We start from the raw sequence: 115343 nt of genomic DNA, 5'->3' as shown, positions 1-115343 counted from the left end.
TCTCGGGATCAACGTGACCGCGCTGCGAACGGCGCTGTTCGTGACCCTGTCCGTGGTCGTCGGTGTGCTGGTGGCGGTCAGCGGAGGAGTGGGATTCGTCGGACTCCTCGTTCCGCACGCGGCGCGGCTGGTCGTGGGCGCCCGGCACCGGGTCGTCCTGCCGGTCGCGGCGGTGGCGGGTGCGGTGTTCCTCGTCTGGGTCGACGTGCTGGCCCGGGTGGCGGTGCGACCGCAGGAAATACCCCTGGGCGTGGTGACCGGCGTACTCGGGGCGCCCCTGTTCCTGCTGCTCATGGGCCGAGGCGCGTACCGGTTCGGTGGTGACCGATGACCCCCGCCCTGCGCCTGCACGACGTCTCCGCCCGGCTGGGCGGCCGCACCGTGCTGCGTGGCGTCGACCTCGACGTCGCCGACGGCGCACGGCTCGGCATCGTCGGGGTGAACGGCGCTGGGAAGACGACGCTGCTGCGGGTGCTGGCCGGAGTGCTGCACCCCAGCGCCGGAACCGCGCTGATCGCCGACGGCGGAGGCGGGCTGGTCGATCTGCGGCGGCTCCCGAACCGGGAGCGCGCCCGGCGGCTTGCCTATGTACCCCAGGAAGACGTGACGACGTCCGAGCTACGGGTCGGCGAGATGGTCGCCCTCGGCCGGGTGCCGCAGACCCGTCCCTGGGCCCGCGGTGGCAGCGCCGAGCACGATCTCGTGCGCGGCGCCCTCGACGCCGTCGGACTGGCCGACCGGATCGACACCATCGCCGACCAACTGTCCGGCGGCGAGCGGCGCCGGGCCACCCTGGCCCGCGGCCTGGCCCAGCAGTGCCCGGTGATGCTGCTCGACGAGCCGACCAACCACCTCGACGTCGCCTGGCAGCTCGACCTCCTGGAGGTCTTCGCCACACGCGCCCGGACCCTGGTGGCCACCGTGCACGACCTCGATCTCGCCTTGCGCTTCTTCGACCGACTCGCCCTCGTCGGCTGGCGCGAGGGCAGCGACCGGACGTCAGAGCCGGCGGGCATCGTCGCCGTCGGCCCGCCCGCCGAGGTGCTCGGCGCCCACCACGTCGAGACGCACTTCGGCGTCGGCTCCGTTCAGGTGCCCCACCCCAGCCTCCCGCAGCACCACCTGCTCATCCACCCCCGAGAGGACCCCTCACCGGCATGACCGTCTTTCCGCCCGGCCGTACCCGTCTCACCGCTCTTGTGCTCGGCCTGTCCACCCTCACCGCGTGCGCCTCCGGCGATGCCGGATCGAGCGCGACCAGCGGCGCCATCACCGTCCAGAACTGCGGGCAGGACGTGAGTGTCGACAAGCCCGTCACCCGGCTGTACGCGTACGACGGCGGCATCATCTCGATCGTGCTGTCCGTCGGCGCACGCGACCAACTGACCGCCGTCACCGGCATCGACCAGGACCGGGACGTACTAGAGCTCGCCTATCCCGAGGCCCGGATCGATCAGCTGAAGGAGGTCGGGGAGGAGTACCCCACCTTGGAGAACGTCCTGGCGGTCAAGCCGGAGATGATGTTCGCCGGTTACGGGTACGGGTTCAGCGAGTCCCGCAACCTGATGCCCGAAGACCTGACGACCCACGGCATCAAGACCTACCTGCTCAGCGAGACATGCAAGCAGGACAACGGCGCCCGCGGCACGATGGACGCGTGGACGGCCCTCACCACCGACCTGCACAACGTCGGTACGCTGACCGGCCACCGCGAGACCGCGGACGCCGTCGTCGCCGACATCGAAAAGCGGCGGGCAACACTGGCGGCGGCCCCCACGAGTGGCGAGAAGCCGACGGCGTTCCTCTTCGACTCCGGGACCGACGCCGTCTTCACCTCCGGATCGTACGGCGGCCCGCAGGCCATCTTCGACGCCGCGGGGGTCACCAACGCCACCGCCGACGTGAAGGACACCTGGACCGAGGTGGGCTGGGAACGGCTCGCCGCCTCGAACCCGGACGTCATCTTCTTCGTCGACTACCCGGGACAGTCGTACCAACAGAAGATCGACACCCTGAAGGCCAACCCGGCATCCCGCAACCTCAAGGCGGTCAAGGATGGACGGTTCGTCAACCTGCCGTACGCCATGTGGGTCTCCGGCCCTCTCAACATCGACGCGGCCGAGTGGGTACGCAAAGCGGTGGAGCATTTTGGCGTGGCCCCGAAGTCATCGGTCTCGCCGACGCTCGACATCCGACAGCTCAGCAAGCTGCCCGGCAACGACTGGCTCAAGTGACCGCCCGCAGCTTGATCGCGGCGCGGAGAATGCGCGAATCCGCACCGGCTACCGTGGTGGTCCATTTTGAGCGTTGACGTGGGCTGCACCGTGACCGTGTGCCGGGACTGCTGCTGCGGCAGCCGGACCAAACATCCGCAGCTCGACCATGATGCCCAGCTCGACCGGGTCCGTGCGGCCCTGGGTCGGGAGCATCAGATACGCACCAGCGACTGCCTGGACGTCTGCACTCAGTCCAACGTCTTCGTGGTCAACCCGACCCCGGCCGCCCGGCGGGCCGGCGCCCGCCCGGTGTGGTTCGGCCTGGTCCTCGACGACGCCGTGCTCACCGACCTGATCGAGTGGATCCAGGCCGGTGGGCCCGGAAAAGCCGACCTGCCGGCTGTTCTCGAGTTGTCGGTCATCGCCGCTCCGGGTGCGCCAGCTCCCTCGTCCGCAGCTAAACCGCCGTGATCGGCGGCGACGCCGCCAATCCCTGCCGGACTCTCGCCGGCGCCGCCGCTGCGGTCACCCGGTACAGCGGACATCGGCCGTTTCGCCATCGACATGCACAGCGACGATCCTTCAGCGAAGGCTCTGGTGTCCATGTGACCGCGAGACCGGTACCTGCGATCAAGGATCGGTCGCCACCGTACATTCCCGGGTTCGATGACGTGCCGCCGATTGGCCGGCGGTACTGGCGCGGGTTTCATCCCAAGCCTCAACAACGGTCGCCGCAGTGCGGTCTGAGGCGCTGCGTGACCGATGTCACTTCCCGATCGGGCCGGGCGGGTTTCTCCGGAGAGAGCCCACCCGGCGCGGCGATGTCAGTTACCGCGGACTTCGGCGGCGGCCGTGACCAGGTGGCGTAGCGACGCCTCGACCTCGGGGTAGCCGCGGGTCTTCAGGCCGCAGTCCGGGTTGGCCCACAGCCGCTGGGCCGGCACGGCGGCGACCGCCCGCCGCAGGGCCTCGACCACCTCGTCACGCGACGGGACCCGGGGCGAGTGGATGTCCCACACCCCGGGGCCGACGCCCCGGCGGTAGCCGATCGCGGCAAGGTCGTCGAGGACCTCCATCTTCGAGCGGGACGCCTCGATGCTGGTCACGTCGGCGTCCAGGGCGTCGATCGCACCGATGACCTCGCCGAATTCGGAGTAGCACAGGTGGGTGTGGATCTGCGTGTCGTCGGCGACGCCGCTGGTGGCCAGCCGGAAGGCACCCACCGCCCAGTCCAGGTACGCCTTCTGGTCGGCCTTGCGCAGTGGCAGGGTTTCGCGCAGGGCCGGCTCGTCGACCTGGATGACCCGGATCCCGGCGGTCTCTAGGTCGTGGCACTCGTCGCGCAGGGCGAGCGCGACCTGGTCGGCGGTTTCCGCGAGGGGTTGGTCTGTACGGACGAACGACCAGGCCAGGATGGTGACCGGGCCGGTGAGCATCCCCTTGACCGGCCGATCGGTGAGGGACTGGGCGTAGGTGGACCACTCGACCGTCATCGGCGCCCGGCGGGCGACGTCGGCGTAGATGATCGGCGGGCGCACGCAGCGGGAGCCGTACGACTGCACCCAGCCGTGCGCGGTAGCGGCGAACCCGTCGAGTTGCTCGCCAAAGTACTGGACCATGTCGTTGCGTTCCGGCTCACCGTGCACGAGCACGTCCAGCCCAAGCTGCTCCTGGAGCCGGATGACGTGTTCGACCTCGGCGCGCATCCGCTGGACGTAGCCGGCGTCGTCGAGCCGGCCGGCCCGGTACTCGGCGCGGGCCTTGCGCAGCTCGGCTGTCTGCGGAAAGGAGCCGATCGTGGTGGTGGGCAGCTCCGGCAGCCCCAGCCGCTGCTGCTGGGCGGCGGCCCGGCCCGCGTAGTCGCCGCGCTGCCGGTCCACCGGGCTGAGCGCGGCGAACCGGGCCCGGACGTCGTCACGCCGCCAGGCCGCTGGAACGGGCGGCAGCGGCTCGGGCAGGTGGGCGGTGCCGTCGCGCAGCGCGCGGCCGAGCAGGACGACCTCGTCGACCTTCTGCCGGGCGAAAGCGAGCCGGGCGTACAAGTCGGGGTCGAGACGGGTCTCGACGGAGAGGTCGACCGGGACGTGCAGCAGCGAGCAGGAGGTGGAGACGGCGACGTGATCGGCCAGCGCGGTGACGGTCGCTCCGGTGGCGATGGCGGCGCGCAGGTCTGTACGCCAGATGTTGTGGCCGTCCACCAGGCCGGCCACGATCGTCTTGCCGCGCAGCGGGCCGGCGGCGGCGAGTCGGTCGAGGTTGCCCGGCCCGGCGACCAGGTCCAGGCCGACCGCCTCGACCGGGGTGTCCAGCAGGGCCGGCAGGGCGTCGCCGAGTTCACCGAAGTACGTGGCGACGAAGATCTGCGGCCGGTGTGTGAGTTCGCCGAGCCGGGTGTAGGCGCGGCGTAGGGCGTTGATCTCCTCGGGGTCGCGGTCAGCGACGTAGGCGGGCTCATCGAGCTGCACCCAGGCCACGCCCGCCTCCGCAAGGGCGGTGAGGATCCCGGCGTACGCCTCGACCAGGTCGTCGAGCCGGGCGAACGGGCCGACACCCTTGGCCAGCAGCAGGAACGTGGCCGGACCGACAAGCACCGGCCGGGTGGAAACACCCAGGTCACGGGCCTCGGTGTACTCGCGCAGCGCCTTGGCCGGGTTCGCCGTGAAGACGGTGTCCGGGTCGATCTCCGGCACCAGGTAGTGATAGTTGGTGGCGAACCACTTCGTCAGCTCCAGCGCCGGCTCGGCATCGACGCCGCGCGCCATCGCGAAGTAGGTGTCCAGCGCGGAGAGCCCGAGCCGGGCGAACCGGGCCGGGATCGCGCCGACCGCCACCGCGGTGTCCAGCATGTGGTCGTAGAAGGAGAACGTGTTCGACGGGATCGCGTCGACGCGGGCGTTGGCCAGCGTCCGCCACACCTCGGCCCGTAGCCCGGCGGCGATCTCCTCCAGGGCCTCGGCGTCGATGCCGCCGGCCCAGTATGCCTCGACGGCCTTCTTCAGCTCCCGGTTGGCGCCGATACGCGGGTAGCCGAGCACGGTGCTCTGCCCGAATGCGGTATTCATCACAGGGGTCCTTCCCTCGAAGTGCCCGACGGACACGGGAGGGGGAAGGGAGGGTACGCGTGAGGTACCGGCTTCCGCCCTGGCCCTCCCGAGAGGCCGCCGGCGGCGCACACCGGGCGGTGTGCGCAGCGCTGGCAGGTCTTCGGACTCGTGGGCATGACACAAGGTCGCCTACTGGCCGTCGCTTCCCAGACCTTCCGGTCCAGTGCTTCGTTGACGGCGGTCGTTCCCACTCACCGCTGCGGGGCAGTCCCGGTCTTCCACCGGGTTCCCTCTTGCGACGTCCCATCCTGGCGGGGTGGGACGAACCAGCACCGCCCGCCATCGTACGGGCCTGATGGTCGAATCGGCGCCAGGCTGTCCGACGTACGGGACCGGTGTCCGGGCGTTGCGTGGTTGACTTGTCGTCCGATATTCGTCCGCACGGGAAGGTGCCGCATGGGCCGAAAGATCGACAAGCGCGCCGTGATTGTCGATGGCCGGGAGATGATCGCAGTCTCGCCCGCGGACTTCGAACGCCTCGACGCGTCCCGCCGACAGGTGGGTGCCCGGGCCGCCCGGGCCATGCGGCTGCACCAGCAGTTGCGGGACGCCGAGGACCGTCTCGCGCATATCCGCGCCATCGTCACCGCAACCCGGCCCGCGGACTGTGTCTGTGACCGGGTCGCCGCTGTCCTGGGCGGCGACAGCACCGCCCAGGGCAGCGACCCGGCTCAGCCGGCCGAAATTCGTCGCCGGCTCAGAAGTCGTCGTCGAAGCTGACCGAGCCGGTCACCCCGACCTGGTAGGCCGACACCCGCCGCTCGAAGAAGTTCGACAGCTCCTGCACGTCCTGCAACTCCATGAAAGCGAACGGATTGCGGCTGCCGTACATCGGTTCGATGCCGAGCATGGCCAGGCGCCGGTCGGCGACGTGCTGGAGGTATTCGCGCATGTCGGCCAGCGACATACCGGAGACGCCCTGTTCGAGCAGGTCGGCGGCGAACTGGACCTCGCATTCCACGGCCTCGGCCAGCATGTCCTTGACCTGCTGTTCCATGTCGGCGTCGAACAGGTCCGGCTCTTCCGCGCGTACGGTGTCGACGACGTCGAAGGCGAAGGCCATGTGCATGGACTCGTCGCGGAACACCCAGTTGGTGCCGGAGGCGAGCCCGTGCAGCACTCCCCGGGAGCGCAGGAAGTAGACGTACGCGAACGCGCCGTAGAAGAAGAGTCCCTCGATGCAGGCGGCGAAGCAGATCAGGTTGAGCAGGAACGCCCGCCGGTCGTCGCGGGTCTTCAGCTCCCGCAGTTCGAAGATCGAGTCGATCCACTTGAAGCAGAATTCGGCCTTGCGGGCGATCGAGGGGATGTTCTCCACCGCCGCGAACGCCTCGAACCGTTCCTTCTCGTCCGGGACGTAGGTGTCGAGCAGGTTCAGGTAGAACTGAACGTGCACCGCCTCCTCGAACAGTTGCCGGGAGAGATAGAGGCGGCCTTCCGGGGAGTTGACGTGCTGGTAGAGGTTGAGCACGAGATTGTTGGCGACGATGGTGTCGCCGGTGGCGAAGAACGCAACCAGCCGGGAGACCAGGTGCTGCTCCGCCGGGGAGAGTCTGGCCAGGTCGGCGAGGTCGGAGTGCAGGTCGACCTCCTCCACGGTCCAGGTGTTCTTGATCGCGTCCTTGAACCGGTCGAAGAACTGCGGATAGCGCATCGGGCGGAGGGTCAGGTCCATGCCCGGGTCGAGCAGCAGGTGCCGCTCACCAGAGCTGGTGCCGGTGCTGGCGGTGGTGCGGGTTTCGGACGTGGTGGTCACTGGCAGGCCTCGCAGCTCTCGGGGTTTTCCAGGGAACAGGCCAACGCCTCGTCGTCGCTCATTGCGACGATCGGCTTGACCACCGGGGCGACGGCGACGGTGGCCTGCTGGATCCGGGTCGCGGGACGCGACCGCAGGTAGTAGGTGGTCTTCAGCCCGGACTTCCAGGCGTACAGGTACATCGAGGAGAGCTTGCCGATGGTCGGCGCGCTCATGAACAGGTTCAGCGACTGCGACTGGTCGATGTACGGGGCACGGGCGGCGGCCAGGTCGACCAGGGCCCGCTGCGGCAGCTCCCACGCCGTGCGGAACAGCTCCCGTACGTCGCCGGGAAGGTCGGCGATGCCCTGTACGGAGCCCTCCGCGCGCTTGATCTGCTCGCGGATCGCGGCGGTCCACAGCCCTCGTGACTTCAGCTCCCGCACGAGGTAGGTGTTGATCTGGAGGAACTCCCCGGACATCGTCTCGCGCTTGAACAGGTTGGAGACCTGCGGCTCGATGCACTCGTAGCAGCCGGCGATCGACGCGATCGTCGCCGTCGGCGCGATCGCCACCAACAGCGAGTTGCGCAGGCCGTGCGCGGCGATCGCGGACCGCAGCGCGGCCCACCGCTCCACCTGGGTGGGTTCGGCACCCCACAGGTCCGGGTGCAACTCGCCCCGCGCCGCGCGGGTCTCGGCGTACGCCGGATGCGGGCCGAACCGCTCGGCCAGCTGGGCCGAGGTCTCCAGCGCGGTCAGGAAGATCTCTTCCTGTACCCGGGTCGACAGCTCTCGCGCCTGCGGTGAGTCGAACGGCAGACGCAGCGTGAAGAACGCGTCCTGCAACCCCATCAGCCCGAGCCCGACCGGCCGCCACCGGGGGTTCGACGCCGCCGCCTGCTCCGCCGGGTAGTAGTTGATGTCGATCACCCGGTCGAGGAACACCACCGCCGTGCGGACCGTCGCCCGCAGCCTCTCCCAGTCCACGCCGTCTGCGGTGACGTGCGCGCCCAGGTTGATCGATCCCAGGTTGCACACGGCGGTCTCGGCGTCGCTGTTCACCTCCAGGATCTCCGTGCACAGGTTGGACAGGTGGATCGTGTTGCCTGGGGAGCCGGTCTGGTTGGAGAGCCGGTTCGAGGCGTCCTTGAACGTCATCCACCCGTTGCCGGTCTGGGCCAGGGTGCGCATCATCCGCCCGTACAGGTCCCGGGCCTTCACCGTCCGGACGGCCTTCTTCTCCGCCGCCCGGTACGCCTCGTCGAACGCCTCCCCGAACAGGTCGGGCAACTCGGGCGCGTCGGACGGGTCGATCAACGACCAGTCGCCGTCCGCCTCCACTCGGCGCATGAACTCGTCCGGGATCCAGTTCGCCAGGTTCAGGTTGTGGGTGCGCCGGGCGTCCTCGCCGGTGTTGTCCCGCAGTTCCAGGAACTCCTCGATGTCCGGGTGCCACGGCTCCAGGTAGACGCAGGCCGCGCCCTTGCGCCGGCCACCCTGGTTGACCGCGGCCACCCCGGCGTCGAGCGTCTTGAGGAACGGGACGATGCCGTTCGACCGCCCGTTGGTGCCCCGGATCAACGCGCCGCGACCACGGACCCGGGACCAGGAGATGCCGATCCCGCCGGAGAACTTCGACAGCTTCGCCACCTGGTGGTACCGCTCGTAGATCGAGTCGAGCTCGTCGCGCGGCGAGTCGACCAGGAAACACGACGACATCTGGGTGTGCCGGGTGCCCGAGTTGAACAGCGTCGGCGAACTCGGCAGGTACGCCAGCGACGACATCAGTCGATAGAAGCCGATCGCCTCACCGGGTGTCTGTGACAGTCCACAGGCGACCCGCAGCAGCCAGTACTGCGGCGTCTCCACCACCAGCCGCGTATCCGGATGCCGCAGCAGATACCTGTCCGCGACCGTACGCAGCCCGAAGTACTCGAACCGCCGATCGCCGTCCGGGTCGACGGCGTCGTCGAGCTTGCGGGCGTTGCGGGCCACGAACGCGGCCGTCTCGTCCCCGATCAACCCCAGACCGTGCGCGTACCGGATGGACTGGCTGAAGCTGGCCACCCCCTGACCGCGAACCTCCTTGTCCACGTACGCGGCCAGCAGCCGCGCGGCCAGCTTCGAGTACTGGGGCTCCTCGCCGATCAGCTCGGCCGCCGTCTGGATCGACAACTTGTCCAACTCGGCCGTGGTCGCCCCGTCGTACAACCCGCTGATCGTCTTGGTCGCCACCCGCAGCGGATCCACCTCGTCCAGGTCGGCGACCCAGCGTTCCACCGCCCTGACGATCTTGTTGACGTCCACCGGCTCGGTGTCGCCGTTACGCTTGCGGACCCGCATCACGTGCCGGCGCTGCTCCGGCACCGCCTGATCCGGCACAACCTGCTCCTGCGTCGCGGCCATGTCCCCCTCCTCACACCTGTCCGGAAGGTCGACGGACGCGCGGAGGGACGCCACCGGGCATCGGCATACCTGCCGACGGTCCGGCTGATGGCGTCGGCCGTCCCGCGCGGCCTTCGACCGCCGCACGCGACGCGTGCGGCGCGCTGGCAGGTCTTCGGACTCGCGGGCGTCGCACTCATCCCTACTGGCCGTCGCTTCCCAGACCCGAGGGTCCAGTGCTTCGTTGACGGCGGTCGTTCCCACTCACCGCTGCGGGGCAGTCCCGGATTCCCACCGGGTTCCCTCTTGCCTCGACCACCATGGATTGACGGTCGAACCAGCTACGGACAACACCATATATGGGCACGACGAAAGGAGGAAACACCAGATGCTGTGTCGGGCGTGTCACGGTGCAGGATTTGCGCCCGACTTCCCCAGCGCGGTGGGAGTCGGGCGCGCGCCATCGGCGACGCGGACGGGTCGGCGGCGGGCCGGTGACCGGTCAGAAGCGGAACCCGACGTGGCCCGGTCGTCCCCTGGCCCTTGACCCGCCGTAGTGGCAGGAACCCCTCGACGATGACCGTCCGCCGACCGAGCGTCGTGCCGGATTCCCACCCCGTCCTGGTCCGAGGCATCGGATGGTGGTGACATGCCTGGCCGGCCACCGGTACGGCGGTCGGCCAGGCGAGCCGGGTCACGGCGGGGAAATCGAGGGTGCCTGGCCGGACCCGAATCGCCAGCCTTCGACGGTGCCCTGGGCGGGGTTGTAGCTGGTGGCGCCGAGGGTGCTGTAGGACCAGGTGCCGCCGGGCGGGGCGTGCCAGTAGGACCAGTAGGCGCTGGCCGGGGGCGTGTTGACGCACGGTTCGGCCGCCGGTAGCGGTCGTCCGTCGATGCGGCAGACGAACGCGAGACCCCAGCGTTGGGTGCCGGTGACGGTGTAGCCGGCGCCTTGCAGGGCAGCCAGGCCGGTGGGCGGGTCGCCGAGGTAGCACGCGGTCTGCACGCCGAGGCCGAAGGCGGTGAAGTCGACGACGACGGTGACCCCGGTGCCGGGGCTGCACGCAGCGGCGTGCGCCGGGCGGGGCGTCGGGTCGGCGGCGACCAGCCCGGCCGCGACGACGATGATGGCGATCAGCGCGGCGAGGTGGCGGCGGATCCGGATGGGCATTGGTGAACCTCCCGTGGTGGTCATCGGTGCGGACACGCCAGGGTCGGGGCGGCCGGACGGGAGCCGGCGGCGGACAGGGTGGCGAAGCCCACCCCCGCCAGTCCGGAGACGGCTTGGGCGGTGGCGCGGGTCGCGGTGCTGGGGTCGTACCCGCCGTCGGTGTAGGCGATCGCGCCCCGGTCCACGGCGGGTGCGGTGCAGGTCTGTTGGAGGCTGGTCAGGTACTGACGGGCGTGCAGCCACGGCACGGCCCGACCGGCAGCGGCGAGCGCCTGCGCGGCCAGTCCGGTGCTGTTGGCGTTGGCCACCCCGTTCGCGGTGAACGACCCGTCGTCGGCCTGTACGGAGACCAGCCATCGAGCCGCCGCCTGGGCGACGAGGGGACGGTCGGCGGCGAGGAGTGCCTGGATCGCCAGTGCGGTGGCGTCCACGTCGCTGACGCAGGTGGCCTGGGCGAATAGCAGGGGGAAGCCGCCGTCGGGGCAGCGGGCGCCGGCCAGGAAGGCCACCGCCGCCGGGGGTGCTTCGCCCGCCCGGTCGAATGCCAGCACCGCGAAGGACTGGCTGAACATGTTGCTGAAGTCGCCGAAGGCGGACCGGTCGGTGAACCTACCGGTTGGTGCCATCAGGGTGTGGAGGCGGGCGATCAGGTCGACACCGCCGAACGCTGCCGGATTCAGGCCGCGGACCTGTACGCCGAGGGCGAGTTTGGCGGTCGCTCCGGCGTACGCCTCGGTGCCGTCGCCGATGTAGCCGGTGGTGACCGCCGGTTGCGCCAACCAGGCGGTGGCGCTGGCGGCGTTCGTGTCGGCGACCTTCGCGGCGGCGAAGGCGAAGATCGCGTCGAGGGTGAGTCCCTGATCGGGGTAGGCGACGCCGTCGAAGACGACCTCGAACCGTTCGCCGTCGACCATCTGGCGGGCGAGCCATCCGGCGGCGGCGTCGACACGGTTGAGGGTGGATTGCGCGGCGGCCGGTGGGGCGACAGCTATGCACAGGGTGAGAGTGGCGAGTACGCCGGTGAGGAGAGTGCGGGTGCGGTGCCGGAGGAGGGCGGCCATCAATCGGTGCCTTTCCGGCCCGACGGTCGACGCGACCCGGGACCGCTCCCGGGCGGCTCCGACCCGTGGGCCACGACGGGTGGGGGAACCTTGCGGTACGTCGATGGGTACTCGGGCTCGCGGCGTATGTTCGCCGCCTACCGTTGCGGGCCAGCGCCGGCTTGTACCGGACTTCCCCCATCAACGCACAGGTATCATGATGTTGCAGTCAGTGTGCCCATCCCGGCTCGTGTCGTCAAGGTGATCATGGCCAGGTAGCCGACGAGGGTTCCGGCCGGCACGTACCCGAACTCGCTCACGCCAGGCCGGCCTGGCTGGCGAGGGCGCGGCGCAGCGTCAGGCGGTGCTCGCGGCGGATCTGCGCCTCCTGGTAGCGGCGGCGGTCGTCGTCAGTTTCCGGCAGTAGTGCGGGGACCGGTCGGGGTTGTCCGTTGTCGTCGACGGCGACCATCACCAGGTGGGCGGTGGCGACGAGGGTGGGTGGAACGGCGCGGTCCCACCGGTCGGCGGTGACGGTGACGGCGATCTCCATCGACGACCGGCCGGCCCAGGTGATCCGGGCCTCGACGTGGACGACGTCGCCGACGCGTACCGCCTGAAGGAAGGCGGTTTCGTCGATGGCGGCGGTGACGGCCGGGCCTTCGGAGTGGCGGGCGGCGACCACGCCGGCGACGGCGTCGATCAGGTTCAGGATCCGGCCGCCGTGCACGGTGCCCATCAGGTTGGTGTGGTGCTGGTCCATGATCTGCGACAGGGTCAGCTGCGATGCGGACGGTGGGCGGCTGGGCAGAATCGTGTCGCGCACGGGTTGTCCCCCGAAGGTGGTCGTGACCTGCGGCAGGAAGGACAAACCACACCGACCGTCGGGCGCCGTGGTAGGCGGTACCGGACGGGTACGCGGTCCGCCCGGCCCACCCGCGAGGCCGGCGGCAGCACACACCCGGTCGGTGTGTGCGGCGCGGGCAGGTCTTCGGACTCGCGGGCACGTCCGGACCAGGGTCCGGTCTCCTACTGGCCGTCGCTTCCCAGGCGCGGGTGCGCCCAGTGCCGTTGACGGCGGTCGTTCCTGCTCACCGCTGCGGGGCAGTCCCGGATTCACACCGGGTTCCCTCTTACGACGCCCCGCCTGCACGGGCGGGGCGAACCAGCGCTGACGCCGATGATAGCCGCCGCCGTCCCACGTTGTGGACTTCGCAAGGGGCCTCCAGCCCGGAGTGTGCGGATCGTCTCACCGACGCGGCGCCGACAGCTGCGAGTACGCCGTCATCCCCTGCGGGTCGCAACGGCCGGGCCGCCTGACCGGCGGCTCGGGCGAGACAGTCACTGCGCTCACCGGTCGGCGCCCTGCCGGGTGTGTTCGAAGGTCGGTGTGGTGTGGAAGTTCGCCCGCCGTGCGGCGCGGCGGAAGGCACCGAGGACCGCTGGGCCGGTGAGGGTGACGAGGATCGCGGTGGTGACGGCGCGGCCGGTGTCCCAGCCGAGTGAGGTGACGGTGAAGAAGGCGAAGTATCGCTGGAACTGTTCGAGCAGGGGCAGGCCGGGTTGGTAGGCGATGGAGCTGTCGGGGTCGAGGGAGAACGGCCAGAAGGACAGGTTGAGCATGAACCCGAACAGGTAGCCGCTGACCGCCGAGTAGCCGGCCAGCAGCGCGATCTCCGCCTTGCCGCTTGCTTTGGGTAGTAGGCCGGCGAGCATGCCGACCCAGGCGCAGCCGAACATCTGGTATGGCATCCACGGTCCGACGCCGCCGGTGAGGAGGGCGGAGGCGAACAGGGAGGTGCAGCCGAGTGCGAACCCGAATCCGGGGCCGAAGACCCGTCCGGCGAGGACGAGGATGAAGAACACTGTTTCGATTCCGGCGGTGCCGGCGCCGAGGGGCCGTAGGGCGGCGTTGATGGCGGAGAGGACGCCGAGCATGGCGAGGGCTTTGGCGTCGATGCGTCGGTCGGCGATCTCGGCGAAGACGACGGCGAGGACGAGGACGAGGAGGGCGCCGAACATCAGTGGTGGGGTTTCGGCGGCGCCGAACGTGCCGGGGGCGACGACGAACGGCCAGAGGAAGGCGACGAGGCCGACGAACGACGCCATCACGATCGTGGCGGTCGCCCGGGCCGGGACCTGTACGGCGGTCACGGCTGTGCCTGGGGTGTGTCGAGGGCGGCGGCGACCTGGCCGACGGTGAGGTACGGCAGCGGGGCGAGGATCTTCGCGATCTGTGGGGCGAAGGTCGGTGACGCGGTCAGGACCGTCGGGGCGGGGCCGTCGGTGACGACGTCGCCGTCAGCCATCACCACGACCCGGTCGGCGGCGGCGGTGGCGAACTCGACGTCGTGGGTGGCCACGACGATGGCGTGTCGTTGCCCAGCGAGTTGGTTCAGGGTGCGGACCAGGGCGGCTTTCGCGGTGTAGTCGAGTCCTCGGGTCGGTTCGTCGAGCAGCACCACCCGGGGTGTGACGGCCAGTTGGATGGCCAGGACCAACGCCAACTGCTGTCCGGCGGAGAGGTCGCGCGGGTGTGCGGTGTCGGCGATGCCGGGAGCGAGGTCGTCGAGTAGCCGCCGGGCGGTTCCGGGGGTGGCGCCGTCGCGGTCGGCCTGGTCGAGTTCGGCGCCGACGGTGTCGAGGTAGAGCAGGTCGGTGGCGGTCTGTGGCACCAGCCCGACCAGGCGTCGCGCTTCGACGGGCGACAGCTTGGCCGGGTCGCTGCCGCCGGTGCGGACGGTGCCGCCGGCGCGGCGGCCGGCGCCCTGCAACGCCCACAGCAGGGACGACTTGCCCGATCCGTTACGGCCCATCAACGCCACCACCTCGCCGGCGTGCAGATCGAGGGTGGCGCCGCGAACGGCGACGACCGGGCCGTGCCGGACCACCACTCCCCTGGCGGTCAGCGTCACCTCGCCGTCGGCGCATGCGGGACGGTGTGGGACCGGTGGTGTGGCGGGTAGCCGCTGCCGCAGGGTGGGAGTGTGTCGGCGGGCGTCGCGGACGGACAGCGGTGGCGGTGCCCACCCGGCGAGGCGGCCGAGGTGCACGATCGGTGGGGCGACGGTGCTTTCAGCAAGGAGGGTGGCCGGGTCGCCGTAACGGGCGGTGCCGTCGCCGTCGAGGCGGATGAGGCGGTCGGCGTACGGGATGACGCGTTCGAGGCGGTGTTCGGCGAGGACGACGGTGATGCCGAGGTCGTGCACGAGGCGGGTGATGGTGGCGAGGACGTCCTCGGCGCTGGTCGGATCCAGGGCGGAGGTGGGTTCGTCGAGGACGAGTACCCGGGGGTGGGCGGTGAGGGCGGCGCCGATCGCCACCCGCTGCTGCTGGCCGCCGGAGAGTTCGTGCAGGCCCCGGTGGCGCAGGTCGGCGAGGCCGAGCAGGTCGAGGGTCTCCTCGACCCGGGTCCGCATCACCGTCGGGGTGAGGGCGAGTTGTTCCATGCCGTAGGCGAGTTCCTCCTCGACGGTGTCGGTGACGAACCCGGCGACCGGATCCTGTCCGACGACGCCGACGAGTTCGGCGAACTCGCGCGGCGGGTGCTCGGCGGTCGACCGGTCGGCGACGGTGACCCGGCCGGTGAGGGTGCCGCCGGTGAAGTGCGGGACGAGGCCGTTGATCGCGCCGAGGAGGGTCGACTTGCCGGAGCCGGTGTGCCCGACGACCAGGCACAGTTCGCCCTCGTCGATCATGAGGGTGACGTCGCGCAGCGCCGGTCGGGGGCTGTCGGCGTAGGTGATGCTGACGTGGTCGAAGCGGATCACGGGTGGGCTCCGGCGGCGGGAACGGCGATCGGTCTGGGCCGTGGTGGTGGGGGTGCGGCGAACGCGGCGAGCGCCGCGAGGAGGATCGCGGCGGTGGGTAGCAGGGGCAGGGTCGGCCACGTCAGCGGGTACAGGCCGGGGTTCAGCTCGGCGGGGTCGTAACCGGTCCCGGCGGTGAGGACGACGGCGGTGACAATGCCGCAGCCAGCGACGACCCATTCCGGCCACTGCCACGGGTCGGGACGGTAGCGGCTGCGGGAGACCCGCCGCCCACCGACGGCCAGGCCGATGACGCTCAGAACGATGCCGGTGGCCAGGGCGCCGAGGCTGACGGGCCGGGGCACGCTCGGATCGAGCAGGCCGTAGACGCCGACGCAGAGGCCGGCCATGCCGGTGAGCATCAGGGCGCCGGTGAGGCGCCGGGAGGTGCGGGTGGCGGTGCCGGTCCGGCCGTAGCCTCGGGAGTCCATCGCGGCGGCCAGCCGCAGGGACCGGTCCAGCGCGTCGTGCAGCACCGGCAGCGCGATCGCGCGTACCGCCCGCAGCCCCCGCGAGCGGCCGGCGCGCAGCCGGCGGGCCCGGGCGACCCGCTGCACGCTCTCCACCAATTGCGGTGCGACGCTGAGTGCGACGGTGACGGCCACGCCGAGTTCGTAGAGAGCGCCGGGCAGCACCTTCAGCGCCCGTTTCGGGTTGGCGAGGCTGTTCGCCGCGCCGATGCAGCACAGCAGGCAGGCCAACCGGAGCCCGTCCAGCGCGGCAGACAGCGTCGCCTCCAGCGACACCGGGCCGCCGATCTGGATTCCGGCATACCAGTCGGGGGTCGGCACATGCGGCAGCCGGAACAGGATGTGGTCCTCGGGGGAGATGCCGGTGGCGAAGACGATCCGGAACGCGACCCGGATGACGATGACCGACAGCGCGAGGATCAGGTAGTAGTGGAACGCCCTGGCCCAGGGCGCGTCGGTGCGGCGGACGGTGACGACGAAGCCGAGTACGGCGAAAATGAGGGCCAGCAGCAGCGGGTTGCTGGTGCGGCTGGCCGCCGTGGCCAGGGCGAGTGCCCACAGCCACCAGGCGACCGGATGCAGCCCTCGGGGCAGCCGCGCGGCGCGAAGACTCGCCGTGTTCACGCCGGATCGGGCGCCACGCGCGGCCGCGTGCTGAACCGAGCGCGGGTCACGGTGCCGGTTCCACCGGTGGCGCGGCGTCCGAGCCGGTACGGCGGCGACGCCAGCCGAGTACCGCGCCGCCGCTCCCGAGCAGCGCGAGTACGCCGAGGGTGATCAGCAGCGGGCCGGCCGAGCCACGGTCGGCGGGTGCGGCCCGGGTGGGGACGGCGTCGACCACCGTCGGGCCGCCGCTGCCCTCGGTGTCGGTCGGCCCGGCGCCGCTGTTCGAGGCCGTCGGGCTCGGTGCGCCGGACGGCCACACCGTGGCGGGCGGGGTCCCGCCGAGGGTGCCGGTCGGACCGGTCGGCACCGGCACCGTGGTGGCGTCGTCGGCTGTCGCGGGTGGTGCGGGCGCCTGCGCCGGAGGTGGGTTGCCGCCGGGGGCGGGCCGGTTGGTGGTCGGAGCCGGGGCCGGCGGTGGATTCGGGACCGGGGCGGTGTTGTGGGCCCGGACGCTGTCCGGGCTGAACGTCGGCCGGCCCTTCGTACCGCCGATGTCGGTTCCCCCGAAGATCCACAGATCGACACTGCCCGGCTTCGGTTTGTAGCTCATCGCCCCGAGCTGGCTGTACTCCCACGTGTTCGTGCCAGGGTCGGCATGCCAGTACGACCAGTACGCCGACGCCGGCGGAGTCAGCACACACCGCTCCTCGCTCGGCGGCGGGTACTGGGTGCCGTTGCGGAAGCCGGAGTACCCGATCCGGCAGATGAACGCCGGCCCGTCGTGTCCGGTGCCGGCGGTCTTCCAACCACCCTGGTTGAGCAGCTGGTAGCCGGTCGTCGGGGTGGTGCCGCAGGAGCGCAGCAGCGGACCGCCCCACCGGCTGAAGTCGACGGCGAGGATCACCCCGGAGCGGGTGGTGCACTGGCCCAACGGCATCGGCGCCGCGTACGCGGACGCCGGGGCGATGACCGCCGCCGCCTGCACCACGGCCAACGCGGCGACGGCGACGCCGATACGGCGGATCATGACCGGCCTGCCGTGTCGATGGTGGTCCGGCGGCGGCGGGCGAGGACGAGCAGGACCACACCGGCGATGATCAGGAAGAGCGCGCCGAGGGTCAGCGAGACGATCGAAGCGCCCGTCACCGGCATCGCGTCCGGCGGCGGCGTCGCGCTCGATTCGCTGGATACCGACGGTGACGGGGTTGGTGAGGTCGACGGGGACGGGGTGTGCGACGGGGACGGCGTCGGGGAAGGGTCGAGGTCGTGTACGTCCCGTAGCAGCGTGCCGAACGAGATCCCGGTCGCGCCGCCGACGACCTGGGTCGAGGCGCGTACGTCGGAGCCTGCCTGCCCGTCGGCGGCGACATTGAACCCGCCGTCAAGGTTCTGCTGCCCGGCCAGGAACGCCAGCGCCTTACCGATCTGGTTGCTGTAGGTCCCGCGCCGCAGCGTCATCCCCTGGACCGCCAACGCGGTGGAGTTGGTGGAGATGCCGGCCGCGCCCGGGAACCCGCCGTCGGCCTGTTGCTGGCTGGCGATCCAGCCGAGGGCCCTGTCGACGGCGGTAACGGCATCCGGGTCGTCGGGGAGCATCGCCAGGGCCATCGCGGCCATCGCCGTACTGTCGACCTCGTCACCGCTGCCCTCGGCCGGGATCAGGCTCGGGAACGCGCCGTTTGCCCGCTGGAGACTCTTGAGGAACTCGATCGGGGCGGCGGCGTCCTGCGTCCGCCCGGCCCGCAGTTGCGCGATGATGCCCAGGACCTGCGCGAACACCGACGGCGCGTTGCGGTAGTTCCCGGCGGCGGCGCAGCCGGTCGCCGGGTCGGCCGTGGTGCAGGTGATGTCGTGCAGGGCGGTGATCAGGTCGTGGCCGCCGAAGGTGCCCGGGTCGTAGCCGGTGACCTGGGCGAGGAGCGCGACCTTGCCGATCGCGCCGCCGGACGGAAACTCGGTGCCGATCCCCAGCCAACTGTCGACGGTGAACTCACTGTCGCCGACCTTGCCGCCGCTGCGGATGAAATCGGTGATCGCCCGCAGCTTGGCGTCGTCGAGACCGGCGGCGGCCAGCGCGAACGCGCCGTCGATCGTCAGCCCGAACTCGGGGAAGCCGGGGAACGATTCGTAGTAGCGGCCGTCGACGAGCTGCGTCGGGGCGACGAGCCACGCCACACCCTTGGCCAGATCCGGTGTCGGACCCTGCGGCGGCTCCCCACCCGGCGGATGCGTCAGCGTGGCGAGATTCTGCCCGGCCAGGGTCGGCAGCGCGCCCGAGGTCGCGACCAGGTCCGACTCGGTCACCGTCGCATCCGGGCTCAGGCCGCCGTCGGCGGCCGTCCGGGCGGCGAGGAAACCGCGCGCCGCGGCGACCGGCTCCGCCGCCCCGACCGCGAGTAGCCCCTGCGCCGCCATCGCGGTGGTGTAGCTGTCCGACGCCCCGGCACCGGCATAGGGCAGGTAGCCGCCGTCGGCCTGCTGCGCCCCCGTCAGGTACGCCTTCGCGGCCGTGACCTCGCTATCGTGCCCGCCGAGTACGGACAGGGCAAGCAGTGCCGCACCGGTGTTCGCCGGATCCGGTGTGCACGGGTCACCGGGCGCGATCAGCGAGTCGGCGAACCCACCCCCGGCGCACTGCCACTGCAACAGCCGCTCGAAGGCGGCCGCCGGTGGAGTCACCCCGGCGCGGCGCAGGGCGAGCAGCGCGAACGCGTGCGTCACCGGGGCGTACGAGCCGGCGAAGTCCCCGGCCGCGGTGCAGCCCGCGCCCGCGTCGGCCGCCGTACACACCCGATCGGTGAGCACCGCCAACAGGTCTCGACCGCCGACGTCATGCGGGTCGCCGCCGGTGATGGTGACCAGGAGCGCGAGGTTGGCCGCGTTGAACTGGTTGGGCAGCCCGTCGGCACCGTCGGGGAGGACCGCCGCCTCCACATGCGCGGCAAGGTAGTCGCGCATCTTCGTCAGGGTCGGGTCCTGCCCGCCCGAGGCGGCGAGCGCCGTCGCGACCACGATGCTGCGGGTGTGGTCGACGAACTGCCCATCCGGGTTGTAGACATGGTCACCGTCGGTCAGCTTCCCCACCAGGTAGGACGAGGCGGCGGCGATCTGCGCCTCGGTCGGCGGGGCGCCCGGCCCGCCGGGACCGGCAGTCGGGGAGACGGTGGGAGACGGCGTGGGGCCGGCGGCTCGGACCTCGTCCGGGGTGAACGTCGGCCTCCCTGTCGTACCACCGATGTCGGTGCCGCCGTAGACCCACGCCTGCACCTCCCCCGGCCCCGGCACCTTCGCCATCGCACCGAGCGGACTGTACGTCCACCCGTCCTGCCCCGGCGGGGCGTACCAGTACGACCAGTACGCGGTCGCGGGCGGGGTGAGCTGGCACGCCTCCCGCTCCGGCGTCGGGTACTGGGTGCCGCCGTCGAAAGCCGCGTTACCGATCCGGCAGATGAAGCCCGGCCCGTCGTGTGCCGTGCCTGCCGTGGTGAACCCGGCCTCGTGCAACAGGTCGAAGCCGGTCGTCGGGGTCGCGTCGCAGCCCCGCAGCACCTGACCGTCCCACGGACGGAAGTCGACGGCGACGACCGCGCCGCTGGTCGGCGTGCACGCCTCGATCGGATCGGCGGCGGCCACGGTCGCCACCGCCACCCCGGTCACGCCGAGGGTGAGCAGTGCGGTGACGGCGGCCCAGAGGCGGGACCATCGGCGGGTGAGGGACGGCATGGGCGGCTCTTCCAGGGGTGTGAGCGGCGTAGACGCGGCCGCCGCCCGGTGCCTTTCCCGGTGCGGTACCCGCATCGTGACCTCGACGACGCTGACGCATCTCCAGCCAGGTAATCCGACTCGTCCCGACGGTGCGGAACCTACGGCTGCGGGCCAGTGCCGGGATTTGACCGGCTTCCCCTGGGTGCTGGAGCACTTCATCGCAACACAATGGTCTTGCCAGCGTCAATCGCCCGCCGATGTCGGCTGGATAACAGCGCGACGTCGATCGTTGTCGTAGCGTCACCGCCGTCGACGTGTGGGGGAACCCGGTCAAAGTCCGGGGCTGACGCGCAACGGTAGGGGTGGGTGACCATCCGAGCCCGAACACCCACGCGGCGATGTACCAGCTGCGGTATCCGTCCCACGCGCCCATGGGTCCGGCCCCGCCTCGCAGTCCGCCGCCCGTCACCGTCCGGTCCGGGTGCGGTTCGGGGCCGAGTCGCGCCCCGACCTGGAGGAACCCGATGCGCCGCAAGCGCCCTGCTCTCACCCTGGCCGCACTGGCCGCCACCGCGCTGGCCGCCACCGCACTGGTCGTGGCAGTGGCCACGCCGGCCGCCGCGACGTCCACACCGGCCCAGATCACCACGGCCAAGAACAACGGCGTCGCGTACCTGAAAACCCTGCAAGCCGCCGACGGCAGCTACGCCGGCGCCGGCCTGTCCCTGGAATGGGCGTTCAGCGCCTTCGCCGCCGCCGGCACCCACCCGGTCGACGTGTACCCGGGCGGCGACCCCAGCAAGAACGCCCGCACCGCGTACCAGACCCACCTGTCCGCCGTCTCCTGGCCCGGCGGCTCACCCGTCGTCACCGACTACGAACGCGGCATCCTCAACGCCTACGCCGCCGGCATCGACCCCGCCCGCGTCTCCGCCTCCCGCAACCTCATCGCCGACGTCGTCGGCTACTGGCAGACCGGCACCACCGGCTACTACGGCCCACCGGCGAACTTCAACGGCACCGTCTTCGCGGTCCTCGCCCTCGCCGGGGCCAAGACCCAGGCCGGTAGCGCCCGGATCCCGCAACGGCTGCTCGACCTGTCCGTCACCCGGATCCGCAACAACCAGCACAACGACGGCGGCTGGAACTACAGCCAGGCCGAGGGCAACCCGTCTCAGCTCGCCGCGCCCAGTGACATCGACATGACCGGCGCCGCCATGGCCGCCCTCTGCGCGGCCGGAGTCCCGAACACCGACGCCGACGTGGTCCAGGCGAAGACATTCCTCAAGGGCAAACTGGTCAACACCACCGGCGCGTTCAACTCCATGTTCGGGGCGAACACCGACTCCAACGGCTGGGCCGTCTCCGGCCTCAACGCCTGCGGCATCCCGAGCCAGGGCGCCGACTTCACCACCCCCGCCGGGCGCACCCCGATCGACTTCCTCCGCGCCCAGCAACTGTCCAGCGGCGGCTTCAAGTACCTGCCGTCGGACACCAGCCCTTCCGGGTACGCCTCCGTCGACGCCGTCCGCGCCCTCGGCGGCGGCGGCTTCACCGCCGCACCGCCCACCCCGGTCACGGCCGGCGCCCCGAGATGGGTCGCGGCGAGCGGATTCACCGCCGGCACCCCGGCGAAGATCACCCTCGTCGTCGACAACGGCACCACCGTCCTGCCCTGCGCGGTCACCCTCACCCCGACCGCCGCCACTACGACGCTCGGCACCGTCCTGACCGCCGCCGCGACCAGCGCCGCGCCAGCCGGCTGCGTCACCAGCGTCACCCCCAGCTCGGGCACCGGCACGATCACCGCGATCAACGGACTCGCCAACACCGGCACCACCACCTGGAAGATGTCCCGCGACGGCGGCAGCCCGACGAGCGCCACCCGCGGCGGAACCATCACCGTCGGCGACGTCGTCCACCTGCGTTACGGTTCGTGACCTGACCCCTCACCGCCGCCCGCTCCTGCGGTAGCTCCTTGCACGCCCGCTACTGCTGGTGCCGCGAGCCCCGCTCCGGGCGTGGGCTCGCGGCACCGGCCAGAATAGGCCGGCACCAGCGCGGACAGGAGGAACAGCGATGCGAGTGGTGTCCCTGGTCCCGTCGCTGACCGAAGCCGTCGCGGCCACCCTGCCCGGGCTCCTCGTCGGCGCCACCGACTACTGCACCCACCCCGCCGGACTGGACGTGCCCCGCGTCGGCGGCAGCAAGTACCCGGATCTCGACCGCATTTTCGCCCTGCACCCCGACGTCGTACTCATGAACGTCGAGGAGAACCAGCGCTCCGACGCCGAGGCGATCGAGGCGGCCGGGGTACGTGTCCGGCTCACCTACCCCCGCACCGTCGACCAGGCGCTCGACGAACTCGCCGACCTGCTGCGAGACCTCGGCACCAGTCAGGAGCCCGAGTGGCTGGCACAGGCCCGCGCCGCCTGGGCCGCCGTCACCCCGGCCATCCCGCCACGCACCGTCATCGTTCCAGTCTGGCGGCGCCCCTGGATCGTTGCCGGCGGCGACACCTTCACCTCCGACGTGCTACTCCGGCTCGGCCTACGCAACCTCTACGACGACACCTCCGACCGGTACCCTCGGCCGACCCTCGACGACCTGCGCGCCGCAGCACCCGACCTGGTCGTACTGCCCGACGAGCCCTACCCGTTCTCTCCCACTGACGGCCCCGAGGCATTCCCCGACACCCCCTGCGCCCTGGTCTCCGGACGACACCTCACCTGGTACGGCCCCTCACTCGCCGAAGCACCCCGACTGCTGACCGCCCAGCTCACCCGGCCGGCCCGCAAAGCCCCGCACTGACAGCTTCGCGGCGGTCCGGTCACGGCTCGGCATTCGTCACGGTCCAGCCACCCGCGTGACCGACCCTGGTGCTGGCCGATCGGCTCGCGTGCACGGCCCCGGCCGTGACCAGAGCGTTCAGGGTGCGGTGCACCGTGGACAGGTCGACACAGACGCCGAGGGTGGCGATCCGGTCGCGTACCTGCGCGGCGCTGAGGTGGGTGGCGTTCGCGAGCGCTTGCAGGACCGCCTGCCGCCCCGCGGTCCGACGCCCGCCGCTGTCTCGCAACGCGGCAAGGGCTGTTGCCACGCGTTCGTGTGCGTCTTCCGTCACGCCGGCCAAGTCGCCCTCCGATCACCATTCTTGCCATAGTGTGGCAGAAGCAACCCTTTGGCAGAACCGGGAAGGAATTCACGGATGGCCGTCTACACGCTCCCCGACATGCCCTACGACTACGGCGCACTCGAACCTGCCATGTCCGGCGAGATCCTGGAGCTGCACCACAGCAAGCACCACGCCGCGTACGTCAAGGGCAGCAACGACGCCCTCGACCGACTCGCCGAGGCCCGGGACAAGGGCGACTACGAGACCCTGGTCGGGCTGGAGAAAAGCTTCGCGTTCAACCTTTCCGGCCACGTACTCCACTCGATCTTCTGGAACAACCTCTCCCCCGACGGCGGCGACCGCCCCGACGGCGACCTCGCCGCCGCCATCGACGAACACTTCGGCTCCTTCGACGCGTTCGGCAAGCAGCTCTCCGCCGCCACGAAGAGCGTCCAAGGCTCCGGCTGGGGTGTCCTCGCCTGGGAACCGCTGAGCCGCCGACTGATCGTCGAGCAGGTCTACGACCACCACGGCAACGTCGGCCAGGGCTCCACCCCGATCCTCGTCTTCGACGCCTGGGAGCACGCCTACTACCTGCAATACCGCAACGTCCGCCCCGACTACGTCGACCGACTCTGGAATCTGGTCAACTGGACCGACGTCACCGCCCGGTTCGACGCCGCCCGAGCCAGCCAGCCGAAGATCTGACCCCGGTGGGCCACCCCGACCCGGTCCACACCGCCGAGACGGTGCAACGCGCCGCCGGAGTCATCGCCGCACGCCGACGCGGCGATCTCGACGGCGCCGAAGCCCTCCTCTCCACCTTCCCCACCGAACAGGCGAAAACGCTGGGCTTCTATCTCCTCGCCGACCTCGCCCTCGGCCTGCTACAGGCGCAGTCTGGGCAGTCGATGGACGACCTTGTCCGGGAGCTGTCCTTGCACCTCGCCACGGCCGCGGACCAGCCACCGTCGGGAGGCCGGTAGCGGCGGTCGAGCGCGGCCCACCGTCGCACGGGCCGGAAGGGGTTCCCTTCCGGCCCGTCGGCCAGGATCCGGATGCCCCGGGGGTAGCGGTTAGGAGCGCCGCCGCCGTGACGTGGCCGCGTACGGCGGGCTACGGTTGCAGCGCGTCGAGGTGTCGTTCGGGCCCCAGCCGGGAGGTGGCCTATGCGGTCCGGGGCATCTGGTGTCGTCGCGATCATGGGATCCGGTGAGACCAGCCCGACGATGGTCAGCGTCCATCGTCGACTCGTCGATTTGATCAACCGGTCTGATCCCCGGGCTGTGCTGCTGGACACACCGTACGGCTTCCAGCAGAACGCGGCCGAGATATCCGCCAAGGCCCGGTCGTACTTCCTCACCAGTGTCGGCCTGCGGGTCACCGTTCCCGCCGGTCTGCACGGTGGCGGTGACGACGACACCGACCGGGCGCTGGCGGCGTTGACCCGCGCCGACTGGATCTTTTCCGGTCCGGGCAGCCCGACGTACGCACTGGCGTGCTGGCGCGCTAACCGGACCGCACACGTCCTGCACGATCGGTTCGCCCGGCCACACGGTGTGGTCGTGTTCGCCTCCGCCGCCGCGGCCACAATGGGCCGGTTCACGGTGCCGGTGTACGAGATCTACAAGGTCGGCGCGGCGCCCCACTGGCTCGACGGGCTCGACCTGTTCGGCCACCTCGGCCTACCGGTGGCGGTCGTCCCGCACTACGACAACACCGAGGGCGGCACCCACGACACCCGGTACGCCTACCTTGGCGAACCGCGCATGCGTGTCCTCGAACAGCAGCTACCCGCCGACGCCGCCGTCCTCGGTGTCGACGAGCACACCGCCGTGCTGCTCGACCTCGGCACCGCTGACCTGGAGGTGGTCGGCCGCGGTGGGATGACCGTACGCCGCGACGGGCGCAGCCAGGTCTTCCCGGCCGGCGCGACCTTGACCCTGACCGACCTGCGCGACCTGGTCCACGGCCGATCCCGGATTCCCCAGCCCCGCACGGCGGGCCAGAGGCCGCGGGCACCGGTCCAGCCGGCGCCGGCCACGCTGACCGAGACGGCCACACGTTGCACGGCGAGGTTCGACGACGGCCTGCGGCGCGGCGACGCCGAGGCGATGGTCGGCGCCGTCCTCGACCTGGAGACGGCGGTACACACCTGGGCGGCCGACACCGAGGAGGACGACGGCACCACGCAGGCCCGTACCGTGCTGCGTACCCTCGTCGTCCGGCTCGGCCAGGCGGCCACGATCGGGCTACAGGATCCCGACGAGCGGCTCCGCCCGCTGGTGGAGCCACTCGTCGCGCTACGCGAGCGTTTACGGCAGCGCAACGACTACGGCGCCGCGGACGGCATCCGGGAATCGCTCGCCGTCGGGGGCGTCCAGCTCAGCGACACGCCCGACGGTCCGCGCTGGGCCCTGCGTGTCGTTCCGACCGAGTGACCGTCACCGGACACCCGCGAACGTTACTGCCGCCTTTTCGCAGTTGCATATGCTGCGCATCGTGGCATACCGAACGACGGCGCGTCCCGACCTGACCGACCCTCCGGCTGCACCGGCGGTGCCGGTCGAGGTAGAGACCATCCTGCTCAGTGCCGTCCGGGACGGACTGCGGTTCCGGGTACGCAGCGGCCCGCTGGTCGAGGGCGAGCACCCGGACGCCCTGGCCCGGAACCTCGCCGGTCTGTCTCGCCGACACCCGCACGCCCTGCTCCACTCGACGTCGTGGCGCTTCCAGGGCACCGGAATCGTCCTCACCTACGTGGCGTTGCCCGACCCGGACCTGGAGACCGGGCAGTGGACCCCCGTCCACTCCGGTGCGATCGCCGGCCAGGACGACCCGCTCACGCCTGCGTCGGTCACGGTCCGGCCGGTCGATGTCGCGGTGCACGCCTGCCGGCACCTGGCCTTCCTGCGCCACACCGACCCGCTGGTGGCCGGCTTGGCGGCCGACCTGCCGGATCTGTGGCGGCACATCGAGCGGTTCAGCCCCACCGTCGCCGGACTGCTGACCCCGCCGACGTCACGACAACATCCATAAGCCACTCGCTGAACCCAGGCCCGGATAGGACCACCACCGGCAGGCGGCCGGGCCGGCACGAGCACCTACACAAACCCTGCCCACATCCGATGTCGGGTGAGCAGCTTCCGGTACGAAGCTGGGTCGCAGCCCTACCGTTGGCCGGTGATGAGGAACTGCATCTGATGCTCGTGGTTCGGGGCCACCCCGAAGCGCCGGTCCAGTTCGTAGATCGACGTCAGGGGCGTGACGGTGACGTCCCGCAGACCCGCCTCCTCCATGACCGCGACGGTCTGGTCGATGGACTTGGCGGTGGCCAGGGGCAGCACGGCTTGGACCTGTGCGTCGTAGTGGCCGGCGAAGTCCTCCGAGGCGTTGTCGAGGCCGTTGGGGAACCAGGTGCTGTCGACCACCGCGACCGTGCCGCCCGGGCGCAGCAGGCGGACCCAGTTCGCCACGGCGACCTGCGGTTCTCGTAGGGTCCACATCAGGTACCGGCTGGTCACCGCGTCGAAGCTGGCGGCCGGGAAGTCCGGGTGGACGGCGTCGCCGTGCCGGATGACCGGCCCGTTCGCGATGGCGGCGGCGTGTTGGCGGGCCCGCTCCAGCATGCCGTCCGCGAGGTCGATTCCGGTGACCCGGTGACCGAGGCCGGCTAGGACGATGGCGGCCTGCCCGGTGCCGGTGCCGACGTCGAGCACGTCGAGGGGGGCCGGTGGCAGGGCCCGCTCCCAGATCGCCGACCAGACCTGCTGGTCGTCGGCGAAACGGTCGGGGCGCTGCTGGTACTCGTCGTAGCTCGGCGCACGGCCGGTCCAGTAGGCGTTGATGCGGTCCTGCGCACTCATGCCGCAGCGCTCCTTTCCTCGGCGGCCCGCTCGACGGGCTGGAACAGCAGGTGGATGGCACCCTCCAGGTCCAGGCGCCGGATCCCGATGCCGTAGACGGGTTCGAGGAGCGCAGGGTCCAGCACCTCGTCGGTGGTGCCGGCGGCGACGACCCCACCGTTGCCGAGCAGCACCAGGTCGTCGCAGTACCGGGCGGCGAGGTTGAGGTCGTGCAGCACGACGACGCAGCAGGTGTCCAGGGTGCGGATCAGGTGCAGGATCTCGTGCTGGTAACGGATGTCGAGGTGGTTGGTCGGCTCGTCGAGCAGTAGGTGGGTGGCCTGCTGGGCAAGGGCGCGGGCGATCAGCACCCGCTGACGCTCGCCGCCGGAGAGGTGGCCGAACGCCCGGGGCCCGAGGTGGGCGGCAGCGACCCGGCCCAGGCAGCGGGCCGCGATCTCGCGGTCGGCCGTACCCGTGCGCTGGAAGGTCGACAGGTGCGGGCCCCGGCCCAGCAGCACCAGCTCCGCCACGGTCAACGCTGTTTCGCCGCCGCTCTCCTGGACGACGACGGCGAGCCGGCGTGCGGCTTCCCGCGACGGCAGAGTGCGCAGGTCGTCGCCGTCGACGACGACCTGTCCGGTGCTGCTGCGCAGGGCGCCGTAGAGCAGCCGCAGCAGGGTCGTCTTGCCGCTGCCGTTCGGGCCGATCAGCCCGAGGACACGGCCCGGATTCGCGGTCACGCTGACCCCGTCGATGACCGGGTTGGCTCCGTAGTGCCAGGTGACCCCGGTCGCCTCGATCACGGCTTCGCCTTGAAACGCTGCGCGATCCGCTCCAGACCGTCGATCGACAGCGGGGTCGGCGGTTCGGTGAAGTTGAACAGCTGCGTCATGACGTTGCCGTTGCGGACGGCGTTGAGGTTCTGCGCGCCGGGAAGGCCGGTCAGGCCCTGCTCGACGGCCTTGGGGTCACCGTCGCCGTACAGCAGGATCAGCACGTCGGGGTTGCGGCCGAGCAGCTCCTCGATGGTGACCTCGAAGACCCGTTCCTTGACGTCGCCGAAGACGTTACGCAGGCCCGCCGCCTCCAACTGGGGGTGCGCCATGCTGGCCGTGCCATAGGCGTACGTGACACCGCCACCGACCGTCGGATACAGCACCGCCGCGGTCCGCCCGGACGCCGTACCCGCCTCTGCCTGGACTTTGGCCATCCGCTCCTTCAGAGCGGTCACCGCGGCGGTGGCTTCCGCTTCGCGGTCGAACACCTTGCCGTAGCTCTGCATCTGGGCGTAGATGTCGTCGAAGGTCGGCACCGCCTTACTGTCAGGACACATCGCGGGCTCCTCCAACAGGGGGATGTTCACCGCGGAGAGGGTGTCGCGGGACAGGTTGTCGACCTCACCGAGCACCAGGTCCGGCTGTTGGCTGATCACCACCTCCTTGGAGATTTGCAGGTGGCCGCTGGTGTCGGTCTTGTCGGTCAGCAGTGGAATCCGGTCCAGCTCGGCGATGGTCGCGGCGTCGTAGTACTCCTTCGGGTACTGACCGGCCCGCGCGGTGACCCGGTCCATGACGCCGAGCGAGTGCAGGTACGGCACGGCCGCGCTCTTGAGCAGGACCACCCGCTGCGGCGCGGCGTCGAAGGTGACCTGCGCACCGCAGTTGGTGACGGTGAGCGGGTACCCGCCGCCCGCCGCCGTCGGTCCGTCACCACCACCGCACCCGGCGACGAGCATCAGGGTGGCGGACGCGGCGACGGCGACAGCCAGACGGATCGTCTTCATCATTCTCCTCGACGGATCGGGGGCTCAGGCGCCGGTGGCGTGCAGACGACGAATCAGGATGACCAGGAACGGCGCACCGAGCAGGGAGGTGATGATCCCGATCGGGATCTCCTGCGGGGCCAGTAGGACCCGGGCAAGCACATCGGCCCAGACCAGCAGGATGGCTCCGAGCAGCGCGGCGACAGGTACCACCCGCACGTGCGGGGCGCCGACGAGGCGTCGGGCCAGGTGCGGGACGACGAGCCCGATGAATCCGATACTGCCGGCGGCGGAGACCAGCACGCCGACGCTGAGCGAGACCGCCACGAGCAACCGCATCCGGAACCTGTCCGGCGAGACACCCAGAGTCTGCGCGGTCTCGTCACCGATGGCCAGTACGTCGAGCCGCCGTCCGGCGACGGTCAGGTAGAGGATCGTGCCACCCAGCACGACCGCGGCCACCAGAAGCAGGGCGTCCCACCGCGCCAGCCCGAGCGACCCGAGAAGCCAGAACATCACCGACCGGGCGCCCTCGGCCGACCCGGACGCGAAGATCAGGAAGCTGGTGGTGGCGTACAGGGCGTAGCCGACCGCGACCCCGGAGAGCAGCAGCCGAATCGAGGTAACCCGACCACCGCTGCGGGCGATCAGGAAGACCAGCAACGACGCCGCCAGCGCGCCGACGAAGGCGCTCGATGGCAACGCGTACTCCCCGAAGCCGGCACCGGCCCCGAACAGGATCGCGGCAGCGGCACCGCTGGACGCCCCGGAATTGATACCCAACAGGTACGGGTCGGCCAGCACATTGCGCACCATGGCCTGCAACGCCACACCGCACACCGCCAGCCCGGCACCGACGAGCATGCCGAGCAGCACCCTCGGCAGGCGAACCTGCCACACGATCGCCTCCTGCGGCAGGGTCCAGGTCACCTCGCCGGGCACGCCCACGAGCTGATGGCCGATGATCCGGGCCACGGTCACCGGGGCGATGCCGATCGCGCCGGACCCCACCGCGACCACCCCGGTCAGGACCAGCCCGACCACCAGCGCGATCAGCCAGAGCCCGGTCCGGCGTCGCTGAGCCCCGACCCCGAGCAGGTCCTGCTGGCCCTTCTCCAGGGCGGTGGCCATCGCGACTCCCAGATGCACTCTCGTGGTTCTTGCCAGAATATGGCAAAAACTAGCAGCAAGATCAAAGGAGGTGGAAGGCATCCGAGTCGGTGTTCATTCACACCATGCCCGGACGACTACCTACGGTAGGGAGCGCTACATACTTCCTGCTCTTCGACGAGGTGTGCGTAACTGTTAGGGCGGTCGCACGACGCCGTGGCGGCGTTCAGTACCCGACCAGGATCAGTTCCGGCGTCACGACCTCAGCAGTCCGGTCCGCAACGGCGTTGGCGTCCGACCTCTGCCCTGTGACGTTGTCCTGGCGCAACGTGACAACCTGCGCGAACATCGGGCACCACAGCGCACCGACCGCGAACTCCAAGCCGTGACGGCTATCGGCGGCGGACGCGTCGTCTCGACGAACGCGGCGCGCCGACGAGGTCTGGACGCCAACCGGCCAGGTAACTACCGTTACGGATATGGATCCTTACGTGGTCACCGCGCCGTCAGCCTGGCAGGAGAGCTGGGACCGTCAACAAGAGGCGTACCTTCCGGACCGGGAACAGCGCATCGCCGCGATGCTCGACGCCGTGGCCGCTGACACCGATCGGCGCCCGCCACGGCTCCTCGACCTCGCTGGCGGCACCGGCACCATCACCCTGCGTGCCCTGGCCCGGTTCCCCGACGCCGAGGTCACCCTCGTCGACCAGGATCCCGTCCTGCTCGCCATCGCCGCTGCGTCACTGGTTGACCGCGCGGCCATCGTCACCGCCGACCTCAACGAACCCGAGTGGGCTGCCACGCTGCCGCGCGAGCACTTCGACGCCGTGCTCACCGCCACCGCCCTGCACTGGCTACCCCCGAACCGGCTCACCCTGCTGTATGCCGAGGTCCGCGAGTTGTTGCGCCCGGGCGGGGTGTTCGTCAACGCAGACCACATGCCTGACGACGGGCTGCCGACGCTGACGAAACGGCTGTCCGCCGACGCCGAGGCCCGTCGCCAGGCCCGGTACACCGCCGGCGCGGTGCTGTCCTGGCGAGCGTGGTGGGACCACGTCGCCGCCGATCCCACCCTGGCGCCGCTGGTCGAACGCCGTGAGCGGATCTACCCCGACGGGCACGCCGCCGAGTGGACCCCTCCGGCCTCCTGGCACCTGCGTGCCCTGCGTGACGCCGGCTACACCGAAGCCGGACTCATCTGGCGAGGTGGCGCCGACGCCGCCGTGGCCGGCGTCCGCTGAGGTCAGCGACCGCCCGGGTCGACACCTAACGCGTGACGACCAGTCCCGACAGTCATCCGGCAGCCGCGAAAGCCTGCCCGTGCGTCAGCTTCGCGCTAGGAAGCGGACGCAGGGCCACCAGGCCACGATGTCCGGTAGTGGAACCAAGGGCACCATGCGCTGCGGTACGAGTCGGAGCCGTCACAGGAGTCGCTCGCGGCGTTCTCCACGGCTTGCCACGAGACCTGGGCGCCATTGGACCTACTCGCCAGCTATCCAACCGACCGGGTGCGTTCTCGTCTCGACGGCGGTGGGAAGCTACCGTGGCACGGTGACCCGGAACCGCCTGCTCGCCACCGCCGCCGCCCTCCTCGTCGGGGCGCTCCTCGCCGTCTCGCCGGCCGGTCCGGCACACGCGCACACCGAGCTGAGCCGAAGCTCACCCGCGGCCAAGAGCACCGTCAGCAAGGCGGTGACGGCCGTGACGCTCACCTTCAGCGGGCTGATCAAGAAGCCCGGCACCAGCGTGGCGGTAACCGGCCCGGACAAGGTCTCCTACAGCGACGCCGACGCGCAGGTCCTGGACAAGACCATCACGCAGAAGGTGAAGGCACTGCCCGTCGGCACCATCACGGTCACCTGGCGCACCGTGTCCGCCGACGGTCACACCATCAAGGGCACCTTCACCTTCACCAACAGGTTCGCGGCCCCCACCCCCACCGCCGAACCGACGCCGACGACCGACCCGACCCCAACGGCGGCTGCTACGACGCCGTCGGCCCAGTCGCCCGCACCGGCTGCCGCCAGCAGCGACAGCGGAACGCCCTCGACCCTTTGGTGGCTGGTGGGCGTGGTCGGGCTGCTCGTACTCGCCCTGCTCGGAGGTCTGCTCCTGCGCCGCCGCAGGTCGTCGCCCACTACCTGACGTCAGGACCGCCCGGGACGGACGGGCGATTCGACAACGCGCGGGCCGGCCGTCGCGAACCACCGCTCAGGTCAGGTGCGCCGGCTCGGCGAGGTCAGGACGGGAGCACCGCGTCCCCCGGCCGATCACCGGACGACCAGCTGGCAGATCACCACACCTGACCTGTGAGTTTCGACCTCGAACAGCCCGGCCTGGTCGGCCACGAACTCAAGGGTCGCCGCACCGCGTGCCGGCAGTTCCTTGCGCACGTCGTAGCCGTGCACATGGACCTCGTCGGCGATGTCTGTCGCGACGGTGATCCGGACCGTGCTGCCCCTGGCGACGTCGACCCGCTCGGTCGCGGGGGTGACCCGGCCCCCGTTGACGATGACGGCGATCTCGACCGGCGCCCCGGCGACGGCCGGCGCCGGCCGGGCGGCGTCTGACCGGGTACCGCCGCCACAGGCGGCGAGGGATACGACCAGCGTTGCGGCGGCGATCGCCAGCGTGCCGGTGATGAGGTGGCGGCGGCGGCTTGCGTGGCAGACGTCCATACGGTCTTCCTTCCCCGAAGGCGGCACGGTGATCGTGTCTCTCGGAGTAGTCGATCATCGATGGTCGCGAGTTCCGGACCTTCTCCGGCGGTGCCGCCGGGTGGTGCTCGCCGAAGCCGTGTTCGAGTTGGCTATCCGGTCCTGCTGGGGGTGCCGGGGCGCAGGATGAGGTGGGGTGCGCCGGTGTCTGGTGTGGTGGTCACGTGGGCGTGCACACCGAAGACGTCGCTGATCAGTTGTGGGGTGAGGATCGTGTGCGGGTGGCCCTGCGCCACGAGATGGCCGGCGGCGAGGACGTAGACGTGGTCGCAGTAGGTGGTGGCGAGGTTGAGGTCGTGCAGGGCGGCCAGGACGGTGGTGTCGGTGGCGGCGACCAGGTCGAGCAGTTCGAACTGGTGGCGTACGTCGAGGTGGTTGGTGGGTTCGTCGAGGACCAGGACGGGTGCCTGTTGGCTGAGGGCGCGGGCGAGCAGTACCCGTTGTTTCTCTCCGCCGGAGAGGGTGGCGAAGCGGCGGTCGGCCAGATGCAGGACCCCGGTGTGGGTGAGGGCGTCGGTGACGATGCCGATGTCCCCGGCGGTGTCCGGCGCGAACGGGCGCTTGTGCGGAGTGCGTCCCATCGCCGCCATCTCGTAGACGGTGACGTCGAAGTCGGAGTGAGTTTCCTGCGGTAGCGCGGCGACGAGTTGGGCGGCGCGGCGTGGCGGAAGCCGCGACAAATCTTCGCCGTCGACCAGGATGCTCCCCTGCCGCAGCGGCAGGTGCCCGTAGATGGCGCGCAGCAGGGTGGACTTGCCACTGCCGTTCGGGCCGATGATTCCGACCCGCTGTCCGGTTCGAGCGGTGAGGTCGACACCGCTGACGATCGGGATGCCGGTGAGGGCGATGTGGACGTCGCGCAGGGTCAGGGTCGCCATTTACAGTCCGGTGGTGTCGCGGGCGCGGGTGTGTACGAGCCAGAGGAACAGTGGGGCACCGATGATGCTGGTGACCACACCGACCGGTAGTTCCTGAGGGTGCAGGGCGGTGCGGGCGGCGATGTCGACCGCGACGAGGAACGCGGCGCCGGCGAGCGCGGCCAGGGGTAGGAGTCGGCGGTGGTCGCTGCCGACGAGGAGTCGGGTGGCGTGCGGGATGATCAGGCCGATGAAGCCGATGCCGCCGGCGAGGGCGACCATGACGCCGGTGAGCAGAGCGATGATCAGGAACAGGTGCCGGCGGATCCGGGCGGCGGGGATGCCGAGGCTGGCGGCGGTCTCGTCGCCGAGGAGCAGGGCGTTGAGTGGTCTGGCCTGGGCGAGCAGGGCGATCACGGCCACGGTGAGGACGGCGGCGGGTAGGCCGAGGGCGGCCCAGTTGGCTTCGGCGAGGCTGCCGAAGAGCCAGAAGAGCACGGAGTGGGTGGTGCCGGGGTCGTCGGCCTGCAGCACGAGGAAGCTGGTGACCCCGGACAGGGCGTAGGTGACCGCCATGCCGGCGAGCACGAGCCGCAGCGGGGCGAGGGTGCCGCCGGCACGGGCCATGGTGTAGACGACGGCGAACGCGCCGAGCGCGCCGACGAAGGCGGCCAGGCCGGGCGTGGCTGCGCCGAGTGGGGTGACGCCGGTGACGATGACCGCGACGGCGCCGACCGCGCCGCCGTAGGTCAGTCCCAGGACGTACGGGTCGGCGAGGGGGTTGCGGACGAGGGCCTGGGTGGCGGCGCCGGAGACGGCGAGACCGGCGCCGACCAGTGCCGCGAGCAATGCCCGGGGCAGCCGCAGGTTCCAGACCACGGTGTCCTGGCTGGCGCTCCACGCGGTCGGGTCGCCGTGGCCGGTCAGGTGCCAGACGATGATCCGGGCTATCGTGTCGGCCGGGATGTCGACCGTACCGAGCAGCACCGAGCCGGCCAGTCCGGCGACGAGCAGCCCGGTCAGGGCGGCGTAGATGAGCCAGGTGCTGCGGCGGCGCCGGCCCGGGCGGGTCGGCACCGAGACGTCCGGGTGTCGGGTGGCTGTCACCTGGCGGGGTGCAGTTGTCCGGTGAGGTCGACGACCGCGTCGGCGTTGCGGACCCCGCCGACGGATGCCTGCTCGTAGACGAGTCGGGCGAACCGTTGCTGGGTCACGGCCGCGACGCCGCGCAGTGCCGCGCTGGTACGCACGAACTTCTCGGCCTCGGCGAACCGGGACGCGTTCGCGGCAGGGTCGCCCTGGTCGTAGATGACGATCAGGATGACCTGTGGGTTACGGGCGACGACCTCTTCCCAGCCGACCTTGGTGTAGGCCTCGTTACGGTCGCTGAAGACGTTACGGCCGCCGGCGGTTTCGATGACCGCGTTGACCGCCTGCCGGTTTCCCGGGGCGTACGGGGTGGCGGTGCCCTCGTCGTACTCGAATGGGAAGACGGTGGGGCGGTCGCCGTCGCCGAGCTTCCCGACCTTCTCGGTCACCGTGGTGATCTTCTGCCGCATCTCGGTCGCGACCCGGGCGGCCCGGTCCGGTACGCCGAACATCCGGCCGAGGTTGTCCAGGTCCCGCCATACCAGGTCGAATCCGGTCTGCGGGCTGGTGACGGCCGACTTGCACGCCGTCGACAGCGCCAGGTAGGACGGGATCCCGTCGCCGGCCAGCTCCTGCTGCGACATGGCACCGGCGGCCTCGAAGTTGCTGCTGAACCCGCCCAGGACGAGGTCGGGTTCGGCGGCCAGGAGTTCCTCGCGGGGAACTGGCTTGTAGCCGCTGCCGGCGGTGTACTTACCGGACAGTGACGGGAGTTTCGCGACCTGGGCGGCGAATCGGGTCGGCAGGCTGCCGGGGCGGGGCGCCTGCCCGAGCGCCGCGACGCGGTCACCGAGATCGAGCCAGAGCAGCAGTTCGAGGACGCTCGGGGTGAGCACCACTGCCCGGCGAGGCGGTGCCTTGATGGCCACCTCGACTCCGTTGCAGTCGGTGACGGTGACCGGGGTGAAGCCTGCCGGCGCCTCGGCCTGCCCCGCGCGCTCCGGCCGGTCCGCACAGCCTGCGGTCAGCAGCAGGGCAGCCGTCGCGGCGACGACGGCGCGAGCAGCTGTGGCGAGGTCACGCGAATGGTTGACGGTTTCGCGTGCGGAGCGACGGCGGGTGGGTGACGCGGGGGGAAATTTCATCGGGCACCTTTCTCGGTGGTGGGGGTGGGTGGCGCCAGCGGTGGTCGCGCTGTCGGCGTGGCCTCGACGCTCTTCTCCGCTCGGCCTCTGCCGAGCGCGCGTGTACCGGCGCTGGCGACAGCGGCGGCAAGGGCGGCGAATCCGGCGGCGACGGCGAACACCACCGACGCTGGCACGTCGGCGTCGGAGAGCAGACCGGCGACGAGGTTGCCGAGCGCTGAGCCGGTGAAGGTGGCGGTGATCCCCCACGCGAACGCCTCGGTCAGGGTCCCCTGCGGTGCGCAGCGGCCGACGAGTTCGAAGTTGCAGATCACCAGCGGGGCCAGGAAGAGCCCGGCCGACACCGACAACACCACCAGCGCGGGCACGCTCGGCGCCAGCGCCAGTAGCGCGACCCCGCCGGCGTACCCGGCGAGGATCAGCCGGATTCGCACGGCCGCGTCCGCCCGCCACGCCCGAGCGCCGTAGAGCAGTCCGCCGAGCAGGCTCCCCGCGCCGAAGGCGGCCAGCGCCAGGCCACCCGCGGCCGGGGTGGATTCCCGATCGGCGAACTCCACGAAGCCGAGCCGCAGCATTCCCAGCAGCGCCCCGGCCAGGACGCCGATGGCCAGCAGCACGCCGATGCCCGGGGAACGCAGCGGACCGGCCAGGCTGCCCCGGCGGCGGGTCGGGATCCAGGACCGCGACGGCGGCAGGGTACTGAACCACAGTGTGCCGCCGAGCAGCACGACCGCGCAGCCGGCCAGCGCCCAGCCCGGCCCGGCCAATATGCTGACGGCGCTGACCAGCAGTGGACCGGCCACGAGGGCGACGTCGAGGACCATGGCGTCCACCGCCAGCGCGGTGCGGCGGATGTCGTCGTCGGTGATCACCTGCGACCACAGCGCCCGGGCCGCGGCGGCCACCGGGGGCAGCGACAGGCCCACCGCCGCCGACCAGACCGTCAGGGCGACGGTCGTCGGCCGCAGCTGGGCGGTCACGAGCAGGCCGGTGAACGCGACGGCGTTGGCCCCGGCGGCGAGCAGAAGCGGCCAGGTCTGGCCGTACCGGTCGACGAGCCGGCCGTGCACCGGCACCCCGACGCCGTAACCGACTCCGGTCGCGGCGGTCACCACCCCCGCCGCCGGGTAGGAGCCCGTCCGGTCCACCGCCAGCAGCAGCACCGCGAAGACGTACGCCTGCAGCGGCACCCGGGCACAGACACCGACAAGCAGCAGTGACGGCACCCACCGGTGCCGCCACAACCGCCGATACGCCGACAACGAGCCGCTCACCCGCCGGCGCGCTCGTCCGCCGGATGTGGTGCGACGAGGCGAGCCGGATCGGTCAGCCGGGCTCGGGTGATCCCCGCCGGCATACCGGTCTCCGCCAGCACCGGGTCGCCGGCACCGAACATGTAGAGGGATCCCTCGGCGAAGCCGTCGACGCCGAGGGCGCTGTCGAGTTCCTCGTCGCGGAACGCCGCGCTCTGCCAGGCGCCCAGCCCGACCGCAGTCGAGGTGAGCACGAACGTCTGCCCCAGGTGCCCGGCCGACAGTAGGGTCACCCGCAGCGCCCGGGAGTGCCGGTACTTGTACATGGTCCGTTCGAAGACGACGGTGACGAAGCAGACGAACGCCGACGGCGTGCACATCTCCGACTCGTAGGTCAGCCGGTGCAGCCGGTCCCGGTCGAAGGCGGCGTCGACCAACTCCAGCGCGTGTGCCTCGGCGTTGTAGTGGTAGAGCCCTGGCGGGACGTCCTGCACGTCGAGGACGGCGACGTAGCCCTCCAGTTCGTGCCGGGCACCGCCGCACGGGCTGGTCCGCAACATCAACGTGCCCAGGTCACCGGCGTCGTAGAGCTGCATCGGCGCGAAGGTGTAGAACAGCACCGTCGACAACTGCGCCAGACTTGTCGCCGCACCGGTGAACACCCGGTGCGTCCGACGACGGGTCAGCACGTCGCCGAACGGGTCGGCCAGCGGCAGGAACGCCCTCGGCAGGTACACCCGCGGCGCGTCGGGATACGACTTGAAGATCGCTGGAGGGGTTCCGCCGGTCTCCCGTACCCATCGGGCGTCGGAGCGGCGCTGTTCGAGGCTGTCGCCGGTGTAGATGGTGTTGCGGGTGCCGAAGTGGAAGAAGCGGGCCTCCTCCCCCCAGTCGCGCCACGCCCGCAGGAACCGCTCCTCGCGTTCGGCGGCGGTCCGGTCGAGCAGCAGGCCGGCGTCGACCAACGCCCCGACCGCGTCGTGGACCGAACCGGCGTCGAACTCCCCGAGGCCGGCCGCCACCTTGTCCACCGTCGACCAGTCGGTGAAATACTCGAGCAGTTCCACCGCTTGCCCGTCGACGGCCACCGCATTGTCGGCCTCGGAATCTGTCGAACGGCTCTCCAGGTAGTTCTCGGCCGTCAACTCCCCGTCGTGCCAATAGATCATAAGGGTCTGGGCACGCCGGAACTCCGCTTGCGTCATGCCATTCTCCCTGCTGCAGGAGCCACGTTCCGAACTCGAAGGGTCGCCGCCGGAGGAGCAACTCCGGCGGCGACCTTCTTACCTGCTGGCGACCTGTCAGCCGTGGTTGTTCAACAGCCAGCTACGGGTCTTCTTCCGACGCACCACGATCTTGATTCGCTTCTTGACCATCGTCGGTCCTCCTCCCCCGGAAGCACCTCGGCTCCCGGATCTGGACAGCAGTTAATCCAGTAGTCGCCCCGGGACAGGCGGTAGTTCCGGGTGATTTTGGAACATCAATGCCACCTGTCGCAAGCAAGCACGATTGATCAAGGAAAAGAGATCGCGAGGGGTTCAGTAAGTCAGGAGCCGGGCCGACTCCGCCGCCGAGCCACCGCCAGCACGAGCGGCGGGAGCAGGATGCACTGGGCGGCGACGGCCAGCCAGAACCCTGGCAGCTGACCGGCCTGCTCGAACGATCCGTACACGGTGCCGCCGACGACGCCGCTGAGGAAGGAACCGACCCCGACCGCGAAACGCTGCTGTCCGAAGACGACGGTCGCGGACCGTTTCGAGCCGGCCAGCGCCATCAGGTCGTTCTTGAGGAGCAGTACCGCGTTGCCGACGCTGATCGCGGCGACCCCGGCTCCGATGGTGAACATGTCTCCGCCTGCGAACGCGACCATCCCCGTCGCCAGGCAGCCAAAGCCGAGCATCATCGCCGCTGGATAACTCATTCGCTCGACCCGCTGCGCCACGAGAGGTTGCACGAGGACCAGACCGAGCGAGTACCCCATCATCGCCGCACCGTAGAACAGCGCGGGCACCCGTCCCTCCGCGTAGCTGGAGAGGTACTGGTAGAACTGCATGTAGAGGTAGATCGACAGGGCCGTGACGACGAATGGCAGCACCGCGATGCCGTGCAACATCCGGTAGTACGGCTCGACCGGCGGGACGTTCTCCACCACCCGCTCCCTGGGCAGCAGGAAGTGCCAGACGCCGAGAATGACGTAGACCACGGTGACGACGGTGAACAGGCTGCCCGGATGCCGAATGAGCAGAGCACCCAGCACCGGCCCGAGAGCAACGCCGAGGTTGCTTGCGGCATTGCCGGCCGAGACCAGCCGGGGACGCTGCTCGGGGTCGGCTCCGTATATGAGGTAGCTGCGGTACGCCGGTGAATACAGCGACCCGCCGCTGGAGATGAGGAACAGGCCCGCGATGGTGAACATCGGGTTGCCCGCCCCGAGAAGGAACGCACTGCCGCCGAGGCTGTAGAGGACCATGGCGCCACGCAGTGCGCGCTGCAACCCGATCCGTTCGGCCAGCACCGCGCTGAGCGGTGCGCTGGCGAACTGCACCAGGGTGGCGACGCCGAGCACGACGCCGACCTGGGCCATCCCGACGCCCATCCGGTCTCGTAGCAGAACGGCGAGGTACGGGTAGACGGAGAAGGAGCTGACGTTGAGCAGCAGACCGCCCGCCAGCAACGCGAACTGGGCGCCCGTGAAGGGGTGGCGCCGCAACGGGCCCGGCCAACGGCGCGAGGCTGGCCCCGTCCGGGGAGAGGCCGGAGCCGCCATCAGCCGACCCGTACGCGCGCCGCGCCCGAGGCCGCCTCGCCGGGGCCGGAGTGCCGCTCGTCGCACCAGCTCACCAGCTACCTCCCGGCCCCAGCCCACGGGCGGCACGACTCGGCTGCGTGCTCGTGGTGACGGCTATCAGGCGGACACTACCCGCTTGCCGGGACGGAGCCCGAGCCACGAGTCCTGACGTTGCGGGCATGCCCACCAGTCTCCAGAGCCGGCCGGTCCTACCAGCGACTGAACGACGCCGTGTTCGCATATCTCATCAGCTGGTCGGCTATTGACTTGTTTCGATTTGATGAAGTCTTCTTAACCCTGGCCTTGGACGGCGAGGGTGAGGAACGAGGACGATGGTGGTCCATCGGCTGTCCCGGCGCCCTTGAGCATGCGTGGATTGAGGAATCGTGGCGCGATGACCGGCATCAGCAGCAACGCGACCGTCACCGAGTTGGCGCTGGCAGCGGGCCGGGGCGACCGGAAGGCGGCCGCGGCGTTCGTGGCCGCGACCCAGCGAGACGTATGGCGGTTCCTAGCCCATCTGTCCGGCGCCGCCGAGGCGGACGACCTGACCCAGGAGACGTACCTGCGGGCACTACGCAGCCTGCCCACGTTCGCCGGCCGCTCCTCGGCCGCCACCTGGCTGTTCACCATCGCCCGCCGGGTCGCGGCCGACCAGGTCCGCGCCGCCGCGAGCCGCTCCAGGCTGGTCGGGGCCAGCGACTGGAGCAAGGCCGCCGATACCGGCCGGACCGACGAAGCTGCCCGGTTCGAGGAAAGCGTGGTGCTACGCCACCTACTCGACGGCCTGTCCACGGACCGACGGGAGGCGTTCGTGGCCACCCAGGTGCTCGGACTCTCGTACGAGGAGGCGGCACGGGTGTGTGACTGCCCGGTAGGCACGATCCGGTCCCGGGTCGCCCGTGCCCGGGAGGACCTGCTCACCGCGATGGCCGAACCGCCGCGCAGGCTCCGAGCCATCTGACGTCAGGCGGCCCGGCGTTCGCCGGCACAGGCGTGTGCGGTTCCGGACGGTCGGCTCTGCCCCGAGATCAGCCGCAGGTCTGGCACCGGTGGCGGCTCTGGGTCGAAGGTGGCCCGCCACCGCCGCCGGGAGTCCTGCCGATCGGCGGGCGGCGTCTCGGAGCCGCCGCCGAGCCGTGACATGACCAGGATGACCACGTAGCCGGCGGCGACGATGCCGTGGCTGAGAACCCGGGCGAGGTCGACCCGACCGGCTATCAGATCGTTGGTGGTGAGCAGGCTCAGCACGCCGACGAAGACGGTGAGCATGGGCACGATGCCGGCCGGGCGGGTGCGACGCAGGGCGATCCAGGCGAAGCCGGCGCCGATCGCGACATTCCACGCGGCGGACTCGTGCCACAGATGGCCGCCGGCATCGGCGCTGGCGGAATGCAGACGGTGGGCGACGGTGGAGCCCCCGATCTGGGCAGCGCCGAGGAGGAACTGGGCGATACCGAGGGTGCCGAGCAGGAGCCGGAGCACGGTCACCAGACGGGCTCCGGCCGGACCGGGTGCCGCGTCGAGGACCATGTCGTCGACCCGGACGTTCGTCCGTGCCGGGCCGGTGCGGGCCAGGCGGGTGATCCTGGCGGCGGCCTCGTACCAGCGGCGGCAGGCAGAGCATTCGGCCAGGTGAATGTCGGTGGCGGCGCGCTCGGCCAGGCTGTCCTCGCCGTCGAGGCACGCCGAAAGAAGCTCTCGGAACTGCTCACACCCCATGCACCGGTAGTCGGCCGCGAACGCCGCCCGGTTCCCGGCAATCCCCTTCCGGTCCGGGCGGCCGTCCCGGTACGCGGCAGGCTTGACCAACCGCAGCGGCGACCAGCCCGCGACAGTCGGTGGCCTCCCGAGCAGCGCCTTGGGCCGCAGCGGGTGCCGCCGACACCACCGCGCCGATCAGCCCGGCCGACGCCGCCCCGCACCACGCCGCATCGTTCCTCGATCCTTCCGCACACTTCCGCCGATCGTGTCAACATGTCCTGTCATCGCGCCCGCGAAGCCCGTGTGCCAGGCGCCGGCACCGCCCGTGCCGCCGACCGACCTGCTCCCGATCGGGCCTCTTCCCCTCACCAGAGCGTGCGCCAATAGTCCCAGAACCGCTGTCCGATCAGGCCCGCCAGCAGGAAGAACCAGAGCATGACCGCCACCGTGTGGTAATCGACCACCGCCGAAACCGGCCTGCGTAACCAGGACGGCACCGGCAGGTGTGCGTCGTGCAGGTTGTGGAGCGTGACGTACCAGAACAGCACGATCATGACCACCCAGACGACCATGCAGTACGGACACAGCGCACCGATCCGGTAGAGGCTCTGGAAGAACAGCCAGTGCACGAAGACCACGCCGAAGACCGTCCCCGCCTGGAGCCCCAGCCAGCACCACCGGGGCAGCACCGCACCCGCGAGCACGACCACCCCGAGCGTGGCGACCACGGCGAACCCGGCCACGCCGATCAGCGGATTCGGGAACCCGAACACCTCGGCCTGTGGCGTGGACATAACCGAGCCGCAGGAGAGCACCGGGTTGATGCTGCAACTCGGCCGGTAGGTCGGGTCGGCCAGGACGTGGAACTTCTCCACTGCGAGGGTGAACGCGGCGACGCCGCCGAGCACGCCGCAGACGGCGAGTACCCACCCGATGATCCGTACGGCGAACGGCACCGCTTCGGTCGCCTCGCCAGGTGGCCCGGCGTCCACCGGGACCGCCGTCGGAACGCTCACTTGGCCAGGGCCGCGTCAACGGCCGCCTTCAGTCCGGCGTACGTCGGCTGCCCCTCGAAGCGCTCACCGTTGACGAAGAACGTCGGCGTGCCCTGTACGCCGACCGCGATGCCGTCCTCACGATCGACCCGAATCCGTTCGGCGATCGCGGGATCGGTCAGATCGGCCTGGTACCGGGCCAGGTCCAGCCCGATGGCGCGGGCGTGCTCCTCGAAAACCGGCTGCAGACTCTCCTGCTTCCCGCCCCAGGACTGCTGAGTCTCGAACAGCCTGCGGTACATCTCCTCGAACTTGTCCTGCCGGGCGGCGGCTTCGGCGGCCCGGGCCGCGTTCTCGGCGTTGGCGTGCGAGTCGAGCGGGAAGTTGCGGATCACGTAGGTGATCCGGTCCGCGTACTCGGCCCGGAGCTGCTCGACCCCGGGATAGGCGGCACCGCAGGAGGGGCATTCGTAGTCGAGGAACTCCACCACGGTGACCCGATCGTCCGGGGCCGAGGTGAGCCGGTGGCTGTCGGCACGCACCAGCCGTTCGGCAGCGGCCTGGCCCGCGCCGTCCTCGGTGTTGCGGACCACCACGAGGAGCACGGTCAGGCCGACGAGGATGACCGCGAGAAAACCCAAAGTGATCTTCGTGTTACCGCTCATCCCCCGCCGGCTCATCGCCCTGGCCGCCTTCGCACCGCTCTTGTTCCGGCTGCCGCCCTTTCCCCCATTCGGGCGACCTGGGCCAGGGGCCCGGACCGCGGATCGCCCGCCGGTGTTCTTGGGCACTCCAAATCTCCTCTCAGAGGGATCCCGGTACCGGCAGGTCACGCCGTACCGGTGTCGCGGGCAGCCGACGTCGGTGCGTCCGGTGCCGGACGGACGCCCCAGGTGGGCGTCCCGTGTTTAGTCGTCCCGGACCGTCACCGGGTTCCCGAACCGCCAGAAGCCGGTGGCCGTCCCCTCGCGGGGACCGCCCCGCCGTCAGGTCCACAAGCCGGTGGACATCACCGAGTGCCGGCCGTTCGGTGCCGTCAGGCGGAACGTCAGGAGCCAGGACCTGCCCGGCGCGAGGCTGCCGGTACCGATCGCCGTGTCGTCACCCAGCGGAAGAATGGCGAGCGCCAACCGGGTCCGCGAGTCTCCGCCACTTTCCGCGGTAGCCGACCAACCCCGGACCGGACCGGCCGATCCGGGGCCGGCGATGACGCAGAGTCGCACGACCAGCGCTCCAGGGCCGGTCTCCGGCCGGATCCGCAGGGTGTAGTCGGAATCGCTGACCGTCATCGAGCGACGGGGCGGGCAGGGTGAACGGTCCGCAGCCGGTGATCGGCTGTGCAGGAGAAGGCCGGTCCCGACCGAGACGAGCAGGATCGGCAGGAGGACCAGGAGTGCGGCCCGGAGCATCGTGGGTGAGCGCCGCCGGTGCGGCTCTGCGGCCTCCCGGCAGCCGCCGGTACACCCGGCCAGGGCCAGCAGGTGCCGATCCGGACCGCCAGAGGTGCCCGGCAGGACATCTGGCGCGGCGGCCACCGCGACCACCTGGTGGCGCAGCACCGGCCCCCGGTTCCGTCCGCACCCCCGGCGGTGGGCCCGCACGGGCGGCAGCGGCAGCGGGATCCGCCGGGCGGACCGGAGACGTAGCCGCTGGTGGGTCCTTGCCCGGTGTCCGATCGCCGCGCCGCCGGCGGGCGGATTCCCGCGCGACGACTCGACAGGATCAACCAGCGGCGTACGTCCACGCCGACCCGGCACGATCGAAACGGCCACCGCGAGAAGAGCCAGAAGTACCAGCCCTGCCGCGCCGTCCAGCGCCATCACCCGGTCCATCCCATCCCATCAGCCGCACCGTCCCATCGACCGCTCCGCACCGTCATCCGGCGACGGCTCCCGTTCGTCCGCCACTGCGTAGTCGGATCGCCCCGGGCATCGGTTTCCGGCGAGGTTGGGCGCGGACAACCTGACCACTCGGCCCAGCCGGCAAATCCACCGAACGGGCGGGAACCAACCACCGATCCACGACGACCAGTAGTAGAACTCGGACCGAGAACCGGAGGAATACAGATGCGCAGGTCGGTAACACCCGGCGTACGAGGCTGGGCGACCACGTTCGCCGTCACCGTGGCGGCGGTACTCGCCGTGGCTGGCTGCGGCGGGAACGGCGACACATCGGGGGCCGCGCCCAGCCCTGCCCCGTCGGCGAGCACCGACAGCGCCAGGTTCATGGTGCGGGACCCGTGGATCAAGGCGGCCGACAAGGGGATGACGGCCGCCTTCGGCACCCTGGTCAACAACACCACCAGCGATGTCACCATCACCAGCGTGAGCACGACCGTCTCGCCGATGGAACTGCACGAGATGGCCATGAAAGACGGCAAGATGGTGATGCAGCCGAAGACCGGCGGCATCACGATCGAGGCCGGCGGCAGCCACGAGTTGGCGCCCGGCGGCGACCACCTGATGTTGATGGAGCTGACCAAGCCGGTCCGGGCCGGTGACGAACTCACCTTCACGCTCACCTTCGCCGACGGGAAGACCACCGACTTCACGGCGGTCGCCAAGCCGTTCACCGGCGCCGAGGAGAGCTACGACCCGAGTTCCGGCATGCCGATGACCCCCGGCCAGGGCATGACGATGAGCCCGGCACCGTGACCGACCGTTCCGAGACCGCTGGGGACGGGGTCTCCGGCCGGTCGGCGGACACTCGCTCGGTGAGCAGGCGGCGGCTGCTCACCGGCGGTGCCCTGGGTATCGGCGGCGCCGTCGCCGGAGCGGCGGCGGGGGTCGCCGCGACCGCCGCCGGCCGGCAGCCGCCGGCACCGGCCCCGGTCGATCCGGCCGCCGCCACCGCCGTCGGTACGGACACCGTGCCGTTCCACGGCCGACGGCAGGCCGGCATCGCCACCGACCCGCAGGCGCACGCGGCGTTCGTCGCCTTCACCCTGCACCGGGGCGTCGACCGGGCCGCACTGGGCCGGCTGATGCGGCTGCTCACCGACGACGCCGCCCGACTCACCCAGGGCCGGCCGCCGCTCGCCGACACCGAACCGGAACTCGCCGTCCTACCGGCCCGGCTCACCATCACCTTCGGCTTCGGCCCCGCCCTCTACACGGCGGCCGGGCGGGACGACCGCCGCCCGCCGTCCGTCGCCGCACTGCCGGTCTTCGGCATCGACCGGCTGCAACCGGCCTGGTCCGGCGGTGACCTGCTGCTCCAGATCTGCGCCGACGACCCGCTCACCGTCACGCACGCCCAGCGGATGCTGGTCAAGGACGCCCGACCGTTCGCCACCGTCCGCTGGGTGCAGCGGGGCTTCCGACGCAGCCGAGGCGCGCAGACCGACGGGCACACCCAACGCAACGTGATGGGACAACTCGACGGCACCGCCAACCCCCGCCCCGGCACCGCCGCCTTCGAACAGTCCGTCTGGATCGGTGACGGCCCGGACTGGCTGCGCGACGGCAGCACCCTGGTGCTGCGGCGGATCCGCGCCGAGTTGGAGACCTGGGACAAGCTCGGCCGGGCCGACAAGGAACTCGCGGTCGGCCGTCGGCTGGACACCGGAGCACCGCTGAGCGGCCGGCACGAGCAGGACGAGCCCGACTTCTCCGCCCTGAACGAGGCCGGACTGCCGGTCATGCCGGACTTCGCCCACGTGACCCGGGCCAGGGTGATGGACGACCGGCTCAAGATCTTGCGCCGGCCGTACAACTACGACGGCGTGCCGGACGCCGACGGGCGGGCCGACAGCGGCCTCATCTTTGCCGCCTACCAGGCCGACATCACCCGCCAATACCTACCGATCCAGCGCCGGCTCGCCGAACGGGACCTGCTCAACGACTGGATCACCCCGATCGGCTCCGCCGTCTTCGCCATCCCACCCGGCTGCGAACCCGACGGCTGGATCGGCCAACAGATACTCGGATGAACGACACGATGACAAGCAACCACCAGGACGGACGACCGATGCGCCGCGTCCGACAAAGGACGGCGACGCTGGCCGTACTCACCCTCGCCGCCGCCATGGCGGGCGGGCTGTTCGGTGCCCGCCCGGCGGCGGCGCACGCCCAGCTACTGGGCAGCGATCCCCGGGCGGACTCGACCGTCACCACTCAGCTCGACGAGATCACCCTCACCTTCAACGAACTGGTTCGGGCCAATTTCAGCACCGTCGTCGTCACCGCACCGGACGGGGTCCGGCACGGCGCCGGCCAGCCCCGCGTGGTCGACAAGCAGGTACACCTGCCCGTCGAGCCGATGCGGTCTGGAAGCTACCGGGTCGCGTACCGCGTCGTCTCCGCCGACGGGCATCCGATCCAGGGACAGTTCCGGTTCACCGTCACGCTGCCGCCCGGGCAGGAGCCGGCTCCCGCCCCCGCAGGCAGCGGCTCGGCGACCGGCGCCGCCGACGCCACGCCGGTCGCGGCAGCCCCCGAGGAGACCGGCTCCGGCACCGGCTGGTGGTGGGCCGGTGCCGCCGCGCTCGTCGCCGCCGGGTATCTCCTGGTACGCCGCCAGCGCCGGACTTCCGGCCGGTGAGCACGCAACAACGACGACAGGACATCGCACAGCGGCGCCGGTGGCTACCCGCCGGTGTGGCGCTCGCCGGCCTCGGCGTGCTGCTGCTCGGGCTCGCCGTCGGCGACGGCCTGAACGCCACCACGGTCTCCGGCCTGCCCGACCCGGGACCGGTCACCAGCTACGGCCTGCCGCTGGTCCGGCTGCTGCTCGACGTGCTGGCCACCCTCACCGTCGGCTTGGCGGTGACCGCCGCGTTCCTGCTGCCCGGCGACGGCCCCAGCGTCTCCGCGCCCGGCTACCTGCTGCTGCGCCGGGTCGCCGTGCTGGCCGCCGGCTGGACGGCCACCGCCCTGGTCCTGATCGTGCTGACCGTCTCGGACCTGCTCGGCGCCCCGCCGTCGCAGCTCGGCATCGCCACCGTGGTCAGTTTCGCCACCTCGATCTCCCAGGGACAGGCCCTGCTGCTCCAGGCCGGCCTCGCCGGGCTGGTGGCAGCGCTGTCCTGGGTCGGGGTGTCCCGGACAACCGCAGCCACCACCGCCGCACTGGCCCTCGTCGGAGTGCTGCCGCCCGCGTTCACCGGGCACGCCGCCGGGGCCGGCAACCACCAGATCGCGGTCACCAGCCTCGCCCTGCACATCCTCGCCGCCACCGTCTGGGTCGGCGGGCTCGCCGCACTACTGATGATCCGCCGGCACCGGCTGCTCGCCGACGCGGCCGCCCGGTACAGCCGGCTCGCCCTGGCCTGCTGCGTCGCCGTCGCGGTCAGCGGCCTGACCAACGCCTGGGTACGCCTCGGCGCCTTCGATCAGCTCTGGCAGTCCCGCTACGGCTGGCTCATCCTCGGCAAACTCGCCGCCCTACTGCTGCTCGGCGCGCTCGGCGCCGCACACCGCCGCCGTACCCTTCCCGCGCTGCACGCCGGACGACGCGGAGCGTTCATCCGGCTCGCCGCTGGGGAACTGCTGCTCTTCGCCGCCACCTTCGGCCTGGCGGTGGCGCTGTCGCGCACCCCCACCCCGATCCCGACCGACCCGGTCGGGGCGGACCCGCTGGTCGAACTGCTCGGCTTCACCCCACCCGCCCCACCCAGCCCGGCCCGGCTGCTCGGCGACCCGCTGCCCGACCTGTTCTTCCTCACCGGCTGCACCCTCGCCATCGCCGGCTATCTGGCCGGCGTGTGGCGGCTGCACCGCGCCGGACACCGCTGGCCGCCGTCGCGCACCGCGAGCTGGCTGGCCGGAATACTGCTGCTCGCCGCCGTCACCAACCTCGGCCTCGCCCGCTACGCCTACGTACTGTTCAGCGCGCACATGGTTCAGCACATGGTGCTGTCGATGGCGGTACCGATCCTCCTCGTCTGCGGCGCCCCGATCACCCTCGCGCTACGGGCCCTGCGCCGGCCCGCCGACCGGCAGCTGCGCGGCGCCCGGGAATGGCTGCTGCTGCTCATCCACAGCCGACCGCTCCGCCTGCTCACCCACCCACTGGTCGCCCTCGGCATCTACACGGCCAGCCTCTTCGGCCTGTACTTCAGCGACCTGCTCGGCACCCTGATGCGCTACCACCTCGGCCACCTGGCCATGCTCACCCACATCGTCGTCGCCGGATACCTGCTCTTCTGGGTACTCATCGGCGTCGACCCCGGACGGCCACGACTCCCCCCGCCCCTGCTGGTGATCATCCACTTCGCGGCCATGATGGCGCACGGCTTCTTCGGCCTGGTCCTGATGCAGTCGACCACCGTCCTCGCCCCGGACTGGTACACCGCCGTGCATCCCGACTGGGCATCCTCGCTGCTGGCCGATCAGCGCCTCGGCGCGGGCATCGCCTGGGCGTTCGGCGAACTCCCCGCCGCCATCGTCATGATCATCCTGCTCCGTCAGTGGATCCGCGCCGACCAGCGGGAACAGGCCCGGCTCGATCGCGCCGCCGACCGCGCCGACGCCACCGGCGAGGAGGACGACCTCGCCCGCTACAACGCCTTCCTGCACGCCGCCGCCCACGTCGACGGCGGCGGTGCTCCCGGCCGGAACGGAGGCACCGGCCGGGAGCCGCATTAGGGGCGGTTCGCCGCGTGATCGGGCTGCTGCCTGGCTCGCTGACGCGCTACCGTGCCGCGTCGGCGAGCAGTTTCAACGCCAACTGTTGAAGTTCGGGTCCGGCCTTCTCCGGCCTGCCGGTGTCGTAGGGCGGCTGCGGGTCGTATTCGACGGCGAGTTGCAGCGCCTGGGCGACCTGCTCGTCGGCCAGCCGGGCGGCGAGGCGCAGGGCCATGTCGATCCCGGCGGACACCCCGGCGGCCGTAATGATCTTACCGGCCTCGACCACCCGCTCCGGTACGACGACCGCTCCGAACTGCGACGCCAGATAACTCCGCGACGCCCAGTACGTGGTGGCGCGTACGCCCCGCAGCAGGCCCGCCGCGGCGAGCAGCAGCGAGCCCGTGCACACCGAGGTCGTCCAGGTCGAGCCCCGGTGGATCCGGCGAATCCACTCCAGCGTTTCGGCGTCGTCCATCGCGCCGAGCACGCCACGGTCGCCGGCCCCGGGCACCACCAGCACGTCCGCCGTCGGCACCTGCCGCAGCGACCGGTCGGCGGTCAACGCCAACACGTTCGTGTCGGTACGCACCGGACCGGGCCCGCAGTACCGTCCGTCGCCCCTCGTCCCACCGCGTCATCGAAGACCCCTCCTCTGGTCGCCCCGCTGGGCTCGGTCCTGCTGCCGGTCGGCCAGTGTCATCGGCGCCGCCAGACGGTGCCGCGCCGCTCGTACTCCAGGACCTGCTCGACCTGGACGGCGAGGTCGGCGCCGAGGAACCGCTCGACGATCCAGAGCGCCAGGTCGAGGCCGGAGGTGATCCCACCGGCGGTGACCAGATCACCGTCGTCGACGACCCGCGCCTCGGTGACGACACCGCCCTGGGCGCGCAGGTCCTCGACCGCCCGGTGATGGGTGATGCACGGCCGGCCAGCGGTCAGACCGGCCGCCGAGAGCAGCATCGTGCCGGTACAGACCCCCGCGATCGTCAGCCCACGCCGTCGGGCGGCGGCGATCGCGGCCGGGACCACACCCCGCTGGATCTCGTACAACACCCCCGGTGCGTCGGCCCGGCGGTAACCACCACCGGGAACGAGCAGCACGTCCGCCTCACGTGGTGCCCACTGTCCGATCGGTCCGACCTGACTGCCGTGGAACGCGACGACCGGATCGTCACCGTCCACTGTCACCATGCTGGTGGTGATCGCCCCGCCACCAATGCCCTTCGCCATGCCGAACACCTCGATCGGGGCGATGAAGTCCAGCTCCTCGACCCCGCCGAACGTGACGACCTGCACCCGCAACGGTCGGGCCGGGGTGAAGGACGGCGCCGCCGAGGCGCTTCCCTGCGCCAGTACCGCACCACCCGCGACGGCTCCGGCCGCGACCGTGGCTCGAAGAACGTTCCGGCGATCCATCAGCTGCTCCTCATCGTGGTGGTGGCTGCGTCACGTCGACTCGCAGAGATAGTCGCCCACCGATGCGGAAAAGTTCCGGCACCATCAAGGCGCTGCTCGAACCGGTGCCCGAGCCCGACATCGTCATCCCGTCCCATCTCGACCAGGCCGCGTGGCGGCACTGGTTGTCCTGCTGGCCGTTCGACACCATCTGGCAGATCCGCAAGCCCCGGAAGCCGGCATGAGGCCGACGCCCCCCGGGGGATGAATCGGACAACCGGTCGTCCTGCACCACTCTTCGGGAACCGATCGCCGCCCGGGTACGACTAGTGGTCGTGCGGAGCAACAGTCTGCGATCGACGCCGGCGTCGGACGAACCCTTGGTCGTCCGGAAGTCGGGCCGGACGGGCCGGCGGTGCGCGGTTGCCCCCGCGCGCCGCCGGTCACCTGAAAAGGTGCGACGGTCGCTCCGGTGCCGTCTGGGGCAGCGGGCCGGATGACCGCCGCAGCACCAGTCACCTTCACCGCAGTCACCTGCCGCTACGGCCGCCGTACCGTCGTGCGGGAGATCGACCTCGACGTCGCCGCCGGCGAGCATGTGGCACTGACCGGAGCGAACGGCTCCGGCAAGACCACCCTGCTACGCGCCGCGCTGGGCCTGCACCCCCTGACGGGCGGCGACGTCCGGGTCGGCGGCACCGTCGCCCGGACCCCGACGGACTGGGCCGCCCGGCGCCGCGACGTCGCCTGGGTACCGCAACGACTCGCCCCGGGCCGCTTCCCGCTACTCGTCGACGAACTGCTCGACAGCGGCGGGCACCCGGACGCCGCCCGCGACGCGGCCGAACGGCTCGGCACCGCGGGTCTCGGCCGCCGTCCCCTGCACACCCTCTCCGGCGGGCAGCTACAACGGGCCTTCCTCGCCCGCGCACTCGGCGCCGTCGCCGCCGGTGCCCGGGTGCTGTTCGCCGACGAACCCACCGCCGCGCTCGACTTCGCCGGGCAGGAACAGGTCGCCGCCCTGCTCGCCGGCCTGCCGATCACCGTCGTCGTGGTCTCGCACGACCGCGCCATGTCCAACGCCTGCGACCGCGTCGCCGAGATGGCCGCCGGCCGGCTGCGGGTGATCTGAGGCGTGGACCAGCTCGTCGACTTGCTCGCCCTGCCCGCCGTGCAACGCTCCGCGATCGGGCTGCTCATCGCCGCCGTCGGCCTGCCGATCGTCGGGGTGTTCATCGTCGGTCTGGACATCATCGCGGTCCGGTTCGCGATGATGCACGTGGCGCTGCTCGGCATCGCCGTCGGCCTGCTGGTCGGCCTCGACCCGGTGCTGTGCGGTCTGCTCGCCTGTGCCCTCGCCGGCGCCGGCGTCGCCCCACTGGCCCGCCGCCCGACCGGCCTGCCCGGCGCGATGGGCCTGCTGATGACGTTCGCCATCGCCGGCGCGCTGCTGGTGCTGTCGCTGTCCGGGGTGAACGCCACCGGCGCGTTCGAGCTGCTCTGGGGCTCGATCCTGGCCACCCGCGACACCGACATCGCGATCATCGCGGTGCTGGTGGTGGTAGTGCACGTCCTGTTCTGGCGCTACCGTCGCCAGCTCGCCTTGTTGCTGTTCGACCGGGAACTCGCGCTCTGCTCCGGGGTCGCCGCCGGTCCGCTCATGCTGGTCCTGCTCGTCGTGGTGGCGGTGTCGATCGGCGCGTCGATCCGGCTCACCGGCGCGCTGCTGGTCGACGCGCTGACCATCCTGCCCGCCCTCGGCGCCCGCAACCTCGGCCGCTCACTGCGGTCGATGGCGGTCTGGGCCGTCCTGCTCGGCGTGCTCGGTAACACCGCCGGCTTCGTCGTGGCGCTGCTGCTCAACCAGCCGCCGGGACCGGTCCTCGTGCTGGTGGCCGGCACCCTGACCCTGCTCACCTATCTGATTCCCCAAGGAGTACTGGATGCGATCCACTCGTCTCGCGGCGCTGGCCGCGTCGGCCCTGACGCTCGCGCTGCTGACGACCGGGTGTGGCAGCACTGACGACGAGCCGAGCGGCGAGGCCAGCGCACCCGCTCCCGGCGGACCGAAGGTCGTCGCCTCCACCTCCTGGGTCGGCTCGCTGGCCAAGGCCGCCGGAGTCACCGACATCACCGTGGTAGCACCGGCCAATGTCCAGCACCCGCCGGACTACGACCCGAAGCCGAGCGACCTGGCCGCCGTCGCCGGCGCCGACTACGTGCTCTTCGCCGAGTTCGACGGCTTCGCCGCGAAGCTCAAGGACGCCGCTGGCGGCAAGGGACAACTGGTACCGGTCGAGCTGGAGAACACTCCGGCGAAGATCCGGTCCGAGGTGACCCGGCTCGGTGGTCTGTTCGGCACCGCAGACAAGGCCGCCGCCTGGCTGACCACGTTCGACCGGGAGTACGTCAACCTCAGCTCCGGGTTGAAAGACGTCGCGCCCATCCCACCGAAGACCGCGGTTTCCCACCTCTTCATGGCGTACTGGGCGGAGTTCGTCGGGTTCAAGGTCGTCGGCACGTACGGGCCGCAGCCGGTCAGCGCCGGCCAGCTCGCCGAACTGACCGCGAAGAAGCCGGCGGTGGTACTGGCAAACGCACACCTGCCCGGCGCCAACCCGGAGATCCCCGGCGCCAAGCGGGTCGACATCGTCAACTACCCCGGCGCAGACCTCAACCTGCTCGCCGTCTTCCGCACCAACGCCGAACGACTCGGCGCGGTGCTCGCCAGCTAACCTCCCCGGCTGGGGCCGGGGGCTGCTCCTCCGGCCCCAGCCACCCCGCACCTCCGCTCTGCGAAGGTGCCGCCGTGCACGCCTCTACTCCACGCACACGCCGACCGCCTCGCGCCCGGGCGGAACCGGTTCGGCACCGCATCCGGCGATGTCACCGACGGCCCGCAGCGGCGTCACCGGCGAACCACGCCAGGACGACCGCGAGGAGCCCTGCCGGGCTGGCTGGCCGGCCGGCCGGCCGCGACACGGAAGGAGGCTGATCCTGTGCCAACCGTCCCGTTATCGGAAGTTGTCGGGAACCATCCGGCTGATGGAACCGACCAGTGATGGGGCAGCGTCCCCGGCAGCCCGTCGTACCGCCAGCCACCGCCCCACCTGGAGAGTCTGTGCCGCGATCACGTCCCCTTGTCGCCTGCCTCGCCGCGTCGGTAGCGCTCGTCACCGCCTGCAGTCCCGGCTCCGGCGGCACCGCGTCGTCCACTGTGCTCCGCGTGGGTCTGAGCGCGGAGTCGGGTGCGCTGGACCCGCACGCGTTCACCGGCAACTTCCTGCTGCTCGACGCGATCTACGAACCGCTGGTCAGCTATGGCAAGGACGGGCGGCTGGGGCCCGGTCTGGCGGAGTCCTGGGCCGTCGCCGAGGGTGGCAAGCAGGTGACCTTCGACCTGCGCGACGGCGTCCGCTTCACCGACGGCACACCACTGGATGCCGCCGCCGTCAAGTGGAACTTCGAGCGCTGGGTGGGCAACAAACGCTTCTCGTTCTTCCGGGCGTCGCAGGTCATTTCCACGGTGGAGGCCTCGGACCCGGACACCGTCCGGCTGACCCTGTCCGAGCCGTACGAGCCGCTGCTGCAGGAACTGTCGATCGTACGGCCCGTCCGGCTGCTCAGCCCGAAGTCGGCCACCGCCGACGGGAAGTTCCAGACGCCGGTCGGCACCGGAGCGTGGAAGCTGGCGTCCAACACGGCCACCGGTGCGGTACTGGAACGCAACGGCGACTACTGGGGCGAGAAACCGCGCCTGGAACGCCTCGAGTTCAAGGTCATCCCGGACTCGCAGGCCCGGGTCGACGCACTCGCCAACAACGAGATCGACCTGATCGGCGGCCCCTACCTGGCCCCGATCACCCCGGTGGAGGCGAAGTCCCTCGACGGCCGCGACGACGTCGAACTCCTCACCGGCGCCCCGGACGTCTCCATCATGCTCGGGTTCAATCCCGACGGTCCGGCCGGCGACAAGGCGGTACGCCAGGCCGTCGGCAAGGCGATCGACACCGCCTCGATGGCCAAGGCACTGTTCCTGGACTACGCCGAGCCCGCTCGGCGGGTGTTCCCGCCCGGCGTGCCGGACTCCGGCAACGACCTGCCGGTCGGCTTCGACAAGGGCGCCGCCGGCAGCGTGCTCGACGCGGCCGGTTACGTCCGCGACGGCGAGGGCCGGGTCAAGGCCGGTAAGCGGCTCTCGCTGCGGCTCCTCGTTCCCGCGACCCCGGCCGAGGGACAACTCGACCCGCGCACCATGGCCGCGGCGATCGCCGCCGCTTTGAAGGAGGTGGGGATCGCGGTCGAGATCGTCCCGGTCGACGCCGCCGTCTACTACGACGAGCGGGCCGAGGGCCGGTACGACATCACGTTCTTCGAAACCCTCGGCGCGCCGTACGACCCGTCCAGCTCGATCGTGTCCCTGTTCACCGACGAGGCGCGGGCGCCGCTGTGGACGACGCCCGCCATCGAGGGTCTGGTCGACAAGGCGCTGTTCGCCGGTGATCCTGGCGCCCGGGCAGCGGCCTACCGAAGCCTGTACGACGCCGTCGCCGCCGACGCCGGGTTCGTGCCGTTGGTCTACCGGCCCCGGATGTGGGCGGTGCGCGCCGGGGTGGACGGCTTCGCGGTCCCGCCGAGCGACGTCGATCTCGAACTGACCGGGGTCACCGTCGGGTGAGGGCGCCGCAACGGCTGCGCTCCGCCGGAGGGTACGTGGCGCGGTGGCTCGTCGACACCGCCGGTGTGCTCGTCGCGGTGTCCGCCGGCACCTTCGCGCTCGTACTGCTCGCGCGCGGTGACCCGGCGGCGATGCTGGCGGCGACCCGGGCCGGCCGTCCCGCCACCCCCGAACAGGTCGACGCCGTCCGCACCGAACTCGGCCTGGACGCCCCCGCCCTGCTGCGGTATCTGCGCTGGCTCGCCGACGCCGCGACGGGCGACTTCGGACTGTCGCTGCGGACGAACACACCGATCGGCCCGGAGATCGCGGACCGGATGGGTGTCACGCTGTGGCTGGTCGCCGGCTCCGCCGTGGTAGCGCTGATCGTCGGTGTGCTCGTCGGGGTCGCCGGGGCGGTGTTGGAGCGTGGCCTGCTGCGTGGAGCGCTGCGCACCGGAGCACTGCTGGCCACCTCGGTGCCGGCGTTCTGGCTCAGCTATCTCCTCGTACTGGTGCTGGCCCTGCGGATGAGTCTGGTGCCGACGTCCGGAATGGCGGGTCCGGCGACCTGGGTGATGCCGTTGGCGGTGCTCGGCCTGCCGGCCGCCGGAGTGCTGAGCCGGGTGGTGGCCGTGACGCTACGCGAGGCCCTCGACCAGCCGTACGTGCTCGCCGCGCTGGCCCGCGGCAGCCGACCGGCGTCGATCGTGCTCCGCGACGGCCTGCCGAACGCCGCCGGACCGATCCTGTCCGTCGCCGGGTTCACCGTCGGCACCCTGCTGGTCGGCACCGTCGTGGTGGAGCAGATCTTCGGCTGGCCCGGCCTCGGCGCCTACTTCGTCAAGGCCGCCGCCGGCCGCGACATACCGGCACTACAGGCCAGCACCCTCATCCTGGGCGGCGGGTTCATCCTGGCCAACCGGCTCGCCGACGTGGCGCAGATCATCATCGACCCCCGAGTCCGCCGGGGCACCGACAGCCAGCGCTGCCCGCCCCGGCTGCCGTGGGCCCGGCCGGGCCGCACCGGTACCGGAGACACCTCCGCGCGCCGTGGGGCGGAGACGGCATGAGCACCCGCCACCGGCGCATCCCAACAGCGACTGTGCGGACCACGCTGGTCGCGCTGCCGCTGCTCGCGTTCACCGTCGCGGGGCTGCTGGCGCCGGTACTCTCCCCGGCCGACCCGACCGCCACCGACCTGGCGGCCAGCCTGCTGCCACCGTCGGCCGAGCACCCGCTCGGCACCGACCAACTCGGCCGCGACCAACTCAGCCGACTCCTGCACGGCGCCCGGATCTCCCTCACCGTCACCGCAGCGGTCCTGACGATCTCGCTGACCGTCGGCGTCCTCACCGGCACCGTCGCCGGCTACCTCGGCGGTACGGTCGACCGGATCATCTCCCGGATCGTCGACCTGGCCGTCTCCCTCCCCGGCATGCTCGTCGCCCTCGCCGTCATCGGCGTACGCGGCCCCGGAATCGACAACCTCATCATCGCGATGTCGCTGTGGGCCTGGGCCCCGTACGCCCGCATCGCCCGCGCCCGCGTCGCCAGCCTGCGCGACAGCCCACACCTCGACGCCCTGCGACTGCTCGGCGCCGGACCCACCCGCATCATCGGCCGGCACCTGCTCCCACCAGCCGTCGCACCATGCCTGGTCTACGCCAGCACCGACGTCGGCGCCATCGTCCTCGGCATCGCCACCCTCAGCTTCCTCGGCCTCGGCATCCCCCCACCACACGCCGAATGGGGCCAGATGCTCATCGAAGGCCGCCCCCACCTCGCCTCCGCCTGGTGGCTCGCCTACCCACCCGGAATCGCGATCACCGCCGTCGTCTTCGCCAGCAACCTCCTCGGCGAACGCCTCGCCGCCGGCGACGAACGACCCTCGATCCTCCGCTGGGTACTCCCGACCCGGCTACGCCGTGCGACAGCCCGGCGCTCGCCCGGCGAGCCGTCGGCGACGGCGCCCGACGAGGCCGGCCCGCTGCTCCGGGTACGGGACCTGTCCGTCAGCTACCCGCACAGCGACGGCCGCCGCCGGGTCGTCGCCGACGTCTCCTACGAGCTGCCTCGGGGACACGTCCTGGCTATCGTCGGCGAGACCGGCAGCGGCAAGACCACCTCCGCGTTGGCGCCCCTCGGCCTGCTCGACCCCAGCGCGGTTGTCACCGGCTCGGCGACCCTGGCACCGGCCGGGACCCACGCCCGTCAACTCGTCGGACTCGCACAGAAGGAACGGCGCCACATCAACGGACGCCGCGTGGGGGTGGTCTTCCAGGACAGTCTCGCCGCGCTCAACCCGTTACGGACGATCGGCGCGCACGTCGAGGAGGCCGTCCGCAACGCCGGGCGCGGCGGCCGTCGCGCTGCCACCCGCCGCGTCACGCAGGAGCTGCTGCGGCTGGCCGGGCTGCCCGACCCCGCCGGGATCGCCGGTCAGTTTCCTCACCAACTCTCCGGCGGGATGCGGCAACGCGCACAGCTCGCCGTCGCCCTAGCCGGCGAGCCGGAACTGCTCGTCGCGGACGAACCGACCTCCGCCCTCGACGTCACCGTGCAGGCGCAACTGCTCGACCTACTCGCCCGACTCCGTACCGAACTGCACATGTCCATGATCATCGTCAGTCACGACCTCGCCGTCGTCACCCGGCTCGCCGACACGGTCGCCGTCATGTACGCCGGCCGGATCGTGGAATCCGGGCCATTGAGCACCGTCGTCAACAATCCGGCGCACCCCTACACCAAGGGCCTGCTCGACGCGGTACCGCGCCCCGACGCGCCGCCCGGCACCCGGTTCCGCACGATGCCCGGACACTCCGGCGGCGGCCCGGACGACACCGACGGGTGCGCGTTCGCCCCCCGCTGCCCGATCGCCGTCACCGAGTGCGGCCACGGGCAGCCGGCGCTGCTGACGCTGGGTTCGGCGCACCGATCAGCCTGCCCTCACCCGCTCGGCGACACCATCGCGGTGGACGAAGCTGCCTCCGGACGAGAGGGCGTCTGAGCGATGCTGGAAATCGAGCAGGTCACCGCAGGGTACGCCCACCGCCGGAACGGACGCCGGGGGCAGACGAACGTGGTCGAGGACGTCAGCCTGCGCGTCGAGTCGGGCGCAATCCTCGGACTCGTCGGCGAGTCCGGCTGCGGCAAGACGACCCTCGCCCGCGTCGTCACCGGACTTCACCGACCCGAATCCGGAGTGGTCCGGTACACCGGGATCGACGTCCACAGGTTGCGAGGCCGGGCGCTGCGGGAGCATCGGCGCCACGTCCAGATGGTGTTTCAGGACCCGTACCTCACCCTCAGCCCTCGCCAGACGGTCCGGCAGGCCCTCACCGAGCCGCTGCGCATCCACCGCATCGGCGATGCCCGGACACGGTCCGCGCGCGTCGACGAACTGCTGGATCTCGTCGGCCTCGATCAGCAGGTCGGCGCGCGGCGGCCCCGACAGTTGTCCGGCGGACAGCAGCAGCGTGTCGCGATCGCCCGCGCGCTGGCCCTCGGACCGCGGCTGCTCGTCTGCGACGAGCCCGTCACCGCACTCGACGTGTCGGTACAGGCGAAGATCCTCAACCTGCTCCTCGACCTACGACAGCAGCTCGGTCTGGCCTGCCTGTTCATCTCCCACGACCTCGCCGTCGTGCGACAACTCGCGGACCGCATCGCGGTCATGCGCGACGGCCGGATCGTCGAGCAGGGCCTGTCCGAGCCCATCACCAGCGGCCCCCGCCACCCCTACACGCGCGCACTTCTCGCGGCGACCCCCACCATCGGCATTCCGGTCCGGCATGCGACGGGGTCGGTCACTCCGAGGGTGTGACGTACGGGATGGTCGAAAACACGGTTCATCACCCCGCGCTGGTTCACCCGCCGCGCAAGCCGGCGTCGCCGATACAGCCGGCCCTGCGTCGGCGGTCGCCGCCCGAACGCGAGACGCGTCAAGCGTTCATCAGCAGCAGCATCGTTCCCATGCCGCCGGCCATGGTCGCGTAACTCGCCCGATGCAGCCGATGGCCGGCCGCCGTCGCGGCCCGGTACAGCCACCACAGCGCAGTGCCCGCGGCGAGCACCACGAACCCGACGTTCACGATGTCCGCCCACATCGGCGTCGCCGTGGGCACCGCCGCGGAGTCGCCCCCGCCGTGCGAGTGTCCCGAGCCCCCGCCGCCGGTAGCCATCTCCGACATCAGCGTCGGCATCGCCGCGAGCATCCAGATCATCGCCACGTCCATCCCGGCGTGGCCGAGCAGATCGACGCGCTCCGCCGCGCCGCGCGCCCGCCGGAAAGCGGGCAGCAGCGAGAGCGCGAGGATCGCGAAGATGGCGACCTGCGTCCAGGCGACCACGCCCTCGACCATCACCCATGCCATCAGGATCATCGCCACGCTCATCACGCCGTGGTTGATGTCGATCAGCTCATCGTCGGAAAATGCCTGGTCGGTGGAGGTTCCACGGCGGCGGATAAAGAGGTCTCCGACGCAGACCAGGCCGGTCACCAAAAAGACAATTGTCAATGCGGGAACCCACGGCGCCTCGAACACGACTACAACCTAGACCACGTGATCTGGGAAGAGAACGACGACGATCGAGAGAGGCGAACCTCGATGACCGCCACCGAAACCACCCCGGCGCCCCCCGCCGAATCGCCGTCGTCGCCAGCCAGGGCCAAGAAGACCAACTGGTTCGCCGCGTTCTGGCGCTGGCACTTCTATGGATCGCTCATCGTCATACCCGTGCTCTTCTGCCTCGCCGTCACCGGCATGACCTACATGTTCCGAGCCGAGGTGGACTCCCTCGCCCATCCCGGGGTGCTGAAGGTGCCGGTGGTCGACGGCGTCGAGCGAACGGCGCTGTCCGCCCAGGAGGCAGCCGTCCGCGCGGAGTTCCCGGATCGCCCGATCCTGTCCGTTCAGGACGGCACCGGTGACCGGGCGACCCTCTTCGTCGCCGGGCTCGAGGACGGCAGCAGTACGAACATCTACGTCAACCCCTACACCGCCACGGTCACCGGTGAGCTCCGCCAGGACCAGCTCATCTCCACCTGGGCCGAGCGCATCCACGGCGACCTGCTCATCGGCGAGGACGGCGTCGGTGACCGCATCGTCGAGCTCGGCGCCTCCTGGGCAATCATGCTGACGATCACCGGGTTCATCATCTTCTTCCTCGGCCGCCGCGCACGCGGCGGCGCACAGGCCAAAGGCAAGCGTGGCGCCCGGCTCCGGGGTTTGCACGCCATCGTCGGGCTCCCCGTCGGCCTCGGCATCCTGCTGCTTGTCCTCTCCGGCCTGCCGTGGACCGGTTTCTGGGGCGCCAAGGCCCAGCAGGTCGCCGCCCAGGGTGGCTCCGCGCTCTGGGGCGAGGACCCCGGCGCCGAGTCCACCATCCGGCAGCAGATCGAGGACACCGACGGCCAGTCGGCTCCCGCCGGATGGGCATCCGGCAACGCCCCCCAGGGCACCAGCACCGGCAGCGGCACACCGATCTCGATCGACAAGGCGGTCACCGCGGCTCAGGCCCAGGGCGCTCCCGGACCTTACTTGATCATGTACCCCGAGGGCGAAAAAGGCGTGTTCAGCGTGATGAGCAGCCAGTGGTACAACGTCGGCAACCCCGCCGAATCCGACGTGAGCAAGGAAACGACCATCCACGTCGACCAGTACAGCGGCGAAGTGGTCGGCGAGTACGGCTACCACGACTACAGCGCCGCGGCGAAGGTGGTCTCGCAGGGAATCGCCCTGCACGAGGGGCGGCGTCTCGGCACCGCCAACACGATCCTCTCCACGCTTTTCTGCCTTGCCGTGATCTTCATGTGCGTCACCGGCCCGATGATGTGGTGGACTCGCCGCACCACCGCCTCCGGCCTTGCCGCCCCCCGCGCGAAACTTCCGGTCTGGGGCAACTGGACCCTGCTCGGCGCGATGGCCGTGCTCGGCGTCTTCCTGCCCCTGTTCGGGCTGTCCCTGCTGATCATCCTCGCCCTGGACCAACTCCTGATCCGCAGGCTCCCCGCACTCAGGAACTTCTTCGGCACCGTCTGACCTTGCCAAGCGCCGGCCGATCCAACGATCCGGAATCATCAACGGTGATCGGGCGACTGAACGTAGGCTGCGGCTAGATCGTTCGGCACCCCCTTTGGTTCCCCGTCGTGGACAGACGGGTATCCCCCGAGCAGCCAGCTGACCCGCAAGCTCTGCCACGGCCACGCCGTGATCACCGGCCTCGACCTGCGAATCTCGCCCGGCCGGATCACCGCCGTCGTCGGGCCCAACGCCCGCGGCAAGTCGTCACTGCTGCGAGGTGGGCCTCCCGCTACGCCCACGAGATCGTCGCGATGCGCGACGACGCCGTACTCGCCCAGGGTCCGCCTGCCGAGGTCGTCGACGCGCGACTGGTCGAGACGGGTATTCGGGGTTCGAGCCCGCGTCATCGCCGATGCGACGATGCGACGATCGGAAGACACTCGTGCCGCCCGAGGCGCGAACCACCCGGAGCACCCCATGAGGGCTCCCGGCAGTCGCCCTGCCGCAATCCCCCTCGGGAACAGGCGTCGAGCGGATGCTTCAGCGACCCCATCCGTACGTAGCGACACGGGCCGGCACCGCCGTACTACACGATTTTGCGCCCCACATTTCGGCCTCGGTATCTCGGGCAGCCCGAAGGGCAGTAATAATCCCTGCTCAGGGACGGTTTCTTCGGGCGTTTCAACACTGGTCGCCGAAGCGTAGTGTGGGGCGCTCGGTGACCAGCGCTGTGACCACAAGATCACAGAGAATCGGCACCAGTCGATGACTGATGCCGATTGACCTGCACAAACACAAGGTGGAGCCGAGGGGACTCGAACCCCTGACCCCCACACTGCCAGTATGGTAACGATTCTGTCACGCCGTACCGCCGCATGCCGACAGGTGCTTTGAGCAGGGAAAATCCTCCACGGCAAATCACACCCCCTGTCGCCACATGTCGCGCAATGATGGGTATTTGATCTTGGGCTGTGACCACCAATGTGACCACGCTCAGTGTGGGAGGCTTCGTGCCACCTCGTCCGGCCACCACTACCCGCACCAGATCGACTGCCCAGGGACGCCGTTTGGGGAAACGGATTGTCTTCGCGATGCTTGCACCAGCGAAGCCGTCCACTGCGACGGAGAGGCCGCAGACCCGAGCCACCGGAGAATCGGGAGAGGGCTGCCCTGGACGGGTTCGGCCGAGCTGTCACTGTTCCCCTTGGACGTCTTCAACCCGTTGCCCCTGACCGACCCCGGTGTTCGTGACTCCGGGAACAACCGAGCGCCGTGAAGTAAGCTCGATCGTCGTATGCGAGGCGGCGATGCCGGTGGGGATGTCGTTGTCGGCGACGATTATCTGGATCTTCCTGCCGTAGGTCTCTGCGAGGGTCACCAGTCGGGCGTATAGGCGCCGGCCAAGTGCCACGTCTGGCTCCCGGTTTCCGATTGCCTTACGCGGCGAGTCGATAATCAGAAGGTCAGGTAGAAGGACGCCGGGGTGGTCGATGGCTGTCGTGAGCAGGGTCAGGTGGTAGGCGACGTTGAGGGCGGTGCTGGCTCCGCCTCCACTCGCTTGGAGCGCCTCGAAAGCCGTATCGCCTACCAGCGGCAGGAAAGTTGTGGGGTCGATTCGAGCCACACCGTCAACAGGTATACCGATGCGTTCGACTTCCTCCTTGAACGCCTCGTCGATGTCTTCGAGCTGAGCGCCACGGCGCCGTAGAGCCTTCTCTCGTTCGCTGATGTCGACTGCGAGTTGACGCTGGTTTTTGCGGTGCTGGGCCACCTGTGCGCGAAGCTGGTCGAGCCGGCGCCACATCGCAGCGTGGCGGTTGGTCTCGTCGACTCGCTGCCGCAGCGCTTCTGTCTCGCGGCTCAGCCTCGCAACCAATTCGATCCGGGGAGATACGGCTCCCGCGGTCGCCTGGTCGTACTCACGATGGAGCACCTCCAGTTCGACATCCGCCTGGCTCGCCGCCTGTTGGGCCTGTGCGTGAGCTGCGATATCGCTGCGCAGCAGTTGCTCGGTTTCGGCCATCTGATCGTGGATGCGCCCGACGTTCTGAGCTGACGACTGGATGTCGCCCAGGTCTACGGGCTCGATGGGCTGGCAGCAGAGGAGGCAGTCCGTCTCGGCGAGCTCGCGCGGTCCGAGTTCCTGCATGCATCGAGGGCAGGTGGAGAATTCGAACGGCGAGAGGAGGCCGACCGCTGTGCTGAGCCGTTCTGCCTTGGCGAGGTCCAGGTGCAGCTGGGCCAGTACGGCTTCCCTGCCGCGTACCGCCATCGCCATGAGGTCGGCTTCCTCGTGAAGCTTCTTCGAGTTGGACACCGCTGCGGACAACCGTCCCCGGCGTTCCTCTTCAGCCGCTGTCAGGGCCTCTACCTCTTCGCGCGTCGCCCGGAGCCTGTCCTGGGCCGCTCCGAGCTGTTGCAGAAGTTGCAGACGGCGAGCACGCAGCTCATCGGGATCGGCGATGCCGTCCTCTCGGATGAAGCGGTCGATCGCGATGGCATCCTTCTCCAGTTGCTTGGCTTGGTCGCGCTCAAGCCCTCGCCGGCGTTTGAGGTCGAGTAGCTCGGGGTCCGTGAGACCGAACATCAGCTCGAACGTGGCGATACGCTTGGGGTTGACGTTTTGGTCGAGGTGACCGACCACTGAGCGGTCGATCTCCTTCGCCTGGAGGTAGCAGTAGCGGAAGATGTCCCTGAAGGTCAGCGCTGTCGTTCGCGCGTTGACACCCATGCGGCTCGTCGGCACGCGTTCGACGGGTATCCCGAGTGCTTCCAGCAGGAAGCGGGAGATGGACGGCCCGTCCGCTGGCGTCGGGCTCACCGGCCAGGTGTACTCCACGACGCCTGATCCCGGCTCGATGATTTCCACGGTCCCTGCGTCGGTGCCGATGCGTCGGCGCAGGATCAGGGGGCTGTTGCCGGCCTGGATAGCCAGGTCGACGTGCGTGACGTGCTGGACCACCGCCGGTGTCAAGGCGGCGTTTCCCCCCAGCACGTGCTTGATGAGCATCAGGAGCGTCGACTTGCCCATGCTGGTCGTGCCCGTGACGAGCGTGAGCGGCGAGGCGAAGCCGAACGAGTGCGCCGCGGTGTTGGTAGCAACCGAGAGCGACCTTATACGAAGACTCGTGGCCATCTAGATCTCACTTCTGAGCGGGAGCGCGACAACGTCCGGCAGCCGCTCGTAGATCAGGTCCTTCAGATCACGGCCGGGCAGATCGAAGTGCTGCCGGAGGAACCGGGCTCGCTCGGCCACAACCGTCCACGGAAGCGTGGCTTCGAGCTGCCCACTGAGTTCTCGGCCGGCGTCCGTCGGCGTAATCTCGGTAGCTCCGTCGACGCTCGCGAACGTCGCCAGGCGCTTGCCAACCAGAGCACCGAGTATCGGGTAGTACCGGTCGTCCCAAGGCCCGTACTTGTACCGGATCATCCGAGTCTCCACCGCTCGACGCTCGTCGGAGGTCGGTGCGGTGCCTGGCCATGGCGTGCCCGCCGGCAGCAGGCGTTCCGCCATGACCGGATACCTGAGCAGAAAGTCGACCTTGGCGAGCTTGGTCAGGCCGCGGAAGGCGTGGCCTGGATCAGCGAACTGGCAGATGAGAATGAGTACGCGGGCCTCGTGATACAAGCTCTCCTGCCGGATGGCCAGCACAGCGGCCCGTGACAGTGGCGAGGGCACCATCACGCGGCCTCCGGACGCGCGAACCCGAACCTGCACAGGTCACTCAACTCGTAGGCGAACCCCAGGATGTGAAAGTCGTCCAGCGGTACGCTGATCTTCGAGCTGAGCTTCGCCTGACGTAGCTCTTGGTGGAGAAGCGCCTGGAACTGGACACCGTAGGGACCGGCCTTGTCGATCAGTTGATGACGAACCCGGCGGACGATGTCGAGGATCTCCATCTCCAACCGGAACTCGGTCTCGATGTCTTCGGGAAACCCAGTCCTCGCCTGCGGCCATGTGTGAAGCCACAGGTCCCGAAGCCGCAGGGCGTTGTCCTGTTCGGCCTCGTCGAGCAGACCGAGCCGCATCTTGTCAACGAGACGATGGCCACCGGCGGCCCGAGGCGGCGCCTGCCCCGAACGGAGCAAGGGGACCGTGTCGCCGGCTGATCGTCGTGCCCCGAGACGCATAGCGGCGAGCACCGCCTCCCGGGACACGGTCCGCCGGTCCACCGTCTGCGCCAGTTCCGACAACGGGTCATACGCACCGGGGTTGGTCAGGAACCGGGCCAAGTCCGTTGGTCGGCCGCTGCGATCTCGGCTCGCCTCCCCGATGAGCTGGGCCACCGCACCGTAGGCATCTGAAGCCGCCGCCTGCGAGTACCCCAGCCTGACCATCGCCGGCTCCGCTAGCTGCCGGATGTTGATGTCCTGGATGTGGCCCTTCGCCGCCCGGTCGCAGTCGAACCTGAAGACCAGCATGAACCGAAGGAGCATGTCGAACAGGCCGGGTGGTAGACCGCTCGGGTCGTGCCTCTTCGCCTTGGGGGGTGATGGTGATGCCGGTCTCGGTAGGTTCTCCAGCTCGGCGGTCCGTCTCGCGACGTCCATCATGGCCCACGCCAGGTGCGCGAGCAGCCTTGTTCCGGCCGGGGTAGCGAGCGTAGCTGTCCGGCACACGTCGTACAGGGCGAGTGGTGACGGGTCGCTGCGTTTCCCGCCCAGTCTCGTGTTGCTGGCCAGACGCGCTGCTGGGCCGCTGGTGTATCCGAGCCACTTGTCGAAGAGGTGCGTCAGGCCGCCTTCGTCGCACAGCTTGTTCATCGTGGTGTACACCATGTGGTCGTGGTGCTTCACCGACACCAGCTCTAGGAACGGGGGCTGGTCCCGCACGATGAGGAAGTCCTCGTGCCACTCGCAGACGATCTTGCTGATCGAAGGGTCGGACGGCATGCTCAGACAGAAGGAGGCGATGATCTCCGTCTGGTAGTGGTAGTTGCCCTGAGTCGGGGCACCCGCGTCCTCGGACGGTTGTCGATACAGGTCGAGTGCAAGCTGGCCGCTCGGGTCGACGCTCATGATCAAGTCGTGGTCCTGATCGACTCTCGATGAAACGTCACCTGTCACGACATGCCCCACCTTCCTTGCGATCGGTAAGCGCGGCCTCACATCCAGCGAACCCGATCACACGGTGGTCACGCAATAGCCCATCGGATATGTGAGGCTGCATCGTCGCCCAGAGATGATCCAGCCGTTCGATCGCGGCGCGTGGGCCGTGCCCATCAGTCCGGCAACCAGACGTCTCCCGCTCGGTAGGCATTGCCGACCACGCGTCGGTGCCCGACGGGAATCGCTTCGCGACGGTCCTCTGTCACAGAAGGTGACCGGCTTGGCCCGCCGGCAGTCCTGTCGGATGTCGAGGTGGCGGGCTCGCGGGAGGCTAGCCGACCTGGCGCGGTTGGCACTTGTCAACGCCGGCTGAACTTTGGCTCTGGCACACATTTTGTGAGTCGCGCTCGTCGGTAGTTCGGGTTGGGTGCCCGGATGGAGATCATTTCGGCGTTGCTGCCGCATCTGATGGGCCTGCGGCTGGAAGCGGTGGTGGTCCGAGGCGTCGGGGTCAGGATCGACGCGGCGACGCGAACGGTGCGGGCGTCGTGCGGCACTTGCGGCACCTGGTCGACCACACTGCATGGTCGCTATGTGCGGCGGTTGGCCGATGTCAGGTTGGGCGGCCATGAAGTGCTGGTCGCGTTGACGGTCCGCCGATTCGCCTGCGTCAGCAGCAGCTGCCGGCGGCGGACGTTCGTCGAGCAGGTACCGGGCCTGACTCGTCGGCATGCCCGTCATACGGTCCTGGCGGCGGGGGACTTGGAAGCGGTCGCGGTGGCGTTGGGTGGACGGCCCGGAAGCCGGTTGGCACATCGGTTGACGGTGTCGGTGTCTCGGATGACGTTGATCCGGATGATCCGGCGGATGCCCGACCTGCCCTCGGTGACACCGACGGCGCTGGGCGTGGACGACTTCGCCCGACGCCGGGGCCACCGATACGCCACCGTGCTGATCGACATGCACTCTCGCCGGCCGATCGACGTGCTGCCTGACCGCAGCGCCGACACCCTCGCCGACTGGTTGCGCGAGCATCCCGGCGTCCAGATCATTTGCCGGGATCGCGGTGGTAGTTACGCCGACGGCGCCCGCAAGGGAGCTCCTGACGCGATTCAGGTCGCCGACCGGTGGCACCTGCTCAAGAACCTCAGCGACACCGTCGAGAAGGTCGTCCGTGGGCACCGCCGCTGCCTACGGACGCACACCGATCCGATACCCGCGCTGGCCGCGCCGGCCACTGCCGAGTCGGTCAGGACGGGGCGCCGGGCGGCGAACACCCGCCAACGCCACGCGGCCGTGCACGCCCTGCGGGCCGAAGGGCTGTCGATCAGCGCGACCGCCCGTCGGCTCGACATGAACGTCAGGACGGCCCGCAAGTACGCCCGAGCCGCTACCGCCGAGGCGTTGATCGGCCCGAACGCCAGCAGTCGACCCAGCGTCCTGACCCCGTTCCACACCTACCTCCGGCAACGCCTCACCGACGGGGTCCACGAGACAACCGCCCTGCATGCCGAGATCCTGGCCGGCGGCTACCAGGGTAGTTTGCGTGTGCTGCGGGACTGGCTTGCCACGAACCGCACCCGGCCCACCCCCGTGGTCGTCCGGGTGCCGTCGGCCCGGCGGATCACCGCCTGGATCATGCGACCCGGCCACAAACTCACCGACGACGACCGCAGCAACCTCGCCGACGCCCGCAACCGCTGCCCGGACCTCGACAATCTCGCCGATCTCGCTCGCGGGTTCGCCGCGCTGGTGCGCCACCAGGGCACCGGCCAGCACCTCGACGCCTGGATCGACCGCGCCCGACACGCCGGATACCCAGAACTGCGCGGTTTCGCCGCCGGCTTGATCAGCGACCGCGATGCCGTCGTTGCCGGCCTTACCCAGCCCTGGAGCTCAGGCGCGGTCGAAGGCCATGTCAACCGCATCAAGACGATCAAGCGACAGATGTACGGCCGGGCGAACCTCGACCTCCTCCGCAAACGCGTCCTCGCCGCGCCATGAACTCGCACCAAGATCAATCACACAATGTGTGCCAGAGCCAGTTTTCAGGCGGAGCCGACAGCACTTCGGGTCGCATCTGGCTCTGTGCCGGGGTTGGTCAGCCGCCACCTCGTACACCGGCTGACTCGGCGCCGAGCGGGAGCCCGGCGACACCGAGCGGGCGGACCAGGTTGTCAGGCGATGGCTGGCTCTACCGCGAACAGGGACGCGAACTGCCGCAGGATCGCCGTTCGGGGCCGGTGGTAGACCCAGGTGCCGCGCCGCTCCCCACCACCGACCGCCGACAGCGACCCGGCCGAACATCAGGCGAGCTGACCACCGGGCACCGCGCCGTCCAGCGACACGGGCCTGTCGAAGCAGCGCAGTAGGGTCGGTGTGTGCTGAACATGGACACGTCCAAACGACCCGTGCGCCCTGCCGAGTGGGCGGCCGTACTGGACGCCGTCTACCACGCCGAGCCCGCCGACGAGCAGACCTGGCTGGAGTGGAAGTCCACCCTGAACCTGCGCACCAAGGAACACATCGCGGCGGTCGTGGCCAAGGCGATCATCGCCTTCGCCAACCGAGACCCGATCGAAGCCGCCACCCACGTCGATGGCATCGGCATACTGATCATCGGATTGGAGCCCGGCAACGTGCCCGGCGTGGTCCAGATCGACAACGCCGACCTCGACACGGCCCTCACCAGCTACCTCGGCACCGACGGACCGGTCTGGCAACCGCACTGGACCCAGTACCAGGGCCAACCCATCCTGATCATCGAGGTCGCCGCCCCCGCCTTCGGCGACCCGCCACACGCCTTCCGCAAGGAGTACGACAAGATCCGCGACGGCGACGTGTACGTACGACACCGCGCCCGCTCCGTACCCGCCAACCACCGCGAGGTACGGCGCCTGGCCGACCGCTACGCCAACCGCCCCGTCAACAACACCCTCGACATCACCGTTGACGTCGACTACCGCACCCCACTGTCCCGCTACTGCGGGCACGAAGACCTCGACATCTTCATCGAAGCCGAACGCGACCGACTCCTCGAACCACTCAAACAGCTCGACACGACCTCGCACACCACGACCGGCCTGGGCGGCCTCCCCATAACCACGATCGGACTCATCCGCGAAGACCGCTCCCCACAGCAGTACAAGGACGAAGTCGAGCAGTACCTCGACAAGGTACGGCTGGCCTGGCCCGAGATCGTCCGCTCCCTCGCCGCGTACCTGCTACCCCCGACCGTCTTCACCGTCACCAACCGATCCGAGCGCAACTACCACCGACTAGAGGTCAGGCTGCACATCACGGGTGACGCCGACGCGGTCGAGTGGGAAGACGGCCTCTCCGAACTGGACCTGTGGGACCTGCTGCCCGACCAGCCGCGTGAGTGGGGACCCCGGAACTCGGTACTCGGCGCCTACCACCCGCCGACCATTCCCCTGCCCCGCACGGCCGGGCCGACCACGGCCGTGCAACGCGGCGGAAGCCTCACGCTCATCATCCGGCCCCTGGATCTACGGCCCGGCCGAACCGAAATCCTCGAACAGGAGTACGTGCTGCTCATTCCAGCAAGCCGCACCGATGACATCGTCGTCTCCTGGTCGGCGACGGCGACGAATATCAACGCCACCGCCCACGGCCAACTCACCCTCGCCATTGAGGGCCCCGACACGAACATCCTCCAGGCGTGGGCCCAAACCTACAGCGAGCGCGCCCTAGAGGCATGAAAGCTCGGGTGTGCCGCGCACGGCCCGGTCAGCCTGCGACCGGGCTAGGCACGGCGAGGTCAGCGGTCTGCTGGATAGACGCCAATGTCTCCTCTAGCGAGGAGGACCCGGGGATCACCACCTCGTCGGGCAGGCCGAGGAGGTCGCGGGGCCGGTACCAGCCGCGCATGTCCTCGGCGGTGAACTCGGCCGCCTGCGGCCGGAGCGTGTGGCGGCGCAGCGTCTCCTCCAGGGACACGTCCAGGTAGAACACGTACGTGTCACCGCGATGGTCCCGGCGCAACGCCGAGATCATCGGCCCGTACCGGTGGGAGATGAGGATCCCTTCGAGGACCACGTGGTAGCCGTGCCGCAGGGCGAGCCGCACGGTCTGGGAGATCAGCTCGGGGGCGAGGCCGCCGTCGACGTCGCGTTCCCGAAGGACGATGCGGCGCAGGTAGTCCTGCTCGACCAGCGCCATCCCCCGCCCGTACCGGTACCGAACTTCCCGCGCGACCGAACTCTTCCCGGACCCGGAGTTACCCCGGATTACCAGCAGCTTCGTCTCCGGCGATCCCACCACCGCATCCTCGGTCACCCGCCACATCCTGCCATCGTGCCCGGACTTAACCGTTGACGCGCGCCGCCTGCTCTGCTGACGATATCGGCGCTGCGTCGCCAGATCCCCAGCCGCACGAGCGCGCAGACGCGCAGAACGCTTGGGAGCATCAGCGACTACCAGCCGAACCGGTTCCGAGCGCCGTCGGGTCAAGGTCGATCCGGATGGGAAGGTGGTCGGACAGCAGGCGTGCCGTGGGTGTGTCGATGACGTGATAGCCGCGCAGCGCCTGTGGCCGGGTGGTCCAGAACGCGTCCAGCCGCCGGGACAGGTCGGCACCCATGTGACCGCCGGTCGCCTGCCAGGGCGCCCGCAGATGAGGTGCGGCGTCGTGCAGGCCGCTGCGGCGCAGCAGCTCGGCCGGGCGCCGGTCGGCTCGGAGCGCGCTGTCCCGGTCGTCGCTCCACCGCACATGGCGCCACACCTTGTGCGGGGCCAGCTGCGACCAATCCGGCTCCGGATCGTAGGTGTCGTCGGCCCCGAAGCTGTTCCAGTCACCGGCGATGACCGTTGCCGCCACGGGATCACTCAGCAGCCCGGTGATGGTGCGGACGTCCGCGAGCCGTTGCTCGGGATCCCAGGGAGCCAGATGAGTGACCGCTACGCGCAGCGGGACAGCGGCGCCGACATCGAGTTGGACCACGCCTAAGCCGTGCCAGAGGGTCAGGCCGTGGCTGCGCTGGGACAGTGCCGCGAACTCAGGACGCCACAGGATCGCCATGTGGCAGTGCGACCGCCGTGCGGGTACCGCCATCCCGCGCATCCCGAGGGCCTCGGCGATCGTCGTCACGTGCCGCCCGAGGACGGACAGGTCGTCGTTGTCGTCCCAGATCTCCTGCAAACACAGCACATCCGGCCGTTCGAAGCGCAGCAGCTCGTGTTGCTGCCGGCGCGTGGCCACCGCTGATTTGCCGTAGTCCTTCAGGTTGTAGCTGAGGATGCTTACCACTTCCGCTGTCACTTCGCCTCCCACACCGTGCGGGTCCGGCAACCCGGCAGCGCCGAAGGAAGATGACGTGCCTCGGAGTTGAGTAGGGCCAGGGATAAACGCCTCATGTCAGCGATCTCCTTTGTGACGGTTTCAAGGGTTGGTTGTGAGTTCTGAAAGACGGTTCGCTATGGCTGACCGATTCCGTCTTGCAGGTGGATCAAGAAGGCGAAAACGAGGAACAGGACCAGGCAGGCAGTGAGTACTCGTGTGAGACGAAGTCGGAACAGCACCCACGTAATGGTCGAAGTGCTGCTCCTGACTAGTGCTGCGACCAGCAGTAGCAAGCCAACGACTACGGCGACGAGCTCACCCATTGCCGTACCTTGGTGCTCCGATAGATGCGGTGAGGTAGACGACGGGAGTGGTGAAGGTGATGCCGCCGCGGTCGGCCGCGAGGTCGAACGCGCGATGCCACGCGGTGATGTATCGAGCGGTGGTGCCGGCGCCCAGGTGTCGGTTGATGAGATCGACGGGGTTGGGGGCGCCTGGGTGGGGCCTTCGGTGCAGGTGGGCGTCGACGTCGGCGTGGGTGCTGAGGTGCTCGGTGACGGTGGTCTCGTCCACGGCGGGGGTGGTGAAGCCGGCGTGTATGGCGGCATCGATGAACGGCATCACGTCGAAGGACATCATCGGTCCGGCGCTGGGACTGCTTGAGCTGCGAAGCCGTTCAATCGCCTCGATCTCGTCGGGGGTGACGCCGTCCAGGCTGGCGTCATGGCGGCGGCGGGAGTTGACAGGCTCGAACGCCGACAGCATCCCTTCCGGCCGGAGAACGCGGGCGACCTCGCGTAGCGCGGCGCGCAGGTCGGGCAGGTAGATCAGAACGCTGCGAGCGACGACGCGGTCAAAGGTCGCGTCGGCGATCGGGAGGTGACAGGCATCGCCGACCACGGGCCGGATCCGCTCCCCGTGCGTCCGGATCTCCGCCAGCGCTGCGGCGGACCGGTCCACCGCGAAAACTGATCCAGCCGGTGCGACTACCCGCGCGGCAGCGTGAGTGAGCAGGCCCGTGCCGGCACCGAGATCGAGAACATCGTGGCCGGGCCGCAGCCGGGCCGCGTTCAGCACCCGATCGCGGATGTCCGCGAGCAGCCCGGTCAGTACCGCGCGGTCAGCGCTGTCGCGCCCGGCGTACCGTTCTCGGGCCAGCCAGCGTCCCGCCGAGTCGGCGGATGTCACTTCTTCGGCCTGCTCACCCACTATGGGCCTCCGTTACGCCGTCGCGGTCGTGAAGTGGAACTGTGGCGCGACCGCGCTGTTCAGTGATGGAAGAAGCTCGGCGAGCCGGGCGTCCTTCTCCGCGTGGTAGATCTGGTCGATGCGCGCGATCTGCTCGTCGGTGAGGATCTCGTGCCCGTGGGCCCCGTAGCTGAAGAAGAGATCTTCCTCAGCGCGGAACAGTTCGGCGTGGCGGTCGAGTAGTTCCTTGCGGCCGACCAGGGCGTCGTTGTCCAGACGCCCCCGCTTGTGCTCCAGTTGCTCCGTGATCTGGGCGAACTGCACCCGGATGGCCGTCAACGACGCCTGGTATTCGGCGTTGAGGTCGATGAGTCGGGTGATCTGCTCGGGGGTGAGGCCGATCTCGGCATGGTGAGACAGCATCCTGGTGAACAGGACTTTCGCCGCGATGCTCTCGCAGCTGATGTCGATGAGGTATCCGGGTCGGGGAAAGAGGTTGTGGTTCACGCCGCACATGTCAGGTAGATCCTCCAAGTCGTCTGCTGCAATCCGGTCGGGGTGCTTCGGTCATGCGCCCGGGCGGGGCCCGTGCACCACCCGGCCTCGCTGTCTGTGTCGTCGAAGGCGGCGTAGGTGGGAAACGCGGTCCGCTCGCACCGATGGCGGGCGTGAGTACCGGGACATGCCGGTGGGCAGTTGCTAGACAGGCTGCTTGGTCCCCATCCGGGACCTGTGCCAGGGACGGCCTCAACGCGGTGACACCTCGCGGCAATTTCAGAGAGCTGCCGGCGGTCGTGTCATTCGAGGTACGCCTTAGCGATTGGCGGGCGGGAATAGGCGGATGGGTCATGGCTTGGCGGCCGGGTGCTGGCAGCCAGCCGCCGGAGTGCGGGTGTCCGGGGTGCGGCGGCTGTCGACGTAGAGCCGGTAGCTGTCCGCCTCAGCAAGGATCGCCTCCCTGGCATCGGCCCCGAGCTGCGGATCCTGAGGTGGGATGGCACCGGCGATGGTGCTGACCGCGGCGAGGAGGACGCCGGTGGTCGCGTCGATCGTGAGGATGTCGCGCCGAGGCACACCGGCCTGGTCGGTGTACGGGAGGATGACGTCCATGCCGGGCCGGTGGATGCGGTCGGTGACGCCGGTCCGCACGAGCAGGCCGGGCTGCGCCGCAAGCAGCCGCAGGAGCGCGGCACGGACCGGGCGGGCGAGCGCCTGGCGTTCGTAGAGCATCGCGACGCCGCCAACGATGTGCTCGGGCCTGGGCTGTTCGGGTCCGGTGGCGGTGAGTAGGTGGGCGAGCAGGTCGGCCGGGTTGCTCGGTGGTGGCCGGTCGAACGGGTCGGTGGACCGCCCGGTCCAGCTACTCTCCCCGCCGTCCGGGGAGCAGCCCTCAGCCGCGACGTGCATGCTGACCTGCCGGCCGCTGGCGGCATCGTCGGTACGCCATAGCTGGTCGATGCGGACCCGGGCGGGCCATCCGTCGGGTCCGGGCGGACCGATGATGGTGCGGTACCAGGTGCGGCGCTCGACGTACTGGTAGCCACCGGTGGTGGTGTCGGCGGGCGCGTCGGCGAGGGTGTCGGCCAGGCGGGTCAGGACCGGACCGGCCGGGACCGGCGGTGCGCTGGTCGGAGTCTTCATCGGTACCGACGGATGCGCGTCCACCCCGGCCGAGGATTCGGCGCAGGCGGCCAGGAGGACAAGCGCGCTGAGCAGCAGTGCGCCGGTTCGGGCCTGGGTCACCGTGTGGCCCCCGGCGGGCCGATGGTGGATCCCTGCGATCGGTGGACGTCGAGGCTGTGCGAGCACGGGCGGGGCGCACCCTTTCATGCCGGCCGGTGCGCCGAGGTCGGTGGTCTCGTGGGCGGGGACCGAGCCGTCGATCACGTGTTCTTCCTGTTTCACGGATGGGAGCCCTTGGGGTGAGTTCGTTTGCGCGAGCGCTCGATGCATGGCGAGGTGGGGAAGCCGGCCCGGCCTGTGTCCTGGCGCCGCGCGCCGCTGGCACGTTGTGACCGGGCCGGCTCCCGCCACGCTGGGTGTTACTGGGTGAAGTCGAGCTTGAGGCGGTTCATCAGCTCGGTGGTCGTGGCTGTGAGCGTCCTCGGTGCCCAGACGGACGGCTGCGTCTTCCGCGTGCGGATCGTGTTGTAGGTCCAGATGCGGTGTTGGGGGTCCGTGGCGTCGGTGTAGACCGTCGGCCCGCCGCACGGGTCCTCCGCACTGGCCTCCCGGCTGGCGGCACCGAGCGACACCCATGCCGGGCGTGCGCCGAGCCTCGGCCCGGGGGCTTTACGCAGGAGCGGGTTGCCGGAGTCGCCGAAGCAGGGGCCGGTGCTGACGCAGATGTCGCCGCGCCCGATGAAGCCGCCTTCGCAGGCCGCGTCGGGCAGCCGGGTGAGGTCCCGCTCCTGGAGCAGCGCGGGCGGCGTCACGCCCGGCCCAGGCGGGAACTCGGTAAGGCCCCACCCGACCGCCCGGACAGGACCGCCGACGGGTGCCTGCCGCAGCGCGGTCGGCAGTAGGTCCGCCCGTACCGGACGGGTCAGCTCGACGAGGGCGTAGTCGGAGACCGGCTCGACGGGGTAGTTGGCACCCCACATCCACTGGTGGTGCAGGTAGACGCGCTTGCCGGTGACGACCTGGCCGCCGGTGGTGCGGTCGAGGCTGCCGACACGCGCGGTGACGTTCTCCCCGGGCACCGCGACCGGGGTGGGCGCGACGTCCTGTTGGCTGACGCAGTGCGCTGCGGTACGGATCCACCGTGGGTGGACCAGTTCGCCGCCGCAGAGCGCGGTGCCGAGGCCGGGGTGGAGGATCTGGACGGAGACCACGCCGTCGTGCTGCGTGGCGTTCCGTCCGCCGACTATGGCGGCGGCGGGGGTTGCTGTGCCGGCGAGGACGCCGGCGAACGCGACCGCCACGATGGTCGACCGTTTGAGGAGTTTCATCGATGCCTTTCGTTGATCGGCGTGCGGGGCCCGGCACGGTGGTGTGCCGGGTTGTCTTCGGATGCGGCGATGGCTTCGCCTACTGGTCAGCAGGACGTTGCGTCCGGCCCGGCGGACGAAGGCTGCTCAAGAAGCCGCTTCTGCCACCGCGCAATATCGCGGTGAGCGTCTGCCGGCCCTGCTCGGTCAGCTCGACGGTGAGTGCGCGCTGGTGCGGGACTTGCTTCACGATCCGCTCCGCCAGTAGCAGGTTGAGGTGGTCTCGCAGGGTGTGCGCCGTGATGTCGGGAAGGGTTTCGGCGAGTCCTCGTACGGTCCAGTGGTGCTCTGTGGTGGTGAGTAGGGCCTCGTAGATGCGCCGTCGGGTGCGGGTGAGGTGTCGGACGAGTGGCCCGACGGTCTGCCCGCTCGGGGAGCCGGGCTCGCTGGTGGGGGCTGGGCCACTCGTGCCAGGGGGTGTGCCGGTTCGGGGTTCGCCATTACCGCTGGCCGGCGGAGCGTTGTGCGGTCGGCGGTTGTGCTTCTCGGTCATCGGCGTGACCGGCATGTGTGGCCGGTGATCGTGGGTACGAGCGCCTGGCGACCGGCGCCGTTGAGGACGCCGTTGGTCTTCTGGTCTTGCGGAACCGCAGGTTGTCCGCAGGCGTGTTGCATGGCGGTGAGGTGGGCGAGCATCCGGCCGGCTACGCGGGTCTCGTCCGGGTGCGCCCGCTGGAGGGTCGTGACGGCATCGACGAGCATCGTGTGGGCACGGGTGCATTGACCTTTGGCGTGGAGGACGACAGCGAGATTCGCTTGTGCGCGTAGGGTCCGCAGCGCATCGCGGCCGTCGAGCGCCGTCAACTCGGCGGTGAGTCGACGGAAGATCCTGTAGGCGTCCTCGACGTTGCCAGCGTGCCGGTGAGCGGTGGCAAGAAGGTGAGTGGCGGACAGCGTGGCATCCGCATCGTCGCCGTGGAGGAACCGGTGAGCACGGCGGGCGTAGTCGGCGAATCGAAGGCCGAGGTTTGGTTGACCGGTCTGGACGAGGAGCTGCGCGAGTAGGTGGGCCGCCTGAGCTCGATCGTTGTCCGGTGCGGTCGTGGAGGTAATGACCGGGGACAGGGCAGTGTGCAGGACATCGGCAGCGGCGGCCAGTTGCCCGCGGTCGATCAGCTGGCGGACCCGTTCGGTCAGGTCGGCCAGCGGCAGACCGGCGACGATGTCGGGTACCGGGCCGAGTGACCAGACGAGGCGGAAGTCCTCCTCGGTCTCGCCGACAGTGACGCGTTGGAGGACCTGTTCTACCCGGGCGATCACGGCATCTGGCGGTGGCGGGGCGCTGGCGTGTCGGGACAGCCCGGTGGAGGTGTGGCGCAGTACCGCCCGCCCGACGGCGTCGGTGAGGAGGTAGGCGTCGAGCGGTCGACGCCGGCACCGGGGCCGGCACAGGTACAAGACGCGGTCCCGGGAGCCGATCTTGACCGGTTGCCGCGCGCAGCGGCGGCAACGGAGCAGGCTGACGGGCAGCAGTGCGTGCGAACACGTCTGCGGGACGAACGCGAGAGCACAGCCGTTCGCCACGGGTTCGTTCGGCATGACGGCGGGGCGCACCCGAGGTTGCGTTGCCGGAGACGGGACACGGGTGGCGGCTGCCTGGCCGCAGGCGGGTGGCGCGTGCTTCGTCGTCAACGCGGCCTCCGGCGCCGTGGAGTCGTACGGCAGACCGGGCGACGGTGCGGCGTTGGTGTCTGGTTGGTCGGCTCGATCGGGGCGGCTGACGGCCTTGGGTTGCGCCAGCGCGGGGCGAGGATCGGCGTGGGGGTGGGCACGACGGTGATCTCGTGGATCAGTCGGAGAAGGTGCTGGCGCAGCCCGGCCCGGTTCGCTTGTTGCCAGGTGCGGTATGTCACCAGGGGTCGGGTGGTGGCGATGCGGCGGTCGTAACTGGCGGCGGTGCCGACGGCAAGCGCTTCGAGGAGGTCCGCGTCGTAGAGGTGGCCGCAGGGGCAGTGGTAGAAGCGGCGTGCCCGGCCGGCGGGATAGGGCAGCAGCTGGTGTCGGCGTCGGGCGCAGTGGGCGAGGTCGGCGAGAAGCCACACGCTGGTGTCGACTCCGATCATGATGTTGTCCTCCTCGTCTGGCCTCGTTCCTGAAGGGTCTGGTTGGCGGCAGGTTCCGGGGGGTGGAGCCTGCCGCCAACCAGGTGCCGCCCGTCTCCCGCTGCTGGTGGGCCTTCGGGGTGGGCGGCGTTCGTCCCGGGATGGTTCGGACACCCGGGACGGCTGGCGAGGAGGGGCGTCCTCGCCTGGAGGGGATGCCGCTGGTGCCCGTCGTCGGGCTGTGCGGGATGCCCGGTCATGGCGCGCTTCCGGCGGGGATGACGAGCAGGTCGTGCAGACGGGCGGGGACGGTGCGGGCTTCGTCGGCGGACAGATGCAGCGCGATGGTGCCGTGGTCGAGTACGGCGATCTCATCGGCGACCCGCAGCGCGAGGTGGAGATTCTGCTCGGCCAATAGCACCCCCGTTCCCGAGGTGGCGAGGGTGCGGATGGTCAGGGCGAGAGTGTCGATGATGGCGGGGGCGAGTCCTTCGGACGGCTCGTCGAGGAGCAGCACGGCGGGTGCGGCGAGCAGCGCGCGGGCGAGGGCGAGCATCTGCTGTTCCCCGCCGGAGAGCTGGTGGGGCCGGTGGCGGCGGCGGTCGGCGAGCCCCGGGAACAGGGCAAGGACGTCCGCTGGTGTCCGGTCGTGCCGACGGGTGCGATGCGGTCGGGGCAGGGCGAGGTGCTCATCGACGGTGAGGCCGGCGAAGAGGCGCCGGCCCTGGGGTACGAGACCGATCCCCGCCCGGGCGCGGCGGCGGGCCGACAGGCCGGTGATCTGCTGATCGTGCAGGAGGATGTCGGTGGGTGCCGTGGCCGGGTGCAGGCCGGCAACCGTGTTGATCAGGGTGGTCTTACCGGCGCCATTGCGGCCGACGACGGCGGTCACCCGTCCGGGGTGTAGGTCGAGGGTGATGTCGGTGAGCGTGGTGGCGCCGTGGTGGCCGGCGTGCAGGTGCCGCACGCGCAGCACCGGCTTGGCCGGTGTCGCCGGCCCGGGGTCATGACCGGCGGCCGGGTCCGCGGGCTCGGCGTCGTCGCTGGGCTGGGACAGGTAGATGCGGCGGACCTCGGGGTCGGCCTGGACGTGGGCCGGGGTGCCGGTGGCGATCTGCGCGCCGTGGTGCAGCACGGTGATGGTGTCGCAGGCGGCGGTGACCAAATGCAGGTTGTGGTCCACGAGCAGCACCGCCATCTCGGCCGGTAGGTCGCGGATCAGGTCGACCAGGTGGGCGACCTCGGGCCGGGTGAGGCCGGCCGACGGCTCGTCGAGCAGCAGCAGCCGGGGTCGGCCGGCGAGGGCGACGGCGATTTCCAGGCGGCGTTGGTCGCCGTAGGCGAGCTGGCCGGCGGGCGTGTCGGCGTACGCGGTGAGGCCGACCTGCGCCAGCGTCGTGTGCGCGGCTATCACCGCCCGAGGGTGGGGGCGAATCGTCGCCGGGTGCTGTCCGGGGACGGCGACCAGCACGTTCTGTAGGGCGGTAAGTGGAGTGGCGAGGGCGGGGTGTTGCCAGGTGCGGGCGATGCCGGCGCGGGCCCGCCGGTGCGGTGGCCAGCGGTGGATGTCGCATCCGGCGTAGTGGATGCGGCCGGTGGTGGGGTGGAGGGTGCCGGCGACGAGGTTGATCAGAGTGGACTTGCCGGCGCCGTTGGGGCCGATCAGGGCATGCCGGGCGCCGGGGTGGATGTCGATGCTGACCTGGTCGACCACGCGACGGCTGCCATAGTCGCGGCTGATGGCGTCCAGCCGCAGCAGAGGTTCGGTCATCGCCGCCTCCCGGTGAGCAGACTCGTCAGGCCGGTCAGCCGGTGTCGGGGTAGGTAGGCGACGGCCAGGAAGCACAGGCCGAGCAGGGTGGGGCCGTGGCCGCCGAGGAAGCCGCTGGCCCAGTCGCGGGCGGCGACGAGCAGGACGGCACCGGCGCAGGCGCCGGTCATGCTGCCGGCGCCGATCAGCGCGGCGGCCAGGGCGAGAGCGGAGATCCCCATAGCGGCGTCGGCCGGTGAGATGTAGCGGGTGACGGTGATGGTGAGGGCTCCGGCCGCCCCGGCGATGCCGCCGGCGAGGGTGTAGGCGGCCAGCAGCAGCCGGCCGGTGTGGTGCCCGGACGCTTGCATACGGGGTTCGTGGGCGGCGATTCCCCGCAGCAGCAGGGCGAACCGGGTCCGGACGAGGAGCGCGACGGCGGTGGCGATGAGCAGGGTGCAGGCCAGTACGTACAGGTATGCCCAGCCGTCGAGGACCATCGGTGGCAGGCCGGGCAGCGGCACGACCGCCGGGGTGTGGATGCCGTCGCTGCCGCCGGGCGCCCACGCGTTCGCCGCCGCGTGTAACAGCTCCCCGATCGCAAATGTGACCATCAGGAAGGTCGTGCCGCGGGCGCGGACCGCGAGCAGGCCGGTGATCGCGGCGGTTATCGCTCCGGCGGCGGCTGCGGCTGCGAGCTGGATCGGGCCGAGGCTGGTCAGCGTGGCGAGGCTGGCGGCGGTGTAGGCGCCGACGGTGAGGTACGCGGCCTGGCCCAGCGGCGGCTGCCCGGCCAGCCCGGCCGGTAGCTGCGCGCTCATCGCCAATACCGCCATGACCAGCGCGGTGGAGGCCAGGGAGACGAGGTAGGCGTTGACCAGCCACGGCAACGCCACAGCCACCCCGACCACACCAGCGACAACGATCGCAACGACGACGACCGGGATACGTCGGTGGCCGGTTCGAGGCCGGGGGCGTTCGTCGGTGTCGACGGGGGTGAGGGTGGCGGTCATGCTGGCCGTCCGAGGTGGGTGAACTCGTCACGCTGCCGAATCGTGAGGGCGGCGAGCATCATGGCGGCCAGGACGAAACTCGCGGCGGCGGGGGCGAGCGCGACGCCGAGGGTGAGGGTCTGCCCGACCCCGAGCGCGGTGAGCAGCGCGCCGCGGATGCTGCCCAGCCCGCCGACGACGCAGATGATCAGCGAGTAGAGCAGGATCGTGGTGTCCACCCCGGGCGCCGGGCCGATCACTGGCGCGCCGAGGACCCCGCCGACGACCGCGAGTCCACCCCCGCCGGCCAGCACGGCGGTGCGTACGGCACCGGTGCGGATTCCGGTCGCGGCGGCCATCCGTGGGTCGGCGACCACCGCCCGCACCACCGCGCCCGCCCGGGACCGCTCGACCAGCCAGAACAACACACCCGCGACGACGGCGGCGATAGCGATGAACAACAGCCGGTAGGTCGGGTAGGCGTGACCGGCCACCGAGATGGAGCCGGCCAGCACGCCGGGTGGGTCCACCGACCGGGGTTCGGCGCCGAACACCGCGCTGAACTGATCCCCGGCGATGTAGGCGATACCCAGCGTCGCGAGCACCTGGTCCAGCGGCCGGCCGGCCAACGGCGCCACGACAGCGGCCAGCGCGGTCCCCCCGACGGTGCCGACCACCGCGCCGACCGCGAGTGCCACCCCGAACCCGATCCAGCCGCCGTCGCCCAGCAGCCAGGCGGTGTAGGCGCCGGCCAGGTAGAGCGTGCCGTGAGCCAGCGAGAACACCCCGGCCACGCCGAAGATCAGCGTCAGGCCAGCGGCGATGACGAACAGCAGCAGCCCGTAGGCGACGCCGTTCAACGCGATGATCGCGTAACCGGTCAGCCCCACGACACGCTCTCTCCTTCCGATCCGGGTTGGTCAGGCCGCTGGGCGGCGGCCGACGGTGGTGTGCATCAGGTAGCCCGACACCGCCAGCTCCGGATCCATCAACACCGCGCGAAGCTCGACCAGGTCGTCGAGACTCATCCCCGCCGCCACCAACTCAGCCTCCTTCTGGATCGAGTTGGAGTGGTGCAGCAGGCAGATCCCGGTGCCGCCCCGCCACGAGCGGGACTCGATGTGGCTGGTCACGCCGACCAGGCCGAGCCCGTCCATCACCTCCGGCGCCCGTTTGGCCCAGCCCATGTCAGCGCCGCGGCTCTCGCCGAACGTAAGCAACTTGTCCTGGAAGCGTTCGAACAGCTCGGTGGCGCGCGGGCTGGGGCTGCGGCGGATCAGGTCCCGCCAGGTGCAGTCCCAGTCCGCCACCACGATCACCCCACCCGGGACCAGAGCCCGCACGAGACCGGCGAGGACCTCCTCCCGATCCGGCAGGTGCATCAACACCAGCCGTACCACGATCGCGTCCTGACTGGCCTCCGCCGGAACCAGATCCCTGATGTCACCGGCGCAGACGGTCAGGTTCGGCCCGGACGGAATGTGGCGCGGGTCGAGGTCCACGGCGGTCACCCGGCCGGAGGGCGCGACTTGGTCGCAGATCCAGGTGGTGAGGGTGCCCGCGCCCGCGCCGACATCGGTGACATTCCAACCCGGGGCCAGGCCCGCCTCTACCAGGGCACGCCGGGTGCCGAGGTCCAGAACGGTGCCCAGGTACTGCAACTGGTTACGGGCCTCCATCGTGGCGTTGTCGAACATGTAGCGGCCGGTCATGCCGCCGTCCGGCCCGACCATGGTCGTCATCGTGATCTCCTACGAGCCGAGGGTGGTCAGCGTCTGAAGGGTGCGGTTGACCCACACCTGCCCGTCCTGGGCGACCTCGCGCAGGTAGTACGCCTGCACCGGGGTGTGATTCACCGGCCCGAACTGCCACTGCCCACGCGGGCTGTCGATCGCACCGACCCGGGCCAACGCCGCCGTCAACGTCTCCGACGACAGCCCGTTCCCACCCGCGACTACTGCGGCCGTGGGCGTGGGCGCGGTGGTCGGGGACTCGGCCGGCGTTCCGGCGGCGGAGGACGCGGTAGTGGACGGCGTCGGGCCCGGGGCATCGGGGCGGGCCAGCGCCTCGGCGATCGCCTTGTCCAGCACCAACGCCGCGTCCCACGAGGTCACGTGGTACAAGTTCGGCAGTTTCCCGTTGTTCGCGGCACTGAACCGCCGGACGAAGTCGCGGTTGGCGGCGTTGTCGAGCGTCGCCGAGTAGTTCAGACTCGTGAGGATGCCCTTGGCCTGGTCTTTCAACGCGTCCAGCGCAGCGCCTTCGGTGAGGAAACCGGACGCGTACAACGGCAACTCAACACCGTACTGCCGGTACTGCTTCACGAACTCCACCGCGCTGGTGCCACCGTAGAAGGCATAGACTGCGGCGGCGTCCGACTCCTTGATCTTCGCCAGGACCGGCGCGAACTCAGTCGTAGGGGCCGGCACCCAGGGCGTCCACTGCGGTTTCCCGCCCGGGTTGGCGAGGACGCCGCCCGCGGCCTTGAACGCGTTGACGAACCCGCCGATCTGGTCGTGCCCGCCGATGTAGTCCGGACCGACCACCCACACCGGCCCCTTGACCGCCGTACGCATATAGCCCGCGATCGCGGCACCGGTCTCCTCGCTCAGCCACGAGGTCGACCACAGATAGGTCGGATCCTCAACCGTGGACGGCCGACCACCGATTCCGATCAAAGGCACCCGGGACTCGGCCAACAACGGATACAAGGTCTGTACCGTGTCGGCCGTAGCGCCGCCGACCAACGCCAAGACCTTGTCCTGCTCGATGAGTTTGCGCGTCGAGGCGAGGGCGCTGGCCTTGCCATCGCCCTCATCCGCCTCGATCACCTTGACCGGCCGGCCCCCGAGCCGACCGCCCAGCTTCTCCAGCGCAAGGCGCCAACCGACCGCCTGATCATCACCAATCGCCTTGTACGGCCCGGACTTCGGCACGATCAAGCCAATCCGGAGTTCACCTCCGGCCTCGTCGGTCTGGTCATCGAGGCTCGATCCGGCGCAGCCGGCCGTGGCCAGCAACGCGGCCACGGCGAGCGGTGCTAGGACGCGCCGCCAACGGTCGCGGGCATGTCGTTGAGGGGTCACATGATTCCTTTCGTATTCGCGCCCATCAGCAAGGAGATGGGGATGGGCGTAGCGGGGGTGCGTCGTCGGCTTCGAGAGTTGGCAGGCTTCCGAACGGCGCCAGCAGCGCCGGCAGGGGATCAGTCGGTCTGCGGCCGGGGTCCGGGTCCCATCGCTTCGCCGATCCGGACCGCCAGGTTCGCCAGTTCATAGGCGACGAGCGACGGGTCGCAGTCGGCACGGGCCAACGCGGCCAGCGACGAGCCATCCGGTACCTGCTGCACGACGAGGACGCCGTCCTGCATCATCAGCAGTTGGAACTGCACACCACCGGTCTGGAGCAGTTCGCTGGCGCCGCGACCCAGACTGACCAACCCCGAGACGATCGCGGCGAGTTGATCCCCCCGATCGGTACTCAGCGCTGTGGTACTCGCCAATAGCAGCCCATCGGCGGACACGGCGACCACATGGGCCACGGCGGGCATCCGCTCCGCCAAGCCGTCCAAGACGGCATTGAGTTGAGGGCGGCGGACAGAGGTGGGGGCGGTCATGAGGGTGCTCCTGTCGATGTAGCAGCGTGAGGGGGGTGATGAGCGACGGCGGCTCGTAGGCCACGCATGGTCCCGGCGACCTGTGCCCGGATTGCCGCCGGGTCGATACGGGTGGCGGCCTCGCCCGATCGCCGTTGCCCAGGGACTCCGGCGCCCCCGGGAACAACGTGGGCTTGTGGGCGTCGTCGAGGCAGGCCCGAGACCGTGTGTCCGTCGATCGCCGGCTCGGCGGCGGCAGCCGCCGCTTGCCACCCCGCATCCGATGCGGTGGAGAACCTCGCCGTTTCGCTAGCGGGCGCGGTCTGCGGCCACAACCACGGTGATGCCTCGGCCATCTGTCGGAACAGCGGCGGCTCCGACGCTGGGCCGCCTGCCGGCAGCGGCAGTGCAGCGTGAGTGAGTCGGGGCAACTCCAACGTCACGTCCGCAGTGGGTATCCGAGGCAACACCTGCGTCCGACCCGACGTGTCGGGGGGCTGGGCTGCCGGTCCGGTCCAGCCGGTGCCAGTAGTAGGAGCCTCAACTGGGTAGGGATTCGCGGGCGGAGCCGGAAGCTCGGCGGCGGGCCGACGGGCGGGACCGTGTACCACGATCTGCCGAACATGAACACGGGTAACGAAATCGGCAGGCACCAGCACCTCGGCGACCAGGCCAACCGGTTCACCACTGCGAAGGTGGACCCGTACTCCAAACTCGGCCGCGAGACGGGAGATCACGACCAGACCCATCTGGTCGGTGACACCCACCTCGGCCGCTGGGCTGGTCAATAACACGTTCGCCCGCTGGAGTTGCTCCGCGCGCATTCCAATCCCTGCGTCAACCACGCTGATTCGCAGGTCGCGGCCCTGCCATACCGCCGTGACCAACACCTGCTCATCGGCCGAGAACCGGGTGGCGTTATCGAGCAGCTCGGCGGTGATTTGCTTGACGGCATCGATGGCGCGGGGGTCGACCTCCGCGTCGACCAGGTTGCCAACGGTGATACGCGCGAAGCCTTCCACCTCCGACAGCGCCGCGTTGACCAGATCCGCGAGCACCACCGGTTCCCGTTGTGACTGGCCGGGACCTCCGCCGGCAGCGATGAGCAGGCTGTTCGCGAACCGGCGTAGCCGGGTCGCCTGCTGGTCTACCGCGAACACCCGGGCCAGCCGATCCGGGTCCTCCTCATCCCGTTCCAGCCGGTCAATACTGCCCAGCAACAGCTCAGTGAGGCCCTGCACACGTCGACCTACCGACATGATCATCGCGCTGACCTGGGCACGAGCTCGTGCTTGACCGACCGTTGCGTCGACTGCGGCCCCCAGCACGCCGTTGAAGGCATGCGCGACTCGGCCCACTTCGTCGCGACCCACCACCGGCACCGCGACCCCACCGGCCCCCTTGGCCATGCTCTGCGCCTTTGCTGGGTCCGTGACTACCCGCAGCCGAGAGACCAGGCTCGGCAGTTCCACATCCGCTACCCGCCGTGCACCCGACTCCAGCAGGGACAACTGGGTGATCAGTGACCGCGCCACCTGCAACGCGGTCAACATCGCGACCAGCAGCATCGCCAGCAGAACAGCGCCCTGTGCAAGCGCCGCGCGCAGCTGATCCGCCCGCACCTCAGCGGCAGTGGCCGCGATATCCGCATCGACGTCGGTCTGTACGTGCGCCAACAGGTTCGCCCGAGCGGTCATCACGCGGCTCCATTGCTCGGCACCGCCCGGCAGTCGGACCGGCTGGTACACGGTGGTGCTCGCGACAGCGCCATCCAGCCGAGCCACAGCCACCACGTCCGGACCCGTCAAAGTCCGGCCGAGCAGTGCCTGCCACCGTGGCCGTGCCAACGCCTGGAACTCCCGCAGCGCCTCTTCCTGCGCGGCCCGAGCCGCGACGATCTCCGCGTGCAGCGCTGGCGTCAACCGTCGCGCCGCCAACGCCTGAATCACCGCCACTTGTTGCAGACCCACGGCCTCGCGCGCCCGCGACAGTGCTACGGATGCCCGCATCTCATCGGCGAGCTGAGGATCAACACCGCCCTGCGCCACCGACACCAGCAGTTCGTCCAGATCGGCGATCACGATCCGGTACCCGAACGCCACCGCCGACAGGGCCACGACCCCCTCGCCGCGTACCCGCTGTCGCTGCGACTCGACATCGGCCAGACCGGCGTCCACGCGATCAAGCACCGCCCGCACGCCAGCGGGCGGGTCAACCAGACCAGACCGCTCGGCGTCGAAATCTGCGATCGCCGCATCCGTCGCCTGCGCCGCACGTTCGAAATCGGCCGCCGTCGCCGTCGAGCTAGGCAGCAACACGTTGACGGCGGCGATCCGCTCGGCCTGCAACCGCTGCGTCGCCTGCCCGGCCGCCGACGCGACGTCGAACAGAACTCGGCTGCGTCCGGCCGACTGGGCCTCCATAACCGATGACCACAACCCGACCCCGGCCGACACCACAGCGACCAGAACGGTCGGCACGACAATCAAGGCTGCCTTCGCCCGGACCGACACGTCTGCCAAGCGTCGTCGCAACCCGGGACGGGCACCGTGCGTCATCGAACTCCTCGCCGCCACCGTCGCTTGCACACTCATCGCGCTCGGACTCCTTGCACGCGCCGGCTCCCTCGTGCTCGGACGTGACCTACCCGTGCATAGCTCGTTACGAATAAACGATCACTGAATCGCACACGGCTGGGAATACCCACCTGTGGTCCGACCTCGGGTACCGACCTTCGGTCCGACCGCCATCTGAGCTGCACGTTTGTGCCGATCCGGCAACGACGCCAAGATCATTTATTCGGCTACCCGGGTTACATTTGGATGCGCCCGGTCGGCCGTGATCGCCGACCGGGTCCGAATTGATCCTGGAGGCCGCCGTTGACCCGCCCCAGTCCCTATGTCCGAAGACGGTGGCTCGGATGCGAGATTCGGCGCCTACGCGAGGAGCACGGCATGCAAGGCGATCGGCTCGCAGGCGCCGTCGGATTCTCCAGGCAGCAACTCAGCGCCCTAGAAAATGGTCACCTCGGCCCCGACATCGATTTGGTCAGTGGCATCTGCGACTATCTAGCCGTCGGCGCTAAGCGACGGACAGCGATCATGGACGCAGCAGCGGATGGCTGGGCGCGCGGGTGGTGGATGGAGCATGCCGACCAGATGGGAGCCCGGCAGGCAACATACGCCGACCTGGAGAGCGGCGCCAAGGCCATCACCGAATACACCATGCTCGTTCCAGGACTCTTGCAGACTGCGGAGTTCAGCAACGCGAGGTTGCGCAGCGATCCCGGCCGCCACAACGACAAGTTCGACCCTGACGCCGCCGTCGCCGCTCGCGCCCACCGCCAGAAACTGCTACTCGCCGTCGGCGGTCCGGAGTATGAGGTCATCATCGACGAGGTTGCGATCCGACGCTGTGCCGCCGATCCCACGATCGTCGCCGACCAGTTTCGACACATCGTCAGCCTTTGCGAGAAGCATCGTTCCGTAACTGTTCGGATACTTTCCATGAACGCCACCATCACGGATCACAGCTCGCCCAAATCGGCATACTCCATCTACCGCTATGGTGATCCGCAACGCTCCCGAGCTGTCGCGGTCGACACCCTCACCCGAGATCTGGTATTTACCGACCTCTACGAGGTGGACCAGTACGTGAGCCTCCAGGGCCGACTTAAGTCCAAAGCCTTGTCTCGGGAGTCGAGCATGCGCCTTCTGCGGGAGACCGCAGAGCACCTGTCACCAAACAAGGGAGCCCCGTCATGACCACACCGCAGTACGCGTGGCGTAAGTCCACTCGTAGCGACGATGGCAATTGCGTCGAAGTCGCCCTCGCCACCGAATCCGTTCTCGTGCGCGACTCCAAGACCACCGGCGGCCCGAGTTTGCGATTCGACTTGACACAATGGCAGACCTTCATCAGCGAGATTCACGCCGGCAGCTTCGCGTCTCCGAATACCTCAGGCTGAGCTGACGCGACAATATCCCGTCGCACCCCCGCAGAAGGCCGCCCGAATCTCGCTACCGAACCGCCGCAACGTACCGAAGGGGGCGGGGGTGGCGCGATGCCGGTCCGGCCTGCGATGCTACGCCTCGACCCGCATACTCCATGTCTTCCCCTGGTCACGCTGCGGCAGAGGTTCGTGTTTGTGGAGGTGGCCTGTGCCACGTCACCCCGGGACGGTCATCGCGCCGAACAAGCTGCTCCGTGATGCCCGCAGGGCACTCGTCTCGCCCAACCGACACGGCCAGTGCATGTCCCGGCCCGAGCTGGCCGACGCTGTCAACGCGGCGCTCGATCTCCTCTACCCCAACCGCGATCTCAGCACCCAGTACGTCGACCACCGTTGGGTAGGCAAACTGGAGCGCGGAGAGCACCGTTGGCCCAGCGAGGAACGACGTGCGGCCCTCCGACGTGTCCTGGACGCCGGCACCGACATCGCACTCGGCCTCTATAGTCCGCGGCGCACACCTGACGCTCCGCCCCCGCATCCCGTCCCCACGTCCGAGTCGCCGGCATCGCACCTGGTTCTCAGCCACGTTGACGACGAGCTCCTGTCCGGCCAGTCGCAGCCGTGGCTGCGCGCGCTCAACCGCATCACCGCGCAGCCCTCGCGCACGTGGCCTGAGCTCGGCCTCCAGGTGCGCGAGCACCTCGACGCCCTCGATCGCTTGCAACGACGTCTCGGTGGGGCGCACCTGGCGGGTGTTGACGCTCGCTGGTCCGAGTTCATGAGCTGGATTGCCGACAACACGTCCTCCGATGGCGGCGTGTGGTTAGAGCGTTCCCACCTGCGCGCGAACGAGGCCGGCGACCGCCCGCTCGTCGCGTACACCCTCATGCGGCAAAGCCAGCGTGCCCTCGACAACGGCGATGTCCGGGCTGCGATCACACTCTCGCGCCGGTCGCTGGCGCACGGCCCGGTGCCAGCGCGCACGCGCGCCCTCTGCCTGACCCGGCTGGCCGAGGCGCTGGCGGCCGGTGGCGACGCCGACATGAGCACCGCCATCACGGCGGCCCACCGGGAACTTCGGAGTGCCGGCGCCGACAGCGGGGACGAAGACGAGTTCGCGCGACACTGCGACCCACGGTATGTCGCCGCAGTCGAAGCCCGCTGTCGGCAGCTACTCGGTGATCCGGCCTCCGCGAAGGCGATCTTCGAGGACCTCCTCGACGACCAACCCGTCAGCGCGTCGATCGACAGAGGGATGTGGCACGCTCACCTCGCCGACTGTCTCCTCCACCACGATCGGGAACGCGCCGCCGGCCACGGATTAAGGGCACTGCGACTGGCCCAGGAGACCGGCTCGTACCGCATCGTCCGCGCGACTCAGCCGCTCGCGATCGCGCTACGCCCGCACGGCACTTTGGCGTCGGTACGCGCGTTCGTTGAGGCACACCGCGTCGCCGTGACCCGCCAGTGACAGAATGGCCGGGTGGACGCGTTCCTCACCACCAGCACCGACATCGCCGCCCGCACGCCGAGCATCGCGGTGCTGCCCGTCGGCAGCTTCGAGCAGCACGGCTCGTTCCTGCCGCTGGCCACGGACACCATCGTCGCCGCAGCGATCGCCGCGTCCATCGCGCAGCGACACAACGTTCTAGTCCTGCCGCCGATCACGCTGTCCTGCTCACATGAACACGCCGGCTGGCCGGGCACCGTCAGCATCAGCCATCAAACCCTCTCGGCCATCGTCGAGGACGTCCGCGCCTCCCTCGTAGCAAGTGGGATCACCCGGCTGGCCATCGTCTCCGGACACGGCGGCAACTACGTACTCTCCAATGTCGTGCAAACCGCCAACGCCGCAGCGCCGAGATCGATGACGCTGTTTCCCACCAGGACAGACTGGACGAGGGCCAGAGAAGCCGCCCGGTTGGACAGCGACGTACACCAGGACATGCACGCCGGCGAACTGGAAGTATCCATCCTGCTGCACGTGTGCCCCCAAGCGGTAGGTGCCGACTTTGTCGATGGGGACCACATCGCGGATGAACGACCGATGTTGTTGGTCCACGGGATGGCCGGGTACACGAAGACCGGCATCATCGGCCGACCCTCAGCCGGCACCGCCGACAAGGGCCGAGCCCTGCTGGCGAGCCTGGCGGAATCGTTCGACGATCATCTGTCCAGCCTGCTAGACGAACAGTAATCGACCGCTGCCAGTGGAAGGAGGTGCAAGTGCCCCGCCATCCGGAGACAATGGTCACGCCCAACCATGTGCTCGCCGAGGCGCGTCAGCGAATTCCATCACCCCGACGCCTTGGGCAGTGCATGTCCCGGTCCGAACTGGCAGACGCCGTCAATGCGGCGCTCAATCTGCTCTATCCGAAGCGGGATCTCACCACCCAGTACGTCGATCACCGTTGGGTGGGCAAGCTAGAGCGCGGAGAACACCGTTGGCCCAGCGAGGAACGCCGCGCAGCCTTACGACACGTCCTCGACGCCACCACCGACATCGAACTCGATCTCTATAGTCCACGACGCACAGAATCCAGCAACGCTCTCCCGGGTGGTCAGCCACAGCCGCCAGCCCACAGCTGGGACGAAACATTCTATCAACTGCGAGCACAGTGGCATCTACTGGTCCAAAACGACAAACTGTTCGGACCAGAATACGCCCTCATCGGCGTCGCCAATCAGCTCACGCTAATCGACCAACTCCTCAGCGACGTGCCCGCCCAACTCCGCCCCAACCTCATCCGATTCGCCGCTCAGTACGCTGAATCCGCAGCATGGCTGAACCAGTCACTCAATAAGCACCCGGCCGGTCACGTATGGACGGAGAAAGCTCTTAGCTGGTCGAACCAGATCGCGGATCCAACAATGACGGCCTGGGCGACGTACCGAAGCAGTCAGCATTGGCTAATGGCCGGCCAACCCAAGCGGTCTATCGAGTGCGCCGAAGCGGCAATGCTCTACGACCGACAGGTACCTGCACCCATGCGCGCGGCCATCCGTGTGCAGCACGCACACGCGCTCGCCGCGACCGGCAGAGCCCGCGAAGCCATGAACCTACTCGACGCCGCTCATCACTGGGCAGCGGATCGCCGACCTGGCAAGCCCGAAGGCGAGCACGGCTCCTACTGCACGAGCGGATACATCGAGGTCCACCGCGGTACCTGTCTCCGGCTCAGTGAGCGCCCGCACGAGGCCGTCGCCGTGCTCACCGAGGCACTTCCTGCCATACCGCCACTGCACCGCCAGGACTTCGCCCTCGCGCTCGCGAGCAAAGCCGCAGCGCACGTAGCTGCCAGGCAGCCTGAACTGGCCGCCACCACCGCGCGCACCGCGCTGCCGATCGCTCGCCGCGCAGGATCCCGCCGCGTCCTCCACCAACTCGCACAGGTCGGCGCAGCAGTCGACACCCACGGCCACCTTGCCGACGTGCGTGCGTTCCTCGACGACCTGGCGGAGGTCACCTGATGGCATCGAACATCGAACTCGCCGCGATGCGACACGCCATCGCGCTATCGGCTATGGGCATCGGAACCACGAGCCCAAACCCGCCCGTCGGATGTGTCATCTTGAACCGACAGAACGCGATTGTCGGCCGGGGCTTCCACCGCCGCAAAGGAGAAGCACACGCCGAGGTACATGCCCTTGCGGAAGCCGGACCGGCAGCACGCGGCGGCACCGCTGTGGTCACTCTAGAACCCTGCAACCACATAGGAGTCACGCCGGCCTGCCGACAGGAACTGATCGACGCCGGCATCGCCAGAGTGGTCATCAGCGTCATCGACCCGACATCGAGGGGTGACGGAGGCGCATCGATGCTCGCCGCAGCGGGCATCGATGTCGAAACCGACGTGCTCCGCAACGAGACCCTCGCGGTCCTCGGCCCCTGGCTCACCGCAACCCTACGACGCAGGCCACACCTGATCTGGGCCTACGCGCTAGATGACGATCACGACAACTCCATGACCCGACAGCTCGTACGCGACCTACGCGCCAGGGCGGACGTGGTTCTAGCGAACAGGTCCCCCGTCGAGGGCGTTCCCGGTGGGCACTCGGTAGCCCACTTCACGCTTCCAGAGCACGTCGATCTCGACACCGACCTGATGCCGTGGCTAACAGCGGCATACGCGACAGGCGCCCGAAGCCTGCTGCTCGCAGGATGCGAATATGCCGGCATGCTTCGGCACGAAAGGAACATCGTCGACGAACTCGTCATCGCAGTGCGACGGACGTCCTCGTCACCAATGCCGAACGTAGCCGGCTTCGAAATTGTCGATTTCTGGGCCGGGCTTGACTCGGTGAGGGTTCGTTTCCGACAAGCCGAAGGAGAGGAGATGTGAATGGCCAGTCATTCGAAGACGGTAGTCACATCCAACTCCGGGCCCGCAGGCACACGCCAAGTTCAGGTTTCGCCGCACCGGCCGGGACAACACATGCCCCGGCCCGAGCTGGCCGAACCGCGCTTCCCGGGCGGCCAGTGCCGACCGCCCACCAAACCCACAGCACTACCCACCCTGGTTCACCGAGTGTCGCCCCCTGCTCACCCCGGCACTCCTGCATCGCGGCCGGGGCGACCCGATTCCAGATGAGCTGTACGCGCACCTCCAGGTCCGCCCTGGCGCATGAAAGACATCCCAGGAGCTTTGAATGTCAAGCAGCGGCCTCGTTGAGGTGATGCGGCCAGGCGGTCGCCTCGTCGTAGACGGTGCCGGTCTTGAGACATCCGTGGAGGATGCTGTCGGCGTACGGGCTTCCGTGCAATGCCAGGTACGCCAGACGTACACACGCCGGGAGGTCTGCCGCTTCGGCTCCGTTGGCGGGCTGCCGATCCAGTGCCCGCCACCCCGCTTCTCACGCTGGGTTACCAGTAGAGTCGGGTCGGCGCTCGGATCGCGGCAGAAGCGGATGCCGGTACCGCCTACTTCCATGACAGACCGGGACAGGCGTCGTCGGGAGCGGTCGCGCACCTGACCTGGTGCAAGAGCCATAACGACTGATTGGCCTTCTGCCAGTTCGGCCAGTCAACGTCTGGCCAGCCGGATACTCCGCGAAGTCGCTCGAAGTGCCGGCGAAGCCCCCTCACCTGCTCGTGTTCCGCTGCGGAGAGGTGTCCCCCGGTCTCCAGGCAGATCGAGGCGAGCTGGAGGACATCCGCGTCAGCCTTGACGACCCTGCCCTGGTTCAGCAGCAAGAAGCCGACCGTGTAGATGGCTGCCCTTCTCGCATCGCCGTACCAGCAGGCTGGTGAGTTGGCGTTGGGCTCAATTTTCCTTGGGACCCGCTGGCCCAGGCGTTTCGCGTCCCGCCGCCGTTCCGCATACGCGGCCAGCTCGACCAACCACCGGTCTCGGCTTGCCAGGAGTGCGTCCAACGCCCGGAGGAGCGCAGCCTCCTCCCGACGGAAGGGCCCCGCGATATGTTCCAAGTATCCGAACGTGGCCAGGTAACCAATCGGTCGATAGCGCTCGACGCATCCCGCCAAAGCGTTGATTCGGCGTCCGTACGGCAGGGAGTGGTCACGTACCCTGCGTGCATAGGCACCGAAGCTCACACAGCAAGGCTAGCGATCTCGGCAATCGGATATCCGGGTCTGACGGCCCGGCGCCTGCCGAACCTGCTGCGAACCGCGCACTCATCTGGCACGACCGTGCGCCACACGCCAGCTGGGAGCCGTCGCCCTCTGTCACCTGTCGACAATCTGTGATCGCGCCCGGTCTGCGACATGAGAGTGAAGGTGATCTTGTGTGACGCCGGCGCGCGAGAAACCACCGGCCGTGGGGTTACTAGTCGGTGATCCTCGGTGGCGCTTAGGTGGCACTCGGCTTTCGCTTCATCATCCATTCGAGCGGCCAGCTGCCATCTTCCAGCCTGGCGTCGGGTATATCCAGGCTTTGGCGTGCGGCGGCGTAGAACTCGGTCCGTGAACGGCTGGCCGTCGCCACCGCATCCTCCCATCCAGCGGCATCAGCGCCGTCGATCCACCCATGGGCGTACCACTCCATGCGCCAGACGCTCCGGTGCCATGTCCGGGCTGCTTCTACCGTCGCGGGATCGCCTAACAGAAGAACGTGCTCCCAGTCTCGCTCACGTTGAGCAGACGCCGCTTCTAGCTGGGGTAAGCCGTCCTCAGGAGACAGAGACGGGGTTGTTGCATGGAGCCCCCTCCCCGCTGCGATCCTATTGGACAGCGAGTAACACGCTTTGATGGCGCGACCATAGTCCGCGTACGCGGCTGACCGCTGCTCGATGAGCTTCGCCGCCTTGTCGCGCCGGAACCGAAATCGATCGTTAAGGCTGGTGCCCACGAACGACAGCAGTGCGCCCGCAAGCACAGCCCCTACCGTGAGGAGCTGCTGAGTCACATCCATCGAAGCGGCCTCCTCATCCGCGAGTCTCTAGTTTGGCATGTGGTGTCGAACATTCTTGCCCTGTTTCCCGGTTAGCGCCCGCGAAGGCTCAACCTGCGCTGTCGTCGCGTGCGGGCGTGCAGTGATCGTATGCAGCATGCTCGCCACGCGATCGGTGGCAGTGCCGGATCTCCGGGCAGAAAGCGGTGGACACTATGCCTCGAAGCGCATGTTGGCCCAGAAGACCCGAGCGGGCGCCTCTCCAAGGTCTGCGCGATAATCAACGAGACGGACGTGTAGTCGAATTCGAGAACCCGCTTCTATTGTGGCAGCAATCGCTGCCGGCTGCATGTATTTCAAAGTTCGTTTAAATATTGCCGATCCGTCGACCTTAAGAATGCTGCATTCTACTCGCGCCGTAGTATTTTCCGAAGCGTCGTCAAATGCAACAAGCCCGCGAATTGTCGAATACCCTTCGGGTACGAGGAAGTCAACCCACCCGTATACGCCAGGGCCATTGAATTGGCACCCGAAGGAGTTATTGTGCAACTTCCCTACCAGGCGGGGTGATCGCGTGAACCAGATGGAGCCGCCGTCGTCATCGGGCTCACACCATCGGAACGTGATTGCTTCATCCAACTTCAGCGGCAGGCTCTGCCTGACGGCAACACTGGCCGTCGAAGGCGGGGATGTCACGCTAGCTGTGGGCTCGCCTGCGGCCTCTGTGTGCTTGGACTGAGTTGTCGCAATACTGGCTTGGGGTGCAACAGCACCATCACCACTCTTCGCGGTCGTTTCGCCGGACTTTGCCTCAATAATCGGCACAATAATCGCCACGACGACCCCGGCGACAGCGGCGATGCCGCCGAGAGCCGCCCAAAACTCTTTAGACGATTTGCTTCTACTGCCGTCCGATCCGATCAAACGAGTGCCCCTTGGCCAGGTACGTACAACTCGGGCATTTCTCACTTCCATTTTTCGCTCATGGGCGAGCATGCCACGCCGATGCTCACTGAGTCGTCCCCGAACCGGATCCTGTCCATGATCCGACTCTGCTGTAAGTGCCGCCGATTGAGGAGGTTCAGGGTGTTTCATTCCGATCTTGCTGTGGGCGTACATCGCCGGCTTCATCAAGCGTCGGTTAATAGGTGTCCCGTACCAGATGCAGGTACCGACGCTGCGCGCAGTTGGCCGAGACGTCGGCGCTACACCTATCATCCGTTATCGGCGTGAACAACAGTGCGGGCTATGTCACCATCTATATCCACCGGGGACTGTCGGCAGCGCACTCAACTCGGCAGTTCCGGACGTTGACAGGCACGGGGCGGGCCACGGGGCGTGGCGGCTGCCATCTGGGTGGTTCGTGGGTGGCTGCGCCGCGACGGCGCGACCCCGCCGGCGCGGTGATCGATGGTGATGATGGTGTGCTGTACTGCCGGGCCTGAGGCAGCGGGCAGGTTGGTCATCGGTGTGGTGGTGCTGCTCATCGGGGTAGGCAGTCTGGCCGGCTGGCGGTGGTGGCGTAGCCTACGGCCGTACGGGCCGGAGGTGCTGGCGGCGACCCTGAATCTAGTCGACCAGGCCACCGCGGACGCCGCGTCCAGCCCTGCTAGGCGGTAACGAGACATCTGCCGGAACGGGCCTTGGACGCGCATCGGTTGGCCAGTGCTGTGGATCAGGGCTGGGACGCCATGGTGAGCTTTGCGATGTCTGGGGCATAGACGGTCATCCAGTGCGGATGCAGCCGGTAGTAGACCACCTCGTTGTCCCAGTCGAAGAGGTCGTCGCCGTAGAAGTCCTTCAAGTACGCAAGCACGTCCGGCCAGTCCCTGGCCTGGTCGCCGTTCTGGGGGTTGAGGATCTCCACCTTGCCGTGCGTGAAGACGCCGAGGTCCTCACCGCGCATATGTGCGGCGCTGACGGCGGGCCGCGCCGCGAGGTGGCGCGCCTTGGCCGCGTCGCGCGCCGTGCCGAAGTACCACTTGCCTCGCAGGAAGTGCCCGTCCACACCGCTGATCCGCGGCTCACCCTTCGCCGTCACGGTGGACAGAGCGAGGGTGCACATGCCGGTGAGGACCTGGGTGAGCTGCTCCGCGTTCAGTGTGCGCTCGGTGTCGATGATCGAGCGGAGGTGGGAGGTGGAGCGGGCGAGGGAGGCGTCAAGGAGGGCCTGGAGCTCTTCGAGATCTTCTGGGGTTTCGCGCATGGAGGTCCTTGTCGTTCCGCATCTAGCTGTGCCGCGGTCCGCGCCTATCACCGGCGCCGACCGATGAACCTATCCTCCACCCAAAACCTGACACCTTGCGTCATATTTCTTCAACTGGCTTGCGGACGCCAGCGGGCCGCGCGGCAGCCGGCGTGAGAGGCCGGCGGCGCGACGTGACGGCTCCCCGCTGGCGACGCGCGTGCTCTGCGGCTGCATCGACCGTGAGCTCTACGCTACTGATCCGGTCACGCGGCTGGCGGCGTCAGGCCCCCTTTCTCAGTACGGCATGTAGCGGCATCATTACGAGATGGCTCGCAGGTCGCGTCGACCGTTGTATGCGGTGTTCACCGTCGCCGCTTTGGCACTGGTCGTCGCCCTCGGGACGCAATTCGGCTGGTGGCGGGCGTTCGGTGACCCGGAGAAGGGCGCCTGGCCGTGGATCGAGGCTACCGGTTGGATCGTGGGCGCTGTCTCCGGCACCCTCGGCGCTGTCTTCGGCGGCGCGTCCCTGGTGATCACGCTGCGTTCGATGCGCAAGGAGGTCGACCGGGCTGCGCCGGCACCTCAGCTGCGGCGAGATCCTTCACTGCTGGACCGCGACAGCGAGTACGAGCGCCTACGCGACCGGCTGACCGAAGGCCCGTGGGGCGTCGTTGCCGTCACCGGCCCGCCCGGCATCGGTAAGACCAGACTGGTCGACGCGGTGCTCGACGAGGTGAGGGCTGCCGACAGGACCGTTCGGGTGTACAAGCATGAGGCGGTGCCGTACGGCCGGCTGGACGTGCGCCACCTAATCGCGGATCTTGAGGGCTGGCACGGCAGGCCCGCCGTGCTCCGGCCGGGCGAGTCACTGCTCGGCCGCCTGGAAGCGGCGTTGGAGGGGACGGATCCGAGGCACATCGTCATCGTCGTCGACTCCGCCCAGCACCTCGTCGTCCCGGGCGATCGCAGACACGTCGACCTTCAGCTCGACGAGGCGCTGGAAGCGTTCGCCACCAACCATCGGCACCGAGTGGCTGTCGTGCTTCTCAGCCGGGATCCGCTGGAGGCTCGGACCCGTGGCAGCTGGTCCACCGTGGATCCGCCGATCGTTTTGGGGCGCCTACCGAAGCCGGACTTCGTGAGCCTTCTGCGCGCCCTGGACAAACGGGGCCGGCTCGGACTGACCGATCTCCCCCCGGCGGACCTGACGATGCTGTACCGGAAGCTGCACGGCAATCCGCGCTGTGCCCAGCTGATGCAGGCGATCATCACGCACTCCGAGCCCGCCGTCCGGGTAGCGACCCTCCTCGCGAGCGTCGCGAAGATGGAGCCGGCGGACGCGCCGCGGCGCCTCGCCGACTTCCTATGCCAGCACCTGCCCGCGCCCCGCCGCCGCGTCATCGAGGCGCTCGCCGCCTTCGCGACACCAATCGACGCCGCCGGGGTGACCGCGGCGCTGGCTGGCAAGGCCACCCGGGATGAGGTCGAGGGCATCCTGGAGGTACTGGCGGAGAGCGAGTTCGTCACCGCGACACAAGGCGGGCTGTACCACCTGGAGGTGACTGACATCGACGCGTTGCTGCCCCGAGACGCCGCGGAGCGGCGTGTTCTGCTGCGACGCGCGGCAAACGTGCTGGGGCGGCGGCGGGTGGCAGAGCCACGCGAGATTGATGATCTCCACATCCACTTCGCTCAGATGCGCGCGCTGCTCAGGAGTGGGTGGTATCCGGTGGCCTACGACGTAATCGAGCTGACTGCCGACATCCTGAATGAGTGGAACTGCGGCTTCCTGCTATTCGACCAGCGCCTGGAAGTTTGCGGCAAGCTCGGCGATCCGGTCCTGGAGATGGCCAACGACAACGAGCTGGGCGACCTATATGGACGGCGTGGAGACTTCGACGGGGCCAGCCAGGCGTACGGCCGCGCGCTGGACCGGGCGAAGGAGATCGGAACTCCCGAGATCCGCACCAAGATCCTAGCCAACCTTGGGGCGATGTACTGGCAGGACGGCAACGCCGAGTACGCCTACAACCAGTTCGAAAAGGCGCGGTCGGAAGCGCAGGCACAGGGCGCGTTGGTGGTGCTGATGGGTACGCTCGCAGGGCTGGCCGACTGTCACCGGCGCTGGGGACAGTACGACCAGGCCTTGGGCCGCGCGGAGGGGGCGCTCGCTATCGCGACGCGCCCTGACTTCGCGGACGCATCTGGCACTGGAGGCGCCGGCTACGCGTTGATGATCCGTATCCTGTTGCGGCTCGCCCGCTGGCATACCGAGATGAAGGACCCCGACCGGGCCGAGGAGTACATCGAGGACGCCGAGCAGGCGGCGGCATCCCGTGCGGACGATTGGCGGTTGGTCGCCTGCCGGGATGCCCGCGCCGACCTCCTGCTCGCGCAGGGCAGGCTCAGCAAGGCGATCGGGATGGCGAACGACGCGGTCGAGCAGGCGGTGCGAGTGCACGATCCGGTGACCATCCTGCAGGCCCGCACCACCCTAGCCATGGCGTATCTGACACGGGACGAGGTCGGGACGGCCAGGCAGCACATCGAGAAGGCGGACCGGTACCGGCGGGACGGGCAGGCCCTCATCGTGCTCGCGCTGCGGGCGCTCACGACCCAGGAGTCGGATCCTGTCGCCGCCGGGCGTCTCTTCGACGACCTCGCCGGGCAAGCGCGCAAGCGGATCGACCGGGACGGGCGCGACTTTGGCGCGCGCCACATGTTGGGGTTCGCCATCTGTGGTCAACGCCTGAACACGAGCGAGTCACTCCGCCCCGCCCACGACGAGTTCACGGTAGTCAACGACGCGACCAAGGCGGCCGCACCATACCTCCGCGAACGGATGCAGATGCTGGTGAGCCGGCTCGATGGTTACGCCCAGCGGCCCGGTGGGCTGCGATCGGTGCTCGACGTGCTGGCCGACACCGGGTCACGGCCGGCGGGATAACCGATCGGCGGCGGGCGGAAGCCATCCGAGCTCCTGTGCCCGCAGGACCGCTTGCATCCTCGTCTGCACGCCCATGTCCCGGTACAGCGACCGCAGCATCCGAAACATCGCACGCTCCGAATAGCCGACGCGACCGGCCAGCTCAGCCACCGTCGTACCGGCCGCGAGTTGGCGTAACCACGACAGCCGTTCCTCCGCAGGCCGGTTCGGCGAACCGCCGCTCGGCAGGCTCGCACTGGCCAGCGCGGCGAGAACCTCGGCAGGCAGCACGGCCAGACCGTCGGCGGTTGCTTCCACCGTCCGCAACACCGCCTCCCCCTCGGAACCTCGGGACAGTACGGACGTGGCACCGGCCCGCACTGCCCGAACACCGGCCATGCTGGGTGTTTGCTCCGCCGTCTGCTCCTCCAGCAGCGCCACGACGTGGGCGGACCCGGCGTCGTGCAGCGCACCCAGCAGATCCCAGCTCTGCTGGGACGACAGCGTGACCAGGACGACCGCAGGCTGGCGGGAACGCGCCCACGCCAGGACGTCCTCCGGTGTCTCGACCCGGTGACCGGCAGGAGACAGCACGGTCGCGACGCCTCGCCGGAACATCGGGAGGGGATCGACGACCGCGACATGGACCACCACCGGCAAGAGCTAAGCATCTACCGTCGACGAGTAGATGGACCGCCGCGCCCCGGGCAGGACCGTGCCGCATTCACGTCACCGTCCCGCCGCAGCCTGGCATGGACCGGCATCGGCGCTCGTCTTTAGCGTGGTCACGTGGATGACCCCACTGGAGGTCCGCATGGTCCATGACGACGACACCAGCGAGCCGGTGCACAACGTCATCCGCGACGGCGACTTGGCGCCTGCCGAACGGCCGGCCGACCTGACCGATGCAAAATACAACTACATCAAGAGAATCGCGATCGATGAGCCCAGCTGGGGGCCGCGGCAGATTTACGAGTGGATCCGCGAGGAGCCGAACCGGCACGATATCACTCGCGCGATGGTCTACTACGTCCTGAAGTGGGAACGGCCCGCGAGGCAGCCACGTCCCGCCCACCCTCCGGTCGCTCGGCGGCCGGGCACCAACATTTGAGACCGACCCCACCGATGGGGCTCGTGACAGTCCGCGCGACGCGGCAGATCGATCAGGAACCTCCACACGGCGCAGCGCGTCCAGGCAGCTCGTTCACGAGACAATAGACGAACTCTCCTCGACATGAGCGGATACTATCGGACGCCTCCAAGCGCGCCGTTGGTTGAGAGGGGAGGGCCGAAGCGTGGTAAGTCGAGAAAGAACTCGCTGCCTTCGATGTCTTGCATCACGATACAGACACTATTGATGCTGTCGGCATCGAGGCGGTGAAGCCGGCGTGCGCCGAGAGCGAGCAGCGAGCCCCACGTTTCGAGGGCGTCGGATCTGCCTCTGGCGGTGCGCACCGACTGGCGCAGTCGTTGGCCGGCCGCTGATATCTCCGTGATGTGGCTCCAGCATCTTCCATTCCCGGATGTCAGTCTCGATTGATCTCAGGCACGCCCGCGTCGTCGAGCATGGCGAAGAGCTCGGCGATGCGCCCGTGCCGAGCGTACGGGCTGGTGGTCGTGAAGATGATCCGCTGGGCAGCGCGGGAAAGCCCTACGAAGAAGGTGGAGGTCGATTCGATGGGATCTCGATCGTGTGCCCACCATTGTTGGTCATCGAGGCCAAGAAAGAACACGGTGTGGTATTCCAGGCCCTTGGCACGGTGGGCGGTCAACAGGACGACTGCGTCGGAGCACTCGAACTGATCGGCCACGTCAGTCCAGTTGGTGCTCGTCGAGATCACGGTAGCAAGCCGGGCCTGGAATGCGTCGGTGACGAGGTGTAGTTGCTCGCCAGGCGTTGCCGACTTGACGTATCGGCGTAGCGCGGCCAGGTCGAGCATGCCGAGCAGGAAGCTGGCCACGTCGTCGGCAGCAGTCTGTTCTGGCGGATGGGCCCTGAGCCAGGCTCGCAGTCCGACGATCAACGTGGACAATTCGTCGCCGACGCGCCGTTGCGCCGTGTTGTCGCCCTCGGCGCCGTGGATCCGGGTCAGTGTCGCCAGCACCTCGCGCCACACCTTGGGTAGTCCCCGCGGCTGGTCAGCCAGCCGGAGCAGGCCCAGCAGCAGGCGGGCGATCTCGTGTTTCAGTAGATCCTGCAAGCGCATCGTGGCGACCAGGGCGTCGTCGTTGCGCACGTTGATGCCGTGGCGGGACAGCTGTGTACGGAATCGGGTCTCGAAGTCGGCGATCTTCTGCCGGGCCAGCAGGGCGAAGTCCGCCGGTGCCCGGCCAGAGGCAGCGATGTCGCCGGCGATCCAGTCCGCGATGACGGCGGCCTCCCGGTCGAGGCTGGAGAAGGTCCACACCTCGGCGGGGTTGCCGTCGATGTCGTTGTCGGCCTTGGACATCACCGGTACCGCGTTGGGGTCGAGCTTGGTGGCGATGACGTGCTGTACGTCGACCAGGGCTTTGGTGGACCGGAAGTTCCACGTCAGCGGGTGAGTGGTCGCGTCGAACGCTTCGGCGAACCGTTCGAGGGCCTTGGGTAGCGCGCCGGCCCAGCCCATGATGCGCTGTTTGCTGTCGCCGACCGCAGTGGCCGTGGGACCGCCGGCGAACACCGAGACGAGGAACGAGAACTGGGCGCTGGTGGTGTCCTGGAATTCGTCGACGAACACGTACGGATAGGTCATGCGCAGTGCCCGCCGCAGCTTCGGCACGCACCGGACGAGCAGTTCGGCCAGCCGGTTGAGCATGACGAAATCCACCCTTGCCGGGCCGCGCCCGAAGTAGCGTAGGCGCCACCACTGCAGCGCCGCATACGCGGCGGCGTCGTCTGGGTCGGCGGCTGGCACTGTGACCGGCAGGTCCCAGCTGCCGACGGTGTCGGCGATGAAACGGCTTGCGTGCAGCTGGGCAACCTGGAGACGTATCGGTCGCGGAGCGGCCGGGATGATGTCGCCGAGGAAAGCCTCGACCTGACGTTCGGAGGCATAAGAGATCTCGTACCCGTGCGGCATCCGCCAGCTGTCGGGCAACGCGGAGGCGAACCGGTCGACTAGGCTTTTGGTGAACGCGTCGAAGGTCATGGACACGAAGCGGTCGGCGTGGTCGGGAACGCGGGCAGCGACCCGCCGGCGCAGGTTGGCGGCGGCGTCACGCTTGAACGAGATCGCCAGGATGCGCTGCGGCCACGGGCAGCTGCCCGTCTGCAGCAGGTAGGCGGCTTTCTGGGCGAGGAACTCGCTCTTGCCGGCACCGGGGCCGGCGACCACTGCGGTGTTTCCTTCGTGGTACAGCGCTCGCCAGGCGGCCGGTTCCAGGTCATCGATCCCGCTCGGCCGCCAGTGGGCGGCCGGGATCAGCACGGTAGGCCGCGTCGTCGGCCTGCTGGCCTCGTCGGTGTCGGGTCGGCTCATAGGCCGACCCGGTCGCGAATGTGTCTGATCAGGGCGGTGAGTACCTTCGGGGCGCCGTCGCGCAGCTGTTCGTCGGTGAGGCGGCCTAGTGCCCGTAGATGGCTGCTCGGCTTCGAGTGGGTCAGAAAGAGGTAGCGGTACCAGCGCAGGCGCTGGGCACGATGCGATTCTTGCCAGAATGCCTCGTCGCTGCTCTTGTCGCCGATGACGCGGGCCAGCGCGTCGCTCGTGTGTGGTCCGGTCTCGCCGGGTTCGAGCTTCTTGTACGCCGCAGGGAATTTGGCCAGCATGATGTAGTCGAGATCGAGCGGCTTGGCGTAGAAGATTCCGAATGTGCGCAGGTGCTTGATGATCGGCCACAGTTCGGTGAGTTTCAAGTCGTCATCAATGTCATCGACCTCGGCGTAGTCGTCCAGGCCGGCGAGTGGATTGATGCCGTTGGCGAGGAGCCGGTCGCAGGCGTCGCGCAGCCGGGCCGGGCCTGCGCCGGTGCGGCCGTAGTCGAGGTCCAGTAGCGTCGCGTGCGGGATGTCCAGGTCGTTGAGCAGCTTCCACATGTGGTTGGTGTGCCGGCCGCCGAGTGGCACTAGCGCGACGAAGGAGGGGTCGAGGTCGACGCCTTGGGCCTGGGCGATGCGGGGGATGACTAGCTGTTCGGTGTCGCCCTCGCCGAGCACGACGAACTTGGCGAAGTACAGCTCGGGGTGTGCGCGTACCGCCTCGCGAATGTATTTGCCGGCTTCGGTGTCGTTCGGGGGGAGCGTGATCGGGCGTACCGATGATGTGGCCGTGGTCGGGTCGTTGCGGAAGTAGCGCAGGTCTTCCGGTTCGATGCGGGTCAGTACGCTGGCGGAGTGGCTTGACAGGATGGCCTGGGCTGCTCCGCCGCCGGCAAGGTCCTGCATCTGGCTGACAATCCGAGACAGGTAGAACGGTGACACGCTGTTTTCCGGTTCCTCAACGCCGACTAGCGTCAGGTTTGGCAGCTGAGACGCATCCAGCGTGAAGTCTGCCCCGTGGGCGCGGTCACAGACTGCGGCTTCGACGTCCAAAGCGGTTGCCGTCAGCGCGAGGTGTAGCAGCGACCGTTGCCCGTCGCTGAGCAGGCGAGCGGGCCGGGCGCGTCCGGTCGGATCCGGTTCGAAAACCAGCTCGGTATCGCGGACGAGCTGGTCGAAGTCGTCGTCGAGCAGGCGCAGTTTCGGGACCGCGTGCGTCCCTCCATCGTGCAGCTGGCGCCACCGCGACCCCAACGCGTCGACGACAGCCTTTACGACCGGCTCGGCTGTGAACTGCTGCGCTACCTCAGCGGCGTGCTTCCCTACCATGGTCCGCAGTTCGGCCGTCCATTGTGCGGCCCGCCACAGCCTGCTGCCTAGAAACGCGGTCATCTGGCGGGCGCCGTCACGCGACGCCGGGATGTAGATCATCTGGATACGGCTGCGTTCGGCCGGAGGAAGCGGTGCGTAGTCATCCTCACCGTAGTCCTCGGCCAAGGTGCTGACGACGATACGGGTCTCCGTGATCGTGCCGTCCACGGTGCCGTCGTCTTCCCAGGTGGCCTTCAGGACGATGCGGACCTTCAGCTCGCCGTTGTCATCGGCAGCCATCCGCGAGAAGAACTCCGGAACTGGCCGCCTGCCGACGGCGGCAGGTTCTGCGGTTCGGCCGTGCTCGCCTTGACCGGGATCCTCGTCGTCGCTCTCCTCGTCGTCGCCGAACTCTCTGTCGACGGCCTCCTGAAGATCGGTTACCTCGTCGGCCCCGGCATCCGTCTCGTCGGTCTGTTGATCGTCCTCATCGAGCTCTGGGAAGGCGAGCACCACCTCGATCGTCAAATTGCGGCTGGTGGCGGCTTCGGACTCGTCGACGGGAACGTGGAAATCGTCCACGCGTACGGCACGTTCCCGGCCGGTGATCCCGAACAGCCGCAGCAGCGCTTCGCAGGCGGCGGTCTTCCCGCTGCCGTTGGTGCCGATGAAGGCGGTCAGGTCCGGCCCCAGGTCGATCGTGGTGCGGCCCGGCCCGAAGCACTTGAAGTTCTCCAGCACAAGCGTCTCGATGTACATCCATCACTTCCGGTACGACAAGATCGAAGGCAGCGCCACCGCGTCGATCAGAGTATCTGACGCCCATGATCTTCGTTGCGGGGTGGCAACATCCCGCTCAGCCGTTCGCGCCGCCTTGTGCGTGGATAAGTGCTACGGGTTCTCGCCAGCGACCGGGCGTGCGCGCCTACGGCCGCAGCAGCGTCGAGTAGCTCGCGTGGACCGCAATGACCTTCCCCCCGGCCAGTATCCCAGCCGCGACCAGCGCGCCATGGACTCACGGCACAGCACCAACGTCCACTTCCTGCGCAACCCAGAAGGCAAAGATGTGTTGTCGGGATCAGCCGACGCCCTCCGGCGCCGGCCGGTATCGGTAGCGGCGATCCGGTGTTGTGAAGAGGTGATAAGTCCGATCCTCGCACTCCTCGCGCCGCACCAACGTCGCATCGCTGAGCCAGATCTCCATTACGCCCAGATTCACCTGATCGCCGCCAACAACGACGTCCAGCGGCCGTTGCATGCCGAGCGTGCCGCCGTCCGGAACGTCGACTTCGGAGCCGAGATCCAACATCAGACAGTGGCCCGCAGGATAGGTTGCAACGACTTCTTCCCCGCGCAAAAGTCGCGCGGCGAGAAGCCAGCGTTGCTGTTCCTCGGGCAAGACGAGGCTGAGGTCTGGAACCCGGATCGGCGTGCTGGTGTGCTGCTGGATGGTCGCCAGCGCCTCAATTGTCAAGGTCAAGATGCGTAGCCTGCGCTGCCAATCCTCGGGGAAGTCAAGGGCCCAGGCCTTGTCGAGGCTGCCTCTTTCCGGCGGTGTGTGGCGCACGCTTATCCGCCCAATGTTCGGCGCCTGGCAGACGTTGAGGAACTGCAGCGTGGAAAAAACGGCTGCCGGGGGTTCGCCGGTGAAGTCAGCGAACCGGAACGTACGCCTCAGGCTCGTCTCGGGCAGCCGGTAGCGGTCCTCAATCTGGAAGACGTGGTGGATCTCCTCCAGCACCACCCGGACGCCGTCGGTGCCATGGCTTCGCTCGACCCGATCGAGGTCGGCCGCAGCCAGAACCTCACCGTCGGGGTTCATGATCTCGACGTGCAACTGCGGGTTGGCCCCGAGGCCCTCGCGAGCCGGCAGCGCCATGATTCGCGCGTTATCCAAGCGTCCGCCGAGGCCGCCAGGAGCGTCGACCTCTCCGGTATAGGCACCGGCGGGGCTGATGAACGGTGTTCCGAAGGCGGCGAAGTCGCGCAGTTCGTGCGCGAAGTCGCTGTCGTTCTTCGCAACAAGCCGTCCGGTGATCGTGATAGGGCGCTCATCGGTGGCGGCGGCGCAGCGGGCGATCACGTCTACGGCTACCCAGGGACCGCCGCCGCTGCGGCCGCTGACCCAGGTCATGACCAAGCGCTGGCGCTCGACCTGCGGAGGAAGGTCGTCGCTGCCGAAGCGCAGCTCATAGCGGTAGTGCGGGTCGGCGTCGAGGGCCGGCAGCGCCGCTTGTACGCGAGCAGTGACCGACGGGATGTCGAGCGTCTCCTGTTGGTCGCCGCCGAGAGCGAAGATAGCGGCCACGGCTTTATAGGCGTTGTCGACCGCGGTCTTGCCACCGTGCAGGTAGTAGTCGACGACATCGGGATACTTCGCCGCAAGCTGCTCGACGTACGAGAGACCACGCCAAACCGCCTTCAGCCCATACCGGGCCGCAAGCTCCTGCAACCACGTCTCGGCCTCCGGGGTCGGATCCCACGGAGTGACCAGGTACCACAGCTCGACGTTCAGACGATTCCACCGGGGATCCTTTGTGAGCGTCCGTAGGGACGTCTCTACCTCGGCCTTCTGCCGGGACGTCAATGCCCTGCAGTAGCCCTTGACCTGATGAACGAGGTCGCGACCGCCAGAGCCGGGGCGACGTTCCAAGATGTCTACGCCCCCATCGCCACGCGAAGTTGAGATACGTACCGAGTCTGGTCTCTCCCTATTCACAAGCATGGCGATGACGGCTTCGACGTCGTTGCCTTCGAGACGAGTCCACTCCACGCGGCCCATCACTCAATCATCTCGTGGCGGGCGCCACCAGTCGCCAGCGGCCTGCGGGGTTCCAGCCCTGAAGACTGACCTATTCTCATGGAGGAGGGTGGGCGGTGCTGGCGGGTGTGCGGTGCGGGTGCCTAATCTCAGTCGGTGGCGGAGCGCTAGAGGTGGCGGTCGTCTTGATCGAGCGGGATGGGAGCCGATGAGCGAGAGCCGGGCGACGAAGCGGATCTCCGGTGCTGCGTACAACGCGTTGCGGGCCGCGCTGGCCGGGGTGTTCTGGTATCGGCCGACGCTGGAGAAGTTTCTGCGGGCCGCGTTGCGGGAGCATCCGGAGTTGCTGGCCGGGGTGAACTTTGGGGTTTCGAAGCGCGAGATCGCCGACGAGGTGGTCGACCGGCTTATCGAGGGCGAGCGGGTCTATCAGCACGCGAGTGTGCAGTTGATGGTCGAGCTGGCCAACATGCAGCGGTTTCCCGAGCTGGAGCGGCACGAGAACGCCGAGAAATGGCTGCCGCGGGCGCAGGCCGCCGTCGCCGACCTGAAGACGTATACGGCCGCGTACGAGGATTTGATCAGCGAACGTGAGCGCCTGGATGCCGAGCGGGCGGCCTACACCCAACAAGTCGAGCTGCAGCGGCGCTTCGCGCAGGACCTCGACGACCTGCGCGGCCGATTCCTGGCCATGCACTCGATGGCCGACGTGCACGAGCGGGGTCGGCAGTTCGAGGACTTTCTCAACACCCTATTCGCGATGTTCGACCTCTCCCCGCGGCTGGCCTACTCGCTGGCGGCCGAGCAGATCGACGGGTCGATCAGCTTCGACACTGACGACTACATCATCGAGGCGAAGTGGACCAAGGATCCGGTCAGCCGGGAACAGGCCGACGCCTTCGCCAAGAAGGTCGAGCGTAAGGGCAAGAACGCGCTCGGGCTGATCATCAGCATCAACGATCTGAGCGAGCCCGCGCGTACCACCTACAGCGAGGGCACCTGCTTCATGACGATGAGTGGCGCCGACCTCTTCACGATCCTCGACGGGCGCATCCCCTTGGACGATGTGCTGCGGCGTAAGAAGCGGCACGCCAACGACACTGGCAGCTGCCACTTTCCGGTCGCCGAAATGTTCTGACCCGGCCCACCGGAGACTGTGCAGGCGCGGTCGGGCAGCCTTAGGCGGCCGGGGTCAGGTCGGCCAGCAGGGCCTCGATCAAGGCGCGGATCTCGTCGCGGATCGGGCGGACGGGCTCGACGCTCTGGCCGGCGGGGTCGTCGAGTTTCTAGTCCTCGTAGCGATTGCCGAGAGATCGGGCAGGCGTCGCTGTCACCCATCGTGATGATCACGTCGGATCACTCCGCGCCGTGTCGTACTCCAGGCGTTTCGGGGTCTGGTCGGTGATGTCGATACCGACCTCGCGCATCGCCTCGACCGCCGCCGGGTTGATCCGATCCACCGGCTCCGAGCCGGCCGAGCGAACCGAGCCTTTGCGTGAGTCAAGCCGGCGGGGCTGGATGCGTCCGCGTGGGTAGGGGTGCCGAAAGGTGTCGGGACTCCCCGAACCTGCACGCAGACCAGGCCGGTGATCATCTACCCGTTCAGCGGCGCAGGCGCGTACTGCTCGTGCAGCTCGGTGATCCGACGTTGCCGGGCGGCGGCGCGACCTGTTCGACCCGCTGCCAACCGGAGGCGAGCCCTTCGATCTCGTCGCGGGCGAGCGGCGGCAACGCCGAGCGGGCCTGGTTGGTGAAAGTCCGGGTTCAGCTGCTGCCCGTGACCGCGCTCGCCTTGTCGTAATCGCCCCCGCGACCGGCCTCGCTGGACAACCCGGCCGACGAGATCTTGACGATCACGGCTATCTTCACCGCGGATGACGAGGTGAGGAGCCGACCATCAACGACGACATGTACCTGTTCCAGGATGGCGACGGTCTGACGGCCGTCGGCGAACCGGCCACCGTCGAGCGGTTCCTGCACGCGGAGGAGTTGTGGGCGATGTCCGAGAACGTCGCCGAGAACTTCGGGCAGGTGCTCGGCGTCGGCTCCGCCGCCATGCGAGGCTGCGCCGAGATCGCCGCTGGCTCGGCCCGCTGGCTCAAGATCACCGAGGAGTCGGCCGCCCGCCTGGAGAAGATGGGCCTGCGGAAATCCGCCACTACCGGCCTGTCCACCACCGTTCTGCGCGGCAAGACGGGCGGCCAGATCGGCGGCTTCCTCGAGATCGCCAAGGGCCCCGGCTCGCTGCTCAATCCGGCGACGTTGGCCGGAGTCGCTGGCGTGATGGGCCAGCTGGCGCTGCAGCGCGCCCTCGCCGAGATCAACACCAAGCTCACCGCGATCGACGAGAAGGCCACGGCCATCCTGCACAACCAGAGGATCGGCGAGATCGCGCAGCTCAACGGCGCGCGTCTGTCGATCCAGGAGGCGGTGACCATCCGCGAAAGCGTTGGCCGGGTGACCGCCGACCAGTGGTCCACCGTGCAGCAGGAGCACGGGCGGATCGCCACCCTTCAGGCCCAAGCACTGGGACAACTGCGGCAGATCGCCGACGGCCTCGACGACACCGCCAGGATCGGCGACCTCGCCAAGGCGCTCAAGCGGGCCGAGCATGACGTACCCCTCTGGCTGTGGGTCCTCACACACGCCTGCCTGCTGCATCACATAATCCAGGAGCTCGAGCTCGACCGGGAGAAGCAGACCTCCCCAGACGACGCCGAGGCAATCCAACGCGGCATGCACCAGGTCCGGCAGGATCGAGTGCGGCTGATCGCGCAGGTCACCGACTCGCTGCTCGACAGCCTGACGCGGGCCGCCCGCCGCGCCGACGCCAAGGTGCTACTCAACCCCGTCGACTCGCCGGCGATTGTGAAGTCCCGCAACCGGGTCGCGGCGAGCATCGGCGAGTTCCACGAACTCCTCGGACTCGACCTCGGCCTCCCGGACTGGCCGGCGCGGCAGTGGACGGAGGCCGCCGCGCACGCGCGCGACCTCGCCATCGAGATCGGCACACCGGTGGCCGAGGTGGCGGCGAAGGTCGCGCTCCCGATCGCCCTGTCCTACCTGGGGAAGAAGAAGATCTGAACAGGGGTGCGGGTGACTCAGCGCGATGCGTGCCGCCAACACTCGAAGCCGTCCAGGGCCGCCGTGAGCGCCCGCTCGAGCTGTTCCTTCGGACGGTAGCCGCCACCGAGCCGATACTTCCGCCACGCGCCGTTGGGAATAGGGACTACCGCGACGCCTCGCTCGTGTCCATCGGCCTTATGATCGGGTGCACTCATCTCGGCTACAGATCCTGGGCCGCCGGGTCGCCCCTACCGTCACATTGCGTAGCTGGTGAGCTTCAGGAGCGGGCCGTCGCCTCTATTGCCGACCACCTACACACTTGCCGACGCCGGTGGCTGCTGGGAAGTACTCCCGCAACGCGTGCCGCAGCCGCTGGCCGGCCCGGGTGCGTTCCCAGATCAGCGTCTTGTGCATCCGGGTGACGACGTTGACCGCCTCCGCCTCGGCGCTGTCACCGGCGACCGGGCGCAACTGGTGCGAGTCGGTGCGCACCATGTCGGCGAGCATGTGCGCGTCGGCGGCGTCGCTCTTGGCCCCGGACAACACGAGGCGTTCCCGGTAGCGGGCTGCCTGCAACGGGTTGACCGCGTATACCGTGTAACCGGCGGCGATCAGCGCCTGGACCCACGGACCCCGATCAGTCTCGATACCAATCTTCACCCGCGCGCCGACATCCTCGGTGTCGTCAACGTCGTCGTCGAGCCACTGACCGATCATCGCGTGCAGCCTGGTGATACCCGCGACGCCCTCGGGCAGCCGGGCCTTGGCCAGCCGACGGCCGGAAGCCTCCATCACCTCGACATCGTGATGGTCCTCCGCCCAGTCATCTCCTACGAACAGCAACACATCTCCCGCCTATCGAACCGATCACCTCCGGTAGCCAGGAGGAGAACCATCAGCGACCTAATGAAGCAGTGCTCATGCCGCAACCGGGCGGGCACGACATCCCATCAGCGATCAACTCTCCACACCGACCAGCAGCGGCACGCCTTTCAACAGGACTCAACGTCCAGGCTCAGGGAGTGCTCAGCTGCCGGTGGCTACCTACCCACCAGGAGTTTGCCGGATGGCTCGCTCCCAGAACTCATTAGGCCCAGGGGAGGAGGCGTCCGGGTGTTATAGCCGTGCCGCCGCTATCTCCGCCAACTGAGCTGCGGATTCGTGCAGTTGGGCTGTGCCAACCTCGGCCATGAAGGACACCTCCACCATCCGATCGCTTTTGAGGAATACCACACTTGGCACGGAGTCGCCGGTGCTCTTGAGAACGGCATCACCAATGCTGCCGTCCGCACTCCCCTTCCACTTAGCCGCGATGTCGGTGTCGGTCCATAACGAGGTATCTGCGACGACCCGGATCGATACAAGGCGTAGATCTTGCGATGTGCCGCCGACGCGCCGAGATGTAGTTGCGTAGATGCAGTTCTCCATCGGACCGCCGAGGTAACCCTCGGTGTAAGTGGCCTCGGTGACCGTCGTCTTTAGGACTTCCTCTATGTCCTTAGCTTGTATGACGAACGTGGCGCATTCAGAGGCGATGGCGGCTGGCTTGATAGTTTCTTCCAAATCCGGTGTTTGCTGCTGGATTGACCCGCCTGATGAGAGGTGGAGGATGGGGATGGGGATGGGGATGGGGACTGTCCGCTTGGGATCGACGCACACCCTCCCGCGCATAGGACGGAAATGGCCAGAGCGGTGGAGGCTCTTGATCGTCGTAGCATACGATCTCCAGACGTCGGGCTTGTGAAGATGGATAAGATTAGACCAACCGAACGCATCGACTGAGCCGATCGGGCAAATGACTAAGGGGACTTCGTCCCGTATCGAGCGTGGCAACGCGGGATCCGCGGATTCGGCGCCCACCCAACCCGGTGCTGGCGTATTTCATTTGCGCCGCTCAAGGTATGGAAGGACGCTCACGTCGGGGCTTCCGTTAGCTGCCGGCACTTCACCTAGCAGTCTGTTGCTGAGCAGGAGAACGAGGACCACCCGAACGGCCATAACCGTGACGCGGTTTGTACACTGGCGACCCGCCGGTCGGTCCGCCTGATGCCCTACATGATGCAGCCGGGCAACGCCATCATTGCGCCTTGACGCCGCTCTAGCCGGCAGCCTGGCCAAACGGTCCGCTGAAACGTCCCTCACCGGGGAAGGGCTGTCGTGCTGCCGACAGTCGACTGACCCGAACATTGATCAGCGGTACTGTGGCCGGCGACCGGACGCCGATAGCAATCCTCTCGCGAGGATCCGAGATAGCCGTTAGGGCGGTACGAGTGACCAAGATAGCGCTGGCGGACGCGGTCGCGCTCGTTCGACAAGAGCTGTTACAGGCAATGGCGACGACAGACGCGTCCGGTATTCAGTTCCCAGTTGGGCAAATCACGCTGAATTTCCAAGTCGGGCTCACTATGTCTGGTACTGGCTCAACTGGTCTGAAGCTTTGGGTCTTTGAACTTGGAGCGGAAGGGTCCTACGCTAGAGAAGCCATCCAGCAAGTGACAATCGTTCTCGACCCACCTGTGATCGGTGATCACGAGGGTATCAAGATCGGTTCTATCGCCGCCGATCTTCCCGGCTGACAAGGTCAATCTCGATGGATGCCTCGCAGATTGGATTTTATAATCGCGTTGTCGAGGTCTTGGTCGACAATGGCGTCACCGCCTCGCCCCGTTGGTCACAGGGCTCCGGACTTCTAGTCGGAGGCCGAAAGGTCCTCACCTCGGCACATGTCTTGACCAGCGGCCACTCTGTCTACGTGCGGGCAATGCGGACCGCGAGTTTACAAGACCAGGATTCCCACCGTCGTGCAACTGGCTCGCATCAAGGCCCGCAGTCCCGCCATGTCTCTAAAGTCCTCTGGCAAGCAACAGTTGTCGATCCTGGTGACGCCAAGCTCGCGGATCTTGCACTGCTTGAGGTGGCGAGCCGTGAGCATGGTGGCACCGATGAAATTAGCAAGTTGCCCCAACTTCGGTTCGCCCGAGTGGATCGTCATGCAACACTTCCCCAGGTTGTCCCGTCTTGCAGCGCCGTCGGCTTCCCCAAGTTCATGGAGTACGCACCAGCCCAAAATCATGCTCGGACTCCAATCAGGGAAACGGCGCAGGTAAATGGAGAGATCCCGACACTAGATCGTCTCGTTTCGGGGCTCTTGACTCTGCGTGTTACAAGCACTCCCCGGCCGCTGCCACCGCGAGCCCAAGCTATCCACGAATCCGCGTGGTCGGGAATGTCCGGTGCGGTTGTCGTGGCGGGTGGTGCTGTGCTGGGCGTTGTCACCGAGCACTTCCCCCGAGCTGGCGACTCTCAACTAACTGTGACGCCTATCACCCAGGTCAGCAGCCTGCCGCCCGCCCGGCGACGCGCCTGGGAGCAGGCGATGGGCATCGATTTTGAAAAACTTCCCGTATATGAGGCGAACCTTGAGCCCGTGCGTAAGTTGATCCATCCAAGCCGGAATATAGCCGCACTGGCTTGCGTGGCTGCGGTGCTCGGCGGGAGTCTTGCGGGCTTGGTCGTTCAACGCCTTGACTGGGCAGTCGCGTTTGCAATCATGGTTCTCGTCGCCGTAGTTTCCGCAAACGCTGGTGTAAAGCTATTGCGTATCGACTCGATATTGGAGGGTCTGCAGCAATCGTCGGATCAGGTAGCTATTCGACCCTCGGCTGCCGATACCACTATCCGTAGGGTCGAGGTTGCCGCCGCCACGATCGATATGAAGCACTCGGTGATTGCCGCTGGCGACGTGAACCAGGTTCGCAAGACGAACATCAGGCTCGGCGGCCTCGCGGCGATAGCAGTGGCCGGGGTGATGACACTAGCTAGTGTTTCTGGCACGGCCGCCATTTCAAGCCTGACCGACTCTCCTGACTCTCAAGGGCCCACAGCTTGGAGTTCACCGGTCGCTGTCGACGCTGCTCGGAGCGACATGCAGACTGGTAGCGTAAACCGAGGTGCATGGTCCTGCCCGTCAGCGGATCGAATCGGCTCCGAGCACGTCGCGCTGCTCGCCGAAGACGCCACGTTCGCCCAGCTTGTTGCGGCGCTCGAAGGTATGAAAGCGCACGGGGCACGGGTAAGCCACGCGGCGACGGCGTTGGCGGACGCGATTGGACGATTGACCCCGCCACCGACCACTTCCGTGGAGGCGCTAGGCCGTCTGCGGTTCGTAAACTCTGACGTCGACGCCATGCTCGCCTCACTTAACTCGGCGGTGCTTGATGCGTGCGGCAACCCTGAGTTCGCCGACAGTGAGCTCGCCTATTTCAAAGAACAGGTCCGGCCTAGACCGATACCCGGTGGTGTACTCACCGGCGAGGTGTACGGGCAATGTGGATCAGCTGAGTTGGGGTGGATTGCCCCGTTTACCCAGGTGATTGACTGCCAGAACGGGACGGTGGCCGCCGTTGACATGACTACTGGCTCGGTGACCCGGTTGACGGGGTTCCCTAGTGGCTCGACCACAGGCATTAAACTGGCGGGCGAGAAGCTGGTCTGGGGAACCGTTGCAACGCAGCCAGCACAGGGCCTGAGCGAGGAGACTTGGAAGGCCACGCTGCATATCCGGGACGTGCTTACGGGCAATGAGACGACGGCGCCGGCGGACGAAGGCAAGGGCACGGCGATCCCGGAGAGCGACGTGATCCTCGGGGCGTGGCCGGATCGGATCCTGCTTTCTGCAGGGCAGAAGTCTCGAATGGTGGACGGGACCGGCAGGACCTTGTGGACGAGTGCGGGGTACACCGGCCACGTTTCGGACCGCCCCACCGCATCGACGCTGTGGATCGACCCTTTGCTCATCGATCTGAACACCGGCAAGGTTATCCGTGACTACGGCCCCGCCACACTCAATATCCCTTATGCCGATAACGGATGCGAGAACTCAGCTGTTCTGCCTGACTATCGCGATGGCATTTGGATTACCGAGTCTGTAACGGGCAAGCGCACCGTGCGCGCGCTCACCAAGGAATTCCACCGAAAAGTGAATGCCCTAAAGCCAACAACGCATACCCTTGTGAACAAGGACAGCACCGGAGGGCTGCACGGGGTGACGCTGGCGGGGAAGGTGAACTGGAATGTCCCTACCAAAATCGTGAAGAGCTTCGAGATCCTTGGGCGCTGGATCGTGGTCACCTACCAGTCGGGCAACCG

At 69.0% G+C, this 115343-nt stretch carries 100 protein-coding genes, 1 tRNA gene, 2 pseudogenes and 6 riboswitches (2 of these 109 cut by a window edge); of the genes and pseudogenes, 41 read left to right on the top strand and 62 right to left on the bottom strand.

The annotated features are described in order from the left end of the window. The 4 genes from O7626_RS03785 to O7626_RS03770 form a co-directional block, all read left to right on the top strand. On the top strand, nucleotides 1-331 hold the 3' end of the coding sequence (locus O7626_RS03785; protein ID WP_278059281.1) for an iron ABC transporter permease. 704 nt of this gene lie to the left of the window's left edge; 331 of the gene's 1035 nt are visible here — the last part of the coding sequence; its start codon lies beyond the left edge, outside the window; it ends in the stop codon at nucleotides 329-331. After that, the gene (locus tag O7626_RS03780; protein WP_278059279.1) at nucleotides 328-1161 is read left to right on the top strand and encodes an ABC transporter ATP-binding protein; all 834 of its coding nucleotides are present in this window, start codon (nucleotides 328-330) and stop codon (nucleotides 1159-1161) included. The genes O7626_RS03785 and O7626_RS03780 overlap by 4 nt, the downstream gene beginning before the upstream one ends. After that, nucleotides 1158-2234, top strand: coding sequence for an ABC transporter substrate-binding protein (locus O7626_RS03775; RefSeq protein ID WP_278059277.1), 1077 nt, complete (start codon nucleotides 1158-1160; stop codon nucleotides 2232-2234). Before O7626_RS03780 ends, O7626_RS03775 begins: the two co-directional genes overlap by 4 nt. A 90-nt stretch (nucleotides 2235-2324) precedes the next feature. Next, entirely contained in the window at nucleotides 2325-2687 is a 363-nt protein-coding gene (locus O7626_RS03770; RefSeq protein WP_278066050.1) for a hypothetical protein, read from the top strand. A gap of 353 nt (nucleotides 2688-3040) precedes the next feature. On the opposite strand, the gene metE is transcribed toward O7626_RS03770, so the two are convergent. Beyond that, on the bottom strand, nucleotides 3041-5278 hold the full coding sequence (metE, locus tag O7626_RS03765; protein ID WP_278059275.1) for a 5-methyltetrahydropteroyltriglutamate--homocysteine S-methyltransferase: 2238 nt from the start codon (nucleotides 5276-5278) through the stop codon (nucleotides 3041-3043). A 115-nt stretch (nucleotides 5279-5393) separates the two neighbouring features. After that, a riboswitch (cobalamin riboswitch) is annotated at nucleotides 5394-5606 on the bottom strand. 110 nt (nucleotides 5607-5716) lie between these two features. On the opposite strand from metE, the gene O7626_RS03760 reads away from it, so the two are divergent. Continuing rightward, a complete protein-coding gene (locus O7626_RS03760; protein WP_278059273.1) occupies nucleotides 5717-6040 on the top strand; it encodes a hypothetical protein in 324 nt (107 codons plus the stop codon). Here the strand turns inward: O7626_RS03760 and O7626_RS03755 are convergent. From O7626_RS03755 to O7626_RS03710, 10 genes are all read right to left on the bottom strand, one after another. After that, complete coding sequence (locus tag O7626_RS03755; protein ID WP_278066049.1) at nucleotides 6018-6995, bottom strand: ribonucleotide-diphosphate reductase subunit beta; 978 nt, start codon at nucleotides 6993-6995, stop codon at nucleotides 6018-6020. The two genes, O7626_RS03760 and O7626_RS03755, sit on opposite strands and share 23 nt — an antisense overlap. Nucleotides 6996-7072: 77 nt before the next feature. Next, entirely contained in the window at nucleotides 7073-9463 is a 2391-nt protein-coding gene (locus O7626_RS03750) for a ribonucleoside-diphosphate reductase subunit alpha (protein ID WP_278059271.1), read from the bottom strand. Nucleotides 9464-9590: 127 nt separating this feature from the next. After that, nucleotides 9591-9799: riboswitch (cobalamin riboswitch) on the bottom strand. A 337-nt stretch (nucleotides 9800-10136) separates the two neighbouring features. Further along, nucleotides 10137-10613, bottom strand: coding sequence for a hypothetical protein (locus tag O7626_RS03745; protein WP_278059269.1), 477 nt, complete (start codon nucleotides 10611-10613; stop codon nucleotides 10137-10139). 20 nt (nucleotides 10614-10633) lie between these two features. Further along, nucleotides 10634-11674 carry a peptidase gene (locus O7626_RS03740; RefSeq protein WP_278059267.1) on the bottom strand — a complete coding sequence of 347 codons (1041 nt, stop codon included), beginning with the start codon at nucleotides 11672-11674 and terminating at the stop codon, nucleotides 10634-10636. A gap of 84 nt (nucleotides 11675-11758) precedes the next feature. Continuing rightward, nucleotides 11759-11888, bottom strand: a riboswitch (cobalamin riboswitch). 81 nt (nucleotides 11889-11969) lie between these two features. Continuing rightward, complete coding sequence (locus tag O7626_RS03735; RefSeq protein ID WP_278066048.1) at nucleotides 11970-12416, bottom strand: acyl-CoA thioesterase; 447 nt, start codon at nucleotides 12414-12416, stop codon at nucleotides 11970-11972. A 201-nt stretch (nucleotides 12417-12617) separates the two neighbouring features. After that, nucleotides 12618-12838, bottom strand: a riboswitch (cobalamin riboswitch). A 165-nt stretch (nucleotides 12839-13003) separates the two neighbouring features. Beyond that, complete coding sequence (locus O7626_RS03730) at nucleotides 13004-13807, bottom strand: ECF transporter S component (RefSeq protein ID WP_278059265.1); 804 nt, start codon at nucleotides 13805-13807, stop codon at nucleotides 13004-13006. Next, a complete protein-coding gene (locus tag O7626_RS03725; protein ID WP_278059263.1) occupies nucleotides 13804-15423 on the bottom strand; it encodes an ABC transporter ATP-binding protein in 1620 nt (539 codons plus the stop codon). The genes O7626_RS03730 and O7626_RS03725 overlap by 4 nt, the downstream gene beginning before the upstream one ends. Further along, nucleotides 15420-16556 (bottom strand): CbiQ family ECF transporter T component, encoded by a 1137-nt coding sequence (locus tag O7626_RS03720; RefSeq protein WP_278059261.1) that lies wholly within the window; start codon nucleotides 16554-16556, stop codon nucleotides 15420-15422. The genes O7626_RS03725 and O7626_RS03720 overlap by 4 nt, the downstream gene beginning before the upstream one ends. Before the next feature lie 46 nt (nucleotides 16557-16602). Beyond that, entirely contained in the window at nucleotides 16603-17565 is a 963-nt protein-coding gene (locus O7626_RS03715; RefSeq protein WP_278059259.1) for a hypothetical protein, read from the bottom strand. Beyond that, on the bottom strand, nucleotides 17562-20261 hold the full coding sequence (locus O7626_RS03710) for a prenyltransferase/squalene oxidase repeat-containing protein (protein ID WP_278059258.1): 2700 nt from the start codon (nucleotides 20259-20261) through the stop codon (nucleotides 17562-17564). The genes O7626_RS03715 and O7626_RS03710 overlap by 4 nt, the downstream gene beginning before the upstream one ends. An 87-nt stretch (nucleotides 20262-20348) precedes the next feature. Beyond that, nucleotides 20349-20486: riboswitch (cobalamin riboswitch) on the bottom strand. 37 nt (nucleotides 20487-20523) lie between these two features. After that, nucleotides 20524-20654: riboswitch (cobalamin riboswitch) on the top strand. Nucleotides 20655-20767: 113 nt separating this feature from the next. Between O7626_RS03710 and O7626_RS03705 the strand changes: the two genes are divergently transcribed. Both O7626_RS03705 and O7626_RS03700 read left to right on the top strand, forming a co-directional pair. Next, a complete protein-coding gene (locus O7626_RS03705; RefSeq protein WP_278059256.1) occupies nucleotides 20768-22183 on the top strand; it encodes a hypothetical protein in 1416 nt (471 codons plus the stop codon). 139 nt (nucleotides 22184-22322) lie between these two features. Then, a complete protein-coding gene (locus O7626_RS03700; RefSeq protein WP_278059254.1) occupies nucleotides 22323-23054 on the top strand; it encodes a helical backbone metal receptor in 732 nt (243 codons plus the stop codon). A gap of 19 nt (nucleotides 23055-23073) precedes the next feature. Here the strand turns inward: O7626_RS03700 and O7626_RS03695 are convergent, their stop codons facing one another. Further along, nucleotides 23074-23343, bottom strand: coding sequence for a transcriptional repressor (locus O7626_RS03695; protein ID WP_278059252.1), 270 nt, complete (start codon nucleotides 23341-23343; stop codon nucleotides 23074-23076). Nucleotides 23344-23451: 108 nt separating this feature from the next. On the opposite strand from O7626_RS03695, the gene O7626_RS03690 reads away from it, so the two are divergent. From O7626_RS03690 to O7626_RS03675, 4 genes are all read left to right on the top strand, one after another. After that, nucleotides 23452-24066: a superoxide dismutase gene (locus tag O7626_RS03690; RefSeq protein WP_278059250.1), complete on the top strand. Its 615-nt coding sequence runs from the start codon at nucleotides 23452-23454 to the stop codon at nucleotides 24064-24066. Between the two features lie 5 nt (nucleotides 24067-24071). After that, the gene (locus O7626_RS03685) at nucleotides 24072-24344 is read left to right on the top strand and encodes a superoxide dismutase (protein WP_278059249.1); all 273 of its coding nucleotides are present in this window, start codon (nucleotides 24072-24074) and stop codon (nucleotides 24342-24344) included. A gap of 216 nt (nucleotides 24345-24560) precedes the next feature. Continuing rightward, nucleotides 24561-25799 (top strand): Type 1 glutamine amidotransferase-like domain-containing protein, encoded by a 1239-nt coding sequence (locus O7626_RS03680; protein WP_278059247.1) that lies wholly within the window; start codon nucleotides 24561-24563, stop codon nucleotides 25797-25799. Between the two features lie 61 nt (nucleotides 25800-25860). Beyond that, nucleotides 25861-26397, top strand: a complete 537-nt coding sequence (locus tag O7626_RS03675; RefSeq protein ID WP_278059245.1) for a hypothetical protein — start codon at nucleotides 25861-25863, stop codon at nucleotides 26395-26397. A gap of 131 nt (nucleotides 26398-26528) precedes the next feature. Here the strand turns inward: O7626_RS03675 and O7626_RS03670 are convergent, their stop codons facing one another. From O7626_RS03670 to O7626_RS03650, 5 genes are all read right to left on the bottom strand, one after another. After that, nucleotides 26529-27224 carry a class I SAM-dependent methyltransferase gene (locus tag O7626_RS03670; protein WP_278059243.1) on the bottom strand — a complete coding sequence of 232 codons (696 nt, stop codon included), beginning with the start codon at nucleotides 27222-27224 and terminating at the stop codon, nucleotides 26529-26531. Then, nucleotides 27221-28009 (bottom strand): ABC transporter ATP-binding protein, encoded by a 789-nt coding sequence (locus tag O7626_RS03665; RefSeq protein ID WP_278059241.1) that lies wholly within the window; start codon nucleotides 28007-28009, stop codon nucleotides 27221-27223. The genes O7626_RS03670 and O7626_RS03665 overlap by 4 nt, the downstream gene beginning before the upstream one ends. Further along, nucleotides 28006-28989, bottom strand: coding sequence for an ABC transporter substrate-binding protein (locus O7626_RS03660; protein ID WP_278059239.1), 984 nt, complete (start codon nucleotides 28987-28989; stop codon nucleotides 28006-28008). Before O7626_RS03660 ends, O7626_RS03665 begins: the two co-directional genes overlap by 4 nt. A 24-nt stretch (nucleotides 28990-29013) precedes the next feature. Further along, entirely contained in the window at nucleotides 29014-30099 is a 1086-nt protein-coding gene (locus tag O7626_RS03655; RefSeq protein WP_278059236.1) for an iron ABC transporter permease, read from the bottom strand. Nucleotides 30100-30304: 205 nt separating this feature from the next. Continuing rightward, nucleotides 30305-30460, bottom strand: a complete 156-nt coding sequence (locus tag O7626_RS03650; protein WP_278059234.1) for a hypothetical protein — start codon at nucleotides 30458-30460, stop codon at nucleotides 30305-30307. Between the two features lie 97 nt (nucleotides 30461-30557). Here O7626_RS03650 and O7626_RS03645 point away from each other — a divergent pair, with 97 nt between their 5' ends. Both O7626_RS03645 and O7626_RS03640 read left to right on the top strand, forming a co-directional pair. Then, nucleotides 30558-31319 carry a class I SAM-dependent methyltransferase gene (locus O7626_RS03645; RefSeq protein WP_278059232.1) on the top strand — a complete coding sequence of 254 codons (762 nt, stop codon included), beginning with the start codon at nucleotides 30558-30560 and terminating at the stop codon, nucleotides 31317-31319. A gap of 310 nt (nucleotides 31320-31629) precedes the next feature. Then, complete coding sequence (locus O7626_RS03640) at nucleotides 31630-32223, top strand: copper resistance CopC family protein (RefSeq protein ID WP_278059230.1); 594 nt, start codon at nucleotides 31630-31632, stop codon at nucleotides 32221-32223. Between the two features lie 125 nt (nucleotides 32224-32348). Here the strand turns inward: O7626_RS03640 and O7626_RS03635 are convergent, their stop codons facing one another. The 7 genes from O7626_RS03635 to O7626_RS03605 all read right to left on the bottom strand — a co-directional run bounded on the left by O7626_RS03635 (nucleotide 32349) and on the right by O7626_RS03605 (nucleotide 39849). Further along, the gene (locus O7626_RS03635) at nucleotides 32349-32756 is read right to left on the bottom strand and encodes a hypothetical protein (protein ID WP_278059228.1); all 408 of its coding nucleotides are present in this window, start codon (nucleotides 32754-32756) and stop codon (nucleotides 32349-32351) included. Nucleotides 32757-32887: 131 nt separating this feature from the next. After that, nucleotides 32888-33673: an ABC transporter ATP-binding protein gene (locus O7626_RS03630; RefSeq protein ID WP_278059226.1), complete on the bottom strand. Its 786-nt coding sequence runs from the start codon at nucleotides 33671-33673 to the stop codon at nucleotides 32888-32890. Further along, nucleotides 33674-34759, bottom strand: a complete 1086-nt coding sequence (locus O7626_RS03625) for an iron ABC transporter permease (RefSeq protein ID WP_278059225.1) — start codon at nucleotides 34757-34759, stop codon at nucleotides 33674-33676. It lies immediately after the preceding gene. Then, complete coding sequence (locus O7626_RS03620) at nucleotides 34756-35886, bottom strand: ABC transporter substrate-binding protein (protein WP_278059223.1); 1131 nt, start codon at nucleotides 35884-35886, stop codon at nucleotides 34756-34758. The genes O7626_RS03625 and O7626_RS03620 overlap by 4 nt, the downstream gene beginning before the upstream one ends. Beyond that, entirely contained in the window at nucleotides 35883-37160 is a 1278-nt protein-coding gene (locus O7626_RS03615; protein ID WP_278059221.1) for an MFS transporter, read from the bottom strand. Before O7626_RS03615 ends, O7626_RS03620 begins: the two co-directional genes overlap by 4 nt. Then, on the bottom strand, nucleotides 37157-38344 hold the full coding sequence (locus O7626_RS03610) for a SagB/ThcOx family dehydrogenase (RefSeq protein ID WP_278059219.1): 1188 nt from the start codon (nucleotides 38342-38344) through the stop codon (nucleotides 37157-37159). The genes O7626_RS03615 and O7626_RS03610 overlap by 4 nt, the downstream gene beginning before the upstream one ends. Before the next feature lie 341 nt (nucleotides 38345-38685). Beyond that, nucleotides 38686-39849, bottom strand: coding sequence for an MFS transporter (locus O7626_RS03605; protein ID WP_278059218.1), 1164 nt, complete (start codon nucleotides 39847-39849; stop codon nucleotides 38686-38688). 481 nt (nucleotides 39850-40330) lie between these two features. Between O7626_RS03605 and O7626_RS03600 the strand changes: the two genes are divergently transcribed. Continuing rightward, nucleotides 40331-40891, top strand: coding sequence for a sigma-70 family RNA polymerase sigma factor (locus O7626_RS03600; RefSeq protein WP_278066047.1), 561 nt, complete (start codon nucleotides 40331-40333; stop codon nucleotides 40889-40891). 2 nt (nucleotides 40892-40893) lie between these two features. On the opposite strand, the gene O7626_RS03595 is transcribed toward O7626_RS03600, so the two are convergent. The 4 genes from O7626_RS03595 to O7626_RS03580 all read right to left on the bottom strand — a co-directional run bounded on the left by O7626_RS03595 (nucleotide 40894) and on the right by O7626_RS03580 (nucleotide 44185). After that, nucleotides 40894-41739 (bottom strand): zf-HC2 domain-containing protein, encoded by an 846-nt coding sequence (locus tag O7626_RS03595; RefSeq protein WP_347404744.1) that lies wholly within the window; start codon nucleotides 41737-41739, stop codon nucleotides 40894-40896. Nucleotides 41740-41996: 257 nt separating this feature from the next. Continuing rightward, nucleotides 41997-42587: a vitamin K epoxide reductase family protein gene (locus tag O7626_RS03590; RefSeq protein ID WP_278066045.1), complete on the bottom strand. Its 591-nt coding sequence runs from the start codon at nucleotides 42585-42587 to the stop codon at nucleotides 41997-41999. Nucleotides 42588-42643: 56 nt separating this feature from the next. Beyond that, nucleotides 42644-43291 (bottom strand): thioredoxin domain-containing protein, encoded by a 648-nt coding sequence (locus O7626_RS03585; protein WP_278059215.1) that lies wholly within the window; start codon nucleotides 43289-43291, stop codon nucleotides 42644-42646. Between the two features lie 321 nt (nucleotides 43292-43612). Then, nucleotides 43613-44185, bottom strand: a complete 573-nt coding sequence (locus O7626_RS03580) for a hypothetical protein (RefSeq protein ID WP_278059213.1) — start codon at nucleotides 44183-44185, stop codon at nucleotides 43613-43615. Between the two features lie 507 nt (nucleotides 44186-44692). Between O7626_RS03580 and O7626_RS03575 the strand changes: the two genes are divergently transcribed. From O7626_RS03575 to O7626_RS03560, 4 genes are read left to right on the top strand one after another with little or no spacing between them, the layout of a single operon-like run. Continuing rightward, nucleotides 44693-45280: a copper chaperone PCu(A)C gene (locus tag O7626_RS03575; protein WP_278059211.1), complete on the top strand. Its 588-nt coding sequence runs from the start codon at nucleotides 44693-44695 to the stop codon at nucleotides 45278-45280. Nucleotides 45281-45339: 59 nt separating this feature from the next. After that, nucleotides 45340-46557, top strand: coding sequence for a Dyp-type peroxidase (locus O7626_RS03570; RefSeq protein ID WP_278059209.1), 1218 nt, complete (start codon nucleotides 45340-45342; stop codon nucleotides 46555-46557). Beyond that, nucleotides 46554-47168: a copper resistance CopC family protein gene (locus O7626_RS03565; protein ID WP_278059207.1), complete on the top strand. Its 615-nt coding sequence runs from the start codon at nucleotides 46554-46556 to the stop codon at nucleotides 47166-47168. Before O7626_RS03570 ends, O7626_RS03565 begins: the two co-directional genes overlap by 4 nt. After that, on the top strand, nucleotides 47165-49213 hold the full coding sequence (locus O7626_RS03560) for a cytochrome c oxidase assembly protein (protein ID WP_278059205.1): 2049 nt from the start codon (nucleotides 47165-47167) through the stop codon (nucleotides 49211-49213). The genes O7626_RS03565 and O7626_RS03560 overlap by 4 nt, the downstream gene beginning before the upstream one ends. A gap of 46 nt (nucleotides 49214-49259) precedes the next feature. On the opposite strand, the gene O7626_RS03555 is transcribed toward O7626_RS03560, so the two are convergent. Together O7626_RS03555 and O7626_RS03550 are read right to left on the bottom strand one after the other, a co-directional pair. Next, nucleotides 49260-49784: a DJ-1/PfpI family protein gene (locus O7626_RS03555; RefSeq protein WP_278059203.1), complete on the bottom strand. Its 525-nt coding sequence runs from the start codon at nucleotides 49782-49784 to the stop codon at nucleotides 49260-49262. Between the two features lie 107 nt (nucleotides 49785-49891). Next, on the bottom strand, nucleotides 49892-50611 hold the full coding sequence (locus tag O7626_RS03550) for a DJ-1/PfpI family protein (protein ID WP_278059202.1): 720 nt from the start codon (nucleotides 50609-50611) through the stop codon (nucleotides 49892-49894). 62 nt (nucleotides 50612-50673) lie between these two features. On the opposite strand from O7626_RS03550, the gene O7626_RS03545 reads away from it, so the two are divergent. From O7626_RS03545 to O7626_RS03510, 8 genes are all read left to right on the top strand, one after another. Continuing rightward, nucleotides 50674-50835, top strand: a complete 162-nt coding sequence (locus O7626_RS03545; RefSeq protein ID WP_278059200.1) for a hypothetical protein — start codon at nucleotides 50674-50676, stop codon at nucleotides 50833-50835. A 251-nt stretch (nucleotides 50836-51086) separates the two neighbouring features. Further along, entirely contained in the window at nucleotides 51087-51722 is a 636-nt protein-coding gene (locus tag O7626_RS03540) for an ATP-binding cassette domain-containing protein (protein WP_278059198.1), read from the top strand. Nucleotides 51723-51725: 3 nt separating this feature from the next. Beyond that, the gene (locus O7626_RS03535) at nucleotides 51726-52613 is read left to right on the top strand and encodes a metal ABC transporter permease (RefSeq protein WP_278059195.1); all 888 of its coding nucleotides are present in this window, start codon (nucleotides 51726-51728) and stop codon (nucleotides 52611-52613) included. Further along, on the top strand, nucleotides 52534-53325 hold the full coding sequence (locus O7626_RS03530; RefSeq protein ID WP_278059193.1) for a zinc ABC transporter substrate-binding protein: 792 nt from the start codon (nucleotides 52534-52536) through the stop codon (nucleotides 53323-53325). The genes O7626_RS03535 and O7626_RS03530 overlap by 80 nt, the downstream gene beginning before the upstream one ends. 491 nt (nucleotides 53326-53816) lie before the next feature. Beyond that, entirely contained in the window at nucleotides 53817-55268 is a 1452-nt protein-coding gene (locus O7626_RS03525; protein WP_278059191.1) for an ABC transporter substrate-binding protein, read from the top strand. Nucleotides 55269-55303: 35 nt separating this feature from the next. Next, a complete protein-coding gene (locus tag O7626_RS03520) occupies nucleotides 55304-56320 on the top strand; it encodes an ABC transporter permease (RefSeq protein ID WP_278059189.1) in 1017 nt (338 codons plus the stop codon). After that, entirely contained in the window at nucleotides 56317-58257 is a 1941-nt protein-coding gene (locus O7626_RS03515; protein WP_278059187.1) for a dipeptide/oligopeptide/nickel ABC transporter permease/ATP-binding protein, read from the top strand. The genes O7626_RS03520 and O7626_RS03515 overlap by 4 nt, the downstream gene beginning before the upstream one ends. 3 nt (nucleotides 58258-58260) lie before the next feature. Continuing rightward, nucleotides 58261-59073 carry an ATP-binding cassette domain-containing protein gene (locus O7626_RS03510; RefSeq protein ID WP_278059185.1) on the top strand — a complete coding sequence of 271 codons (813 nt, stop codon included), beginning with the start codon at nucleotides 58261-58263 and terminating at the stop codon, nucleotides 59071-59073. A gap of 118 nt (nucleotides 59074-59191) precedes the next feature. Here the strand turns inward: O7626_RS03510 and O7626_RS03505 are convergent, their stop codons facing one another. Then, complete coding sequence (locus tag O7626_RS03505) at nucleotides 59192-59794, bottom strand: DUF5134 domain-containing protein (RefSeq protein ID WP_278059183.1); 603 nt, start codon at nucleotides 59792-59794, stop codon at nucleotides 59192-59194. A gap of 63 nt (nucleotides 59795-59857) precedes the next feature. On the opposite strand from O7626_RS03505, the gene O7626_RS03500 reads away from it, so the two are divergent. Further along, nucleotides 59858-61291 carry a PepSY domain-containing protein gene (locus tag O7626_RS03500; protein ID WP_278059181.1) on the top strand — a complete coding sequence of 478 codons (1434 nt, stop codon included), beginning with the start codon at nucleotides 59858-59860 and terminating at the stop codon, nucleotides 61289-61291. A 782-nt stretch (nucleotides 61292-62073) separates the two neighbouring features. Here O7626_RS03500 and O7626_RS03495 read toward each other — a convergent pair. From O7626_RS03495 to O7626_RS03480, 4 genes are all read right to left on the bottom strand, one after another. Continuing rightward, nucleotides 62074-62142 (bottom strand) — tRNA-OTHER (locus O7626_RS03495). A gap of 323 nt (nucleotides 62143-62465) precedes the next feature. Continuing rightward, the gene (locus O7626_RS03490; protein ID WP_278059179.1) at nucleotides 62466-64409 is read right to left on the bottom strand and encodes a hypothetical protein; all 1944 of its coding nucleotides are present in this window, start codon (nucleotides 64407-64409) and stop codon (nucleotides 62466-62468) included. Then, the gene (locus tag O7626_RS03485; protein WP_278059177.1) at nucleotides 64410-64958 is read right to left on the bottom strand and encodes a hypothetical protein; all 549 of its coding nucleotides are present in this window, start codon (nucleotides 64956-64958) and stop codon (nucleotides 64410-64412) included. Continuing rightward, nucleotides 64955-66292, bottom strand: a complete 1338-nt coding sequence (locus tag O7626_RS03480) for a dsDNA nuclease domain-containing protein (RefSeq protein ID WP_278059175.1) — start codon at nucleotides 66290-66292, stop codon at nucleotides 64955-64957. The genes O7626_RS03485 and O7626_RS03480 overlap by 4 nt, the downstream gene beginning before the upstream one ends. Nucleotides 66293-66757: 465 nt before the next feature. Between O7626_RS03480 and O7626_RS03475 the strand changes: the two genes are divergently transcribed. Together O7626_RS03475 and O7626_RS03470 are read left to right on the top strand one after the other, a co-directional pair. Next, complete coding sequence (locus O7626_RS03475; RefSeq protein ID WP_347404743.1) at nucleotides 66758-68326, top strand: ISL3 family transposase; 1569 nt, start codon at nucleotides 66758-66760, stop codon at nucleotides 68324-68326. A 386-nt stretch (nucleotides 68327-68712) separates the two neighbouring features. Next, nucleotides 68713-70044, top strand: coding sequence for an RNA-binding domain-containing protein (locus tag O7626_RS03470; RefSeq protein ID WP_278066043.1), 1332 nt, complete (start codon nucleotides 68713-68715; stop codon nucleotides 70042-70044). Nucleotides 70045-70072: 28 nt separating this feature from the next. Here O7626_RS03470 and O7626_RS03465 read toward each other — a convergent pair whose 3' ends face one another. The 16 genes from O7626_RS03465 to O7626_RS03390 form a co-directional block, all read right to left on the bottom strand. Further along, the gene (locus tag O7626_RS03465; RefSeq protein ID WP_278059173.1) at nucleotides 70073-70621 is read right to left on the bottom strand and encodes a kinase; all 549 of its coding nucleotides are present in this window, start codon (nucleotides 70619-70621) and stop codon (nucleotides 70073-70075) included. A 130-nt stretch (nucleotides 70622-70751) separates the two neighbouring features. Beyond that, nucleotides 70752-71603, bottom strand: a complete 852-nt coding sequence (locus tag O7626_RS03460; protein WP_278059171.1) for an endonuclease/exonuclease/phosphatase family protein — start codon at nucleotides 71601-71603, stop codon at nucleotides 70752-70754. Between the two features lie 336 nt (nucleotides 71604-71939). Beyond that, nucleotides 71940-72833, bottom strand: coding sequence for a class I SAM-dependent methyltransferase (locus O7626_RS03455; RefSeq protein ID WP_278059169.1), 894 nt, complete (start codon nucleotides 72831-72833; stop codon nucleotides 71940-71942). A gap of 12 nt (nucleotides 72834-72845) precedes the next feature. Continuing rightward, complete coding sequence (locus O7626_RS03450; protein ID WP_278059167.1) at nucleotides 72846-73328, bottom strand: hypothetical protein; 483 nt, start codon at nucleotides 73326-73328, stop codon at nucleotides 72846-72848. Between the two features lie 330 nt (nucleotides 73329-73658). After that, nucleotides 73659-74555: a hypothetical protein gene (locus O7626_RS03445; protein WP_278059165.1), complete on the bottom strand. Its 897-nt coding sequence runs from the start codon at nucleotides 74553-74555 to the stop codon at nucleotides 73659-73661. Between the two features lie 299 nt (nucleotides 74556-74854). After that, on the bottom strand, nucleotides 74855-75763 hold the full coding sequence (locus O7626_RS03440; protein WP_278059163.1) for a trypsin-like serine protease: 909 nt from the start codon (nucleotides 75761-75763) through the stop codon (nucleotides 74855-74857). 79 nt (nucleotides 75764-75842) lie between these two features. Continuing rightward, the gene (locus O7626_RS03435) at nucleotides 75843-76295 is read right to left on the bottom strand and encodes a hypothetical protein (RefSeq protein WP_278059161.1); all 453 of its coding nucleotides are present in this window, start codon (nucleotides 76293-76295) and stop codon (nucleotides 75843-75845) included. Further along, nucleotides 76292-77341: a tetratricopeptide repeat protein gene (locus O7626_RS03430; protein ID WP_278059159.1), complete on the bottom strand. Its 1050-nt coding sequence runs from the start codon at nucleotides 77339-77341 to the stop codon at nucleotides 76292-76294. The genes O7626_RS03435 and O7626_RS03430 overlap by 4 nt, the downstream gene beginning before the upstream one ends. Before the next feature lie 89 nt (nucleotides 77342-77430). Further along, nucleotides 77431-77865 carry a hypothetical protein gene (locus O7626_RS03425; RefSeq protein ID WP_278059157.1) on the bottom strand — a complete coding sequence of 145 codons (435 nt, stop codon included), beginning with the start codon at nucleotides 77863-77865 and terminating at the stop codon, nucleotides 77431-77433. Between the two features lie 235 nt (nucleotides 77866-78100). Beyond that, entirely contained in the window at nucleotides 78101-79615 is a 1515-nt protein-coding gene (locus O7626_RS03420; RefSeq protein WP_278059154.1) for an ATP-binding cassette domain-containing protein, read from the bottom strand. Beyond that, a complete protein-coding gene (locus tag O7626_RS03415; protein WP_278059152.1) occupies nucleotides 79612-80607 on the bottom strand; it encodes a branched-chain amino acid ABC transporter permease in 996 nt (331 codons plus the stop codon). The genes O7626_RS03420 and O7626_RS03415 overlap by 4 nt, the downstream gene beginning before the upstream one ends. After that, entirely contained in the window at nucleotides 80604-81476 is an 873-nt protein-coding gene (locus tag O7626_RS03410; protein WP_278059150.1) for a branched-chain amino acid ABC transporter permease, read from the bottom strand. The genes O7626_RS03415 and O7626_RS03410 overlap by 4 nt, the downstream gene beginning before the upstream one ends. A 30-nt stretch (nucleotides 81477-81506) precedes the next feature. Continuing rightward, complete coding sequence (locus O7626_RS03405) at nucleotides 81507-82319, bottom strand: class I SAM-dependent methyltransferase (protein ID WP_347404850.1); 813 nt, start codon at nucleotides 82317-82319, stop codon at nucleotides 81507-81509. 18 nt (nucleotides 82320-82337) lie between these two features. Continuing rightward, on the bottom strand, nucleotides 82338-83672 hold the full coding sequence (locus O7626_RS03400) for an ABC transporter substrate-binding protein (protein ID WP_278059146.1): 1335 nt from the start codon (nucleotides 83670-83672) through the stop codon (nucleotides 82338-82340). Between the two features lie 119 nt (nucleotides 83673-83791). Further along, entirely contained in the window at nucleotides 83792-84202 is a 411-nt protein-coding gene (locus O7626_RS03395) for a roadblock/LC7 domain-containing protein (protein WP_278059144.1), read from the bottom strand. Then, nucleotides 84199-86739, bottom strand: a complete 2541-nt coding sequence (locus tag O7626_RS03390; protein ID WP_278066042.1) for a nitrate- and nitrite sensing domain-containing protein — start codon at nucleotides 86737-86739, stop codon at nucleotides 84199-84201. The genes O7626_RS03395 and O7626_RS03390 overlap by 4 nt, the downstream gene beginning before the upstream one ends. A 321-nt stretch (nucleotides 86740-87060) precedes the next feature. Here O7626_RS03390 and O7626_RS03385 point away from each other — a divergent pair, with 321 nt between their 5' ends. From O7626_RS03385 to ribD, 6 genes are all read left to right on the top strand, one after another. Beyond that, complete coding sequence (locus O7626_RS03385) at nucleotides 87061-87945, top strand: helix-turn-helix transcriptional regulator (RefSeq protein ID WP_278059142.1); 885 nt, start codon at nucleotides 87061-87063, stop codon at nucleotides 87943-87945. Beyond that, on the top strand, nucleotides 87942-88148 hold the full coding sequence (locus O7626_RS03380; RefSeq protein ID WP_278059141.1) for a DUF397 domain-containing protein: 207 nt from the start codon (nucleotides 87942-87944) through the stop codon (nucleotides 88146-88148). Before O7626_RS03385 ends, O7626_RS03380 begins: the two co-directional genes overlap by 4 nt. A 286-nt stretch (nucleotides 88149-88434) precedes the next feature. Further along, a complete protein-coding gene (locus O7626_RS03375) occupies nucleotides 88435-89604 on the top strand; it encodes a hypothetical protein (protein WP_278059139.1) in 1170 nt (389 codons plus the stop codon). A 12-nt stretch (nucleotides 89605-89616) separates the two neighbouring features. Beyond that, complete coding sequence (locus O7626_RS03370) at nucleotides 89617-90330, top strand: creatininase family protein (RefSeq protein ID WP_278059138.1); 714 nt, start codon at nucleotides 89617-89619, stop codon at nucleotides 90328-90330. Nucleotides 90331-90380: 50 nt separating this feature from the next. Continuing rightward, the gene (locus O7626_RS03365) at nucleotides 90381-91604 is read left to right on the top strand and encodes a hypothetical protein (RefSeq protein ID WP_278059136.1); all 1224 of its coding nucleotides are present in this window, start codon (nucleotides 90381-90383) and stop codon (nucleotides 91602-91604) included. Continuing rightward, nucleotides 91604-92476, top strand: coding sequence for a bifunctional diaminohydroxyphosphoribosylaminopyrimidine deaminase/5-amino-6-(5-phosphoribosylamino)uracil reductase RibD (gene ribD, locus O7626_RS03360; protein ID WP_278059134.1), 873 nt, complete (start codon nucleotides 91604-91606; stop codon nucleotides 92474-92476). The genes O7626_RS03365 and ribD overlap by 1 nt, the downstream gene beginning before the upstream one ends. 578 nt (nucleotides 92477-93054) lie before the next feature. Here ribD and O7626_RS03355 read toward each other — a convergent pair. The 4 genes from O7626_RS03355 to O7626_RS03340 all read right to left on the bottom strand — a co-directional run bounded on the left by O7626_RS03355 (nucleotide 93055) and on the right by O7626_RS03340 (nucleotide 96689). Then, a complete protein-coding gene (locus O7626_RS03355; RefSeq protein ID WP_278059132.1) occupies nucleotides 93055-93687 on the bottom strand; it encodes a hypothetical protein in 633 nt (210 codons plus the stop codon). Nucleotides 93688-93943: 256 nt separating this feature from the next. Further along, nucleotides 93944-94504 carry a hypothetical protein gene (locus O7626_RS03350; protein WP_278059130.1) on the bottom strand — a complete coding sequence of 187 codons (561 nt, stop codon included), beginning with the start codon at nucleotides 94502-94504 and terminating at the stop codon, nucleotides 93944-93946. A 192-nt stretch (nucleotides 94505-94696) separates the two neighbouring features. Further along, entirely contained in the window at nucleotides 94697-95614 is a 918-nt protein-coding gene (locus tag O7626_RS03345) for a hypothetical protein (protein ID WP_278059128.1), read from the bottom strand. Between the two features lie 544 nt (nucleotides 95615-96158). Then, complete coding sequence (locus O7626_RS03340; protein ID WP_278059126.1) at nucleotides 96159-96689, bottom strand: pyridoxamine 5'-phosphate oxidase family protein; 531 nt, start codon at nucleotides 96687-96689, stop codon at nucleotides 96159-96161. Between the two features lie 340 nt (nucleotides 96690-97029). On the opposite strand from O7626_RS03340, the gene O7626_RS03335 reads away from it, so the two are divergent. Continuing rightward, nucleotides 97030-99618, top strand: coding sequence for an AAA family ATPase (locus tag O7626_RS03335; protein WP_278059124.1), 2589 nt, complete (start codon nucleotides 97030-97032; stop codon nucleotides 99616-99618). On the opposite strand, the gene O7626_RS03330 is transcribed toward O7626_RS03335, so the two are convergent. Continuing rightward, nucleotides 99601-100257 carry a DNA-binding response regulator gene (locus O7626_RS03330; RefSeq protein ID WP_278059122.1) on the bottom strand — a complete coding sequence of 219 codons (657 nt, stop codon included), beginning with the start codon at nucleotides 100255-100257 and terminating at the stop codon, nucleotides 99601-99603. The genes O7626_RS03335 and O7626_RS03330 overlap by 18 nt on opposite strands. A gap of 133 nt (nucleotides 100258-100390) precedes the next feature. Between O7626_RS03330 and O7626_RS03325 the strand changes: the two genes are divergently transcribed. Then, complete coding sequence (locus O7626_RS03325) at nucleotides 100391-100708, top strand: hypothetical protein (RefSeq protein ID WP_278059120.1); 318 nt, start codon at nucleotides 100391-100393, stop codon at nucleotides 100706-100708. Between the two features lie 415 nt (nucleotides 100709-101123). Here O7626_RS03325 and O7626_RS03320 read toward each other — a convergent pair whose 3' ends face one another. The 3 genes from O7626_RS03320 to O7626_RS03310 all read right to left on the bottom strand — a co-directional run bounded on the left by O7626_RS03320 (nucleotide 101124) and on the right by O7626_RS03310 (nucleotide 107150). After that, on the bottom strand, nucleotides 101124-103058 hold the full coding sequence (locus O7626_RS03320) for an ATP-dependent helicase (protein WP_278059118.1): 1935 nt from the start codon (nucleotides 103056-103058) through the stop codon (nucleotides 101124-101126). After that, complete coding sequence (locus tag O7626_RS03315; protein WP_278059116.1) at nucleotides 103055-105127, bottom strand: TOPRIM nucleotidyl transferase/hydrolase domain-containing protein; 2073 nt, start codon at nucleotides 105125-105127, stop codon at nucleotides 103055-103057. The genes O7626_RS03320 and O7626_RS03315 overlap by 4 nt, the downstream gene beginning before the upstream one ends. Nucleotides 105128-105446: 319 nt before the next feature. Beyond that, nucleotides 105447-107150, bottom strand: a complete 1704-nt coding sequence (locus tag O7626_RS03310) for a hypothetical protein (protein ID WP_278059114.1) — start codon at nucleotides 107148-107150, stop codon at nucleotides 105447-105449. Between the two features lie 187 nt (nucleotides 107151-107337). Here O7626_RS03310 and O7626_RS03305 point away from each other — a divergent pair, with 187 nt between their 5' ends. After that, a complete protein-coding gene (locus O7626_RS03305) occupies nucleotides 107338-108267 on the top strand; it encodes a restriction endonuclease (protein WP_278059112.1) in 930 nt (309 codons plus the stop codon). Nucleotides 108268-108307: 40 nt separating this feature from the next. Here the strand turns inward: O7626_RS03305 and O7626_RS03300 are convergent. Further along, nucleotides 108308-108613: pseudogene (locus O7626_RS03300) on the bottom strand (heat-shock protein HtpX); the annotation flags it as partial. A gap of 424 nt (nucleotides 108614-109037) precedes the next feature. On the opposite strand from O7626_RS03300, the gene O7626_RS03295 reads away from it, so the two are divergent. Next, nucleotides 109038-110213: a hypothetical protein gene (locus O7626_RS03295; protein ID WP_278059110.1), complete on the top strand. Its 1176-nt coding sequence runs from the start codon at nucleotides 109038-109040 to the stop codon at nucleotides 110211-110213. 315 nt (nucleotides 110214-110528) lie between these two features. On the opposite strand, the pseudogene O7626_RS03290 reads toward O7626_RS03295, so the two are convergent. Together O7626_RS03290 and O7626_RS03285 are read right to left on the bottom strand one after the other, a co-directional pair. Next, nucleotides 110529-111038 (bottom strand): annotated as a pseudogene (locus O7626_RS03290) (IS110 family transposase); the annotation flags it as partial. A gap of 273 nt (nucleotides 111039-111311) precedes the next feature. Beyond that, a complete protein-coding gene (locus O7626_RS03285; RefSeq protein WP_278059108.1) occupies nucleotides 111312-111854 on the bottom strand; it encodes a hypothetical protein in 543 nt (180 codons plus the stop codon). A gap of 611 nt (nucleotides 111855-112465) precedes the next feature. Here O7626_RS03285 and O7626_RS03280 point away from each other — a divergent pair. Both O7626_RS03280 and O7626_RS03275 read left to right on the top strand, forming a co-directional pair. Continuing rightward, nucleotides 112466-112771, top strand: a complete 306-nt coding sequence (locus O7626_RS03280) for a trypco2 family protein (protein ID WP_278059107.1) — start codon at nucleotides 112466-112468, stop codon at nucleotides 112769-112771. 683 nt (nucleotides 112772-113454) lie between these two features. Continuing rightward, on the top strand, nucleotides 113455-115343 hold the 5' portion of the coding sequence (locus O7626_RS03275; protein ID WP_278059105.1) for a hypothetical protein. 190 nt of this gene lie beyond the right edge of the window; 1889 of the gene's 2079 nt are visible here — the first part of the coding sequence; its start codon is at nucleotides 113455-113457; the stop codon falls past the right edge of the window.

Origin of the sequence: Micromonospora sp. WMMD1102 (genome assembly GCF_029626265.1) — a bacterium.
In the GTDB taxonomy this organism is placed as follows: Bacteria; Actinomycetota; Actinomycetes; order Mycobacteriales; family Micromonosporaceae; genus Plantactinospora.
Note: the sequence above shows the minus strand (reverse complement) of the source record. Positions and strands in the feature narration are given on the sequence as shown.

Coding starts and splice junctions, on each gene's coding strand:
- O7626_RS03780 (WP_278059279.1), top strand. CDS start 328: ATGACCCCCGCCCTGCGCCTGCACGACGTCTCCGCCCGGCTGGGCGGC.
- O7626_RS03775 (WP_278059277.1), top strand. CDS start 1,158: ATGACCGTCTTTCCGCCCGGCCGTACCCGTCTCACCGCTCTTGTGCTC.
- metE (WP_278059275.1), bottom strand. CDS start 5,278: ATGAATACCGCATTCGGGCAGAGCACCGTGCTCGGCTACCCGCGTATC.
- O7626_RS03760 (WP_278059273.1), top strand. CDS start 5,717: ATGGGCCGAAAGATCGACAAGCGCGCCGTGATTGTCGATGGCCGGGAG.
- O7626_RS03755 (WP_278066049.1), bottom strand. CDS start 6,995: ATGGACCTGACCCTCCGCCCGATGCGCTATCCGCAGTTCTTCGACCGG.
- O7626_RS03750 (WP_278059271.1), bottom strand. CDS start 9,463: ATGGCCGCGACGCAGGAGCAGGTTGTGCCGGATCAGGCGGTGCCGGAG.
- O7626_RS03745 (WP_278059269.1), bottom strand. CDS start 10,613: ATGCCCATCCGGATCCGCCGCCACCTCGCCGCGCTGATCGCCATCATC.
- O7626_RS03740 (WP_278059267.1), bottom strand. CDS start 11,674: ATGGCCGCCCTCCTCCGGCACCGCACCCGCACTCTCCTCACCGGCGTA.
- O7626_RS03735 (WP_278066048.1), bottom strand. CDS start 12,416: ATGGACCAGCACCACACCAACCTGATGGGCACCGTGCACGGCGGCCGG.
- O7626_RS03715 (WP_278059259.1), bottom strand. CDS start 17,565: ATGATCCGCCGTATCGGCGTCGCCGTCGCCGCGTTGGCCGTGGTGCAG.
- O7626_RS03710 (WP_278059258.1), bottom strand. CDS start 20,261: ATGCCGTCCCTCACCCGCCGATGGTCCCGCCTCTGGGCCGCCGTCACC.
- O7626_RS03705 (WP_278059256.1), top strand. CDS start 20,768: ATGCGCCGCAAGCGCCCTGCTCTCACCCTGGCCGCACTGGCCGCCACC.
- O7626_RS03700 (WP_278059254.1), top strand. CDS start 22,323: ATGCGAGTGGTGTCCCTGGTCCCGTCGCTGACCGAAGCCGTCGCGGCC.
- O7626_RS03690 (WP_278059250.1), top strand. CDS start 23,452: ATGGCCGTCTACACGCTCCCCGACATGCCCTACGACTACGGCGCACTC.
- O7626_RS03680 (WP_278059247.1), top strand. CDS start 24,561: ATGGGATCCGGTGAGACCAGCCCGACGATGGTCAGCGTCCATCGTCGA.
- O7626_RS03670 (WP_278059243.1), bottom strand. CDS start 27,224: ATGAGTGCGCAGGACCGCATCAACGCCTACTGGACCGGCCGTGCGCCG.
- O7626_RS03660 (WP_278059239.1), bottom strand. CDS start 28,989: ATGAAGACGATCCGTCTGGCTGTCGCCGTCGCCGCGTCCGCCACCCTG.
- O7626_RS03655 (WP_278059236.1), bottom strand. CDS start 30,099: ATGGCCACCGCCCTGGAGAAGGGCCAGCAGGACCTGCTCGGGGTCGGG.
- O7626_RS03645 (WP_278059232.1), top strand. CDS start 30,558: ATGGATCCTTACGTGGTCACCGCGCCGTCAGCCTGGCAGGAGAGCTGG.
- O7626_RS03635 (WP_278059228.1), bottom strand. CDS start 32,756: ATGGACGTCTGCCACGCAAGCCGCCGCCGCCACCTCATCACCGGCACG.
- O7626_RS03630 (WP_278059226.1), bottom strand. CDS start 33,673: ATGGCGACCCTGACCCTGCGCGACGTCCACATCGCCCTCACCGGCATC.
- O7626_RS03620 (WP_278059223.1), bottom strand. CDS start 35,886: ATGAAATTTCCCCCCGCGTCACCCACCCGCCGTCGCTCCGCACGCGAA.
- O7626_RS03610 (WP_278059219.1), bottom strand. CDS start 38,344: ATGACGCAAGCGGAGTTCCGGCGTGCCCAGACCCTTATGATCTATTGG.
- O7626_RS03585 (WP_278059215.1), bottom strand. CDS start 43,291: ATGAGCGGTAACACGAAGATCACTTTGGGTTTTCTCGCGGTCATCCTC.
- O7626_RS03575 (WP_278059211.1), top strand. CDS start 44,693: ATGCGCAGGTCGGTAACACCCGGCGTACGAGGCTGGGCGACCACGTTC.
- O7626_RS03565 (WP_278059207.1), top strand. CDS start 46,554: ATGAACGACACGATGACAAGCAACCACCAGGACGGACGACCGATGCGC.
- O7626_RS03550 (WP_278059202.1), bottom strand. CDS start 50,611: ATGGATCGCCGGAACGTTCTTCGAGCCACGGTCGCGGCCGGAGCCGTC.
- O7626_RS03545 (WP_278059200.1), top strand. CDS start 50,674: ATGCGGAAAAGTTCCGGCACCATCAAGGCGCTGCTCGAACCGGTGCCC.
- O7626_RS03540 (WP_278059198.1), top strand. CDS start 51,087: ATGACCGCCGCAGCACCAGTCACCTTCACCGCAGTCACCTGCCGCTAC.
- O7626_RS03530 (WP_278059193.1), top strand. CDS start 52,534: ATGCGATCCACTCGTCTCGCGGCGCTGGCCGCGTCGGCCCTGACGCTC.
- O7626_RS03515 (WP_278059187.1), top strand. CDS start 56,317: ATGAGCACCCGCCACCGGCGCATCCCAACAGCGACTGTGCGGACCACG.
- O7626_RS03510 (WP_278059185.1), top strand. CDS start 58,261: ATGCTGGAAATCGAGCAGGTCACCGCAGGGTACGCCCACCGCCGGAAC.
- O7626_RS03500 (WP_278059181.1), top strand. CDS start 59,858: ATGACCGCCACCGAAACCACCCCGGCGCCCCCCGCCGAATCGCCGTCG.
- O7626_RS03490 (WP_278059179.1), bottom strand. CDS start 64,409: ATGGCCACGAGTCTTCGTATAAGGTCGCTCTCGGTTGCTACCAACACC.
- O7626_RS03480 (WP_278059175.1), bottom strand. CDS start 66,292: ATGAGCGTCGACCCGAGCGGCCAGCTTGCACTCGACCTGTATCGACAA.
- O7626_RS03475 (WP_347404743.1), top strand. CDS start 66,758: ATGGAGATCATTTCGGCGTTGCTGCCGCATCTGATGGGCCTGCGGCTG.
- O7626_RS03470 (WP_278066043.1), top strand. CDS start 68,713: ATGGACACGTCCAAACGACCCGTGCGCCCTGCCGAGTGGGCGGCCGTA.
- O7626_RS03450 (WP_278059167.1), bottom strand. CDS start 73,328: ATGTGCGGCGTGAACCACAACCTCTTTCCCCGACCCGGATACCTCATC.
- O7626_RS03440 (WP_278059163.1), bottom strand. CDS start 75,763: ATGAAACTCCTCAAACGGTCGACCATCGTGGCGGTCGCGTTCGCCGGC.
- O7626_RS03435 (WP_278059161.1), bottom strand. CDS start 76,295: ATGACCGAGAAGCACAACCGCCGACCGCACAACGCTCCGCCGGCCAGC.
- O7626_RS03430 (WP_278059159.1), bottom strand. CDS start 77,341: ATGCCGAACGAACCCGTGGCGAACGGCTGTGCTCTCGCGTTCGTCCCG.
- O7626_RS03425 (WP_278059157.1), bottom strand. CDS start 77,865: ATGATCGGAGTCGACACCAGCGTGTGGCTTCTCGCCGACCTCGCCCAC.
- O7626_RS03420 (WP_278059154.1), bottom strand. CDS start 79,615: ATGACCGAACCTCTGCTGCGGCTGGACGCCATCAGCCGCGACTATGGC.
- O7626_RS03415 (WP_278059152.1), bottom strand. CDS start 80,607: ATGACCGCCACCCTCACCCCCGTCGACACCGACGAACGCCCCCGGCCT.
- O7626_RS03405 (WP_347404850.1), bottom strand. CDS start 82,319: ATGGTCGGGCCGGACGGCGGCATGACCGGCCGCTACATGTTCGACAAC.
- O7626_RS03395 (WP_278059144.1), bottom strand. CDS start 84,202: ATGACCGCCCCCACCTCTGTCCGCCGCCCTCAACTCAATGCCGTCTTG.
- O7626_RS03390 (WP_278066042.1), bottom strand. CDS start 86,739: ATGACGCACGGTGCCCGTCCCGGGTTGCGACGACGCTTGGCAGACGTG.
- O7626_RS03380 (WP_278059141.1), top strand. CDS start 87,942: ATGACCACACCGCAGTACGCGTGGCGTAAGTCCACTCGTAGCGACGAT.
- O7626_RS03375 (WP_278059139.1), top strand. CDS start 88,435: ATGTCCCGGCCCGAGCTGGCCGACGCTGTCAACGCGGCGCTCGATCTC.
- O7626_RS03365 (WP_278059136.1), top strand. CDS start 90,381: ATGGTCACGCCCAACCATGTGCTCGCCGAGGCGCGTCAGCGAATTCCA.
- ribD (WP_278059134.1), top strand. CDS start 91,604: ATGGCATCGAACATCGAACTCGCCGCGATGCGACACGCCATCGCGCTA.
- O7626_RS03350 (WP_278059130.1), bottom strand. CDS start 94,504: ATGGATGTGACTCAGCAGCTCCTCACGGTAGGGGCTGTGCTTGCGGGC.
- O7626_RS03345 (WP_278059128.1), bottom strand. CDS start 95,614: ATGAAGCCGGCGATGTACGCCCACAGCAAGATCGGAATGAAACACCCT.
- O7626_RS03340 (WP_278059126.1), bottom strand. CDS start 96,689: ATGCGCGAAACCCCAGAAGATCTCGAAGAGCTCCAGGCCCTCCTTGAC.
- O7626_RS03325 (WP_278059120.1), top strand. CDS start 100,391: ATGACCCCACTGGAGGTCCGCATGGTCCATGACGACGACACCAGCGAG.
- O7626_RS03320 (WP_278059118.1), bottom strand. CDS start 103,058: ATGAGCCGACCCGACACCGACGAGGCCAGCAGGCCGACGACGCGGCCT.
- O7626_RS03315 (WP_278059116.1), bottom strand. CDS start 105,127: ATGTACATCGAGACGCTTGTGCTGGAGAACTTCAAGTGCTTCGGGCCG.
- O7626_RS03310 (WP_278059114.1), bottom strand. CDS start 107,150: ATGGGCCGCGTGGAGTGGACTCGTCTCGAAGGCAACGACGTCGAAGCC.
- O7626_RS03305 (WP_278059112.1), top strand. CDS start 107,338: ATGAGCGAGAGCCGGGCGACGAAGCGGATCTCCGGTGCTGCGTACAAC.
- O7626_RS03295 (WP_278059110.1), top strand. CDS start 109,038: ATGTACCTGTTCCAGGATGGCGACGGTCTGACGGCCGTCGGCGAACCG.